The sequence below is a fragment of the Streptosporangium longisporum genome, from assembly GCF_039534895.1.
In the GTDB taxonomy this organism is placed as follows: Bacteria; Actinomycetota; Actinomycetes; order Streptosporangiales; family Streptosporangiaceae; genus Streptosporangium; species Streptosporangium longisporum.
Genome location: NZ_BAAAWD010000026.1, coordinates 1 through 83,442 on the forward strand (window position 1 = coordinate 1; position 83,442 = coordinate 83,442).

The window sequence follows — 83,442 nt, forward strand, 5'->3', positions numbered from 1 at the left end:
GGCCTTGGCGTCCACGGTCGCGGCCAGGCGGTGGGCGTGGAACTCGGCCTCGTCGATCTTCATGGTGGCGTCGGCGACCTGCAGGTGGGTCAGCGGCGCGACCCGCTGGCTCTCGTAGTCGGTGTAGGTGATCTTCCGTTCCGGGAGCCGCTCGAAGAACGCCTCGCGGGCGGCCTTGGCCAGCCCGATCGCGGTGCCGACGGAGGAGGCGGAGGCGACCGGGAGCAGGGGTGCCCGGTAGATCGCGGAGGCGGCGCTCGCGGCGGAGGCGGGCTGCCCGGACAGGACGGCGCCCAGCGGGAGCACCCGGGCGGCGGGCACGAACACCTCCTGCGCCACCGTGGTGACGCTTCCGGTGCCCTTCAGCCCGGCCGTGTGCCAGTCGTCGACGATCTGCAGGTCGGAGACGGGCACCAGCGCGATGATCGGCATGGGTTCGGCGCCGGGACCGACCTGGACGGCCACGATCTCCTGCCAGTGGCTGTGCAGCGCGCCGCTGACGAATCCCCACCTGCCGTTGACCACGACGCCGCCGTCGACCGGGGTGGCCATCGCGGTCGGGCTCAGCGTGCCGCACACCCGCACGTCAGGGGTGGAGAACACCTCGTCCTGCACCTCGTCGGGGAACTGGCACGCCATCCAGGTGGGGATCCAGTAGACCGAGGCGGTCCACGCGGTGGAGCCGTCGGCGCGGGCCAGCTCGGCGGCCACGTCGACCAGGGTGCGGGTGTCGCACTCGTAGCCGCCGTAGCGCTTCGGCGTCCTGAGCCGGAAGACCCCGGCCCCGGCCAGCGTGGTGATCGTCTCCTCGTGCAGCCGCCGGTTCTCCTCCGACCAGGCGGCCTTCGACCGCAGCGCCGGCACCGATTCGGCCACGCGCCGTACGAGCTCGTCCCTCGTCGGGACATCGATGGTCAGCAATTTCTCCTCCAGAGCGGGATCGGTCGGGAAGTGCCCGGTGGCCGGTGGGCCGGTCACCCGGCCAGTCCGGCGGGTTCACGCCGCCTCGGGGCCGGCGCGGAGGACCCGGGGGGCGCGGCCGCGGGCCGGCGGACGGCGACGACGGCGGCGAGCCATCCCAGCAGCACCGTCGCCATCACCCCGGCGATGTACCAGCCGGACAGGCCGCGCCCGTCGAGGTAGGTGGCCACCGACGGGGTGAGGCCGCCGAGGATCGCCGTGGTGAGCCCGTGCGGCAGGCCGATGCCCAGGCCGCGCACCTCGGGCGGGAAGACCGCGGCGAGCATCTTGGGCATGACGGCCGTCACGCACCCCATGTACAGGACGCCGCTGCCGTAGGCGGCCGTCAGGACGGCGAGGTCGGGCGTCATGCCCAGGTAGGCGAACGGCCCGGCGACCAGGAAGACGAGGGTGACGGCGGTCAGGAAGCGCCGCTCCCCGACCCGGTCGGCCAGGCGGCCGAGGAACGGCATCGTCGCCATCGAGATCAGGTTGACGACGACCACGGCCCAGAACATCGTCCCGGGCGGGGCGATGCGGTGCCCGATCGCCGGCACCACGGTCGACCAGGTCCCGATGACCGTGGTGAGCCCGGCCACGAACAGCACCACCAGCAGGACCTGGCGCCGGTACTCGACCAGGACCTTGCGGAAGGAGCCGCGGGCCGGGCGGGGGCGTACCTCGCGCTCGAAGACGGCGGTCTCGGCCAGGCGGTTGCGCGCCAGCAGCAGGACGACGCCGAAGACCCCGCCGAGCAGGAACGGCACCCGCCAGCCCCACTCGGTCATGGCCGCCGGGCCCAGCAGGTCCGACAGCCCTCCGCCGAGCAGCGCGGCCAGGAACGCCCCCGCCGAGGCGGTCATCGAGAACAGGCCGCCGTAGAAGCACTTGCGGTTCTCCGCGGCCATCTCCATCAGGTACGTGACCGCGGCGGGCCACTCCCCTCCGGAGGACAGCCCCTGGGCCGCCCTGGCCAGCAGCAGCAGCAGCGCCGCGAACACACCGATCTGCTCGTACGTCGGGGCGATCCCGATGAGCGTGGACCCGGCGGCCATCAGGGCGATCGAGAGCAGCAGGGCGGGGCGGCGCCCGCGCCGGTCGGCCAGCCTGCCGAACAGCACGCCCCCGAGCGGCCGGAACAGCATGCCGGCGGCGAACACCGCGAACGCGCCGAGCAGCGACGTGACGGGGTCGGCGGCCGGGAAGAACTGCGCGGCGAACAGGGGGGCGAAGAGCCCGTAGGCCAGCCAGTCGAAGTACTCGACGAAGTTGCCGACCACGGTCGCCGCCACGGAACGGCGAAGCCGTGGCTCCGGCGTGGCGGAACCCGTCATGCTTCCTATTCCTTTTCATAAAAAATGGTGATTTGTTGAGGCGCCTTTTGTTCTGCCTTTCGCGGCGCCTTTTCCCAGGATCACACCGGCCGTGTCCGCCGGACTACTTCTCGATTGCCGGGATCCGCCGGCCGGTCAGTCGGCGGCGATCACGACCTTGCCGACGTGCCGGCCGGAGGCGAGGCGGCGGTAGGCGTCGGCGGCGTCGGAGAAGGGGAACACGCCGTCGACGACGGGACGGATCCGGTGCCGTTCCAGCGCCCGGTTCATCTCCTCGAACATCTCCCGGCTGCCCACCAGCACCCCCTGGACGGACAGGGCCTTGCGCAGCAGGGGGACCGGGCCGATGCCCTCCCCCCGGCTCAGCACCCCGATGACGCTGATCCGGCCCCCGGTCCGGACGGCATCGATCGACTGGCGCAGCGTGCCGGACCCGCCGACCTCGATGACGTGGTCCACGCCGCCCCCGGACCGCTCGTACACCGTCGCCCCCCAGGCGGGGTCGGCGGCGTGGTCGATCACGTCGGCGGCGCCGAGGTCGCGGAGCCGGTCGAGCTTGGCCGCGCTGCCGGAGGTGGCGGTCACGCGGGCACCGCCGGCCACGGCCAGCTGCAGCGCGAACAGCGAGACCCCGCCGGTGCCCAGCGTCAGCAGCCGCTGTCCCGGCCGCAGGCCGCCCACCTCGACCAGCGCGTGCCAGGCGGTCACGGCGGCGCACGGCAGCGTCGCGGCCTCGGCCAGGCTCAGGTGCGCGGGGACGGCGACCAGGGCCTCCTCGTCGAGGACCACGTACTCGGCCAGCACCCCGTCGAGCGACCCGCCGAGCATCCCGGCGACCTTCTCCGCGGTCGGCGGGCCCGAGATCCAGCGCGGGATGACGGTGCAGACCACCCGGTCGCCGGTCCGCCAGCGCGTCACCCCCTCACCGGTCGCGGCGACCTCGCCCGCGCCGTCGGAGAGCGGGACCACCCCGGGCCGGACGTCGCGGCCGTACGCGGCACGCGCGATCAGCAGGTCGCGGTGGTTCAGCGACCAGGCGCGCATGCGGACCAGCACCTGGCGCGGTCCCGGCCGGGGTTCGTCGCGCTCGCCGAGCCGGAGCGCGTCCACGCCGCCGAACTCGGGCAGGTGGTAGTACCTCACCTCAGGGAACGGGCGAACGCGCGCACGTCACCGACGAACAGCTCGGGCTGCTCCATGGCGGCGAAGTGGCCGCCGCGGTCGAACTCGGTCCAGTGCGAGAGCGTCGGCAGGACCCGCTCGGCGAAGCGCCGGACCGGCCGCGAGGCGTCGGCCGGGAAGACCGCCACCCCGACCGGCATCTCCAGCGGCCAGGGGCCTCCCCAGGTACGGACGAAGTCGGCCGCCAGGTGGGTGGTCTCGTAGTAGATCTGCGCGCTGGACCCCGCGGTGGCGGTGAGCCAGTAGATCATGACGTTGGTCAGGAGCCGGTCCCGGTCGATCGCGTCCTCGGGGGACTTGTCCGAGTCGGTCCACTCCTTGAACTTCTCCACGATCCAGGCGAGCTGGCCGATCGGGGAGTCGGTCAGGCCGTAGGCCAGGGTCTGCGGCCGGGTCGACTGGATCTTCTGCCAGCCCAGGCCGTCGTCGGCGAACCACTGGGCGTGCCCCAGCTTGGCCAGGTCGGCCTCGTCGAGGCCGGCGAGCGCGGCGGGGTCGTCGGGCGGGAACGTCACCAGCATGTTCAGGTGCACGCCGATGACGTGCCCGGGGTCGGCCAGGCCGAGGTTGAGGGAGATCACCTTGCCCCAGTCGCCGCCCTGGGCGATGTAGCGGTCGTACCCGAGGCGGTGCATGAGCTCGGCCCACGCCCGCGCCACGCGGGGCACGTCCCAGCCGGCCTCCGGAGCCGGCCCGGAGAACCCGAATCCGGGGATCGACGGGACGACCACGTGGAAGGCGTTGTCGGGGTCGCCGGTGGTCAGCGGCTCGATCACGTCGACGAACTCGGCGAAGGAGCCGGGCCAGCCGTGGGTGAGGATCAGCGGCACGGCCCCGGGGTGCGGGGACCGCACGTGCAGGAAGTGCACGTTCGCGCCGTCGATCTCGGTGACGAACTGCGGGTACCGGTTGAGGCGGGCCTCGGCCGCGCGCCAGTCGTACTCCGTCCGCCAGTACTCGGCCAGGTCCCTGAGGTAGTCCAGGGGCACGCCGCGCTCCCAGCCGACGCCGGGCACCTCGCCCGGCCAGCGGGCCGCGTCCAGCCTGCGGTGCAGGTCGTCGAGGTCGGCTTGCGGGATGTCGATACGGAAGGGACGCATGCTTCACCTGTCTTTCTGCACCGCGGCCGTGGCGGTGACCGTTCGGGTCGGGCGGTGAGATCGGCCGATCACTGGGACGGTCCCACCCGGGCCGATGCGGCGCATCTCCGCTATTGCGCGGTTCCTGGTGGTACGGGTGGTTCGGGCCGCAGCGGCCCGGCCCGCCCGTGCGGCGCAGAGGCACGGGCGGGCCGGGAGGCGCGATCCGGCCGGTCCGAGCAGGCCGGGCGGGCCGGGTGGATTCAAAAACCCGGTGGTCCGGGCGTGACGACCAGGCCCGTCGTCCCGGGCGTGACGTGCCGGGTGTGACGTGCCGGGCCCGTCGTCACGCGGCCTCGGAGGCGGTCGCGCGCCGGTCCCAGGCCGGGTAGTCCGCGCAGGCGGCGGTGAAGGAGCCGATCATCCGCATGCCGTCCTCGGTGTGCACGCTCTCGGGATGGAACTGCACGGACTCGATCGGCAGGTCGCGGTGGCGCAGCCCCATGACGTAGCCGTCGTCGCGGGAGCGGGCGCTGACCTCCAGGCAGTCCGGGACGGTCTCCTCGGCCACGATCAGCGAGTGGTAGCGGGTCGCGTGGAAGCCGTCGCGCATCCCGGCGAACACCCCCCTGCCGTCGTGCACGACGCGGCTGGTCTTGCCGTGCATCAGGTTCCGCGCCCGCACCACGTCCGCGCCGTAGGCCAGGCCGATCGCCTGGTGCCCGAGGCAGACGCCGAGCATCGGCACCTGGCCCGCGAAGGCCCGCACCAGCTCCACGTGGCCGGACCCGGCCGGGTGGCCGGGTCCGGGTCCCAGCAGGATCCCGCCGGGCCGCATCCGCCGCACGTCGTCGGGGCGAAGCTCGTTGGCGCGTACCACCATGGGGTCGGCCCCGGCCGACATCAGGTACTGGCGGATGATGTAGACGAAACTGTCGAACGCGTCGACGACCAGGATGCGCGTCGGATCACTCACGGCGCCCTCGCTCTCGTCAGGGGTCCCCCGGGAGTCCCTCACAGATCCGAAAGGTCCTTGAACGGTCCCCCGATGGGCCCGATGGTCCTCATGGGTCTGGCGGTCTCAGGGTCGGTGGGGCTCTCGGAGTCGGTGGGGGTCTCGGGATCGGTGAAGGTCTCGGAGTCGGTGGCGGTCTCAGGGGCGGTGGCGGACTCGGGGTCGGTGGCGGACTCAGGGGCGCTGCGGGGACCGTACGTCGCGCCGGTGGCCGCGCCCGCGTCCCCGGACGCCGGAGGGCCCGGCCCGTGGCGGCTCCTCGCCGGTCACCGCCCAATAGGCGGCGGTGGACTTGGCGAGCGTCTCGGTCCACTCCCGTTCGGGGGCCGAGTCGGCGACGATGCCCGCCGAGGCCCGGGTCCGGTAGACGCCGTCGCGGTGCAGGAGGGTGCGGATGCACAGGGCCAGGTTGACGTAGCCGCCGACGTCGATCAGGCCCAGCGCCCCGGCGTACAGTCCCCTGCGGCTGGTCTCGACCTCCTCGATGATCTCCATCGCGCGGATCTTCGGGGCGCCGGTCACGGTGCCCGCGGGGAAGAGCGCCGGGATGACCGTGAAGGCGTCCTCGCCCTCCTCGGCCCGTCCGGCCACGGTGGAGACCAGGTGCAGGACGTGCGAGTAGCGCTCGACCGCCATCCGGTCGGGCACCTCCAGGGTGCCCGCCCGGCAGATCCGGCCGATGTCGTTGCGGCACAGGTCGACCAGCATCGTGTGCTCGGCGATCTCCTTGGGGTCCGAGCGGAGCCGCCCGGCGACGGCCTCGTCCCCCTCTCCGTCTCCCCCGCCCCGGGGGGCCGTCCCGGCGATCGGCCGCATGAGCACGTGGCCGTCCTCGATCCGCACGAACACCTCGGGGCTGGCCCCGATGACGGTGTGCGGGCCGAGCGTCGTCAGGTACATGTAGGGCGACGGGTTGCGGGCCCGCAGCCTGCCGTAGACGTCGACCGGGTCGGCCTGGCTGCGGATCGTCAGCTCGTGACCGATCTGCACCTGGTAGATGTCGCCCGCGGCGATGTGCTCCAGGCACCGGCGGACGTTGCGCAGGTAGTGCTCGCGGCCGGTGTCGCCCCGGGCGGAGGCGGGCGGCAGGTCGGCGTCGGAGCACACCGGCAGCGGCCGTACGGCCCCGGCCAGCAGGCCGAGCAGCGGGCCGGGATCCAGGCCGGGCCAGGCGTCGCTCTCGTGGAGCAGCAGCTCGGAGCTCCCGGTCACCCGGTCGGTCACCAGGCAGCCCCGGTGCAGCACCAGCTGGACGTCGGGCACGTCCGGGCCCCGCTCGATCAGGCAGGGCAGCTCCTCGATGTAGCGGGCGGTGTCGTAGCCGAAGTAGGCCAGGAAGCCGAACCGGAACCGCGACGCCGACCCCTCGGCCTGGAACGCCTCCTGCAGCGCGCGCAGGACCGGCCACAGGTCGCGGGGCCGGCGCAGGGCGAGCCGGTCCCCGGTGCCCGCCAGCAGGGGACCGACCCGGCGCAGCACCGCCTCGCGCAGCGCGGGCACCCCCTCGACCCGCACCCGGCCCCGCGTCACCGAGAACGTGAGCAGGGCCCCGAACCCGGTGACGTGGTAGCGGCAGTCGTTCTCCGGCCCCTCCCCGGACTCCAGGAGGTAGACCTGGTCGCGTCCGAACCTCCCGGCCAGCGCGAGGTAGGCCGGGAGAGCCTCGGTCGGCGGCAGGGTGCGCCGCACGGTGCGCACCCGCACGCGGCCCGTCCCGCTCTGCGGCGTCCCGCTCGGATCGGTCATGGCGGCCACCTCCGCGCCTCAGGTGGTGACCGCGTAGCGGTGGGCGACCCGGCGGGCGACCAGCGACGCGCCGTCCGCCTCGACGCGGTTGTCGAGGATGCGCGCCGCCTTCCAGCTCACGTACGAGCCCGTCGCGGTCACCGGGTCCAGGCCGGGGTCGGCGACGACCCGGGCGCGGACGCCGGCGCGCTCGCGCAGCCGGGCGGCCACCCCCGCGCCGAGCGCGTCCGGGTCGCCGGCCTGCGGGAGCAGGTCCATGCGGACCGTCACCTCGTCGGCGCCGTCGCGCTCGTCGATGACGATCTGGTACCCGAGGCAGCCGCGGACCCCGTCCAGGACCGTCGCCTCCAGCTCGGCCGGCAGCAGCGTGGCCGAGCCCAGCGGGATCCGGTCGCCGACCCGGCCGAGCACCTCCACCACCGGTCCCGGCAGCGCGGCGCCCGCGGTCGCGGGGGTGATCCGGACGAGGTCCCCGGTGCGGTAGCGGATGAGCGGCTTGATGCCGTCGACGAGCATGGTCAGGACCAGCTCGCCGGTCCCGGTGTCGCCGAGCACGCGGCCGGTGTCGGGGTCGACGAGTTCGACCAGGTAGTTCAGCGCCGACAGGTGCAGCTGCCCGGTGGCCGCGCCGGTGGCGACGCACAACGCCTCCTGGGAGCCGTACAGCGCCGGGTAGACGGTCGCGCCCGGCCACACCGACGCCACGTTCGCGGCGAACTGCGGGGTGCAGACCTCGCCGAGGACCAGGAACGCCGAGATCGGCAGCCGTGCCGGGTCGTGGCCGTGGTGCAGGGCGGCCTTGGCCAGGCTCAGGCACATGGCCGGGGCGCAGACGACGACCTCGACGCCCAGCTCGCCGATGAGCCGCAGCGCCGTGCGGAACCCCACCCGGGGCGACTCGGGCCAGATCTTGACGTGGCAGGTGCCCAGGGCCGCGGAGACCGCGCCGAACACGTCGCCGAAGGCGTACAGCTCGGAGGGGCCCATCAGGCCGACGACGGGCATGCGGTCGCCGAAGCGGGCGCGGAACAGCCGGCGCCAGGACTCCTCGACCGCGGCGTTGCTGGTGAAGACGTCCCTGGGGCCGCGCGGGCAGGGCGTGGGCGGGCCGGTCGTGCCCGTCGTCTCGTAGAAGACCGACGCCTCGGCCGGGGTGCCCGACAGCACGTCGTACTTCTCCCGGCGCAGGTCCTCCTTGGTGGTGAAGGGCAGCGTGTGCAGCGTGTCCGGGGTGACGCTCTCCACGTCCACCCCGGCGAGGTGGCGCCGGTAGAACGGCGAGCGCGCGGTGACGTGCCGCAGCACGGCCGTCAGGCGACGGCCGTACCAGCGGTCCCGGTCCGCGGGGGTCATCGTGCCGGCGTGGAAGGCGCGCAGGACCTCCTCGTACTCGCGCCGGAAGTCCTCCTCGCGCCGGAGGCCGGCCGGCGCGTTCACACGCGCTCCCGCATCTCGTCGAGGGCCAGGCCGACGCGCTCGTTGCGCTCGCTGACGGCGAGGATCTCCCGCCGCCCGGTCACCGCCCGGTACTCCTTGATCATGTGAATCATGTCGATCATGCGCTCGACCATCCGGGCCACGTTGGTCAGGCCCTCCTCGTCCTTCCAGGCGTCGCCCTTGTGCAGGGCGTGCACCTGGGCGGGGAACCCGCTGCCGACGAGGATCATCCGGTTGAGCAGGGCGTTGACCGTCAGCTGGGCCCAGACCTCCCCGGCGCTGTAGCGCCGGGCGACCGCGATGACACCGGCCACCTTGTTGCTGAGCGGGCGGTCGAAGCGCAGGTAGCCGACGCCCGAGCGCTCGATGAACGTCTGCATCAGGCCCGCGGTGCCGAAGCCGTGCACCGGCGCGGCGTAGATGATGCCGTCTGCGGCGATCATCTTCTCCACCACCGCGGGGACGTCGTCCTGCACCGCGCAGGGCACGGGCCGGTCGTTGCAGTCCCCGCAGGGGCCGCACCGGGTCATCCGGATGTTCCTGAGGTCGACGACCTCCAGGTCGGCCTGCCGTTCGGCGGCCACGCGGGCGGCGTGCCGCAGGACGTCCGCGGTGTTCCCGTCACGCTCGGAGCCGTTGATCGCGACGATCCTCGCTCTGGTCGACATTTCGGTGACCTCTCCTCGGATAGGGGTTCAGCGGCGGGCGCCGGAGCCGCTGTCCGCGAGCGCCGGGGCGTCCGTACCGGTGGTCGTGCCGGTGGCCGGGGCGGTGCCGGGCGCGGCGGGGGCCGTGCCGGGCGCGTCCGCGGTGGGGACGGTCGCGCTGGGGGCGATGGACTCCGTGCCGGAGGAGCGGCGGCTCGCCAGCCGTGCCAGCGGGCGCTCGACCAGGTAGTAGGAGGCCGTCGCGGCCAGGAGCGTGAGCGCCGCGGTGAAGGCCAGCAGCACCCAGAAGTTCACGGTCCCGCGCCACTGCACGCTCGCGACGGCCGGGACGCCGAACAGGGCGCCGTTGGAGAACCAGTACTCGATGACGAGCACGTGCCACAGGTAGATGCCGTAGGAGACGCGCCCGAGGTAGCGCAGCGGCCGGTTGCCCAGCACCGCGTCCAGGGCCCGGGTCCCCGAGTTCGCCACGGTGACCAGCAGGACGATCGCCATCGAGAAGATCGAGGCCGCGACGATCCCGCTCATCTCGTAGACGAAGCCCGACCAGGCGCCGGGGACGGGGGCGCCGAAGGGCTTGAGGCCGTACACGACGTAGGTCACCAGGGCCACCAGCCACAGCAGGCTCGGCCAGCGGGCCGTCAGCCGGTGGAGCGACGGCTGCCGGGAGGTCGCCTCGGCGTAGGCGGACGCCACCGCCAGCGCCATGCCGCCGGCGAAGTAGTGCAGGAAGTGCAGCGGCCAGAAGTACTGCTCGAAGGAGAAGACCCGGGACGCGACCAGGGACGGGATCCGGCTGTAGACCACCCAGGCGAGCCCGATGAGCGCGAAGCCCGCGACCGGGAGCAGCATCCTGCGGGCGCGCCGGGCCACGTCGCCGGTCCGCCGCGCGTACCGGTGTCCCAGCCAGGCCAGGATCGGCAGGACGAGGTAGAAGGAGATCTCGGCGGGCACCGTCCAGGTGTGCTCCAGGCCGAACATCGGCTGGCCTGCGGCCCAGAAGAAGTGGACCAGCAGGAGCGGGCGGAGGACGTCACCGACCGAGTCGATGTTGAAGAAGTTGATCGTCAGCAGTCCCACGACCGCGACCAGCCAGTACAGCGGCAGGATCCGCAGCGCGCGCCGGAGCAGGAAGTGCCCCACCGCCGGCCGGTCGCCCTCCGCGAGGGTCGCGCGGGCGAACGGGCGGTAGAGGAACATTCCCGACAGCACGAAGAACGGGGGCAGCATGACCCCCAGGCCGTCGGTCAGCACTCCCCAGACGCCGTCGCCCGGCTGCTGGATGAAGCTGGTGATCCCGGCCATGAAAGCGACGTGATAGACGAGCACGCCCGCCGCCAGAAGTCCTCGCAGTCCTTCCAGCCGGGGAATGCGCTTGCCGCTGCCGGTGCCCACACCATTGAGGCCGTCTGTAGCCACCATCGGGTGCTCCCTCGGTAATCGTTCCGTCAGGCCGGCTCGCGCCGGGACGTCACCCCGGCGCATCCCTCGCCGACCATCAGCACAGAATCCTGACTTCGCCTCCCTTTACCGGCATCTTCTGAAATGCCGACGAAATTCCACTGTCAGCGGTAAACGCGAAAAGCAGCATTCACGAAGAAGAAGGGCATTCGTCCGGCTGGAACGATGGCGGGGAAACGCATGTGGCAGCACATGCCATGGCCAGTGAGCGCGCCGCCCGCCGGCGGGTGGCGCGCCACGATGCAGGAGACGAGATGAGAACGCTCGAACGAATCCGTGCCGGCCAGACGGAGTACTGGAGCCCGCGAATCGAGACCATGCCGCGGGAGGAACTGGCCGACTGGCAGTGGCGACGGTTGCGGCATGCCATGGAGCACGCCCGGAGGAACTCACCGTTCTGGCGCGAACGGCTCCCCGAGGGCATCCGGTCCCTGCGGGAGTACACCGAACGCGTCCCGCTGGTGCGCAAGGCGGACCTGATGACCGCGCAGCTGCAGGCGCCGCCGTACGGCACCTGGCCGTCGGCGGACCCCGGGCTGGGCGTCCGGTACCACCAGACCAGCGGCACGAGCGGCAACCCGCCGCTGCGGACCTTCGACACCGCGCGCGACTGGGCGTGGTCGGTCGACCTGTTCTGCACCGCGCTCCACGGCATGGGGGTCCGCCCCGGGCACCGCGGCATGGTCGCCTTCGGATACAGCCTGTTCATGGGCTTCTGGGCGATGCACTACGCGCTGGAGCGGATGGGGTGCCTGGTGGTGCCCTCGGGCGGGCTGGACTCCAGGACCCGTATCCGCTTCCTCCTGGAGCACCGGATCGAGGTCCTGGGCTGCACGCCGAGCTACGCGATGCGGCTGCTGGAGACGGCCCGCGAGATGGGGGTGGACCTGGCCAAGGAGGGCAACGTCCAGATCATCCTGGCCGGGGCCGAGCCGCGGCCCGAGTCGACGACCCGGGCGATCGAGGCCGGGTTCGGCGCCCGGGTGTTCAACGCGGCCGGGACCACCGAGACCGGCATCGTCAACATGTTCGAGTGCCGGTCGGGAAGCTGCCACATCATCGAACGAGGCGTGATCGACGAGGTCCTCGACCCGGACACCGGACGGCCCGTGGGCTACGGCGAGCCGGGGATCCGCGTCAGCACGGGCCTGGGACGCGAGGGCATGCAGCTGTTCCGGCACTGGACCGAGGACCTGGTCGTACGGCGTCCGTGGCACGAGTGCGACTGCGGCCGGACGTGGGACTGGTACGACGGCGGCATCCTGCGCCGGGCCGACGACATGCGGAAGATCCGCGGCGTCTCGGTCACCCCCGTGATGATCGAGGACGTGATGCGCGGCTTCGGCGAGGTGAACGAGTTCCAGACGGTGCTGCGGACGGTCCGCGGGCTCGACACGATCGTCCTGCGGCTAGAGCCGCGGGCCGGTTCGGTGGCCGACCCCTCCGGGCTGTGCGAGCGCGTCGCCGACGAGGTGAAGCGCCAGATCGGCATACGGCCCGACGTGGAGCTCGTCGCTCCCGGCACCCTCCCCCGCTTCGAGATCAAGGCTGCGAGGTTCCACGATGAACGTTCTCACTGAGCCGTCGGGCACGAGGCCGTCCGGTGTCGGACCGTCCGGCGTCGGACCGTCCGGCACGGGGTCGTCCGGCACGGGAGACTCCGCTGCCCTGGAGCGGCGGTTGCTGGAGTGCCTCGCCATGCTCCGGCGCCTGGAGGAGTCCTGCGAGGTGCCCGCCGTACGGGCGGCGGTGCGGGCCGCGCTGGCGGAACTGCGCGCCGCCCTCGACTCCCAGGCGGTGGACTTCCCGTTCTTCTCCCTCCCGGCTGAGCCGGAGGAGCCGCGGCCGGTCGAACCCGGCGCGGCCGGACGGACCGACGGCACCGCGACCGGCGGACACACCGCCGCGTACGCCACCGAGCACGCCGGCGCCGCGTGACCCGGTCCGCATGACCCGGTCCACGTGACCCGGCCCGCGAGAATCGGTACGTCCGACGTCGCCCGCGTGACCCGCCCGCGAGAATCCGCACCTCTGAAGCCGTCCGTGTGAACCCGCCCGCGTGACACGACCCGGCCGGGGTCGTGCTCCGGCCGGGTCCACGCGGACGGCCCGGTCCGGCTCTGTCAAGGCCGTCGCAGTGAGCCGGAGTCTCCCCGGGAGGACCTCCCCCGCGTCACAGGGCGGCCCGCCGTCACCCCGCCCGGCTTCAACGGGTTCCCGTCGAGGAGGCCGGGTGGCGGCGAGGGAGGGCCGGGGACGAGGTCATGTCCCCGGCGACCGTTCGAAGAAGCAGGGAAGCGACTCCAGCACCGCGATGTCGGCCGGAGGGAACCGGTGCGGAGGGCCGACGGAATCCTTCTCGCTCGCGCGCAGGTGCCGGTCGATGAAGCGTTGCGTCCTGCCGAGGACCGTGGCGCACTGGGCGGCCGTGATCTTCCCCTGGCAGAGGGCGTCGGCGAGCTCGTCCAGATCCAGGACGTGGTAACGATCGGCTCCGGGCGGCACCAGGAAGTCGACGTAAAGGTCGCGGACGACGAGACCGTCCTCGGTCGGCTCGACCTCGACCAGGTCGACGTACCACCACCCCTCCACCGCACCCTCGAACGCGACGGGCCTGGTCAGCTGGACACCCTGGTCGAGCAGCAGGAAGCTGCGGTCGACGGTCGGCCGCCCGGCCACCTGGTACTCGGGCAGGAGCCGCGCGTCGTAGGCGACGACCTCTCCGATCCGGCGGCCGGGGCACCGCTGACCCGTTCGGTGAAGGACCCAGACGTCCTCGGCGGTCGGCGGCGCGGTCACCTCGCGACTCTCCTTGTGACCCTGCGGAGCCCGGCCGGCGCCTGTGGCCTCCGGCCGCCCCTCCGAGGCCGGTGAGAACGACGTGTCCGTCCTCGTGAACGGTCTGCGAAGGCTCGATTCATCCGGCGACGATACGGCAGAGGACGCATGAGCGGCATGATCACGGCTCACCGGGCCGTCCCGCGAAGGCGCGGGCGGGACCGCCCCGCCGGCACCTCCGGGCACGCCCCGCTCGCGCCCCGGCGGCACGCCGCTCGTCAGGTTCGGCTCCACCGAGGCCGCCGGAGCGAGTCGGCCCCCTGTCCGGGACGATGTCGTCTACGGCAGTTCCAGGTCGGGTTCGCCGAGTTCCGCCCGTACGTGGGCCACCAGGCTGCGCAGGGCGCGGAAGCGTTCCGGGGCGCGGGCGGTCAGGAGGACGTCCAGCAGTCGCCTCTCGCTCGCCGAGAGCGGGACCCTGTGCAGGTAGGCCATGCGCCGCGAGCCCGCCGGCCGGGGGACGTCGTGGATCGCGAACAGCGCGTCGACGACCGTCTCGGTGAGCGCCGAGGCCCAGAAACCCTGTTCTCGGGCGTCGTCCGCGGAGGCCGCCCGGTCGAGCTTGGCCTGCCCGTGCCACAGGGACGAGGCCAGCTCCTGGCGGAGCTCGGCCGAGGTCCGGTAGGTCTCCAGCACCGCCCGCGCCTGCGCGGCCAGTCGTCTCGCCGGTCCCGAGTCGTGCACCGCCTCGCCTTCCAGGAACGCGAAGAGCCACGACGTGCGTGGCCGGTCGAACCGGGCGAGCCAGGCGTCCTCGGTGTGGGCGATCCACTCGACCAGCAGACCGTCGCGGACGGTGCGTCGCGAGACGGGGAGGGACGTCCGCTCACCGGTGACCACCAGCAGGTCGACGTCGGAGGCCGCCAGGTGCTCACCACGCGCCACCGAGCCGCCGATCAGAACGGCCAGCACGTCGTCACGCGCGCCGAGTTCCCCGGCGACCCGCACGGCGAGATCACGATGAGCGTCCATCCGCAGATCCTCGCCCCGATCACGGCCGGGTGCAATCGCGGGTGTGAACGACGGACGCGAGGAGGCCGAATCTCCGTCGGCGGCCCGGCCTCCTCGCCTTCCTGCCTCGAAGGGAACGTCAGACGGTCACCAGCCCCCGGTCCTCCGACGCCTCGCCACCGGTGAGCTCCCCGGACTCCCCGGACTCCCTGCGGCCCGTGAGGTCCCCGGACTCCCCGGACTCCCTGCGGCCCGTGAGGTCCCGGGCCGGTCGGCGGCCCATCAGGCGGGCCGCGTCCTCGACCGCGCGGGCCAGCTCGGGGACGTCCTGGCCGCCCAGTGCCTGCGGGCCGTCGCAGAGCGAGGTCTCGGGCCGGGGGTGCAGGTCGACGATGACACCGTCGGCGCCCGCGGCGACGGCCGCCCGGCTCAGCGGCACCACGAGGTCGCGCCGGCCGGCCGAGTGCGACGGGTCGACGACGACCGGCAGGTGGGACAGGCCCTGCGCGACCGGCACCGCGGAGATGTCCAGGGTGTTGCGGGTCGAGGTCTCGAAGGTGCGGATTCCGCGCTCGCACAGCACGATGTCGAGGGTGCCGCGCTGGGCGATGTACTCGGCCGCCATCAGCCACTCCTCGACCGTCGCGTTCATGCCCCGCTTGAGCAGCACCGGCCGGCCCGCCTCCCCCACCGCCTGCAGCAGCGGGAAGTTCTGCATGTTGCGGGTCCCGATCTGCAGCATGTCGGCGTACCCGGCCACCAGCTCGACGTCGCCCGCCGACAGCACCTCGGTGACGACCGGCAGCCCGGTCTCCTCCCGCACGTCGGCGAGGATCCGCAGGCCCCGCTCCCCCAGTCCCTGGAACGAGTACGGCGAGGTGCGCGGCTTGAAGGCGCCGCCTCTCAGCAGCACGGCACCGGCCGCCAGGGCCAGCCTGGCCGCCTGGAGCGTCTGCTCGGGGGTCTCGACCGCGCACGGCCCGGCGATCAGCGTCATCGTCCCCGGGCCGATGGGCACCCCGGCGACGTCCACCACGGACCGCTCCACCCCGGGCACCCGGCTGACCAGCCGGTACCCGTCCGAGGTACGGGCGACGCGCTCCACCCCGCGCATCCGGTGCAGGCCGATCGAGCCGAGGAGCTCCGCGTCGCCGGTCAGGCCGATGACGGTCCGGTTCCCGCCGCGGCTGACGAACGCCTCTCCCCCGGCCGACCGCACCAGGGCGACGACCTGGTGGGCGTCCTGGTGGGTGGCGTCACCGGACATGACGACCATCATCGTGCGTGGTCCTCCCTCTGCGTTTCGACTCCTGCGCGGGACGGGCCGGGTGGCCCGTCCCGCGCGGCGGTGAGCCGTCAGGCCTGCCGGGCCGCGAACTGGCCGGGACGGCGTCCCGGACCGGCCGGGCCGCGGTAGGCCTGGGCGATGTCCAGCCACTGGTCGGCGTCGGTGCCGGTCGCGGTGACCGCGAGGTCGTCACGGTGCCGTCGCCTGGTCACGAGCAGGCAGAAGTCCAGCGCGGGCCCGGTGATCCGCTGCTCGGCGTCCTCGGGGCCGAAGGCCCACGTCTCGCCCGAGGGGCCGGTGAGCTCGTACCGGAACGCCGTCGCCGGAGGGGTCAGCCCTCGGGCCTGGTAGCCGAACTCCCAGGTCAGCGCGGCGAAGCCGCACACGTGGCGGAGCCGGTCGTGCGCCGTGCGGGTCACGCCGAGGGCGTCGCGGACGTCCTGGCCGTGCGCGAACGTCTCCATGAGCCCCGCGCACGCCAGCACCGCGGGCGGCAGCGGGCGCACCAGCCACGGCACCGGCCTCTCCGGCGGCGCCGCGGCAAGCGCCTCGATGCAGGCGCCGCGCTCCTTGCGCCACCGGTCGAGCAGCTCGGTCGGCGTGAGGCGCAGGTACTCGGCGAGCGCGGCGTTGACGGCGCCGTTGAAGTCCGCTCCGGCGCCCGACGTCACCGCCTTGAACGTCTCCGGTTCCGAGGCCGCCAGGCCGGCGATGCGGAACACGAACGACAGGTGGCCGATCTGGTGCCTGATCGTCCAGCCGGGGGCCGGGGTCTCGGTGTCCCAGCGGGAGTCGTCGAGACCGGCCACCAGGGCGTCGAGCTCGTCGCACTCCGCGGTCAGGTCCGCGATCACTTCCTTCAGTCCGATCATCTCTCCGTCCTTCACGTTGACGACATGTGCGATTGACGACAGGTGCGGCCTGGCTCGCGGCGTGGGTCGCGGCCGGGTCCGATCGGCGGGCCGGGCCGCCACGTCCAGCGGGCCACCCGCCGCGCCGCCGCCAGGCTCGCCCAGGCGGCGGTCTCCACGAGCGCCCGGTCCCCGGCGCCGTGCCGGCGCAGCTCCTCGATCACGGCCGCGCCGACCTGGTAGGAGGCGAACGCGGTCAGCAGCGCCAGCCGCCCGGCGGGCCGTTCGGCGGCGGGCAGCCCGGACACCGCCTCGTTCACCCAGGCGCGGCTCGGGCCGCGCCGTTCCCCGTTCCAGGTCTCCAGCTCGGCCAGGACCAGCCGGCGGACCCCGGCGGGCACCGAGCGGCGCCCGGCCTCCTCGATCGCGGCCGAGGCGCGCGCGAGGGCTCCGGCGATCGCCGGGGACGGCGCGGCCCACGACAGGTCCGCGGGCAACGGGGCCGCGGGCAGCAGGGCCAGGGAGTCGCCCGGCGCCGCCTTCCTGAGCGCGACCGGCCGCATGGCCCGGCCTGCCAGGCGCGTCAGGCCCGCGCGGAGCGTCTCCGGCAGCGCGCGCGGCACGAGCTCCCCGGTCAGGAACACGTTCACCATGCGGTTGAGGTACTCGAACGTCACCAGCACCCCGGCCTGCTCGGGGAACCACTCCGGCGGGAACGGGAGGCCGTGCCGGGCCGCGTCCTTTGCCGTCCCGGCGGCCCGTGCCCAGGCGGCGAGCGCGCGGTGGCCGGGGTCGGCGACCGCCCCGTCCCGCCCGCCGGTGACGGCGAGCGGGTCGGCGGCGCCGACCAGGCCGTGCAGCATCGCCCCGTGGACGTCCACGCAGTAGGGGCAGGCGTTGCCGAGCGACACCACGGTGGCGACGACCTCCTTGGCGGCCCGGCCGAGCAGCCCGGGGACGACGAGGGTCTCGCGGAGCATCGCCCAGCAGGCCGCCAGCGTCTCCGGTGCGGGCGCGTGCAGGGCCACCGGCGGCGCGAGCATGCCGAAGTCCCGTTCCACCTGCGCGTAGACCCCGGCCACCAGGGGCGGGGCCCCGCCCGGCGCGACCGGGGCGAGGTGGCGGACGTGCCTGCGCGCGCCGTGGCGGACGAGGCGGTCGAGCGGTGCCGGCATCGTGCTCAGCCGTTCACGAGCAGCGGGATCTGCGCCGCCACGCCGCGCCGTCCCGCGGTCGACCCGTCCGGCGCGGACGCGCCGTAGGTCACCTCCACGCCCCGTTCCCGCGCGGCCCGCACGATGCCGGGGACGGCGCGTTCGGCGAGCGCGGCGATGGTCATGGCGGGGTTGACGGTCAGCGCGCCGGGGACGGCCGAGCCGTCGGTGACGAAGATGCCGGGGTGGCCGCGCAGCTCGTGGCGGTCGTCGAGCGCCGAGGTGGCCGGGTCGTCGCCGATGCGGCACGAGGCCAGCGGGTGGACGGTGTAGGCGCCGACGAGGTCGCCCGTCCACGGCGCCACCTCGGCCAGCCCGTCGCGCTCCAGGATGTCCTTGACGTCGGCGTCGGCCATCTCCCAGGCGCGCCGGGTGGTCGGCGACGGCCGGTAGCGCAGCGAGCCGCGTCCCAGGAGCTGCTGGGAGATGCGCACGGCGTTGCCGGTGGGGGGCGGCGGCCCGAACAGGCCCTCGTTGTCGTCCTCGACCATCTCGAAGATGATCAGCCAGGAGCGCCAGCGCTTGAGCATCTCCTTCTTGTGCGGGCCGAACCAGGCGCCCGGCCCGTCCACGCCCGGGGCCTGGGCGAGGATGGTGCCGAGGCCGGGCGGGAAGTAGAGCTGCTCCAGCGAGTAGCGGGTGAACTCCGGCAGGGAGGCGTCGAGCCGGTCCCAGTTGGCCACGCACGGCCCCTTGCCGATGTGGAACGCCTCGTAGGCGGCGCCGTCGCCGCGGCTGAGGCCGAGCACCTCGCGGACCCGGTCCTCGTTCATCACGGCGGTGCTGAGCCGCTCGCCGTTGCCGGAGAAGTAGCGGCCCACCGCGTGCGGCATCCGGCCCAGGACGGCCTCGCTGCGCTGCAGGATGACCGGGGTGGCCCCGGCGCCCGCCGCCAGCACCACGATCTTCGCGTCGATCCGCCCGCTCCCGGTCCGCACCCGGTAGTCCTCGCCGTCGATGAGGTCGTAGTGCACGCGGTAACCGCCGTCGTCGGTGCGGGAGATGCGCTGCACCTCGTGCAGCGGGCGGATCTGCGCGCCGTGGGCCAGGGCGGCCGGCAGGTAGTTGGTCTGCAGCGACCGCTTGGCGCCGAAACGGCATCCGGCCATCATCCAGTTGCACCGGACGCAGGTGGCGTTGTCGACGCCGACCGGGACCGGGTTGGCCGTGCGGCCGGCGTGGTCGCAGGCCGCCGCCCACAGGCCGCCCGCGTACGTGACGTCCTTCCAGTCCTGCGTGCTGACCGGGATCGACTCGGCGACGCGGTCGTACCAGGGGTCGAGGGTGTCGCGGCTGAGGGCGGCCGGCCACATGCGCCTGCCGATGGAGCCGTGCCGCTCGAACACGAAGCGCGGTGCCCGGGGCAGCGCGGCGAAGTACACCATGCTGCCGCCGCCGACGCAGTTGCCGCCCAGCACGTTCATGCCGTCGCCCACGACGAAGTCGAAGATCCGGGTGCAGGAGGAGCCGAGCTTGTAGTCGTGCTCGACCTCCTCGGGCCGCAGCCACGGCCCGCGCTCCAGGATCACCACCTTGGCGCCGCCCGCGGCCAGGTGGTACGCGGTGATCGCGCCGCCGAAGCCGCTTCCCACCACGAGGACGTCGGTGCGTTCGATGCTGTTCATGCCGGGCTCCCTGAGGCGGTCGTGGCCGGGTGGGGCGACGCCAGCGCGCGGCCGTAGGAGTTCTCCGGGAACCGCCACAGGCCGTCGGGGTCGGGCGGGAGGAGCCCCATCGCGGTCAGGCCGGGGTGGCCCGCGGCGAGCGCGTCGCGGGTGTGCAGGTGGGCGGCCGAGTCGAAGGCCATGTAACTGAAGATCGCGAGCAGGACCCACAGTTCCCGCTCCGGGTGGTCGGCCGCGGTCAGCCGCTCCACCAGGGCGGTCCGGTGGTCGAAGGAGAGCGCGACGAACGGCGGCACCGACGCGTCGAGCTCCAGGTCGTGCTCGGCCGCGTACGCTCGGGCGTGCGCGTTCAGGTCGCGGGTGAAGTCGTCCAGGGCGTCGCTCACCCCGGTCGCCGGCCACTCCAGCAGTTCGATGGCGCCGGCCGCGACCGCGCCACCGCCGGCGGCGGCGCCCGCGATCGCGCGGTCGTCGGGGGATCTCTTCTCCCCTGGGATCAACGTGTCCGCGAACGCCTCCAGCGTCGCGGTCCGCTCTGGGGACTGGGTACCGGGTCGCACGGTGTCGCCTCCCGGGAGATGCGCAGGTAGGGGGGCAGGACGACGGCCTGCCGACTCCCCCATCATGGGACGGCCCGGACACCGGGGCATCTTCTCGCATGCGATCGGCACGGCACCGGACCGGCGCGGCACGGTACCGGACCGGCGCGCCACCGCTCCGGTGCCGTGCGGGCAGGTGCCGTGCGGGTCCGGTGCCGTGCGGGTCCGGTGTCGTGCGGGTCCGGTGTCGTGCCGGGCACCGTTTCCGCCGCATGTCGCACGCCGCACGCCGCACGCCGCACGCCGCGTGCCGCACGCCGCACGCCGCGTGCCGCACGCCGCACGCCGCGTGCCGCGTGCCGCGTGCCGCGTGCCCGTTCCCGGGAGGCGGCCCCTACGACACCCAGCCGGCCTCGGTGGCGATCCGGATGGCGTCGACCCGGTTGCGCGCGTTCAGCTTGGTCAGGATCCTGGTCAGGTAGTTGCGCACGGTGCCGACCGACAGGTGCAGGGTGGCGGCGATCTCCGGGGCCTCGGCCCCTCCGGCGGCCAGCTTCAGGATCTGCACCTCCCGTTCGGAGAGGGGGTTCTCCCCCACGTCCCAGGCGGTCAGGGCGAGCTGCGGGTCGATGACCCGCCGTCCCGCGGCCACCCCGCGGATCGCCGCGGCCAGGTCCTCGAAGGGGGCGTCCTTGAGGATGAAGCCGGAGACCGAGACCGACAGCGCGCGGCGCAGGGTCCCCGGTCGGCCCAGGCCGGTCAGGATGAGCGTGCGGCACGAGGGCAGCTTGCCGTGCAGGATCTCCGCCGCCGCCAGGCCGTCGAGTCCGGGCAGGTCGATGTCGATGACCGCGACGTCGGGCCGGCATTCGAGCGCGGTCGGCACGATCGTGTCGCCGCGCTCGACCTGGGCTACGACGGTCAGGTCGTCCTCGAGGTCGAGCAGGGCGGCCAGCGCCCCGCGCACCATGCGCACGTCCTCCGCCAGGAGAACCTTCAGATTCCGCAAACCGCCCGTCCCAGCCTTTTTCCGTGAGCATCGCCTCCGGCCCGGCCTGCGGCGCCCGTCGGCGCGTACGGCCCGGCGGTCCCGTTCCGGTCGCCGCCGTGGCACGGTGCGGCCGGTTCTCCGGGCCCGCAGAACAGCCGTCCGCGGTGGATACGCTGAATCTGGGGTGCGCCTGGTACGAAGGTTACTTATCGCATGACAAGGCGCAATACCTGACAGGCAAGGGTCGAATCAGTCAGGATTCCTCATCAACGGATGCGCGGAGTGTCCGGACCGTTGCGGGCGGCACCGCCCGCGGTGCCTGCGACGCCTGCGCCGTCCGCCGCCCTGCGTCAGCGTCTCCTGTGCCCCCGGGGCCCCCCGTACCCCCCGCGCGCCCCGCGGAGAGCGGGACCTCCGCCGTCACCTCGAACCTGCCGTCACGCACCAGGGCCGTCAGCCGGCCGCCGACCCCCTCCAGCCGTGCCCGCAGGTCCCCCAGCCCGCTGTCGTCCTCGGCGTCGGCACCGGCGAGGTCGGGCGGCTCGCCGTCCCGTGCCCTGTCGTTGCTGACGCGCAGCCGCAGCGCGTCCCGGCCCGCGGAGGCCTCGATGGCGCACCGCCGTGCCCTGCTGTGGCGCAGCACGTTGGTGACCGTCTCGTGGAGCACGATCGCCATCATCGTGTCCAGCTCCCTGGGCGGCGTCCCGCAGCGGATGTCCAGGCTCACGTCGATGCCCGCCGACGACAGCGACGCCGCCGCCGTCTCCGCCTCGGCGGCCAGGGACATGTCGCGGTAGCCGCTGGCCGCCACCCGCACGTCGGAGAGCGCCCGGCGGGCGATGTTCGCGATCTCGCGCGCCTCCTCCCGGGCCCGCTCCGGGCTCTCCGGGAGGAAGCGGCGGGCCAGCTCGCTCCTCATCGTCACCTCGGACAGGTTGCGGCCGAGCACCTCGTGCAGGTCGCGCGCCACCCGCAGCCGCTCCCGCTCCACCGCCATGCGCGTCACCTGCCCCCGTGCCGCGTGCACCTGGTCCACCAGACCCGACAGCGAGCTCACCCCGAAGACCACCAGGCCGGTCAGCAGGCTGGAGACGGTCACGTACCCGATCAGGGCGGTCTCGTGCCCCCAGAACGCGGAGACCGCCAGGACGGCCGCGCCCACCGCGGCGTACAGGACCCAGCGCGCCCACCCGGTCACGACCAGCAGGACCGAACCCGCCAGGAAGCCCGCCATCGACTCCCACGCGGCGCCGAGCCACAGCGGGGGCAGGAACGTCGCCAGCGTCAGGGCCGACAGCGTCAGCGCCCGGACGCGCCGCGGCCAGCGTCGCGGCCGGTAGACGGAGTGGGCGATCTGCAGGCCCAGGACGGCGAGCAGGCACGGCACGGACGCCAGCAACGCGCCCCGGTCCGGTGCCAGCCTCAGGACGTTGACCACGGTCAGCAGCGTGTAGCCGCCCAGCGTCCCGAAGGTGAGCAGCATCGCCATCCGCAGCGCCTGCGTCTCGGACCGGTTCTCCCGCGTCCCGTACCTGTGCAGCGGCCACACCGGGCCGCGGGGGCCGCGGGGGCCGCGGGGGCCGCGGGGGCCACGGGGGCCGCGCCGGGTCCGCGCAGCCCCCGCCGTGCCGGTGCTCCCCGCCGGTACGGCCGGGGCCGCCGGGGCCTCGGCCACCAGCTCGAACCACTCCTCCCGCGTCGTCACCGTCAGGCCGCCGCCGACGTCCTCCAGCCGGCAGGCCAGGTTCCCCAGGCCGCTGCCCTGGGAGGCGGCCTCGGGGACGGCCACGACCCCGTCGTTGGTCACCCGCAGCCGGACCGTGCCCCCCGCCCCGGCCTCCCCGGCACCGTCGGTGTTCCCGGTGTCCCCGGTGTCCCCGGTCTCCTCGGCCTCGCCGCCCTCCCCCGCGTTCCCGGCCTCCCCCGTACCGTCGTCGTGGGCGACCTCGATGACGCACCGCCGTGCCCTGCTGTGCCGCAGCGTGTTGGTGACCGCCTCGCGCAGCACGATCGCCATCACCGCGTCGATCTCCCCGGCCAGAGCGCGAGGGGGGACGCTCACCCGGACGTCGATCCCGGCGGACGACAGCGTCGAGACCGCCGTCCTCGCCTCCTCCCGCAGGGAGATGTCGCGGTACCCGCCCGCCACCACCCGCACGTCGGCCAGCGCGCGCCGGGCGATGCCCAGCACCTCCTCCAGCTCGGTCCGCGCGCGGTCGGCGAACCGCGGCAGCAGCCGGCAGGCCAGCTCGCCCTTGAGCGCCATCGCCGACAGGTGGTAGCCGAACAGGTCGTGCAGGTCGCGCGCCACCCGCAGCCGCTCCCGCACCACCGCCATGCGCGCCACGTCCCTGCGCGCCGCGTGCACCTCCGCCACCACGCCGGACAGCGAGCTCACCCCGTAGATCACCAGGCCGGTCTGCAGCGTCACCCCGGCCAGCTGCGCCGCGTCGGGCAGCGCCATCCCCGCCGCCAGCGGGACCAGCGGGAACGTCACCCCCACCAGGAGGTACAGCGCCCAGCGCGACGCGACCGTCCCCAGCGTCTGCAGCACGGCCGCGGCCAGGAAACCGCCCAGCACCGACCAGGGCGGCCCGAACCACGCGTACGGCAGATAGGTCGCGAGCGCCTGGGCCGAGAGGGTCAGCGCGCGGCGGCGCACCGGCCACCGTCTCGGCTGCCGCGAGGAGTGCGCGAGCTGCAGGGCGAGGACACCGGCGAACAGGACGAACCCCAGCGGCTCGAAGCCGTCGGGGAACGCCCACAGCCCGCTCAGCAGGTTGATCAGCGTCATCAGGACGTACCCGCACAGGACCGCGACGGAGAGCGACAGGCCCATCGGCGGGGCCCACACGTCGGCGGCGGCGCCCTCGAACATGCCGCGGTGCCAGGGCAGCAGACCGGTGAGCCTGCGCGGGGACGACGGCCGACGCCGATCCGGCGCGCTCCCCGCCATCGAACCCTGCCTCCCCGGTGCGGACTGTATCGACTCGGTGACGCTCGAAGCTCAATGCACTGTATATCAGGCGGATCCAGACATGAACGGCTTCCTGTCGGGTCCTCGGGAGAGGCGCGTCCTGGCCCGGTCGCCCCACCGCGCGTCGTTGGCCGGGCGCATGTCCGGCCGGGCGGGCGAGGGACCGGCGGGCCGGCCCACCAGGAAGCCGCCCACCCCCGACTCGACGCGCCAGTCGAGCCCGAGCACGCGCGCGGAGACGTCGATGTCGATGATCTCCGTCCAGCACGCGGCCAGGCCCATGGCCGTGCCGACCAGGTGCAGGGTCTGCAGCACCGCCCCGACGTTCTTGAGCACCAGCGCGTAGCTCAGCCCGTTGTACTTGCGCGACAGCCTGCGGAACCGCGCCGTGACGGCGATGAGGACGGGTGGCGCCTCGGCGAGGTTCGCGGCCAGCCGGCCGCCCTCCAGCAGCTCGGCCACGGCCTCGGGGTCGGGATTGACCTGTTCCAGCCGGTGGCCGAGGGGGTCGTAGTGGTACACCCCCCGGGGGATCCCGGTGCAGTCGCCGATCGCCAGGTAGAACTCGAACTCGTAGCAGCCCCCCAGGTTCAGGTAGGGCCGGTCGCTGGTCGCGACCGTCGAGCCGTCCCGGTCCGGCGGGACGAGGGCACGCACCCGCGCCGCCCGGTAGAGCAGCTGCCCGATCTCCCGTCCGGTCAGCGGGGCGTCGGCGAAGCGCGTCGCCGGGCCGCCCGCCTCGACCGCCACGGTCAGCGGGGGGTCGTCCGCCAGCAGTTCCCCCCAGCGCGGCCGGGGAAGGGCGATGCCCGGCAGGTCCGGCGACCGCTTGACCGCGGGCTCGACGTCCCAGCGGTCCCCCAGGGGGTAGGTCGCCCCGAAGTCGTTGTCGTGCCGCCCCAGGGTGGAGCGCGTGTGGAACATCAGGTCGAGGGGGGTCCACGCGGCCAGCGCCGGCGCGGTGTCCTCGGCGAACACCGCGCCGCGGGGGCGGTCACCCGCCTCGGCCGTCACCACCATCCCCGCCCCGGCCAGGTGGCCGAGCAGGTCGAGGACGAGGTCGACGGGGTAGGGCAGCGCCGCAGCCACCTCCGCGGGCAGGACGGCCCGGCCCAGCGCCCCGATCAGCCGTACGGCGTCGGCGTGGTGCAGGTCCACGCGGTGCAGGCTGAGGGGGGACTCCAGGAAGTAGCGCTCGCCGTCGGTGCGCAGGACCGCGAACCGCGACAGGCGGATGGGCGTCCCGGCGGCCGGCGTGACGGGGGTGAAGCGCGCCTGCTGCGCCATCGGGACGACGGAGATGAGCGGCCGCTCCGGATCGACCGCGAACGATCGGATGACCATCGGCTGGATCCTGTCGAGCAGCCGGTCCAGCTCCCGCCGCTCGCCGTCGCCGTAGGCGATGTTCCCCAGGGACACCGGGCCGAAGCCCATGCGCCGGAGCGCCTCCAGGACGGCCCTGCCGGGGGCCGGGACGGTCGTGTCGCCCCAGCGGCCGCGCAGCACGACGTTCCCGTCGTCGTCGGTCTCGACGTGGACGTCCTCCCGCAGCGACCACAGGTCGACCCTCGCGGGCGCTCGCGCGCCGTCGTCACCGGAAGCGGACATCAGCGGCGGGCGGGGTCCGGGCGGGGCGCCTCGACGGTGTCCACGGCGCTCATGGCTCCTCCTGCTCCCTCACGCGACGGACCCGCGGGCCGATCCCGCGGGGTCCGTCCCGTCAGGTCCACGCAGAGGATGCACCAGACCTCCCCGCGCCGGTAGTCACCGGATCACGTTCTCGATGTGAATTATTCACATAGGGAATGTGATGCCGCGAGTAGCCCGTTCCGGGAGGCCGACCTATGGTGACACCATAAAATGCTCATTCGAATCGTATTCCCCTGCCGTCAACGGCCTTGGAATACGAGGAGAAAGCGTACGTTCAATCCCATCGGTCTGTACGGCACTTCGGGAATGCCGTCCGGCCCAGGGACGCGAACCACGGGCCGGGCCGGCCGCCAGGACAGTGCGGCCTTCCCGGTCCGGAAACCGATACGAAAGGAAGCCTCGGCGAGCCGGTCACGCTCCACCGCGGGAATCGGCTGGCCACCTCTTCGCGAAACGGAAAAGAGATGGAAGACGAGATCGAGCGGGCTGTGAGACGAGTCATCGAGACGATGTGCGACAGCCCCGGCGAGCAACTCACCATCGATGACCTGGCGCGTGTCGCCATGTTCAGTAAGTTCCATTTCTCCCGTATCTTCCGGCGGCTCACCGGAGTACCGCCGGGCCGTTTCCTGTCGGCGGTACGCCTGCAGGAGGCGAAGTCGCTGCTGTTGTCGACCCCGTTGTGCGTCGCCGACGTCTGCACGCAGGTCGGCTACTCCGCGGTCGGCACCTTCAGCACGCGGTTCAAGTACAGCGTCGGCGTCGCCCCCACCCAGTACCGCAGGGACCGCGGTGCCGGGATGCGGGCCCCGGTGCACGAGGGCGCCGCCACGGCGGCGGACGCGGTCGTCCGCGGCGACCTCCTGGCACCGCCGGACGGGGGCTCCGACCTCGTCTGCGTCGGCCTGTTCCCCGACCCCGTCCCGGAGGGCTGGCCGGTGCGCTCCACCATCGTCCGCTCCAGCGGCTCGTACACGCTGGACCGCGTGCCCCCGGGCTCGTGGTACCTCGTGGCGCACTCCCTGGTCCGTCACGACACGGCGCCGGGGAGCCGCGGCGAGTCCGAGTCCGCCCTGCTGTGCGTGCGCGGGCCGATCACCGTGCGGTCCGGCACCACCCGGACGGTGGATCTGCCGCTGCGGCCGAGGCGGGTGTTCGACCCGCCCGTGCTGCCCGCCGTGTTCGACGCCCGGCCCGACGAGGCCGTGGACCCGGTCGTCCCCGCCGGCGAGGTCATGGACTGGTCGCGGGCCGGCACCCGGGACCTGGTCGCGAGCTGACCCCGGGCCCGGCCGCGCGCCGGGTCCCGGGAACGGAATGTGATGCCGCGAGCAGCCCGTTCCGGGAGTCCGACCTGTGGTGACGCCATAAAACGCTCAACCGTGGTGACACCGTAAAATGCTCAACCGCCTCCGGCACCCGGCGGTATCGCCGCCGGGTGCCGCCGGGTGTCCGCGGTCCCGGAAGACGACCGCGGGAGACGACGGGAACGACGCCGGGAGACACCTCCGGGAGACGACGGTCCGCCGCCGAGGATCTCGACCTCGGCGGCGGACCGTCGTCTCACACGGGGAACGGTGGCGCTCAGCCGAGCCGGTGCACCGTCATCGGCAGCCCGCCCCGTACCCGCAGCGAGAGCATGGGCTCGGGGACCACCCTGCGGCCCGGCACGCCGGTCAGCCGCAGTTCCCGGGCGACCACGGCGGTCACGAAGACCGCCTCCATCATCCCGAGGTTGCTGCCGACGCAGACCCGCGGCCCTGCGCCGAACGGGATGTAGGCGTAGCGCGGCCGGCCCGACGAGCGGTCCGGGGCGAACCGCTCGGGGTCGAACCGCTCGGGCCGGTCCCAGAAGGCCGGATGCCGGTGCAGGGTGTAGGGGCAGATCAGGACGTCGGCCCCGGCCGGCACTCGGTACCCGGCGACCTCGTCGTCCGCCCTGGCCTGGCGGGTCAGGATCCACACCGGCGGGTACAGCCGCATCGCCTCGCTCACGACCATGGTCGTGTACCTCAGGCGGCGCAGGTCCTCGAAGGCCGGCGACCGGTCGCCGAGCACCTCGACCGCCTCGGCGTGCAACCGCTCGAAGACCTCGGGATGGCGGTCCAGGAGGTGGAAGGTCCACGACAGCGTGCTGGCCGTCGTCTCGTGCCCGGCGAGCAGCAGGGTGACCAGCTCGTCGCGGAGCCTGCCCCGCATGTCGGCCGCCCCCCGGTTCGCGGCGATCAGCCGGGACACCGCGTCCTCGCCGACCCCGCCGGGCTCGCCGTGCTCACCGGCCCGGCCGGCACGCTCGGCGACCAGCGCGTCGACGACGCGCTGCAGGTCCCGGCGGGCGCGCCGGAAGCGGAGCTGCTTGGGCAGCGGCAGCCAGAGCGGGACCTTGCTCAGGGTCACCATCTCGAACATCGCCTGGTCCTGCACGGCCTCGAACGAGTGGCCGATCGAGGCGAACGCGGTCAGGTCGGCGTCCAGCAGCGTGCGGCCGAGCACGCCGAGGGTCAGGCCGGTCATCTCGCCCAGCACGTCGACGGGCTCGCCGCCGGCCCGCTCCCGCAGCCGGGTCACCAGCCTTTCGGCCTCCTCGGCGACCACCCCGGCGTAGCCGGCGATCCGCCGGTGCTGGAACACCGGCTGGATCACCTTGCGCTGGGCCCGCCACAGCTCTCCGTCGCTGGTCAGCAGCCCCTCGCCGAGGGCACGCCTGGCCTGGACGAGCCCGATCCCCTTGTTGTAGTTCTCGGCGTTGTCGGCCAGCACGTGCTTGGCGTGGTCGGGGTGGTTGAAGTAGTACAGCGTCTGCGGACCGACGGAGATGCGGACCTCGTCGCCGTAGCGCCGCGCGGCCTCGGTCAGCATCCCCAGCCGGTCGCGGACCAGCTTCACGAACAACCCCGGGGTCTCCCGCCGGGGCGGTCCCGGCATCCTTCTTTCCCGGGGCCGTCCCGGTGACCCCGGCGGCCTCCGGCGTACCGGGGCCGCCGGGGGCGACGTCGTGAGGCTCATGCCGTCACCGTCCTCTCCCCCAGTCTGCGGAACCTCCCGTCGGCGAAGACCAGCCCGTCCCCGCCCGCGTGGCGGTCCAGCGACAGGACGCCACCGACGAAGATCGTGTGGTCTCCGCCGCCGTAGGCGTAGCGGATCTCACACTCGAAGTGGGCCAGGGCCCCCTCGATGAGGGGCACCCCGGTCAACCGCCCGGGTGTCCAGGCGACGGTCTCGAACTGGGCCGCCCCCAGCTTCCGTGACCGGTGCGCGAAGTAGCGCGCCACACCCTCCTGGTCGTCGGCGAGCACCGACACCCCGAAGTGGGCGGTCTCGGAGAGCCTGGCGTGCATGACCGCGTCCCGGCCGATGCACACCAGCACCAGTGGCGGATCCAGGGAGACCGAGGTGAAGGAGTTGGCGGTCATGCCGTGCACCGCCTGGCCGCCGGTCGTCACGACCGTGACGCCGGTGGCGAACGCGCCGCACGCCCGGCGCATCGCGTCGCGGTCCACCGCCGCCGGGAACGGGCGGTGGCCCGACGGCGGGGACGGGTGGGGCACCGCCGGTGCGGACGGGCGGTCCATCACCGGCGGGGATGTCACGTCGACGTTCATCTCTGGCCTCCCGCGTCATCGGACGGGCACGGTCTGCGGCATGTAGGGCCCAAGGGCGCGGACGAGCGCCTCGGGGACCCGGGCCGGCACCGTGCGGTTGTTGGGCCCGCGCATGCACGCCACCCGTTGCCGCCCGCGGCCGACCAGTGTCTCCCCGCCGTCCGCGCCGAGCCGGACGTAGTCGAAGCCGAACTCCAGCTGGGTCTGCGTCATCTCCGTCAGGCGCATCCGGATCGACAGCTCGTCGAACGCGGTCAGCTCGGCGAAGAACTCGCAGTCCACGTGGAGCGTGAACAGCTTCAGGTCCTCCTGCAGTTCGGTGAGCACGTCCGGGGCGTGCGTCTTGAGGAACATCTCCCGGCACCGTCCCTGCCAGCGCAGGTAGTTGACGTAGTAGACGTTGCCGACGAGGTTGGTCTCCTCGAAGCCGACCGTGTGCAGGTATTCGAAGTATTTCGACACGGGCTACACCCCTCCTCCTTCGGTGACGACGTCGGTGAGGACCGCGAACGCGACCGGTTCCGGCAGGTCCCGCAGTGTCGTGACGAGCGTCGCGACCCGCAGGGAGCCGCAGGTGAGGACCACCCACGGGCCGCGCCGCCCCGGGACCACGGTGAGCGGGTCCCGCGGGGGGACGCCGGCGTCCCGCAGGCAGCGCAGGGCCGCCAGCAGCCGGGTCCCGGCGGAGGCGGCCGCCTCCCCGGTCTCGTCGGCCAGCCGCGCGAGCGCCGCCGCGTGCGGTCCGAGCAGCCCGGCCCACTCCCGCTCGGGCCGTTCGGCCACCGCCTCCACGTGGCAGGCGACCCTCGCGCCGGCCTCGCCGTCCCCTCCTTCTACGACGGCCGCCAGCGTGAGACCGGCCCCGTGGGACACCGCGGCCGGCACGCCGCCGTCCGGTCCGGACCCCGGCACGTGCGGTACGTCGCGGCCGAGCGCGCGCCGTACGGCCAGTGCCGCCGCGGCGTCCGGGTCGGCCTGCCCGCCGGGTTCGACGGCGACCGCCACCCGGGTGCCGAGCAGGCTCTCCGCCGTCCGCTCCAGGTAGGGGCCGAGGAGCGGCGCGGGCCAGGGGCCGCGGCCGTCCTGCTTGCGCACGGCCTGCAGGCGCAGTCCCTCCCAGCGTTCGACGACCCGGCCGTCCGGGGTGCGCACCGCGATGTCGTAGACGTAGACGTCGCCCTCGTGCCACCGCTCGGTGGCGCAGTAGCGCACCGTCCCGGCCTCGGCCAGCGCGGCGCCGCCGGGGTGGAGCCGCTCGATGCCGGTCGGCAGGAGCGTCGCGTCCGGCACGCAGACCTGGTTGCCGTGCATGAAGACGTCACGGGCACCCGGGTCGCCCAGGAGCAGTTCCCCGGACAGGAAGCCGGCGAACCAGTCGGTGGCGTCGGTCGCCTCGACGTCGGCGTCGACGTGGCGCGCCGCGGCCCGGTGGTAGCGCCGCAGGCGCTGGAAGCGACGTCCCTGGAACAGCAGGCCGTCGTACAGCTCGCTCGCCGGGTCCAGCGGCACGTCCGGCAGGTCGTCGCCGGCCTGCTCGGGCGGGCCCTGCGGCACGGCGGTGTCGCCGAAGCGCAGCCGGGCCCGGAAGTGGTCGGTGGCGAACACGCTCTCCGCGCTGCGGACGGCCGCCTGGACGGTGTCGTCGTCGGTGACGGTCACCGCGATCCTGATCGTGGTGGACGCGTCCGGCGATACGACGATGGGCCGCAGGAACTCGGCCTCCTCGATCACCGGGAGCGTGTCGCGGCCGGTCACCGCCGCCGCGGCCTGCGCCATGGCCTCCATGCCGAACACCGCCGGGAACAGCAGGTTCCCGTCGAGGCCGTGGTCGGCGAGGTAGAGGTCGGTGCCGGGATTGAGCTCGGCCTCGGTGACCAGCTCGACACCGGGGTAGTGCACCAGCGGACGCTCGGTGAAGCGCAGCAGGGGCAGGTCCTGCCGGACGTGGCCGATCGTGTCGATCGTCCCGGTACGGCCGCTGATCACCACCGTGGCGGGTGTCCCGGGGTCCTCCAGCAGCCGGCGCATGATCCGCACCCCCTGCTCGGGGGAGATCGGGGTGATGCCCTCGCGGATCAGCGGTTCGATCACCGACAGCCGCTCGCCCATCCCGACGTCCGACCAGACCGACCACTCCATGCACAGGGTGCGGCAGTGCGGGTGGGTGCGGCCCCACTCCTCGGTGAGGTGGGCCAGCCACTCGTTCGCGGTCGCGTAGTGCGCCTCGCCGCGCAGCCCGGCCCGGCCGATGATGCTGCCGAACGTGACGAGCAGCCGCAGGGACTGCGGGTCGACCGCGTCCAGCACGGCCCGCAGGCCGCCGACCTTGGGGGCGAAGGTACGCCGGAACGCCTCGGCGTCGAGGCCGGCGAGCGCGCCGGGCTCGTTGCGGCCGGAGCCGTGCAGCACGGCGGTGACCGGCCCCAGCTCCGCGACCACCTCGGCGACCGCCCGGCGCACCTGGGCGGGGTCGGTCACGTCGGCCCGCACGTACCGTACGGTCACACCGGCGTCGGTCATCCGGCGCAGGTTGGCGGCCAGTTCCTCGTCCCGGGCGGGGTCGGAGCGGCCCAGCACGGCCAGCCTGGCGCCGTAGGCGGAGGCGGTGGCCAGCGCGCATTCGGCGGTGATGCCCTTGCCTCCCCCGGTGACCAGCAGCACGTCCGTGCCGTCGAGCGGCGGCCTCGGGTCGATCGCCCTGACCGGCAGGGTCCGCAGCCTCGGCACCCGTCGCGCGCCGTCGGCGTCGTAGTGGGCCTCGGCGTAGGACGAGGTGGCGGCCACCTCCGCGACCACCCGCTCGACGGCCGTGCGCGCGGGCAGGCCCGTCTCGGGCAGGTGCACGACGGTCACCGCCAGGTGGGGGGCCTCCTGGCGGAGCGTCTTGGCCAGGCCGGCCGCCCCGAGGCCGTGCTGGACCAGGACGAACCGGCTGCCCGGCTCGTCGCCGAGCGCCGCCTTGGCCCCCTGGAGCGCCAGGGGCAGGTCGTGCTCGGCGCAGCCGGGGGGCAGGCAGACGAGGGTGCCCCGGCCGACGCCCGCCTCCTGCAGGGCGCGGCGCAGCTCGTCGGCGAACGGGTGGCCGCCGGGTGCGTGCACCCGCCATCCGCCCGGCTCCCGGTACTCGGTGCGCGCCGGTGGCGGTGCCTCGCCGAGCTCCACGGCGAAGGCGCGGGCCCACGGCGCGGCCCCCTCAACCTGGGGTGCCTGGCCGCTTCCGGCGCCCGGCTCGTTCCCGGCCAGCTCACCGATGGCCTCGGCCAGTTCCCCGACGGTGGCGGTGGCGTAGTTGCCGGGCATCACCCCGGCCGCGCCGCCGAGCCGCTGGACGACCTCCTCCACGACCTTCCCGACGGTGATCGAGCTCAGGTGCAGGTCGTCCAGGAGCCGGCTGTCGTCGCGGACCATCTCCGGCGGCAGCTCGGCCCGCTCGGCCGCCAGGCGCCGCAGCAGTTCGAGCGGCGAGAGGCCCTCGTCGTCCGCCCCCGGCTCCGGCGGGGACGCCGGGACCGCAGGGGACGCCGGGGTGCCGGGGGACGTCAGGGCCGGCGCGTCCGCCGGGACGACCGGCCCGGCGGCGCCGATGCGGACCTGCGGTGCCTGCTCGCACGGGCTGGCGAAGAACGTCAGCTCGGCACCGACCTCCAGCGGCCGGTTCGGCCGGCCGTGGAACAGGGCCCCGTGGTCGAGGGGGACGCCGGTGACGTAGGCGGCGGCGGCCACCCTCAGCAGCCCGCGGATCGACTCGTCGTCGGTGTCCAGCGCCACCGACGGCACGCCGGTCGCCGCGGACGCCAGCCCGGTGAGCACCCGCCCCGGGCCGACCTCGACGAACAGGTCCACGTCCTTGGCGGCGATCTCCACCGCCTGGACGAACCGGACCGGTTCGGTGATCTGCCGCCGCAGCAGCGCCACGACGTCGGTGTCGGCCGGCAGCTCCCGCTCGGTCACGGTCGAGACGACGCGCCGTTCGACCGGGCGGAAGGTCTCCCCGGTCAGGGCGGCGCCCAGGGCGTCGGCCGCGGGGGCCACCAGCGGCGAGTGGAAGGCGTGCGAGACCGCGAGCCGGGTCCACCGCAGGCCCGCGTTCCCGGCCCGGCGGCCCATGGCCTCGATCGCGTCGACCGGTCCGGCCACCACCGTCTGGGCGGGGCCGTTGTACCCGGCGATCACGACGGGCAGGTCCGCGGCCAGGGCCGTCACCGTGTCCGGTGCCGCGGCGATGCCGGCCATCGCGCCGGGGGTGCTGTGCTCGGTCATCAGCCGGCCGCGCAGGGCGGCCGTGCGCAGCAGGGTGTCCTCGTCCATCGCCCCGGCCCAGTGCAGGGCGGAGATCTCCCCGAGGCTGTGCCCGACGCCGACGGTGGCGTCGATGCCCAGCAGCGACAGGGCCCGCAGCCCGGCCGTCGAGCCGGTGACGATCCGGGGCTGGGCGACCGCGGTCGCCACGGTGTCGCCGCCACCGGGCAGGGCCGCCTTGGCGTAGACCTCCTCGACCTCGGCGAAGCGGCGCCGCAGGGCCCCGCCGCCGGTGCCGCGGCCCGACCCCTGGCCGGGAAAGAGGTAGCCGACCCGGCCCACGCCGGAGGTCCTGCCGAGGAACGCCCGGCCGTCCGGCGCGAACAGGGTGCTCTCGCCCGCCTCCAGCGCGGTGAGCACCTTCGTCAGCTGGGCCTCGGCGTCGTCGGGGGAGGTGGCGACCACGGCCGCCCGCCAGGGCAGGTCGCGCAGGTCCCGCTGGAGGCCGACGGCCAGGTCGGCCAGCTCGGCGTAGGACAGCTTCGGCACGAAACCGGCCAGCCGCGTCAGCCGGTCGCGCAGCTCCCCGGGGGTGGCCGCGTCGACCAGCAGCAGCTCGGTGTCCTGCACCGACGCCGCCAGCTCCCTGGTGCGGGCGGACAGGACGGCGCGGCGACGCGGACCGGCCTTGTCCAGGACGATGTGGGTGTTGATGCCGCCGAAGCCCATCGCGGTGACACCGGCCCGCACCGGGGCGCCCTCGGGCCACGGCTCGGCCTTGCGCAGCACGCGCAGCGCGGGCTCCTCGGTCAGCAGGGGGTGGGGCTCGACGCAGCCGGTGGCGGGGGGCAGCACCTCCTCGTGCACGGCCATCACGGCCTTGATCAGGCCCGCCACCCCGGCCGCGGCCTTGGTGTGCCCGATCATCCCCTTGATGGAGCCGATCACCGGGGGCCGGGCGGGGCCGTCACCGGACCGGCTCTCCCGGACCGCCTCCGACAGCGCGGTGAGCTCGTTGGCGTCGCCGACCGGGGTACCGGTGCCGTGGCCCTCGAACAGCTCCACGGTGCCGATGCCGAAGCCGGCCTTGTCGTAGGCACGGCGCAGCGCGCGCCGGTAGCCCTCGGCCTCGGGCCGGGTGATGCCGCCCTTGCCGTCGGAGGAGATGCCCCAGCCGGCGATGGAGGCGTAGACCCGCCGGTCGGCGGCGTCGGCCTCGCGCATCAGCACGAGCATCCCGCAGCCCTCGCCCGGCCAGAAGCCGTTGGAGCCGCGGTCGTAGACCCGCATCTCCCCCTTGGCCAGGGCGCCGGTCTTGGCGAACCCGATGATCTCGAAGGGGTCGATGGACAGGTCGACCCCTCCGGCGACGGCGACGTCCAGCTCGCCGTCGGCCAGCATCCGGCACGCGGTGGACACCGACAGCAGCGACGACGAGCACGCCCCGTCGACGATGAACCCGCCGCCGCCCAGGTCGAAGTGGTTGCAGATGCGCCCGGCGATGGTGTTGGCCAGCCCGCCGGCGAGGGTGTCCTCGTCCACCGGCGGGAAGGGCCGCTTGTAGGCCTCCTCCACGTCCGCGAGGAAGGCCGCCGTGCGCTCGTCCTCCCAGCCGGCCTCGCGCAGGGCGGCGCCGACGACGCGCCGCACGTACGGCCAGCGCAGCCGCATGAGGTTGGCCCGGGTGAACTCGCCGGTGAGGGTGTTGCCCACGACCACGCCGGTCCGCTCCCTGGGCAGGCCCTCCCCGCCGGTGAACCCGGCGTCGGTGAGGGCCTGCGCGGCCATGTCCAGCGCCAGCCAGTGCGTCAGGTCGGTCGAGCGGTACGTGCTCCCCGGGATCTTGTACGCGACCCGGTCGAACTCGTAGCCCTCGATGACCGCGGCGTGGCGGGCGTAGGTCCGGTCGGGGGTGGACGGGGCGGCGTCCCAGTAGTCGTCGAGCCGCATGCGCTCGTCGGGCAACCGGCGGAAGGCACGCCGGCCCGCCAGCGCGTTCTCCCACAGCTGCCTGGGCGAGGTGGCGTCCGGGTACCGGCACGCCATTCCAACGACCGCTATCCGCGTCATGCTGACACGACCTCCCGGTGACCGTTCACCGAACCCCGTCCGCCGGTGCCGCCGTCGGCCGCGGGGACCACGGTCCCGGGGGCGGGCAGGCGGTCGCCCAGGCCGAGGCCCTCCATCGCGCGCCGCTCACCGGCCCGCTCGACGAAGTGCAGCGACCACAGGAACAGGCCGCGGATCAGGCAGACGGCCGCGGTGGCGAAGAACAGTCCGTAGGCGATGCCCGCGCCGGTGACGGCTCCGTACAGCACCGCGACGCCGAGGCCGAAGGCGACCTGGGAGTGCGGCCTGGACGGCGTCGTGCCCGGGTCGGTGATCATGTAGTTGGTGAAGAGGATGAACGCCACGCCGGTCATGGTGGCCAGCGTCCCGGTGATGGAGTTGTCGAGGACAACGCCGCGCACGACCGCCTGCAGCACGAAGCCGCCCAGCCATCCGGCGATCAGCCACATCCGGCCGGTGAGCTTGGCGTTGAGCAGAGTGCCGGTGGTGATGATGATCAGCGGAACCAGCCAGTCGACCGGGCCGGAGACGTTCTCGGTGAAGTGGTACGGCGGGGCGATGCTGACCCAGGGGAACAGCAGCAGCAGCACGGCGATGCCGAAGTTGGACGGGTTCATGAAGTGCCGCAGCCGGCCCTTGACCGGGGCGCGCAGCACCCACTTGGCGCCGACCGCCACGACCACGCCGAACATCATCGTGAGGATCTGGTCGTTGACGTAGATCAGCATGTTCATGGCGATGGAGGTGATGTGGGCCGGGTAGAGGAACTCCATCAGGCCCTTGAACCCGCCGCCCCGGTAGCGCGGCGCCCGCCCCTCGCCGCGCGCGCCGATGTACTCCAGGCCGATCTCCACGGCGTACCCGGTGGCGAGGGCGACGAAGGGCCAGGTCCAGGGCTGCTCGAAGCCGAGCAGCGTGTAGCCGAAGATGTTGAAGATCGTGATCGAGATCGCGAACCTGCGCAGCGCGGTGGTGACCTTGGGGTCGTGCCGCGGCGGCGCGCTGGGACTCGTCGGGGACATGTTCACCTCTCCCTTGCCTGCTCGCCGAGCCGCAGGGAGTGCCACCCGGGGCTCAGCCGGAGAACCTGCTCGCGCACCTGGCCGCTCCGGTCGCGCCAGCACAGGTGCACCTGGACCGGCCCGGTGACGTTCTCGCCCAGGCCGATGTGGACGTCGTGGCTGCGCTTGCCGGAGTGACCGCTGCCGCCGTCGACCCGGCCGAGGAGCTTTCGGCCGTCCTGCGTGGTCACGGTCACCTGCGCGCCGACCACCGGGGAGCCCGGTGCCTGCTCGGGCCCGTCGTGGGTCAGCCGGAGGCCCAGGAAGGCGCCGGGGGACGGGCTCTGGTTGTGGTAGAAGACGGGCGCGTCCCACTGCCGGGCGACGGCGAGGTCGAGCCGGCCGTCACCGTCGGCGTCGCCCACGGCGATGCCGCGGGTGGGCACCGGGACGGCGAGGCCCAGGCTCTCGGACAGGTTGGCGTAGCGGCCGTTCTCGCCCTTGGCGAAGAAGGCCAGCCGCTGGCTGCCGGCGATGTCGTCGCCCTCGCGGACGTTGGGCCACGAGCGCGGGTTCTCCACGACGCCGTCGTTGGCCGCGGCGAGCTCCTGCAGCTGCGGCCAGCGGTTGACCTCGCCCTTGACGAACCCGTTCGTCTGGGCGATCTCCAGCGCGCCGTCGTTGTCGAAGTCGGCCGTCTTGACGTCCCAGGCCCAGCCGGACCAGGCGGTGCCGGCCTCGGTGCTGTGGTCCTTCCAGGGTGCCTCGCCGCGGGACAGCGCCGTGCGCAGCTCGTCGGTGGTGCGGGCCGTGGACAGGAAGTGGAAGTTGCTCTCCTGGATGCCGAACGGCGTGGTGATGTTGCTGACGAACATGTCGTACACGCCGTCGCCGTTCAGGTCGCCGAAGTCGATGCCCATGCCCTTGAAGGAGTCGGCGCCGACCCGCTTGGACTTGGGCACCGTGCCGTCGCGGGGGGTGCGCACCGGGGCGAAGACGATCTTCCCGGCGCTGGAGCGGTTGTGCAGCAGCGCGTCGGGCCCGTGGTCCTGGGCGATGTACAGCTCGGGACGCATGTCGCCGTCGAGGTCGCCCGCGGTGGAGGCCAGCACCCAGCCGCCGGAGATCTCGTCCGGCAGGACGTCGTCGAGCACCTGGTAGGCGGGAGCGCCGCCGGGGCCCGCGGCCGACCGGCGCAGGATGTAGTCCTTGCCGCCGTTGGAGGCGTTGGACAGCGAGCGGTTCATCACCCCGCCGTCCTTGGTCTCGTCCAGGACCGGGCCGTGCGGGAAGTAGTTGCCGACGTAGACGTCCTCGTGGCCGTCGCCGTCGAAGTCGGCGATCGCGACGGCGTTGGAGTTCCACTGCGGTCCGGTGTAGCGGCCCGCGGTGGAGTTGGCGCCGGGGACGGCCTCGACCGGCCGGTAGGCGTCCTTGGCGAGTTTCACCCCCTCGCCCTGCGCGGCCTCGGCCAGGAAGATCACCGGGGTGCGGCCCCAGTAGTAGACGAACAGGTCGGTGCGGCCGTCCTCGTTGAAGTCGCCGGGGGCGCAGCCCATCGGGGCGATGACGTCGTTCATCGGCAGCGGGGCGGCGTCCAGCGCGAAGGGCGCGTACCGCTCGGCTCCCCGTCCGGGGGCCGGCGTCACCACGACCTGGTCGATGCGCGGGTCGGTGACGCACAGGTCGTTGGACAGGCCGTCACCGTCGAGGTCGTTCATGGCGATCCCCGCACCCACCGAGGAGATCCAGGCGTTGATGTCCTTGTAGGCCTTGTTGACCTTGCGGATCGTCTTCTGCGGGAACCCTCCGGGCATGGAGATCGACATGGGCGTGAAGCCGTACCTGCCGCTCATGGCCGAGGTCTCGGCCGAGGACGGCTCGGGCTGGCGGGCCAGGACGAACATGGTCGCCGCGAGCACGACGGCGACGACGCTGGCCGCGTACCTGCGGAGCAGGCCGGTTGTCGCGGACACGTGTTAGCACCTCCCTGCGGACAGGAACTGGGCGGCGACGCGCTGCCGCCAGACTTCGTAGGCGGGCGTCTCCCCCTCGGGGGCGGGCCCGTCGGGCCGGACGTCGCGGCTGACCTGCGCGGCCTGTTCCGGCGTCATGCCGCAGAAGACCTCGGTCGCGACCCCGGTGTGCGGTACGACGAGGCCGGCGCGGACGCGGGCCTCGGCCGCGAACACGCAGGCCTGCGCGACCTGGGGGCGGTGGGTCCCGGACCGCCGCAGGAACTCGGCGAGCTCCTCCTCGCCGGCGCCGCCGGCGTAGGTGGCGGCCAGCCCGGCGCCGCTGTACAGGTCGGCGTGGCGGGCCTCGGGGAACCGGTCGATCATGTCGGCGACGACCTTCGCGTCGGCGCCGCCGACGAACCACATGGCCCGCCCGATGCCCTGGTCGATGGCACGGGGCACGTACCATCCGGGGCCGCCGGACGGCCAGGGGAAGCGGTCGGGCCGGTACTGCTCGTGCACGTACCTGCGGGTGTGGAAGTAGGCCTGGTGGAAGCCGTAGCCGTCCAGGACGAGCCACTGCAGCAGGGGGTCGAACGCGCCGATCCTGGACCAGCGGAACCGGGGCAGCCGGGCCATGGCCCATCCGGCCCCGACGTAGGCCATGTAGACGTGGTCACGGCCAGGGCCTTCCACGAACCGGGCGAACCGGCCGCCGCGCCCGACCGACAGGCCGTCCATGACGGCCATGGCCATCGCGGCGCCCTCGTAGGCGAAGCCGCGGAAGCGGACCGGCACCCCCTCCAGGTCCCTCTCCGCCTCGGCGGGCGTGCGGGCCTCGGCCGCGTGCGCGTAACCGGCCAGGAATGTACGGCCGATCGTCTCCAGCAATTCCTGGGCGTCGGCGTTCTTCCGGTGAAATCCCCGGACTTCGAGTGATGCGGCGGAGGCGTTCGGGGTGATTACCTTTCGCCTCAACGCGCGCCATGAACCGGCCAATGTTCTCCCCGACCCTTCATGTCGCATTGGGTGATCCAACGGGAATGTACGTGTTTATGGGGATATTCCGTCTACTTCGAATGTGCTGACCGGAGAAACCGCATAAAAGGCGCACGAACCACGACGTCTATGAATGGCATCGGCGCCGGCACGCCCGCGCCTCGGCGCGGACGCCGCCCCATACTTCGGCGCGAATTCGGCCCACATCGGACGCCGACACGCGCTCCGGTACGGACCCGGCGCGGGCCGGACGCGGGTACGGTGCGGGACGGGGCTCAGCGCGGGGTGCGGGCGGTGTCCCGGAAGTGGGCGTGCACGCGACGGCGCCACAGCTCGTAGGGGACCTCCCGGCCCGCCACGGCCGCCGTCCCGTACTCGGCCACCCCCGCGTCGGCGAGCGCGGCGGCCGACTCGACCGACAGGTCCGCCAGCACCGCCGCGGCCGTCTCGGTGTGCGCGGGCACCGGCCCCGCGTGGTGGCGGGCCTTGACCGCGAACACCGCACCCTGGGCGAGCTCCGGCCGGTACTCCCCGGCCGCGTGGCGCAGCGCCGCCAGCCCCTCGGCGTCGCAGCCCCCGGCGAAGGCCGCCGCCAGCCCGGCGCCGCTCCACAGGTCGGCCCGGCGGTGGGAGGCGAACCGCTCCACCGCCGAGGCGACGGCGTCCGGCCGTGCCCCGTGCACGAACCACAGCGCGCGGCCGATCCCCTGGTCGACGGCCCGGGGGAAGTACTCCGGCGCCCCGGCCCACGGGTACGGCTCGGGCACCCGCTGCTCGCCGATCCAGCGCCGCGTGTCGAAGTAGGCCCGGTCGAACCCGTAGCCGTCGACCGCCAGCCAGGTCATCGTCGGGTGGTACGGCGAGCCGTCGATGTCGGGGACCACCTTGCTCCACAGCGGCCGGGGAAGCCTGGCCATGGCGAAGCCGATCCCGATGTAGGCCAGGAAGAGGTGCGGCGCTCCCGCCCCGAGCAGCAGGTCCCGGGTGCGGGTCCCGCGCCCGGGCCCCATGGCGTCCAGGACGGTGAAGGCCATCGTCACCCCCTCGTACGCGAAACCGCGCAGTTCCGGGTCGACGAGGTCCACCCGGCGCTCGACCTCCCACGGTTCGCGGCAGTCGATGCCCCACTCGAATCCGCAGACGACGCTCTGCGGGATCATCTCCAGCCGCCGCGTGGTCTCCGAGGGGGTGACGGGGAAACCGCGCCTTTCGAAGGTCACGTCGCGCAGCGAGGGGGTCAGCAGGAGCCTGCGCAGGGATCCGAGAACGGTCGGCATCATGCCTCCTTCACAACCGGACGGCCCGCCACCGGACGGATCGCCGATGGCGACCCAGCGATCGTCGTCCGCCGGGCCGCCGGCGCGCATCTCGCAGACTGCGCGGGTCACGCCCCGCGCCGGGCCCGCACGAAGGGGTGGGCGAGGAGGCCGAGACCGGCCGCCAGCAGCAGCGCGGTGAACACCCACTCGCGCGAGCCGCCGGGGCCGTACACCCGGTACGGCCGTCCCACGTCGACGGCCGCGGTCACCTGCCCGGGACGCAGCGACTCCCGGTCGCTGCCGTACAGCGCGACCCCCCGCCGGTGGATCGTGCCGTCACCGGAGCGGAACTCCCCCGTCCACGTGCACGACTCGTGCCCGGGGTGCCGCACGCAGGTCACCTCCCGGGCCGTGAAGTGGCCCGCGACGCCGTCGGCCCGCGCGGCCCGCAGGGCGGGGCCGATACCGGGCACCGTCAGGTAGAGCAGGAACACCCCGACCAGCGCCGTGAGCACGCCGAAGGCCGAGAGGCGCCCGCTCCCGGACGCCGGCGGGCGCACCTGGCCCGGCGCCGGGGGGCGTCCGCGGGTCGCGGTGCTCATCACCCGGCCTGTACCGCGCAGGCGCACCGCATCAGGGAGCGCTCGGCGGGACGGGGCCTACGGTGCATGATCATCGCGACCACCATGGGCGCGAAGACCACCGCGTTGTAGAACAGGTGGAGCTCCATGCGGGGGAAGGCGAGCTGGAGGATGCTGACCGGGGTGGGACGGCCCAGCAGGTGGGCGCCGGTCAGCGCCTGCAGGAGCAGCAGCAGGTGCTCGAAGTGGTGCCAGACCTGGATGCCGAGCGCCACGTTCCACCACGTGCGGGCCCTGCCGGTGAAGCCCGTCCGCAGCAGGAGGAAACCGGCCAGCATCAGCAGCGCGTAGCCGTAGTGCATCCACTCCGAGGTGACCAGCCAGGGGAACGGCACCCCGAGCACCCCGCGGGCCTCGGGGAGCGGCCAGCCCAGCACGTACACCTGGACCGCCTGGGCGAGGTGCTCGGCCCAGTGGGCCACGACCACCACCATGAACGCGCCCAGCGCCACCCTGTGGTACTCGGCGTTGAGACTCGCGAGCCGTCCTGCGGGACGGTTCACGAGAACCGAGTGAGACGTCATGCGTCGACCTCCGTCCGTGTCGCGCCGGGCGGCCCGTCCGATCCGCGGGCCGCGGCGCCTCGCCGATCCATCGCCTGGGATTGTGGGCCGCCCCGTACGGGCCGACAACTTCCCGCGTGCCGAACCCGGGCCGCCTCCCGCGGCTGAGCATGCGCCGAGATGCCCGGCCCGCGCGGGACGGCCGATGCTGGGGACGCCCGGGACGCCGCAGGCAACCGAGGAAGGAGTGCCCCCGATGACCGTCTCCGAGGTCGATCTCGCACCTGCCGCCCGTCCGGCCGGACCCGGCGTACGGCCGGACGAGCCCGCCGCGCGGCCCCCCGGGAGACCGGCGAACGGAAGACCCGCCACCGGGACACCGGCCGGCCGCACCCCGGACGACGGGACGGTGGGCCACGGGACGGTGGGCGACGGGACCCCGCAGAACGGCGTACCGGTCAACGGGACGGCGGGCGACGGGACGGTGACGAACGGGCAGCGCTCCGGGCGGGTGAGCGCGGACGGCGCGGCCACGGACCCGCTCCCCCGCTCGATGCCGCTGCTCCGCCGGCGGCACCGGGAACTGCGCGACGGCATCGTCGCCGGCCGGGGCGAGGCCGTCGCGCGGCAGCACCGCCTCGGCAAGCGGACCGCCCGCGAGCGGCTCGGCCTGCTGCTGGACGAGGGATCCTTCACCGAGATCGAGATGTACCGCCGCCGCCGGGGGCAGGACCCGGCCGGGCGTGACGACCGGCCGTACACCGACGGGGTGGTGGCGGGGTCCGGCACGGTGGACGGCCGCAGGGTGTTCGTCTACGCCCAGGACTTCACGGTCTTCGGCGGATCGCTCGGCGAGGCGCACGCCGCGAAGATCCACAAGGTGATGGACCTGGCGCTGGCCACCGGGTCACCGCTCATCGCGCTGAACGACAGCGGCGGCGCCCGCATCCAGGAGGGCGTGACGGCCCTCGACGGCTACGGGGGCATCTTCCGCCGCAACGTCGCCGCCTCCGGCGTGATCCCCCAGATCAGCGTCGTGCTGGGCCCGTGCGCGGGCGGCGCCGCCTACTCCCCCGCGCTGACCGACTTCACCTTCATGGTGCGCGACACCGCGCAGATGTACCTGACCGGCCCGGACGTCGTCGCCGCGGTCAGCGGCCGGCGCGTCACCCACGCCGAGCTCGGCGGCGCCGAGGTGCACGGCGGCAGCTCGGGAGTGGCCACGTTCGTCCACGACGACGAGGAGAGCTGCTTCGACGACCTGCGGTACCTGCTGTCGCTGCTGCCCTCCAACAACCTGGACCTCCCGCCGGCCGGGCCGTCCCGCGGCGCCACCGAGGACCTGCGGCCCCGCCTGGCCGAGATCGTCCCGGTGGAGCCGAACAGGCCGTACGACATGGGGGAGGTCATCGCGGAGCTGGTGGACGACGGCGAGTACCTGGAGATCGGCGAGGGCTGGGCGAAGAACGTCGTCTGTGCCCTGGCGCGCCTCGACGGCCGGGTGGTCGGCCTGGTCGGCAACCAGCCCCGGACGCTCGCCGGCGCGCTCGACTCCGCCGCCTCGCAGAAGGCCGCTCGGTTCGTCCGGTTCTGCGATGCCTTCGGGATCCCGCTGGTGACCCTCGTCGACGTGCCCGGCTTCCTGCCCGGCGTCGACCAGGAGCACTCCGGGATCATCCGTCACGGCGCCAAGCTGCTGTACGCCTACTGCGAGGCCACCGTGCCGCGCATCCAGGTGATCCTGCGCAAGGCGTACGGCGGCGCCTACATCGTGATGGACTCGCGTTCCATCGGCACCGACGTCTCCCTGGCCTGGCCGACCAACGAGATAGCGGTCATGGGCGCCGAAGGCGCGGTGAACGTGATCCACCGCAGGGAACTGGCCGCCGCCGAGGACCCGGTGGCGCTGCGCGCCGAGCTGGTGCGCGAGTACACCGAGCGGCTCGTCCACCCGCACTACGCCGCCGAGCGAGGGCTGGTCGACGACGTCATCGACCCCGTGGAGACCCGGGCCGTGGTCGCCCGGTGGCTGGCCGCCCTGGAGGACAAGCGCGCGGCCCAGCCGCAACGCAAGCACGGCAACATCCCCCTTTGATCCGCACCGGACCACCGGTGCCCCCGCCCTCGCCCTGCCCTCGCCCCGCTCGCGTCCGGCCCGGGTGCCCCGCGGCCCGCACCCGGGCCGGGTCCCCACGGCCGGGCCCGTCCCGCCCTGTCCGAGAACCGCTTCGAAGGGAGCACGACCGTGTCGACCACCTTCCCCACGTCCACCACGTCCCCCACGTCCAGACCACCCGGGCAGTCCGGGCAGTCCGCCACGCCGGAGCCGTCCGCCCCGCTCCCCGCCGGGCCCGCCGTCCGGCGCCCGTGGAAGGTGGTCCTGCTCAGCGCGCTGGCCGGGTTCCTGCTCACCGTCGTCTGGTCGGCCGAGTTCGTCGACCACGCGATCGGCGGGACCGTCGCCGACGCCGTCCTCGGCCGCGACGCCGACGCCACCCCGATCACGGGCCTGCTGTCCGGGATCGCGTTCGCGTTCGCCACCGGCCTGGCCGGTACGTTCACCGCCTGCAACATCGCCGCCCTGGGAGCGGTCGCGCCGCTGCTGGGCGCCGGGCGCCCGCTGAAGGCCCGGCTGCTCGGGACGCTGCGCCCGCTGGGCTGGCTGGCGGCCGGCATGCTGACCGTCTCGGGGATCTACGGGATCGTGGCCGCCCTGGCCGGTACCGGCATGCCGCAGTTCCTCACCACCCCCTCGGGCCCGGGGATGTCCCCCCGGCTGGTCCAGGCGATGGTGGTCTTCGGCGTGATCGGCCTGATCCTGCTCTACCAGGGGCTGGCCGCGCTGGGCCTCGTCCGGGACCCGCTGGAGCGGATCTCGCGCCGCTTCCCCCACGCCCGCATGGTCGTCATGGGCGCGCTGATCGGGGCGTTCCTCGTCGGCCGGCCGTTCGGCCTGTTCCGGCAGCTGTTCCGCGACACCGCCGAGAGACACGACCCGCTGTACGGGGCGCTGGCCTTCATGCTCCAGTCGGTCGGCAACATCGTGGTCGTGGCGGTGCTCTTCCTGATCCTGGCGCTCGGCACGGGCGGGCGCGCGCACCGCTGGCTGACCGCCCGGCCCGGCCGGATCGCGGTGGTCACCGGGGCGGCGTTCATCGTGGCGGGCGTCTTCACCCTGCTGTACTGGGACGTGCGGATCCTGGCCCGCCGGGAGATCATCCCCTGGTACCCGATGGCCCCCTGGGCGTGACGGGCGGCCTCACCCGCTTCCCGTCCTCGGCCTGTACGGCCCGCGGCTCCGTCCGGCCCTCGGTGAGGGTGCCGGACGGAGCCGCACGACGCTCCCGGGAGGGTCAGTCGATGACCAGGCGCCGGGGCGTCCGGGGGGTGGGCCCGTCGCAGTCGGCGTTGTAGTCGTCGAGCGCCCGCTGCGCCTCCTCGGTGGCGCGGACGAAGCGGGCGGCCGGGTCGGCGTCCCCGGTGAGCACGTCCTCCATGGCCCCGGTCAGGGCGGTGTGGATCGCGGCGACGTCACCGACCAGCGGGCCCAGCGCCGCCGGCGAGCAGTCCGACGCCCGCAGCTGCTCGACCGCCACGCGCTGGTGCGGGTGCTCGTCGAACCAGCCCTCCTTCTCCAGCAAATCGGCCGAGGCGCCGGTGACCGGGACGAAGCCGGTGGCCCGGTGCCAGGCCGCGGCGTTGGCGGGAGAGGCGAGGTACTGCATGAACGCGAGAGCCCCGTCCCGCCTGGCCTCGTCGAGGCCGTCGGCCAGCCACAGGGAGTCGCCCGAGACCGCGCTGCCCACGTACGGGACGTCCCCGTTGTACGGCATGCGGCCCACCGCCACCTCGAACCCGGCCGCCGCACCGGCCCCGACGATCTCCTGGGCGGACTTGGAGGAGTCGAGGAGGAACGCGACCCGCCCGCCGGCGAACGCCTGGAAGGTGCCCATCCAGTCGGCGACGGCCCCGGTGTGCAGGTAGTACCCCCGCGCGTGCATGCTCCGCCACCACTCCACCCAGGCCAGCATCTCCTTGGAGGCGAGGTCGACGGTCCGTGCCCGCCCGGAGCGGCCGTTGTCGTTGTCGGCCAGCGGGCCGCCCTGCGCCGCGAGCGCCTGCTGGAACAGCCAGCCGTGGTCGGCCCAGGTGACGGCCGGGCCCCCGCGCAGCCGGGCGACCGCCGCGCACGCCTCCTCGACCTCCTCCCAGGTCCGCGGGATCCCGGTCACGCCGGCCTCGGCCAGCAGCGTGCGGTTGGCGTAGAGCAGGAACGTCGTGGCGCTCACCGGCATGGACAGCAGCTCCCCGCCCCGCGAGTGGTGGGCGCGGACGGCGGGGATCAGGTCGTCGACCACGACCGGCTCGCCGAGGATCTCGGTGCGCCCGCCGATGGCCCGGCCCACGGGCGTGAACAGCGGCCGGCCGTCCGGGCCGAGCGTGTCCAGGGCCGTGCGGCCAGCGCTCGCGTAGTAGCCGGCGACGTCCGGCGGGGTGCCGTCCTCGACGGCCCTGGCGACCTCCTGGGCCATCGCCGGGAACGGCACCTCGCGGATGACGACGCGGTACTCCGGGTGCGCCACGCCGAACTCCTCCGCCCTCCTGCGCACGGGTGCCAGGAAGTCCTCACCGTCGTAGGTGGGGAACGGGTAGTCGGCGAGCCAGACGTTGATCTCGATTGTGTCCGCCGATGCGCGGGACTCGGCCATGGGTCCTCCATTCGAACGGCCGCGGTCATGTGCGGGCCCGGGCCGTCCGTGGTGCCGGGCCCCGCCGATCCAGGCCACACCGGCGCGCGCCGTCGTTCAACTTCCCCGTTGCCGTGCCGCCGCGCCGCCCGGCCACCGGCACGTCAGGAGATGCGGCACGCCCGCGCCCGGTGTGACGATGCCTTCGCCGAGGTCTCGCCATCCCCTGTCATCGGCGTTCACCTCTGTGTGCCCTTTATCCCTGCGTCATCGGAGGCGACAGCGATGAGCGATCATATCGGAAACCGCGCGGTGGTGCTCGGCGGAGGAATGGCGGGGCTACTGGCCGCGCGCGTGCTCTCCGAGGCGTACACCGACGTGCTCGTGGTGGACCGCGACACCCTGACGGGGGTCACGGGCCCGCGCCGCGGCGTCCCCCAGGGGCGGCACGCCCACGCGTTGCTCGCGCGCGGCCAGCAGATCCTGGAGGAGCTCTTCCCCGGGCTGGGCGACGAGTTCGCGGCGGCCGGGGTGCCCGCCGGCGACCTCGCGGGCGACCTGCGCTGGTACTTCAACGGCCGCCGGCTCCGTCCGGCCCGCAGCGGCCTGATGAGCGTCTCGGCCACCCGCCCCGTGCTGGAGGCCCGCGTCCGCGCCCGGGTGGCCGCCCTGCCCAACGTCGCCTTCCTGGAGCGGCACGCCGTGCTCTCCCTGAGCAGCACCGCGGACGGGGGGCGGATCACCGGCGTGCGCGTGGCCGCCGAGGACGAGACCGGTCCGGGACGGGTGCTGGAGGCCGACCTGGTGGTGGACGCCACCGGACGGGGCTCACGGACCCCGGTCTGGCTGGAGGAGCTCGGCTACGACCGCCCCGGCGAGGAGCGCGTCAAGGTCGGCCTGGCCTACACGACCCGCCACTACCGCCTCTCGTCCGACCCGTACGGCGACGACCTGTCCATCAACCCCGTCGCCTCGCCGGCGAACCCGCGCGGCGCGTTCTTCCCCCGGTTGCACGACGGCAGCTCCCAGCTCTCGCTCACCGGCATCCTGGGCGACCACCCGCCGACCGACCCGGACGGCTTCCTGGACTTCGTCCGGTCGCTGTCGGCGCCCGAGATCTACGAGGCGGTCCGGGACGCCGAACCGCTCGACGACCCGGTGACCTTCCGCTTCCCGGCGAGCGTGCGCCGCCGCTACGAGCGGCTGCGCCGCTTCCCCGAGGGCCTGCTGGTGATGGGCGACGGGGTGTGCAGCTTCAACCCGGTGTACGGCCAGGGCATGACCGTGGCGGCACTGGAGGCGATGGTCCTGCGCGAGCACCTGCGCCTCGGCGTGCCGCCGCGTCCGCAGCGGTTCTTCCGCGACATCTCCCCCGTCATCGACGTGCCCTGGGAGATCTCGGCGGGCGGGGACCTCGCCTTCCCCGGGGTGGAGGGCCCGCGGAGCCTCAAGACCCGGCTGGGCAACGTCTACATGAGCCGCCTGCACGCCGCGGCCGCCCGCGACGGGGACGTCACGGAGGCGTTCTTCCGGGTGGCCGGCCTGGTCGACCCCCCGCAGAGGCTCTTCCGCCCCGGGCTGGTGCTCCGGGTGCTGCGCAACTCGCGGGACCGCACCGCGGAAGACCGGACGGCGGTGGGCCGCACGACAGCGGACCGTGCGGTAGCGGACCGTGCGGCGGTGAGCCGTACGACGGGGACCGGCGGTGCCGGTGGAGTCGGCGGCACCGCCGAGACCGTCGGAGCCGTCGATGCCGGTAGCGCCTCCGGGACCGGCGGTGCCCGCGACGGTGCCCGGACGGCGGACCGGATGGCCTCCTCGGGCGGCACCACGGGGTGACCACCCCGGTACACGGGTCCGCCCGGCCGGAGCGATCCGGCCGGGCGGACCCGCCGCCGTCCGCGTGCCGCTCCCCCTGCCCCCACGACCGAGGACGCGCAGGAACGAGGACACGTACGAACAGGGACGCGCACGAACGAGGACGTGCACGCATCTTCCCTGTCCGCACGACCGAGGACACGAGCGAATTCCCCGGACGCGCACGAACGAGGGCACCGCCGGAGAATCTCCGGCGGTGCCCTGGAAGCGTGCGGGTGCGGTGCGGTCTACCCCGGACCTGAAAGGGTGCGGTGTCCTCGGACCTGGAAGCGTGCGGGTGTGGTGCGCCGGGGAAGCGCGGTCCGGCGCGGGTCAGGAGCCGACGAGAGAGGGCTCGGGACGGAAGGTGAAGATCTCCACGAAGCGGGTCATCAGGGCGGGGTCGCCGGTGATCCGGAGGGTTCCGTTCTCGATCGCCTCGGCCGGGTCGATCTCACCGGCCATGAGCGCCCGGAGCAGCGGGCCCGGCTCGACGACGAGGTCGGCACCGGGAAGGGCACCCTCGCCGACGCTGAGGACGCCGTCCTCGATGCGCGCGTGCAGCACCATCTCACCGAGGCGCAGCTCGTACCCGGCCGTGAGGCCGCGGGCCGCCTCGGGGTGGAACGTCGTCCGCAACGCCATGATCATCGAGTTCACCGTCACGACGTCCTCCGGCCGGGGCTCGCCGAGCGACCGGGCGCCCCACCGGCTGAGCTCGACGACGGCCCGCTCCAGCTGGCCGCCGTACTCGGTGAGCTCGTAGACGGGTGCGTCCGCGTCGTGGCCGTCCACCGGCTCCGAGGCCCGGCGCCGGACGACCCCGGCGTGTTCGAGCTCCCGCAGGCGGACGGTCAGGGTCTCGGCCGGCATCCGCGGCAGCCCCCGGCGCAGCTCCGGCAGGCTCTTGGGACCGGTGAAGAGGTCACGGACGATCAGCAGCCCCCAGCGCTCGCCGACCATCTCCAGCGCGCGGGAGAGCCCGCAGAACTGCCCGTAGGAACCCCGGGTCACGGTCTGGAGCTCGGACAGGACGCCCTCCAGGTCGACGACGGAACCGAGCGGGCCGATCTCCGCGAGCAGCGCGTCCGCGTCGTCCGGGACGGTGCCCGAGGCGGTACCCGGGGCAGTACCCGGGACGGTGCCCGCCCGCTCCCGGGACGGCCGCGTCGCCGTGAGCCGGAAGCGGTCTCCCGCGATCGTCACGCCCTCGGGGTCGACGACCATCCTCCATCTGGCCTCGTTCATGTCCCGCCCTCCACCCTTCCGTTCTCGCACCGATGCACATTTCCGCACGTTTGACTCGGTGATGCGTGGAACCGACCGGGCGGTGCCCTTCCCCAGGGCCGGACCGTCTCCCGGTCATTCTTTGGTCTTCGTTACGAGAGTGTCCGAAGAAACGTCCGTGCGGTTCTCGGGTTGCCGCTTCATCGTCATGGAGGTGCATTTCCCCGGCATCTCCTGGCTTGCCGAGCCGGAACCGCCGGGCGCGCGTTTCTTCTGGATTGCCGGAACGGTTTCCCGCGTTGACGTCCGGTCCGGGGGGCGTGCTGTAATGGTTCCGCGGCAACTGGCGCAATCATCATCGTGACGGCGGGGATCGTACCCGCGACATCAGGCGCCACGATTCCCGCGGCCGATTCCCCGCCCGTTGCGGGGAATCGGCCTGGGGAACCGGCGGGGCGCGAGCGGCGCACCGGCCCGCCGAAGGGCGCTCACAGGCGTTCCCGCCGTGAGACGCCCATCCGTGGAAGGAGGAACCTCCATGAGCGAGCGTCGGCCCGGTCCCTCCGGGCCCGTCCGGAACGGCTCCGCACGGAATCGGGCGGCACGGCCGTGGCACCGGTCTCCCGCGCACCGCACGCGCCGCGCGCACCGCGCGGGCCTCTCGTGAGCCGCCGGCCGGAGTTCGGGACCACGCCATGAGCCCCCTCACCCGCGAAGACCGTGACCACGCCGGATCCGTGACCGAACCCGTGCGGCACCGGCCGGTGATCCGCGAGCATCGCCGGAGCGGTCCGCGGACCGTGCCGGGCGAGACGCCCCCGGGCGGCCCGCGCGAACGGCCCGGCCCGGTGCCCTCCGCCCCACGACCCGACCCGGACAGAAGCGCCGCGTGGCCCGACCGGGAGGGGACCGCCGCGCGACCCGACCGGAACGGGACCACCGCGCGTCCCGACCCGGACACGACCACCGCGCGGACTCCGGACGAGAACAGGACCGCCAGGTGGACGTCCGCCTTCTCCGCCCTCGGCATGACCGCCGAGGCCGAGGAGGTCTACCGCTACTTCCTGCGGCACCCCGGCGAGGACGTCGACGCGGCCGGGCGGGCACTCCCCCTCGGCCCGGAGGCGGCCGAGGCGGCGGTCGCGACCCTGCGCGCGCTCTCGCTGCTCGACGTGTCCGACCGGCACCGGGTGGTGGCCACCGAGCCGCAGATCGGGATCGAGCGGCTGATCGAGGCACGCCTCGACGAGCTCAACGCGGAGATCCGCCGCGTCCTGGCGACGCGCGACTCCATCGCCTCCTTCTTCGAGGACCACCGGTGGGGCGAGGCCCCGGCGACCGCGCTCATCGAGCGGGTCGAGGGGCTGGAACGGGTCCGCCGCAAGCTGGACGACCTGTCCTTCTTCACCCACGAGGAGACCCTCTGCCTGCACCCGGGCGGACCGCTGTCGGACGCGGCCATCGAGACGGCGCGGACGCTGGACACCCGGTCGCTGCGGCGCGGCGTGACGGTGAAGTCGATCTACCACCCCCGGGCGCTCCGCCACCCGGCGATGGCCGCGTACGTGCGGGACGTCGTCGACCTGGGAGGGCTGGTCCACGTCACCCAGGAGCCCATGGACCGCATGGTGATCTTCGACCGGAGCGTGGCGGTCGTCCCCATGGACCCCCGGGAGAGCTCCCGGGGAGCGCTGCTGGTGCGCGAGCCCGGGCTGGTCTCCCGGCTGGCCACCCACTTCGACGGCCTCTGGCAGGCCAGCGAGCCTCCCCGCGACCTCGCCGGGCCGCGCCGGGAGCTCCCCGCCCTGTCGGACCTGGAGAGACGCGTGCTGTCCGCGCTCGCCACCGCCGACAAGGACGAGGTCGCGGCCCGCCAGATGGACGTGTCCGTCCGCACCTACCGCCGCTACGTCGCCGACCTCATGGCCCGCCTCGGCGCGACCAACCGCTTCCAGGCGGCGCTGCGGGCCAAGGAGCAGAACTGGATCTAGGCCCGGGACCGGCGCCCGGGTGCTCCCCGGGCGTCTGCCCGGCGACCTCGTCCAGGATCACGACCAGCTCGTCGGGCGCCGAGACCATGGGCCAGTGCCCGGTGTCGAGGGTCCGGAAGGTCCACGCGGGCTCGTCCCGCATGGCCTCGACGTCCGGGGAGAGGTTCTCGCCGAAGTGGTCCTGCAGGCACACGACGTAGGTGGCCCGCCGCTCGGACAGCGGACGCCGCAGGGTCACGGGCTCGGACACCGTACGCCCGGGATGCCCGACGAGGCGCCCGGCCAGCCGCCGGGCGTCCTGTTCGGACAGGTCCTGTCCCTCCGCGACCTCGGAGACGTCGGGAGGCGGCCAGCGGCCCCCGCCCTCCTCGATCAGGCTCAGCTCCCCGGCACGGATGCTCTCGGGGAAGGTGTGCAGGACCGACCGGCCGTCGTGCGGCAGGAACGCCTCCACGAACACGGTGTGGGCCACCAGCCCGGGTTCCCGCTCGGCGACCTGACCGGCGACGACGCCGCCGTAGCAGTGGGCCACCAGGACGACGTCACGCAGCCCCTCGTCCTTCAGGACGCGTATCACGTCGTCGACGTGGGTCGCCGGGCCGACGCCGGCGGGGTCGCCCTGCCCGGGGGCCAGCCCGGACAGGGTGACGGGGTGGACCCGGTGGCCGAGATCCCTCAGCGGGCCGGTGACCCGCTCCCAGATCCAGGCGCCCGCCCACAGGCCGGGAATCAGCACGAAGTCTCTCTTCACGGTGGTGATCACCTCCTGTCAGCGAACGGCATCGGTCATCGGGCCCCCGCTCCCACCGGGGCCGGGACGGCGGTCCGGTGCAGGTCGGTGGCGTCGGACTCCGACACCGTGATCACGTGATCACCCGGCAGGAGTGCCAGGGCGCCGACGTACCCGTCGCCGGGGTCAAGCGTATGGAGTTTCACCTCGGCTGGCGAGATCTCGAGCGGCCAGGTGATCAGCGCGGGCGGCTCCAGCGGCCCGCTGACGGTGATCCGTCCCGGGGGGACCCGCAGCCCGTGCCCGGTCGCCTTGAGCGCCGCCTCCTTGCGCACCCACAGCCGCGCGAACCCCGCCCTGCGGCCGTACGGCGGGAGCACCCGCAGCGCGGCCTGCTCGGCCGGCGACATGGACGCCCGCGTGACCGGGGCCGACTCGACCGGCTCCACGTCGACCCCGACGGGGGCGGCGGGGCAGACGGCGACGGCGACGCGGTCCCCGGCGTGGGTGACCGAGACGTGCAGCGGGTCGGCCGCCCCCTCCGCGCCGAGGATCCGGGGCCGTCCGTGCGGTCCGCCGCAGTCCGGGCAGCGGCGGTGGACGGGGACGGCGCCGGGGGTGACGCCGAGCTGGGCGGCCACCACGGTCCTCAGCAGCCAGCAGGCCGTGACGAAGCGGCGCCGGTCCTCCTCGCGGTGCAGCCGCGCGGCCCTGTCCGCCTCGGTCTCGCTGAGCACGGCGGCGAGTTCCCCGACCGGCTGCGGCCGGGGATCCGCCCACCAGACATGACATTCGGAACGCCGCAGAACCGGAATGCTCATTTCGTTCCCCAAGCCAGGTGATCGGAATACAGGATGTCGCATGGCACGATTTCCGGATGCCCGGCCGAGGGGTCTTCGAGAATCGCGGACACCTCGGCCCTGATCCGTTCGACGGTGAGATCACCGTCGGGTCGTGGTCAGTCCCACGTGGTGCCGTCACCGCCCGGCAGCGCCGGCGGAATGGTCACGTTCTCCATTTCCAGCTCCAGTTCTTGATCTGTGCTCCTCTTTCCCGCACAATTGATTCTGTGCATTACCCGGCGCGCGATCCATAAAGCGTGCCGTCAGCAAGTTGCCGGACGCTGGCATGATCATGTCAACGGGAGCGCCCGGCGCGACCGGACCGCCGTGCCGGGCCCCCGGGGACGGGAAGCGCCCCGCCCGTGACGGACACGGCGAACGCGACCGGCCCGGTGAACACAATCGGCACAGCGAGTGCGACCGGCACGGCGAGCACGGCCCGCACGGCGAGCACGGCCCGCACGGCGAGCACGGAACCCTCGGGGACCACCCCCGGCACCCCCGAAACCCCCGGGCCGGTGGGCGCGGGACCCAGTGTGTATCGGTGAAATCACCGGCCTCCCCGGGCCACGGAGTGCACCGGCACAGATCTATACAGAACGGCACAGAACTCCGTCACACACTCTTTCCAGTCCCGACATGCGGGCGTAACACTGGGGCATGCCCTCACCCTCCCCGGCCTCCCCGTCAGGGGCGTTGCACGGCCGTGACGCCGAGCAGGACGCGCTGCTGCGATTACTCGACGCCGCCCGCGACGGATCCGGGGGATCCGCGATTCTGCGGGGGGCGCGGGGAACGGGGAAGAGCGCGCTGCTGGACGTCGCGGCGGATCGCGCGAGCGGGGACGGGGACAGGGACGGGTTCGTCGTGCTCAGGGTGCGCGGCACCGAGGCCGAGGCGCGCCTGCCGTACGCCGGGCTGCACGGCCTGCTCCGCCCGATCGCCGACCGGCTGCCGAAGCTGCCCGCGTCCCAGGCCGAGGAGCTGGCGCGGGCGCTGGAGCTGGGCGCGGCCACCGACGGGCTGGTGCTGCCCGCGGCGGTGCTCAACCTGCTGACGGCCACCGGCGGGCCGGTGCTGGCCTGCGTCGACGACGTCCAGCATCTCGACGCACCCAGCCGGGAGGCGCTGTTCTTCGCGGCCCGGCGGCTGGCGGGGGAACCGGTCGTGCTGCTGTTCGGGGCCGACGACGACGTCACCGTCCCCGGCGACATACCGGTGTTCGAGCTCGGCGCCCTGGACGCCGGCGCGGCCGGGCGGGTGGTGGACGACCTGGTGCCGGGCCTGCCGGAGGACGTGCGGGCGTCCCTGCTGCGGACCGCCCGCGGCAACCCGCTCGCCCTGGGCGAGCTGGCCCGCTCGCTCGGCCCCGACCAGATCTCCGGTGCCGCCGCCCCGCCCGAGACGCTGCCCAGGAACGGCAGGCTCTGGCGCGCGTACGCCGACCGGCTGGCGCGGCTGCCCGCCGGGACCGCGGACGTGCTCCTGCTGCTCGCGGCCGACCCCGACCTGGAGACGGCCACGCTGGCCGCGGCGGCCGGGCCGGAGTGCGCGCTGACCGCGCTGGAGCCCGCCGAGTGCGCCGGTGTGGTCGTGCGCGTGCCCGGGCCCGCCGGTGACCGCTACGACTTCCGCGAGCCCGCGATGCGGGCGGTGGTCTACGCCCACGCCTCCCCGGCCCGGCGCCGCGCCGCGCACCGGCTGCTCGCGGACGTGCTCGGCCGGGACGACCAGCGGCTGCGGCGCGCCTGGCACCGGGCCGCCGCCCTGGACGGTCCCGCCGGGCCGCTGGCCGACGAGCTGGCCGCGGCCGCGACGGCGGCGGGCTCCCAGGGCGGTCACCCGCCCCCCTTCCTGGCGTTCGAGCGGGCGGCCGAGCTGACCGCGCACGGCGACGTCAGGGCCGCGCGCCTGGCCGCCGCGGCCCGCCGCGCCTGGCACGCCGGGCTCCCCGGGCGCGCCCGCTCGCTGCTCACCCGCCTGAACTCGCTGACGATCTCCGACGAGGTACGCGGCCAGGCCGAGCTGATCCGCGGCAACCTGGAGCTGCGCGGCGGGAAGACCGGCAGCGCCGGGGACGACTTCATGGCGGTGGCCGAGTCGCTGGCGGACAGGGACCGCGAGCAGGCCGTCCGGGTGCTGATCCGGGCGGGCGAGGCGAGCTACCTGGCCGGTGACAACACGCGCTACCTGGACATCGCGCGCCGCGCCGAGGCCATGCGCCGCCCGGACGACCCGGCGGCCGTGCAGCTGATGTTCGAGTACCTGGCCGGTACGGCGGCGACCTTCTGCGGCCGGCACCGGGCGGCGGCGGCCCCGCTCCGCCGGGTGCTGGAGCTGGCGCCCCTGGCGCGTACCCCATCGGTGCTGGTGTGGGCGGGGGTGGCCAGCATGCTGCTCGGTGACGACGTGCGGGCGGTGCGGCTGTGCAACCGGGCGGTGGAGACGGCCCGCGCCCGCGGGGCGCTCTCCACGGTCCCGCAGGTGCTGGACTTCATGATCCAGGCCGAGATCTGGACGGGACGTCACGCCTCCATCACCGCCAACGCGGTCGAGGGGCTGCGGCTCGCCCAGGAGTGCGGCCGGCCCAACAGCGCCGGTCAGCACCTGGGGTGGCTGGCCCTGACCGCGGCCGTGGAGGGGGACGAGGAGACGTGCGCGATCAGGGCCGCGGGCGCCATCGAGCTGGCGGGTGCGCACGGACTGGGGGCGACGGAGGCGCTGGGCAACTGGGCGCTGGCCCACGCCGACCTCGCGGCCGGGCGGTACGCCGACGCGGCCAAGCGGCTGCGGGCCACCACACCCCGGGGGCAGGGCACCAGGGGCCATCTCGTGATGCAGGTGCTGTCCACGCCCCAGTTCGTCGAGGCCGCCGTGCGCACCGGTGACCGGGAGGAGGCCCGGCAGGCGCTGCGGGTGCTGGACCGCTGGGCGGGCAGCACCCGCAGTCCCGACCGGCTCGCGGTGGTGACCCGCTGCCACGCGCTGCTGGCCGCCCCCGGCGACGCCGAGGAGCGCTACCGCGCCGCCCTCGAACTGCACCGCCAGGGCTTCTCCGAGTTCGAGACGGCCCGCACCCAGCTGCTCTTCGGCAGCGCGCTGCGCAGGAACCGCCGTCCCGGCGCGGCCAGGGAGCACCTGCACAGCGCACTGGAGACGTTCGAGCGGTCCGGTGCCCGCCGCTGGGCCGAGCAGGCGCGGGCCGAGCTGCGCGGGGCGGGCGAGGCCGTGCGGACGCACCGTCCGGGCGGGGTGGAGAAGCTGACCGTGCAGCAGTACCAGATCGCGCGGATCGTCGCCGACGGCGCCACCAACCGGGAGGTGGCGGCCCTGCTCTACCTGAGCCCGCGAACGGTCGAGCACCACCTGAGGAACATCTTCGCCAAGCTCGACATCCGCTCGCGGGTGGAGCTGGTCCGTCTCATGTCGTGATCTATCCCGAATTCGCCAGTATGCGCGAGGACGGGTGATTTCACCGATGCACTCCGGGCCTGACACGGAGAAAGTGACATCTGTCAGAAACCCGAGGGGTCACCCGGTGGCGCCAGGCCGTGATCACCGTCACCGGCGGGCCGAAGCGCGACGAACGGCCGTCGCTCCGATCGCCGTATCGCCGTGGTCTCCCCCACAGGAAACGGAGTACAGCAACGTGCAGTCGTACAGCACCACCCCCCAGGTCTCCGCGCCCAGGCGTTCGCGCCGGGCGACCGTGGCCGCCACGCTGACCCTCGCACTCGCTCTGCTCGGCACCGGCGGGACCCTCGCCCCCGCCGCACAGGCCGTCGCGGCTCCCGCCGCCCAGACCGCCGCCCTGGGCCCCTACGACCGGGGTCCCAACCCGACCAACGCCATCCTCGAGGCCGCCAGGGGACCGTTCACGATCGCCGAGACCACCGTCTCCTCCCTGCAGGTGACCGGCTTCGGCGGGGGGACGATCTACTACCCGACCAGCACGAGCGAGGGGACGTTCGGCGGGGTCGCCGTCTCCCCCGGCTACACCGCGAGCAGGTCGACCATGGCCTCGTTCGCCTCGCGCCTGGCCTCCCACGGCTTCGTGGTCTTCAACATCGACACCCTCACCCGCTCCGACCAGCCCGCCAGCCGCGGCCGGCAGCTGCTGGCCGCGCTGGACTACCTGACCCAGCGCAGCTCGGCCGCCTCTCGGGTCGACCCCAACCGGCTCGGCGTGGCCGGGCACTCCATGGGCGGCGGCGGCACCCTGTCGGCCGCGAACAGCCGGCCGGACCTGCAGGCGGCCATCCCGCTGACCCCCTGGCACACCACCAAGAGCTGGACGGGCATCCGGGTCCCGACGATGGTGATCGGCGCGGAGAACGACGCGATCGCCTCGGTGAGCCAGCACGCCCGCCCGTTCTACAACAGCATCCCGGCCTCCTCGGAGAAGGCCTACCTGGAGCTGAACAACGCCGGCCACACCGCGCCGAACACCTCCAACACCACGATCGCCAAGTACAGCGTCGCGTGGATGAAGCGCTTCATCGACGACGACGTCCGCTACGACCAGTTCCTCTGCCCGGTGCCGTCGACCGGCACGACCATCTCCGCCTACCTGGGCACCTGCCCGCACTCATAGCAGGCCCGGCGCCGTCCCCCGGCGCCCGGTGAACCCGTCTTCGACCCCGGACGGCGGCCGCACCCCGCGGCCGCCGTCCGCGCGTCCGGCCCGTCCGCGTGCCCGTCCCGGTAAGGCGTCCCGCCTCTTCCGGCCACCCGCCCGCCGATCCCATCGAAGGCGGTCATACGATGGTTTTCCCCGATTGATCGGTTACTGTCGTGGGGCAATAAGGTTTACGGTCTATGTCCAGGAACGAAGGTCGACGTGGACCTGCCATCCTCGTGCGGCTCATCGCCGTCGGCATCGCGTCCACCATCGCGGTCGGCTTCGTCACGCTGCTGAGCGGCCACCTCGACCCGGTCCCGGCCGGGCCCGTGCCCGCCGTCGCCCTCCCGCCGGCCCCGGTGACCCCGACCCCGCCGCCGCGACCGTCCCGGACACCCGGCCCCGCCGACACGAACACCGGCACGAACACCGACGCGGGCGACCCCGCCCTGGCCCCTGCCGACAAACCGCTCCTGCTCGCCAACGGCAGGCAGCAGCCGCTGCGGGTGAAGGTCCCCCGCAGGGCCAAGGGCCGCTACGCCGTCGCCCCCGGCGGGGCCCGGCCCCCCGGCCGCAAGGGCAAGGTGATCCGGTACGCGGTGGAGGTCGAGCGCGGCCTGCCCTTCGACGTGGCGGAGTTCGCCTCCGAGGTGCACCGCATCCTCAACGACCCCCGCGGGTGGGGGTTCCGGTTCCGGCGGGTGGCGCGCGGCCCGGTCAGCTTCAGGGTCTCGCTGACCAGCCCCCGGACCGCCGACCGGCGCTGCCTGCCGCTGCGGGTCGTCTCCGTGCTGTCCTGCTGGAACGGCGAGCGCGCCGTCATCAACGCCGACCGGTGGAACACCGGCGCCTGGGGCTACGGCCGGGACGTGGCCTCCTACCGCGAGTACGTCGTCAACCACGAGGTCGGCCACGCCCTCGGGCACGGGCACGTGCCCTGCCCGGGACCCGGCCGGCGGGCGCCGCTGATGCTCCAGCAGACCAAGTCCCTGTCCGGCTGCCGCCCCAACCCCTGGCCGTTCCCCGGCGCGCGCTCTTCCCGTACCTCGTAAGGGGTATGCACGGTACGTGCCGGTTTCACCGTAGGGCAAAGCCGTGGCCGGAAGGGATTCGCCGCCTCTCACCGGGGCACCCGGTAGGCATGCGAGTAGTAGTCGTCGGCGCGACGGGAAACGTGGGCACGAGCGTGGTCTCGGCCCTCGCCGCCGATCAGAGCGTCACATCCATCGTGGGCCTGGCCCGGAGACCGCCGGACTGGCACCCGCCCAAGACCACCTGGCAAGCCGTGGACATCACCACCGGTGACCTGACCGCGCAGCTGGAGGGCGCCGACGCGGTCGTCCACCTGGCGTGGCTGTTCCAGCCCACCCGTGATCCGATCACCACCTGGCGGAACAACGTCCTGGGCGCCATCCGGGTCTTCGAGGCCGTCGCGCGGGCCGGGGTGCCCGCGCTGGTGTACGCCTCCTCGGTCGGCGCCTACTCCTCGGCGCCCAAGGACCGGCCCGTCACCGAGGACTGGCCGACGCACGGCTGGCCCGGCGCCTCCTACGGCCGGGAGAAGGCGTACCTGGAGCGGGTGCTCGACGTGCTCGAACGCGATCATCCGGGTATCAGGGTGGTGCGGATGCGGCCGGGCTTCATCTTCAAGCGGGAGGCGTCGGTCGGGCAGCGCCGGCTGTTCGGGGGGCCGTTCATCCCGCAGCGGCTGGTACGGCCGAACCTGATCCCGATCGTGCCGGACACCCCCGGGCTGCGGTTCCAGGTGGTCCACAGCGCCGACATCGGCGAGGCCTTCCGGCTGGCGGTGACCCGCCCGGTCTCCGGCGCCTTCAACATCGCCGCGGATCCGGTGATCGAGCCCTCGGTGCTGGCCGAGATGCTCGGCGCCAAGCTGGTGCCCGTCTCGGGGTGGGCGCTCCGGAGCACCGTCGCGGCGGCCTGGCACCTGCGGCTGGTGCCCGCCTCGCCGGGCCTGGTGGACCTGGTGCTCAGGATGCCGATCATGGACATCGGCCGGGCCCGTTCCGAGCTGGGCTGGGAGCCGCGCCACACCTCGGTCGAGGCCATGCTGGACCTCTTCGAGGGGCTGCGTCACCCCGAGGGAATGAACACCCCGCCGCTGGCGCCGCACACCGGCGGCCCCGCCCGCCTGGGCGAGCTGCGCACCGGCATCGGCGGTCGTCCCTAGGTGATCGTCCCGCCCGGACGGGCAGGAGGTGCCCGGCGCGGCGGTCCCGCCCGTGGGAGGCCGCGCCGGGCACGGACCGGCGGGCTTCTCAGGGAGGGCAGGGAATGGGCAGGATCCTCGTGGGCACGGCCTCGTGGACGCACCGGTCGCTGGTGGAGTCGGGCTGGTACCCCGACGGCGCCTCGACCCCGGCGAAACGCCTGGCCTACTACGCGTCCCGCTTCCCGGTGGTGGAGGTGGACGCCACCTACTACCACCCGCCGTCGCTGAGCACCGTGCAGGGCTGGCGGGACCGCACCCCGCCCGGCTTCACCTTCGACATCAAGGCGTTCTCCCTGCTCACCGGGCATCCCACCCGTCCGGCCTCGCTGTACAAGGACCTGCGGGACGCGCTGGGGGCGCCCCCGCAGCGCAACCTCTACCTCAAGGACGTGCCACCGGAGGTCACCGAGGAGGTGTGGCGGCGCTTCCTGGGCACCCTGGAGCCGCTGCACGCGTCGGGACGGCTGGGGGCGGTGCTCTTCCAGTTCCCGCCGTGGTTCCCGATCGGTGAGAGCGCCAGGCGCTACGTCCTGGAGTGTGCCCGGCGCTGCGCGCCGATGCGGATCAGCGTAGAGTTCCGCAACCACACCTGGATGGACGAGGACAACCGCGAGGAGACCCTGGCCTTCCTGGCCGAGCACGATCTCCCGTACGTGGGCGTGGACATGCCGCAGGGGCATCCCTCGTCGATCCCGCCGATCCTGGCCGCGACCTCCGACCTCGCCGTGGTGCGGCTGCACGGGCACTCCGACAAGTGGACCAGCAAGAACATCGACGAGCGCTTCGCCTACCTGTACTCCGAGGCCGAGCTCGAAGGGTGGGCGGCCAGGATCGGGGAGTTCTCCGAGAAGGCGGAGGTCACCCACGTCCTGTTCAACAACTGCTGCGAGGACAACTCCCAGCGCAACGCCTCCCGGTTCCGCGAACTCGTCGGCGCCCCCGCCGGGCCGGGCGAATGGGACGGGCCGGACGCGGCAGGCACCTCGGGAGCGGGCGAGCAGACGATACTGGAGACCGGCTGACGCCGCACGGCACCGTACGGGGGCGCCATACGGGGTGATCGGCACCGGCCGAGGACGGTCGTCACCGGCTCGGGGACACCACCGCCGCCGGTCCGGGACGCCGCCCTCGACGCCGGTCCCGGGACGCTACCTGCTGGCCTGGCGGCGCCTCGACCCGGCCAGCGCGGCCCTGCGCTCCTCGGGGGTGGTGCCGCCCCAGACGCCGTCCATCTGCTGGGTGTTCATGGCGTACTCAAGGCAGCGTCCCCGCACCGGGCAGCGGCGGCACACGGCCCTGGCCTGCTCGTACTGCTCCCGGCCCGGCCCCTCGTAGGACACCGGGAAGAACAGCTCGGGATCCTCGTTCAGACAGGACGAGCGGCGGGACCAGTGGATGATCGGGATGACGTTGCTCTTAAGAGGCATGGCGATCCAGGTGGGTGAGAAAGGCTCAATACCGATAGCTCAAGGTGAGGATCGCGTGCCCGCTGTATTGGCATTCATACCTTTTGAGGAGAAAAATCGGGCGGCCTTGACCGATGGTTTCTCTCAGGCCGGAAGGCCCTCCCGTGCGCAGAGGGGCCCGCGGGGGACATGAGAACGAGGAGCCGGGACGCAGGAATCCCGCCCCGGCCCCTCGTCCTCCGTCGGCGCGCCTGGGTGTAGACCTCGGTACGGGGGATGCGCTTGCGGGTCAGCCGGCCCGCTCTGTGCCGGACGGACCGGCCCGATTTGTGCCGGACGGACGGGCCGGCCCGGTCTGTGCCGGACGAGCCGGCGCGGTCTCAGCGGGCCTTCGCCGTGGCCCGCCGGTTGGCCTTCTGGATGGCCGAGACCAGCTCCTCCTTCGTCATGGTGGAGCGCCCCTCGACCCCGAGCCGCTTGGCCACCTCGTACAGGTGACGCTTGGAGGCGTTGGCGTCCACTCCCTCGGCGGTCTTTCCCGAGGTGGGCCTGGTCTTGGCGGCGCGGGCGTCCGAGGGGCCCTTGCTCTCCTTGGCCTCCCAGTGGTCGCCGACCTTCTCGAAGGAGTGCTTGAGCGCCGCGAACGCCGTGCGGTGCGCCCGTTCCCCCTCGCCGTAGCTCTCCACCGCGGAGTCATGGGCCTTGATCCACGTCTCCTGCGCCTTCTTCGGCGACCGCTGCAGAGTGGTCGGAAGCTCCTCACGTGCCGGCATCGCTCGATCACCTCTCCCGTGTCGGGTCTCGATCTCTCCGGCCCCATTCCCGCACGATCGCCGATCATGCCCTCGGCGTCCGCGTGGCGCCGAGAGCCTCCTCACCGCCCGCGCAGCAGGGCCAGCACGGCCCGCTCCATGGCGCCGTGCGTGGCCAGCTGGCCGAAGTCGCTCTCGGCGCCCAGCCGTCCGAGCGCCCGGGCGACGGTCCTGCCCCGGTGGTAGGCGTCGATCACGCGCGGGTCCACGTACGAGGCGCGCGCCACCGCGGGGGTGTTGCCCAGGTACTCGGCCACCTCGGCGATCACCCGGTTGACCGCCCGTATCCTGCCGGTCCTGGACCGGGCCCGGGCCGACACGGCCAGGCCCACGGCGGCCAGCACCGTGGCGTGCCAGGTCCTGAAGTCCTTGGCCGAGGTCTCGAAGTCGAGCGTCTCGCGCAGGTAGGCGTTGATGTCGTCACTGCGCACGTCGACCCAGCGGGAGCCGTCCCGGTAGCGCAGCAGCTCCCCATCGTCCGCGGCGTCGTGCAGCTCGGTGATCACCTTGCACACGTCCGCGTCGATGATCTCCAGCTCGCGGAATCTGCCGCTCTTGGCCGGGTAGGCGCACGAGACCCGGCCCGCCGAGCAGGTGACGTGCTCCATCCTGAGCGTGGCCAGCCCGAACGACTCGTACGCCTCCCCGCCCACCCGGAAGAACCCGATGTCGAGCATCCGCGCGGCGGCGGCGAGCACCCGCTCGCGGGTCGGCCCCTCCTGCTCCAGGTGCTCGGCCACCCGCTCCCTGAACTTCGGCAGCCGCTCGGCCATCCGCCGTACCCGGTCGAACTTGGCCCGGTCCTGCTCCTGGCGCCACCGGTCGTGGTAGCGGTACTGCCTGCGTCCCGCCGCGTCGGTGCCGAGTGCCTGGATGTGGCCGCCGGGTGACCGGCAGATCCACACGTCGGTCCAGGCCGGCGGCAGGGCCAGCGCCCTGATCCGGTCGAGGGTACGGCGGTCGCGCACCGCGGTCCCGTTGGGGTGGTGGTAGCTGAAGCCCCTGCCGCGCCGCCTGCGCGTGATGCCGGGCTCGGCCGGGTCACTCTGCGTCAGTTCGCTCACGGGCGCGCCTCTACCCCGTCAGAGGCTCCTTACCAGCCTCTTCGGCCGGAATCACCGCTCCGTCGTCCTCGCGGCGCCGCCACCGGCGGGGCAGGCCCCCGTGGGACTCCGGCCCCGCCGCCCGTCGGCACCGGCCTACCGTGGGACGGTGATGTCGGTCATACCGGCCAGATCGTCCAGGCCGGGCGCCGACAGGTGCAGCACCTGGTACCGCTCGGCGGCGTCCTCGTCGCCGGGGACCGCGTCCTGCCACAGCACGAACCTCAGCAGCCGCCAGTCCCGGGGGTCGAGGGCGAGGGCCGCGGTGTGCACGCCCTCGCGCCGCGCCAGGGTGTGCAGCCGTTCGGTCTCCCGCGCGATCCGCTCTGCCAGGCCCAGGCCGGTGGCGTCCGGGTCCGGGCCGGCGGGGAGCGCGGCCAGGTGGCGCGAGGCGGCCGCCGGGACCGTGGCGCGGGCGGGCCCGGCCACGACGGCCAGGCCCGTCCAGTGGTGGACGGGCGGGCGGCCGAAGTCGCGGACGATGCCCTGGAAACCGCCCCCGCCGACCAGGAAGTGGGCCATCGCGCCGGCGTCGTTCCACAGGTAGAACGGGGCGTACTGGTTGACCGGGGAGCCGTCGACGCCGCGTTCGCGGATCAGGTAGGCCTTCAGCCCCAGCCCGGCCCGGTCGTCCAGCAGGTGACCGGCGCGGGCGACCCGCTCGCGGATGATCCGCATGTCGTAGTCGGCGGGCAGGGTGATCTCGTACTGCTCGGCGTACACGGAATGTGCCTGCCTTCGTCTCGTCGCCGGGGTGGAGGGGACGCGCGGGTCAGGCGCCGGGACGGGCGTGGGCGGCGAGCAGCCCCAGCACGCCGTCGACGGCCTGGCCGAACGGTTCGGCGGAGCCCGCGGCACGGGCCAGCACGTAGCCGCCCTGGAGCACCGCCACGACGGCGCAGGCCGTGGCGACCGGATCGAGCCCGGCCGCCAGCTCGCCGCGGTCGCGGCCCTCGGCCAGGACCCCGGCGAGCCGGTCGCGCAGCCAGGCGAAGGTCTCCTCGACCGGACGGCGCAGCGCCGGGTCGGCGATCACGTCCGGGTCCTGGGTGAGGCGGCCGATCGGGCAACCCTTCAGGACGTCGCGCTCGCGCCGCAGGTAGGCGGTGATCCGCTCGACCGCCGTACCGGGACCGGAGAGCCGGGCCTCGGCCGCGGCCCGCATCTCCTCGGCGGTACGGCCGATCGCGGCCAGCGCCAGGTCCGGCTTGCCGGAGAAGTGGTGGTACATACTGCCCTGGCCGACCCCGGCCCGCTGCTGGATGGCCCGCGGGCTGGTGCCCACGTAGCCGCGCTCCCACAGCAGTTCGCGGGTGCTGGCGATGAGATCTTCCGACGCGCTCATACGACGAGTGTACATACCAGTAGGTACAGCCTCCACTCCCCACCTTCCGGGCACGGGCCGCGCGTCACGATCCGTCCCGTCCCGGCGGCCTCGCCACCGTTCACCCGCCCCGGCCCGGTTCGACCCGGTTCGGCCTAGGTTCTGTTTCGTGGATCACTGAACGCTGAGCATGAGCCTCACACAGCTTTTGTGCTGCGTGCGGCTCGCGCTCGCGCCGTGCTTGTGAGGCCATCGCCTGGACCTCGAATGAGGAACCTTCCGCCCCCTCGCACTCCCGGCTATTGACGGGTTTTCCTGCTAAAAGCTCGATGGTGTGGCTCGATAGAGCCCATGGTCCGTCGCCATGAACTCACCGATGACGCCTGGGCGCGTATTGAGCCCCTGCTACCGGCCAATCCCGAGCGTGGTGGCCGCTGGCGTGATCACCGCCAGGTGCTCAACGGCATCGTCTGGAAGATCCGCACCGGCGCCGACTGGCGCGACGTCCCCGAGCGTTATGGTCCCTGGCAGACCATCTATCAGCGGTTTCGCCGCTGGTCAGCCGATGGGACCTTCGCCCGGCTGCTGGAATACGTCCAGGTCCATGACGATGCGATCGGCCAGGTCGACTGGTCGGTCATCTGCGTGGACTCCACCATCGTGCGCGCCCACCAGCACGCCGCCGGTGCCCGTAAAGGGGGACCCATCACGGCACACCGGGGCAGCAACCCGGTCAGATCCATCAGGGCCGACAGGCGCTCGGGCGCTCGCGCGGCGGACTGACCACCAAGATCCACCTGGCTGTCGACGGGCGCGGCCTGCCGATGGCGTTCGTCCTCACCGGCGGCAACATCAACGACTGCACCCAGTTCACCGCCGTGATGGAGGCCATTCGCGTGCCCCGCACCGGCGCCGGCCGGCCCCGGGCCCGCCCATGTGATCGCCGACAAGGGCTACAGCTCCCGCACCATCCGCACCTACCTCCGTCGACGCAAGATCGGTGCAACCATCCCAGAGCGCGCCGACCAACTGGCCGGACGAGCCCGCCGCGGACACCGCCGCCACGCCTTCGACCCGATCCGCTACAAGCGGCGCAACGTCGTCGAACGCTGCTTCAACCGGCTCAAGCACTTCAAAGGCATCGCCACCCGCTACGACAAGCTCGCCGCCCACTACCGATCGGCCGTGATCATCGCCTGCCTACTGCTCTGGCTCAGATGATCCACGAAACAGGACCTAGGGCAGCCCGGTTCGGCCTGGGGCGGCCTCCTCAGCGGGCCGCGCCGTACGCCCGCAGGAAGGCCCGCACCCCCGAGGCGGTCAGCCGGTCGGTCTCCTCGCGCGGAAGCGGACTGAGACCCCAGTAGGACCGGGGCGGGATGTCGGTCGTGACCAGCGCGATGAAGTGCTCCCCGGCCTGCGCCGGGTCGCCGTGCGCGTCGATCAGGCCGTGCCCGGCCAGCACGGTCATGGCCTCGGTCACCCCGCGCATGACCGCGCGCGGCCCGGCCTCCTGCCAGGCCTCCAGCGCCTCGGCCGGGACGTGCCCGGCCTCGGCGTAGATGTGCCGCACCATCGAGAAGTGGTCGCGGAAGTCCGCCATCAGGCTCACCCAGGAACGGGCCAGGGCGAGCAGGTCGCGCTCCAGGTCCTCGGGACGGGGGGGACGCTCCGGATCCAGGTACCTGCGCAGCCGTGCCAGCTGCTCGTCCCTGACCCGGCCCGCGCTCCACTGCATCACGGAGCGGAACAGCTCCTCCTTCCCCCCGGGGAAGTGGTTGTAGAGGGTGCGGGTCGAGGCGCCCGCCTGGGCGGCGATGAGGTCGACGGTGGCCCGGGAGTACCCGTCCCGCCCGAAGACCTCGCATCCCGCCCGCACGATCGCCGCCGCCTTGTCCGCCCGGCCACGCCGGGGCCGGGCCGTCTCCCGGCCCGCGGGCTCCGTGTCGCTCATCGCTCCCCCTCCCGTACGACGCAGCTTTTTACAACGCTCGTTGTTATTAGTGCAACCACCGTTGTATCTTAGCGGAGCGAGCGCGATCGGCCGCGTCACCACGAGAACGATCCAGGAGACATCCATGTCCACAACCGTCCACGTCACCGAGCCCGCGACCGGCCACCAGGCCCCCCTGCGGGTCGCCGTCATCGTCGGAAGCGCCCGCGGGGGCCGCGTCGGCCCGTCGGTCGCCGAGTGGTTCGTCCGCCAGGCGGGGCAACGCACCGATCTCGAACTCGACGTCATCGACGTCGCCGGCCTGGACCTTCCGGTGTCCATGCCCGACTGGGACGGCCTGCCCGTCCCCGCCCCCTCGACCCAGGCGGCGCTGGCCGAGGTCACCCCCCGGCTCGCCGACGCCGAGGCCTTCGTGATCGTCACCCCGGAGTACAACCACAGCTTCCCGGCCTCGCTGAAGAACCTCGTCGACTGGCACTTCACCCAGTGGCAGGCCAAGCCGATCGGCTTCGTCTCCTACGGCGGGGTGGGCGGCGGGCTGCGCGCCGTCGAACAGCTCCGGCAGGTATTCGCCGAACTGCACGCCATGACCGTACGGGAGACGGTCAGCCTGCACGGGCCCTGGTCCGGGCTGGACGAGGACGGCAGGCCGCTGGACGCGGCCGTGTGCGAGAGCGCCGCCAAGAACATGGTCGACCAGCTGCTGTGGTGGGGCCGCGCCCTGCGCGCCGCCCGCGCCGAGCACCCGTACGGCGAGTGACGGCGGGATGAGCACCGCCACCGGCCGCGTCCGGGGGGCCGCGGCCACCCCCGGCCTGGCCGGGACCCTGCTGGTCGTCGTCACCGGCTCGATCATGTCCGTGCTGGACATCACCATCGTCAACGTCGCCGTGCACCCGCTGGCGGTGGCGTTCGGCGCGCCGCTCGCCACCGTCCAGTGGGTGGCCACCGGCTACACCCTCGCCCTCGTCGCCGTCGTCCCGGCCGCGGCCTGGGTCATGGACCGCTTCGGCGCCAGGCGCGCCTACCTCACCGCGCTGGTCCTGTTCACCCTCGGTTCCGTCCTGGCCTCGCTCGCGTGGAGCATCGAGACGCTGGTGCTGTTCCGGGTGCTGCAGGGGCTCGGCGGCGGCCTGCTGATGCCGGTCGGCATGGCGATGGTCATCCGCACCGCGCAGCGGGAACGGATGGGCAGGGCGATGGCCATGCTCGGCATCCCGGTCCTGGTCGGGCCGGTGAGCGGGCCGGTGCTGGGCGGCTGGCTCATCGACGCCGCCTCCTGGCACTGGATCTTCCTGGTCAACCTGCCCGTCGGCGCGGTGGCGCTGCTGCTGGCCGCGCGCCTGCTGCCGCCAAGCGAGCCGCGACCGGCCCGGCGGCTGGACGTGCCGGGGCTGCTGATGCTCTCGCCCGGACTGGCCCTGCTCATCTACGGCCTGTCCACCGGTGGCGAGCGCGGCGACCTGGCCGCGCCCGGGGTGCTGCTGCCGGCCGTCGCGGGGCTGCTGCTCTGCGCGGCGTTCGTCGTCCGCGGCCTGACCGCCCGTGACCCGCTGCTGCGGCTGCGCCTGTTCCGCGAACGCACCTTCGCCGCGGGACTGGCCACGATGACCCTGTTCCCCTGCGGCTACTTCGGCTCGATGCTGCTGACGCCGATGTACTACCAGACGGTCCGCGACCTCGGGGCCACCCAGGCCGGTCTGCTGGGCGCCCCGCTGGCCGTCGCCGTCGGCGTCTCGATGCAGGTCGCCACCAGGCGCATCGACCGGGTCTCCCCCCGGCTGGTGGTCGTCTCCGGCATCGCGCTGGCCGTCCTCGGCCTGTCGTCCTTCACCGCCCTGCTCGGGCCGGACACGTCCTACTGGTGGCTGTGCGCGGCGATGATGCTCATGGGGGCCGGCGTCGGCATGGTGATGATGCCGGTCAGCACGGCCGCGACCCGGAACCTGCCCGCCGACGACGTGCCCTCCGGCAGCACCCTGCTGAACATCGTCTCCCAGGTCGGGACCTCGCTCGGCACGGCGCTGCTGCCGGTGGTGCTGGCGTCGGCCGTCAAGAGCGCGGCGAGTACGGCCGGCACCGCGAGCGCCGCGAGCGCCGCGGGCGCCGCGGGCACGGTGAGCATGGTGGACGCCGCCGGACGGGCCGGCGCGTTCCAGCACACCTACTGGTGGGCGGTGGCGCTGCTGGCCCTCGCGGCGCTGCCCGCGCTGCTCCTGCCCTCCCGGCGCCCCGGCCACCTCCCCGCCCCGTCCCCGAACCCCCCGAACCCCCCGAACCCTCCGGCCACGCCGGTCACCTCGTGAACCGGCCATCCGCAGAAGGACACATCCCGGACGGACGGCCTTCATCCCCCGTCCCGCACCCCCGGCGGCGACCTCAGATGGGCTCGTCGTCGCCGCCCTCCCCCTCCTGCGGGCCCGGGGTACCGCTCCCGCTCTGGCTGGGCGACGGCGACGGGGTGGGCCGGCCGGGCGCGGTGGTCGTCGGGACCGGCGGCGGGGTCGGCACGAACACGGTGGACGGCAGCGGCCTGCGCGGCTCGTCGACCTCCTCGTCCCCGCGCAGCAGGAGCCAGACCATCACGGCCAGCAGCGCCAGCAGCACGGTCAGCACCACCCCGGCCAGGACCACCGACCGGCGCGTCTCGGTCAGGGGCGGCGCACCCTCGGGCGGCGGGGGCAGCGCGGGCGAGCGGTCGCCCACCCAGTGCGGGGCGAAGTCCGGGCCGTGCCGCTCACCGATCAGCGTGCCGCTGACCAGCACCGGCTCCAGGAACCTCTCGGCCCCCGCCCGCTCCGGCTCGTACGGGGTGACCACCCAGGGGGCGTTCCCGCCGTCCATGGCCAGCACCTGCGGGAGCGTGTCGGCCACCGCGGTGCGCCCGCGCGAGGCCCTGGACATCCACCCCCGTACACCGGAACGGCTGGCCATCGCGTCGCGCACCCCGGTGACGAAGCGGTCCCTGGCCGCCGGGTCGAGCGCGGCCCCCTTGGTCAGCACCGCGACCGAGACCGCCCGGCCGTCGGGCGCCAGCCCCAGGTAGACCAGCCCGGCGGGTCCCACGCGCAGGCGGGCCTGCAGGAGGAAGGGCCCCAGCCGGGGCGGGTCGCCGTACTGCAGCGGAGTGGCCACGTCTGACATGAAAGCACACCGGCGCGACGGCCCCGGACCGGCGCGGAACCCGTCCCGCGACGCCCGCCGGGTACACGCCGGGGGCACGCCGGGCGCGCCGCGCCGGACACCCGGCAGGCCCGCCGTGCGAACGGTCATTTCATTTGATGGAATACCGGCATGACCGTCGCCGAAGAACTGCCGAGCGAGACCGACACCGGACTGCTGCGCGACGCCCTGACCGAGGTCCGGCGGGTCATCGTGGGGCAGGACCACATGGTGGAGCGATTGCTCGTCGCACTCCTCGCCCGGGGGCACTGCCTGCTGGAGGGCGTGCCCGGGGTCGCCAAGACCCTGGCCGCCTCGACGCTGGCCACCGTGGTCGGCGGGGAGTTCGCCCGTATCCAGTTCACCCCCGACCTGGTCCCCAGCGACATCGTGGGGACCCGGGTGTACCACCCCTCCCGCGAGGCCTTCGACGTCGAGCTCGGTCCGGTGTTCGTGAACTTCCTGCTCGCCGACGAGATCAACCGGGCCCCGGCCAAGGTGCAGTCGGCGCTGCTGGAGGTGATGGCGGAGCGGCAGGTGACCCTGGCCGGTCAGACCCATCCGCTGCCCAGGCCGTTCATCGTGCTGGCCACCCAGAACCCGATCGAGTCCGAGGGCGTCTACCCCCTGCCGGAGGTGCAGCGCGACCGGTTCCTGTTCAAGGTGAGCGTCACCCACCCCAGCGCCCACGAGGAGCTGGAGATCCTGCACCGGATGAGCGTGACCCCGCCCACCCCCAGGGCGGTGCTCGACCCCGAACGACTGTCCGCGCTACAGGCGATGGCCGACCAGGTCTCGGTCCACCAACTCGTCGCGGACTACGTGGTACGGCTCGTGATGGCGACCCGCTCCCCCGCCGAGTACGGCCTGGCCGAGCTGGAGGAGAACATCGAGATCGGCGTCAGCCCCCGCGCCACCCTCGGCCTGGTCGCCGCGGGGCGCGGCCTGGCCCTGCTGCGCGGCCGCGACTACCTCCTCCCCGACGACATCCGGGACGTGGCGGTGGACGTGATGTCCCACCGGCTGATGCTCACCTTCGACGCCCTGGCCGACGGGATCGACCCCGAGGACGTGGTCCGCCAGATCCTGACCGCCGTGCCCCCGCCCCTGGTCGTCTGGAACCAGGGCCCCCGGTGACCCGCCCCGAGCATCACCCCCAGGGCACCCCCCACTTCTCCGCCCCCGAGACCGCGCCCCACACTCCCCTCCCCGGGGACCCCCGTGAGGCCGCGCCGGCGACTGGACCGAGGAGGGAGGGCTCGCGAGGAACGAGCGATCCCTCTCGACGAGGGAAGGAGCCGGATCCCAGCGGCCTCACCGCGCCGCAAAGCGGCGCCATGAACAAGGCCGCGCCCCACGCCTCCCCCGGGGACCCCCGTGAGGCCGCGCCGGCGACTGGACCGAGGAGGGAGGGCTCGCGAGGAACGAGCGATCCCTCTCGACGAGGGAAGGAGCCGGATCCCAGCGGCCTCACCGCGCCGCAAAGCGGCGCCATGAACAAGGCCGTGCCCCCCGCCTCCCCCGGGGACCCCCGTGAGGCCGCGCCGGCGACTGGACCGAGGAGAGGAGGATCGCGAGGAACGAGCGACTCCCCTCGACGAGGGAAGGAGCCGGATAAGAGCGGCCGAACCGCGACGCGAAGCGGCGCCATGAACACAGAACACGCCCTGAGGCGCCTGGAGCTCACCATCGTCCGCCGTCTGGACGGCCTGCTGCAGGGCTCCCATCAGGGGCTCCTGCCGGGCCCGGGGAGCGAGTTCGGCGACAGCCGGGGGTACGTGCCCGGGGAGGACGACATCCGGCGGATGGACTGGGCGGTGACCGCCCGGACGACCGTCCCGCACGTGCGGGACCTGATCGCCGACCGGGAGCTGGAGACCTGGGCGCTGGCCGACCTGTCGCCCAGCATGGACTTCGGCACCTCGGGCATGGAGAAGCGCGACCTGGCCGTGGCCGCGGTCGGGGCGATCGGCTTCCTGGCGGGCCGGATCGGCAACCGCTTCGGCGCCTACGTCCTGCACGACGAGTACATTCACCGGATGCCCGCCAGGGGTGGGCGCCCGGCCCTGTACGGCCTGCTGCACTCGCTGATGGAGGCCCCCAGGGGCCGGGTCGTGGCGGGTGCCCCCGATCTGGCCGAGGGGATCGAGGTGCTGGCCTCGGCGCGGCGCCGGCGCGGCCTGCGGGTGATCGTCTCCGACTTCCTGGACGCCGAGCCCACCCTGGACGCGACCCTGGAGATGCCCTGGGAGCGGCCGATCCGCCGGCTGGCCGCCCACCACCAGGTGCTGGCCGTCGAGGTGATCGACCCGCGCGAGCTGGAACTGCCCGCGGTGGGCCTGGTCACCCTGACCGACCCGGAGTCCGGGCGGAGCCGCCAGGTGCGGCTGACCCCCAGGATCCGCAGGGCGTACGCGGAGGCCGCCGCCACGCAGCGCATGGCCAACCAGGTGGCGCTGCGCCGCTGCGGGGTGGCCCACCTGGTGCTGCGCACCGACCGCGACTGGGTGTTCGACATCGCCCAGTTCGTCCTGCGGCAGCGGCGCATGGCGCACGTGACCCATCGGCCTCCGAGGTCGGGAGCGACACGGTGACCTTTCTCTCTCCGGTATGGCTCTGGCTGTTCGCCGCGCTGGCCCTGCTCGTGGCGGGGTACGTGGCGGCCCAGTTCGCCCGGCGCCGTTACGCGCTGCGCTTCACCAACCTGCCGCTGCTGGACCTGGTGGTGCCGTCGGGGCCGGGCCGGCGCCGGCACGTGGCGCCCGCGTTGTTCATGGTCATGATGATCCTGCTGATCGTGGGCGCGGCCCGTCCCGCCGACTCGGTGCGGGTCCCCCGCGACCGTGCGACGATCATCATCGCGCTGGACGTCTCGCTGTCCATGGAGGCCGACGACGTCCGGCCGAACCGGATCACCGCCGCCAAGGAGGCGGCGCAGAAGTTCGTCTCCGACCTGCCGGAGCGCTTCAACGTCGGACTGGTTGCCTTCGCCCGTTCCTCCTCGGTCGTGGTCTCCCCGACCACCGACCACCAGGCGGTGGTGACCTCCATCGGCAACCTGGGCACCCGGGCGGGCACCGCCATCGGCGAGGCGGTGTTCAGCTCCCTGGAGGCGCTGCGCTCCTTCGACCAGCAGGCGGTGACCGACCCGCCGCCCGCCGCGGTCGTGCTGCTCTCCGACGGGGACAACACCTCGGGCCGCTCGGTGGCCGAGGCGATCGAGTCGGCGAAGAACGTGCGGGTGCCGGTCTCCACGATCGCGTACGGCACCCAGGAGGGGACCGTCTCGATCGACGGCCGCGACGTGCAGGTGCCGGTGAACAAGGTCACGCTGCAGACCCTGTCGGACGGGACGGGCGGCCGGGCCTACGAGGCGGAGTCGGGCAGCCAGCTGCAGGAGGTCTACGAGCAGATCGGCTCCTCGCTGGGGTACCGGACGGTCAGCCAGGAGATCACCCAGTGGTTCGTGGTGGCGGCGATCCTGGCCGGGCTGCTGACCGCGGCGGCGGCCCTGCTGCTGGGGTCGCGGCTGCCCTGAGCCGGTCCCGGCCGTTGGTAACGTTCTACGCCGTGGCACATTACTTCGAGGAGCGTCCCGAGGCCGCCGGCCGTCCCGGCTCGGTCACGCTCGTGCTCCCCGACCTTCACCTGAGGCTGGAGACCGACAGCGGGGTGTTCTCGGCCGAGCGCGTCGACCAGGGCACCCGGATCCTGCTGGAGAGCGTCCCGGCGCCGCCCGCCGAGGGCGACCTGCTCGACCTGGGCTGCGGATACGGGCCGATCGCGCTGACCATGGCCTCGCGTGCCCCGGGTGCGACCGTCTGGGCGGTGGACGTCAACCGCAGGTCGGTGGACCTGTGCGCGCGCAACGCCCGGGCCGCGGGCCTTGACAAAGTAAGGTCCATGCACGCCGACGAGGTCCCGCCCGAGGTCCGGTTCTCCGCCATCTGGTCGAACCCGGCGATCCGGATCGGCAAGGCCGCCATGCACGAGATGCTGACCCGCTGGCTGTCGCGCCTCACCCCGGACGGTGTCGCCCACCTGGTGGTCCAGAAGCACCTGGGTTCGGACTCGCTGCAGCGCTGGCTGAACGAGCGGGGCTGGCCCACCGAGCGGGCGGCCTCCCGGTCGTCGTACCGGATCCTGCGGGTGCACGCCCGGGCGGAGGCCGGAGCGCGGCCGTGACGGGACCCGGTGACGGCGAGCGGGACGATCATGGGCGGGGCGCGGAACGCCCGCGCGACGACGAGGAACGACGAGGAACGGTGAACGACCGATGACGGCGAACCCGCGCAGGCAGCTGCGCCCGACCGATGTCAAGCGCCTCAACCGGGGCTGGCGGAGGAGCACCGAGGGGCGGCTGGCGCTGATCGTGGAGTCGGTGACCGGCCCGTTCAACATCGGCTCCATCTTCCGCACGTCGGCGGCCTTCGGGGTGGAGCGGATCTGGCTGGCGGGCAACGCCACCCCGCCGACCAACCCCAAGGCGCAGAAGACCGCGCTGGGCACCGACCGCCTGGTGGCCTGGGAGGAGCCGGTCCCGGTGCTGGAGGCCGTACGGGCCGCGAAGGAGGACGGGTTCACCGTGGTCGCGGTGGAACTGACCGGTGACGCGGTCCCGCTGTCGGCAGCGAAGCTCGGCGGCGACGTCTGCCTGGTGGTCGGCAGCGAGGACCACGGCTGCTCCCCCGCGCTGCTGGAGGCCGCCGACGGCGTCTGCTACATCCCGCAGGTCGGCCGGGTCGGCTCGTTCAACGTCGCGGTCGCGGCGGCGATCGCGCTGGCGGAGGTCCGGCGCCAGGAGTGGGCCGGCAGGGCGGCGCCCCAGGAATGAGGCCCGCTCCCGGCGAGGCCCCGGCCGCGAACTTCACCACGGCCCCCGTCGCGAGATCCTGCACGGTCCCGGCCGCGGCTCCCGCTCCGGGGGACCCCACCACGCCCCCCGCTCCGGGGATCCGGTTCCCGATCCGAGGTCCCGAACCCCGGCCCTGAACGGTCAGCCGGGCGGGGGCCGGTCCTCCCCCGGGCCCGAGCCGACGGCCGCGTGCCCGCCGCTCCCGTCCTCCCCCATGCCGATCTCCCGGGTACCGGCCTTCCGCGTGCCGTGGCCGTTCCCGTCGTGGCCGTCCCGCTCGCCGTCCAGCGGGACCTTCTCGCCGCCGTAGGTCCTGCTCATCAGGGCACGGAGGCGGGCGATGCGGCCCTGTCCCTCACCGGACGCCACCCCCTGGCCGCCGTCGCCGGAGCCGCCGTGACGTTCCCCGGTGACCCCGGAGGCCGGGCTGATCACCGGGATCGGCTCCTTGCCCCGGATGCGGGCCTCGACGGCCTCGTTGGGCGGCACGTGCACCTCGACGTACTCGCCCGTGGGCATGCGCTGGATCACGCCCGTCTCCACGCCGTGCCCCAGGCTCGCCGCGTCCCTGCGCTGCAGGCCCAGGCAGATCCGGTAGGTGATGTAGTACGCCAGGGCGGGGCCGACGAAGACCAGGCCCCGGCCGATGACGATCATCACGTTCAGCGAGAGGCGGAAGTAGGCGGAGATCACGTCGTTGGAGGCCATCAGCCACAGGACGCCGTAGAAGGTGATCGCGGCCATGCCGATCGCGGTGCGGTGCGGGTTCTCGCGGGGACGCTCGGCGATGTGGTGCTCGCGGCTGTCACCGGTGATCCAGCGTTCGGCGAAGGGGTAGAGGGCCAGGCCCGCCAGAATGAGGCCTATCGGGGCGAGCGCCGGCAGGATCACGCTCATCGGCAGCGTGAAGCCCAGGAAGTTGATCTCCCAGCCGGGTGTCAGGCGGAGCGACCCGTCGAGGAACGCCAGGTAGAAGTCGGGCTGGGACCCGGCGCCGATGTCGGACGGGCGGTAGGGCCCGAACAGCCAGACCGGGTTGATCTGGGCGAAGGTGCCCAGCAGCGCGATGACCCCGAAGGTGAACATGAAGTACGCGCCCGACTTGGCGAGGAAGGACGGGTGGAACGGCCCGCCCACCACGTTGTCGTTGGTGCGTCCCTTGCCGTGCATCTGGGTGTGCTTGAGCACCCACGTCAGGATCATGTGCGCGGTGATCAGCGCCAGCAGGACACCGGGCAGCAGCAGGATGTGGATCGTGTAGAACCGGCCGATGACGTCGTCGCCGGGATACTCGCCGCCGATCAGGAAGAACGTGAGCCAGGTGCCGACGATCGGCAGCGACTGCGCCACGCCCGCGGTGATCCGCAGGCCCGCCCCCGACAGCAGGTCGTCCAGCAGGGAGTACCCGGTCAGGCCCTCGAACAGCGACAGCGCCAGCAGCGCCACCCCGATCAGCCAGTTGATCTCGCGTGGCTTGCGGTAGGCCCCGGTGAAGAAGACCCGGAGCATGTGGATCATCATGCCGCCGATGAACAGCAGGGCCGCCCAGTGGTGCATCTGGCGCATGAGCAGGCCGCCGCGCACGTTGAAGCTGATCTCCAGCGACGAGGCGTACGCCTCGGACATCGTGACGCCCCGCAGCGGGGCGTAGGCCCCCTCGTAGGGGATCTCCAGCATGCTGGCCTTGAAGAAGAACGTCAGGAACGTGCCGGTCAGCAGCAGGATGATGAACGAGTAGAGCGGGATCTCGCCGAGCAGGAACGACCAGTGGTCGGGGAAGACCTTCCGGATGTTCCGCTTGACGAAGTTGCCCGCCCCGAGGCGGTCGTCGAAGTAGCCCGCCGTGCCCGCCAGCCTCGTCCGGTCGTGTGCTCTGCTCATGCGTGGTCTCCGTTCCCACGGATCCCGGCTCCGGCGTCGCCGCGCCCCCGGAAAACCGCAACGGGCCCACGGCGGAGCCCGCCGTGGACGCCCAGATCCTCTCTTCATTCCCGGCTCCGGTCAGGACCGGGCAAAGAGGGTTTCAGGGTCCGGTTCCGGAGCCCGTGACCCAAACGTTCACCCGCGCGCGATGACGCGCCCGGCCCGCAGGGGGCATACTCCTGCACGTGCAACGCCGTTACGCCTTCCTCGAACACCCCGGCCCGCTGGCCTTCGCCCACCGGGGCGGGGCCGCCGAGGGCAGGGAGAACACCCTCGCCGCGTTCGAGCGCGCCGTCAGGCTCGGTTACACGTACCTGGAGACCGACGCGCACGCCACCGCCGACGGGGTGCTCCTGGCCTTCCACGACCACACCCTGGACCGGGTGACCGACCGCAGGGGCCGGATCGCGGAGCTGCCGTACCGGCTGGTGCGCCAGGCGCGGATCGGCGGCGTGGACGAGATCCCCCTGATGGAGGACCTGCTGGGCTCGTGGCCCGAGGCGCGCTTCAACATCGACGTCAAGGAGGCGGCGGCCATCGCCCCGCTCGCCGAGGCGATCCGCAGGACCTCCTCGCACGACCGGATCTGCCTGACCTCCTTCTCCGAGGAGCGGCTCCAGCGGGCCCGCGCCGCGGTCGGCCGCGACGTGTGCTCGGCGCTGGGACCGCGCGGCGTGGCGACCCTGCGCGCCGCCGCCACCACCTCGGGGTACGGCCGCCTGCTCGCCCGTCTGGCCCGCGCCGGGATGCCGTGCGCGCAGGTCCCGGTGGGGTTCCGCGGCCTGCGGATCACCACGCCCGCCCTGATCCGCACGGCGCACGCGCTGGGCATGCAGGTCCACGTGTGGACCGTCAACGACACCGCGGTGATGCGGCGCCTGCTCGACCTGGGCGTGGACGGCCTGATGACCGACAACATCTCCGGGCTGCGCGACGTGCTGAGCTCCCGGGGCCAGTGGCATCCCGGCCGCATGGCCGCGTGACCGGCCCGTCCCCGCTCCTATCGTGATCCCTCTCCCCCAGCGAACCGAGGACCCCCCATGACCTCAGCACAGGCCGTCGAGGAGACCCCGGCCTCCCGCCTCCGGGAGCAGCGCGGCTGGTACTTCTACGACTGGGCGAACTCCGCCTTCCCGACCACCGTCCTGACGGTCTTCCTGGGCCCGTACCTGACGACGATCGCCGAGACCGCCGCCCAGGGCCGCCCGTACGTGGACGTGCTCGGGTTCGACGTGCGGCCCAGCGCCTACTACTCCTTCGTGGTGGGGGCCGCGGCGATCCTGCAGATCCTCCTGATGCCCGTCGTGGGCGCGCTGGCCGACCACACCGGCCGCAAGAAGGAACTGCTGGGCCTGTTCGCCTACCTCGGCGCCGGTGCCACCCTGTGCTTCTGGTTCCTCTCCGGCGACCGCTACCTGCTGGGCGGCGCGCTGTTCCTCGTCTCCAGCGTCGCCTTCGCGGCCGCGTTCGTGGTCTACAACTCGTTCCTGCCGGATATCGCCACGGCGAACGAGCGCGACAGGGTCTCCGCCCGGGGGTGGGGGTTCGGCTACCTCGGCGGCGGCCTGCTGCTCGCCGTCCACCTGGGGCTCTTCCTCTACCACGAGTCCTTCGGCGTCACCGAGGGCGACGCCGTGCGCATCGCCCTGGCGTCCGCGGGCCTGTGGTGGGGCGGGTTCACGATCATCCCGCTGCTGCGGCTGCGCAACCGGCACGTGGCCTCCCCCGGCACCGAGAGGGCCGGCCGGGCCGTGACCGGCAGCCTCCGCCAGCTGGGCCGCACGATCAGGGAGCTGCGGCGCTACCCGCTGACGCTGGGCTTCCTGGTGGCCTACCTGATCTACAACGACGGCGTGCAGACCGTCATCTCCTTCTCGGCCACCTACGCCGACAAGGAGCTCGGGCTGGACCAGACGGTGCGGATCGCGGCGATCCTGATGGTGCAGTTCGTGGCGTTCTTCGGGGCGCTGCTGCTGGGCCGGCTGGCCGCCTCCTACGGGGCCAAGCGGGTCGTGATGGTGGCGCTGGTGGCCTGGATCGTCGTGGTGGCCGTGGCCTACTTCCTGCCCCGTGGGTCGGCGGCGGCGTTCTTCGGGCTGGGCTTCGCCATCGCGATCGTGATGGGCGGCACGCAGGCCCTGTCGCGGTCGCTGTTCTCCCACGTGATCCCGCGGGGCAAGGAGGCGGAGTACTACAGCCTGTACGAGATCAGTGACAAGGGGGCGACGTTCCTCGGCTCGTTCACCCTCGGCCTGGCGCTCCAGCTGACCGACAGCTATCGCCTGGGAATCATCTCTTTGGTGATCTTCTTCGTGCTCGGCCTGGTGCTGCTCGCCCTGATCGACCTGCCCAAGGCCATCAGGGCGGCCGGGAACGAGGTGCCCGAACGCATCTGAGAACGCCTCCGGAAAGGGGCTCCGCGCAGACCGGGTCAAGAACGTGCGATTGGATCACCCCGTCTGTGGGAATCCACACACGGTATCAAGCGTTGTACGCCGTGGGAGACGAACCCCTACGACGGGGCCCTCAGGAGGCATTCAGACATGGGCGAGCGTGCGCTACGCGGTACCCGGCTCGGGGCGACCAGCTACGAGAACGACCGCAACACCGATCTGGCCCCGCGCCAGGAGGTGTCCTACACCTGCCCGAAGGGCCATCGATTCGACGTTCCGCTCGCCGCCGAGGCCGAGATTCCGGCGACCTGGGAGTGCCGTATGTGCGGCGCGACCGCTTTGCGGGTGGACGGCGAGCTGCCGGAGGCCAAGAAGGCCAAGCCCCCGCGGACGCACTGGGACATGTTGCTGGAGCGCCGCTCGATAGAGGACCTGGAGGAGGTGCTCAACGAGCGCCTGGCGATCCTGCGAGCCCAGCGCCGCAAGAGCGCCTGACCGCGCCCGGAGAGCCCCGGAGAGCCTCGAAGAACCCCTCGCCCCTGTCCGGGGCGGGGGGTTTCTTCGTGTCCGCCGTACGGCGCTCACAAGACTGACCGGTCCCCCGGGACGACACCGGCGGGCCGCGGAGTCCCGGAGCCCCGGGGTCCCGGGTCCTCGGGGTCTCCTCGGGCCGAAGTGGTCCGGTCGGCCGGGGCGGGATTGGCTCTCGGTGCGGCCCGCCCTCTGGCCTAGGGTCTTCTCCATGACCGTTTCGATCGACGACGAGAGCGGCGGCGTCCCGGCGGCCGGAGAAAAGGCCGCGGAGCTGCGCGCGCTGCACGTGCCGGGCCGCCCGCTGGTGGTGCCCAACGTCTGGGACGCGGCCTCGGCCCGTGCCGTCGAGGCCGCGGGCTTCCCGGTGATCGCCACCGGCAGCGCCGCGGTCGCCTCGGTGCTCGGGTACGAGGACGGGGAGGAGACGCCGGCCGGGGAGATGCTGGCCGCGGTGGCCAGGATCAGCCGGTCGGTGAGCCTGCCCGTCACCGCCGACATGGAACGCGGCTACCGGCTGGAGCCCGCCGAGCTGGCCGGGCGGCTCGCCGCCGCCGGGGCCTGCGGCTGCAACCTGGAGGACTCCGACCCCCGTACCGGAGCCCCGGTCGGCGCGGACGAGCAGGCCGGTCTGCTGCGAGCCGTCCGGGGCCGCGGCCGTGGCCGCCGGGACGGACCTGGTGATCAACGCGCGGGTCGATGTCTTCCTCAACGGCACCGGTGGCGACGAGGAGCGGCTGGAGGAGGCGGTACGGCGGGGCAACCTCTACCTGGAGGCCGGCGCCGACTGCGTCTACCCGATCTTCGCGGCCGACGCGGGGATCATCCGCGAGCTGGTCCGCCGGATCGACGGACCGGTCAACGTCCTGTTCCGTCCCGGCACGCCGTCCCTGGCCGAGCTGGCGGATCTCGGGGTGGCGCGGGTGAGTTTCGGTCACGGCCTGCACCGGGTCGTGAGCGGGCACACGGACCGGATGCTCGCGGCCATCAGGAACGGCGAGAGCCCCTACACGGCGTCCGCCACCTCCTGATCGGCCAGCCACCCCGATCGGCCCGCCACCCCCTGATCGGCCCGCCACCCCCTGGTCGGGCCCGCGTCCCCCGTTAGAGGTGCAGCCTGTCCTGGGACCCGCCGCGCCACTCCACGAGCAGCACGGTGGCGTCGTCCTGGAGCATCCCGTCGTGATATTTCAGGATGTTGCGCACCAGGCGGCGCAGGGTCTCGGGCACGGGCAGGCCGTCGGCGTTGTAGCGGATGATGAAGTCGATGAAACGCTCCAGGCCGAACTCCTCGCCGTCCCGGTTGCGGGCCTCGGTCATGCCGTCGGTGTAGATGAGCACGCGGTCGCCGGGCTCCAGCTGCTCCTTGCACTGGGTCACCGGCAGGTCGAGGTCCAGGCCCACCGGGTGGGCGGGCGGGCAGTGCAGGGTGGTGACCCAGCGCCCGTTCCTGATCACCACCGGCGGGTGGTGGCCGCGGTTGACCCAGGTGAACACGCCGGTCCGCACGTTCAGGCTGGCCAGGATGGCCGTGGCGAACCGGTTGGCCGCGCCGAACTCGTCCACCAGGACCTTCTCGATGCCCTTGCTGACCTCGATCAGGTCGGCCCCCTGGCGACGGTGGTTACGGCAGGCCGCGACCGCGAGGTTGGCGGTCAGCCGGCGGAGGCGTCGTGGCCCATCGCGTCGAAGACCGCCAGGTGCACGGTCTCACCGGCCAGCGCGTAGTCGAAGGCGTCACCGCCGAGCTCGTACGCCGGTTCGAGCGCGGCCCCGATCACCACCTGGTCGTTGGCGAGATCGGCGCCGGCAGCAGGTTCCACTGCATCTCGGCCGCGACGTTCATCGGCCGGGTCCGTACCATCCGGGCGTAGGAGTCGCTCTGCTGGCGTTTGCTGGCCAGCAGGAGCGCGGCCATCGACGCCAGGTGCCGCATGTCCTCCTGAGCGCGCCCGTCACCCGGAGGGGCGCTGATCCGCAGCACGCCGAGGCGTTCGGTGCCGTCCAGCAGCGGCACCCACCACCGGTGCTCCTCGCTCCCCGAGCCCGCCCGGCCAGCATGCGCACCTCCTGGAAGGCGCGCCCGGCCAGCGTCCCGTCGATCCGCAGCTCGGCCGCCCCGGCTCCGCGTCGGCGCCGGCGGCGAGTCCCTTGCCGGTCACCAGCCGGAGCACCTCCTGCTGGAGGTCGGCAAGGTAGATCAGCACGTCCCGCAGGCCGGCGTAGGCGGCGTGTTCCGCGATGAGGGCGGGGAGCTGCTCCAGCGCGCTCAGGTGGCTGGCCTCGGCCAGCCCGGCGAGCATCCTCGCCCGCCCCTCGAAACCGGTCCGCCGTCCCCCTCAGTCCCGGGTCGCGGCACGGATCCGCCCACGGCAACTCCCAGCGCTCACCCGTCCGCGTGTCGTGACTCATCACCGTCCGACAGTACTCGGCAACCGCTCACCGCCGGGCAGCCCCATCCCCCGGCCGCGACGGGCGGCCGGCACCGCGCGCACACCGAGTGATCATCGGATGGGCACCGGGGGGTCACCAGCGGTCGGCGGACAGCTCGACGCCCCTCGACCCGGTCGTAGATCACCACCCCGTCCGTCAGCCTGACCACGCGCACCCGCCTGGCGAGTCCCGCCGTCTCCAGCTCGCGGGCGGAACGCACCCGCGTACTGCGGGAACCGGTAGCGGTCACGGGTGGCGCCGGGCGGGTCGTCGCGTTCGCAGACGACCTCGTATCGATCTTCCGGCCATATCGGAGGCAGTGCCTCCAGGCCTCGAGCGGCGGGCGGGGCCATCGACCCGCCTCCTTCCTGAGTCTGACAAGGTGTGAACGGAACATACGTACAGTGATCAGTTAAGGCATTGTCAATAACTCCATTATGGCCTTTCGGAACGTGACAACTGTAAGGTGAGCACTCCTCGTACTGCCCGGGCGGTCGGCTCGTCACATGCGGAGACCTCCGTCGACGTCACACGCGCCGGTCGCTCGGCCCGTATTGGCACGTTCCATTCCTCCGCTTCCGCCAGGAGCCCGTCATGTCCCCCATCGATCACTTCGCCTACGGGCTCGTCACTCCGGTCGCCTCCTACATCATGTCGAGCATCGGCTCGCTGCTGGGACTGCTGCTCGCCGCACGGGCCCGCGGGGCGCAGGGCGGCTCACGCGCACTCTGGCTCATCGGCGCGGCCCTGTCCATCGGCGGCCCCGGTATCTGGGTGATGCACTTCATAGCGATGATGGGCTTCGACGTCCGGGGGACGTCGATCCGCCTACGAGTCCCGCTGACCGTCGCCTCCGCGCTCTCGCCGTCGTGTCGTCGTCGGCGCAGGCCTCTTCCTGGTCTCGCGGCCCGACAGCGGCACGGCGCGCTCCTGGCCGGCGGGCGCTGACGGCCTGGGGCGTGGCGGGCATGCACTACCTGGGCATGGCGGCCATGAACATGTCCGCCCACGTGAGCTACGACCCCCTGCTGGTCGCGCTGTCCCTGGTCATCGCGGTGGCCCGCGGCGACGACGGCCCTGTGGTTCAGCCTGCGGGTACGCGGGGCCGCCGCCACGACGGCGCCGCCCTGCTGATGGCGTCGCGGTGAACGGATCACTACACCGGCATGTTCGCCCTGGACGTCAGCGTGCACGGCACTCCGCGCCGACGGCGGCGCAGAGGGATGGACTTCATGCTGCCGCTGCTCGTCGGGATCAGCCTGCTCACCCTCGGCATGCT

Annotated in this window: 70 protein-coding genes and 2 pseudogenes; 27 read left to right on the forward strand and 45 right to left on the reverse strand. The window is 73.4% G+C overall.

The genetic code is table 11. The features are described 5' to 3' along the window. The 9 genes from ABD832_RS37350 to ABD832_RS37390 all read right to left on the reverse strand — a co-directional run. On the reverse strand, positions 1–921 hold a 921-nt coding region (locus ABD832_RS37350), incomplete at its 3' end, for an acyl-CoA dehydrogenase family protein (protein WP_344905905.1). Between the two features lie 53 nt (positions 922–974). Beyond that, the gene (locus ABD832_RS37355; RefSeq protein ID WP_344905912.1) at positions 975–2,294 is read right to left on the reverse strand and encodes an MFS transporter; all 1,320 of its coding nucleotides are present in this window, start codon (positions 2,292–2,294) and stop codon (positions 975–977) included. Positions 2,295–2,429: 135 nt separating this feature from the next. Further along, positions 2,430–3,437, reverse strand: a complete 1,008-nt coding sequence (locus tag ABD832_RS37360; RefSeq protein WP_344905916.1) for a zinc-dependent alcohol dehydrogenase family protein — start codon at positions 3,435–3,437, stop codon at positions 2,430–2,432. After that, positions 3,434–4,576 carry an epoxide hydrolase family protein gene (locus tag ABD832_RS37365; RefSeq protein WP_344905920.1) on the reverse strand — a complete coding sequence of 381 codons (1,143 nt, stop codon included), beginning with the start codon at positions 4,574–4,576 and terminating at the stop codon, positions 3,434–3,436. The genes ABD832_RS37360 and ABD832_RS37365 overlap by 4 nt, the downstream gene beginning before the upstream one ends. Positions 4,577–4,901: 325 nt before the next feature. Beyond that, on the reverse strand, positions 4,902–5,531 hold the full coding sequence (locus tag ABD832_RS37370; protein ID WP_344905923.1) for an anthranilate synthase component II: 630 nt from the start codon (positions 5,529–5,531) through the stop codon (positions 4,902–4,904). Between the two features lie 213 nt (positions 5,532–5,744). Beyond that, positions 5,745–7,316 carry an anthranilate synthase component I family protein gene (locus ABD832_RS37375; protein ID WP_344905928.1) on the reverse strand — a complete coding sequence of 524 codons (1,572 nt, stop codon included), beginning with the start codon at positions 7,314–7,316 and terminating at the stop codon, positions 5,745–5,747. An 18-nt stretch (positions 7,317–7,334) separates the two neighbouring features. After that, complete coding sequence (locus ABD832_RS37380) at positions 7,335–8,753, reverse strand: phenylacetate--CoA ligase family protein (protein WP_344905933.1); 1,419 nt, start codon at positions 8,751–8,753, stop codon at positions 7,335–7,337. Continuing rightward, on the reverse strand, positions 8,750–9,421 hold the full coding sequence (locus tag ABD832_RS37385) for a flavodoxin family protein (RefSeq protein WP_344905936.1): 672 nt from the start codon (positions 9,419–9,421) through the stop codon (positions 8,750–8,752). The genes ABD832_RS37380 and ABD832_RS37385 overlap by 4 nt, the downstream gene beginning before the upstream one ends. 27 nt (positions 9,422–9,448) lie before the next feature. Then, on the reverse strand, positions 9,449–10,843 hold the full coding sequence (locus tag ABD832_RS37390) for an acyltransferase family protein (protein WP_344905939.1): 1,395 nt from the start codon (positions 10,841–10,843) through the stop codon (positions 9,449–9,451). A gap of 293 nt (positions 10,844–11,136) precedes the next feature. Here ABD832_RS37390 and ABD832_RS37395 point away from each other — a divergent pair, with 293 nt between their 5' ends. Beyond that, on the forward strand, positions 11,137–12,462 hold the full coding sequence (locus ABD832_RS37395; RefSeq protein WP_344905942.1) for a phenylacetate--CoA ligase family protein: 1,326 nt from the start codon (positions 11,137–11,139) through the stop codon (positions 12,460–12,462). Further along, positions 12,446–12,820, forward strand: a complete 375-nt coding sequence (locus ABD832_RS37400) for a DUF6052 family protein (protein WP_344905945.1) — start codon at positions 12,446–12,448, stop codon at positions 12,818–12,820. Before ABD832_RS37395 ends, ABD832_RS37400 begins: the two co-directional genes overlap by 17 nt. Positions 12,821–13,144: 324 nt before the next feature. Here the strand turns inward: ABD832_RS37400 and ABD832_RS37405 are convergent, their stop codons facing one another. The 10 genes from ABD832_RS37405 to ABD832_RS37450 all read right to left on the reverse strand — a co-directional run bounded on the left by ABD832_RS37405 (position 13,145) and on the right by ABD832_RS37450 (position 25,764). Further along, entirely contained in the window at positions 13,145–13,681 is a 537-nt protein-coding gene (locus ABD832_RS37405; protein WP_344905949.1) for a DUF402 domain-containing protein, read from the reverse strand. 318 nt (positions 13,682–13,999) lie between these two features. Next, entirely contained in the window at positions 14,000–14,692 is a 693-nt protein-coding gene (locus ABD832_RS37410; RefSeq protein WP_344905952.1) for a nucleotidyltransferase domain-containing protein, read from the reverse strand. A 118-nt stretch (positions 14,693–14,810) separates the two neighbouring features. Next, the gene (aroF, locus tag ABD832_RS37415) at positions 14,811–15,950 is read right to left on the reverse strand and encodes a 3-deoxy-7-phosphoheptulonate synthase (RefSeq protein ID WP_344905956.1); all 1,140 of its coding nucleotides are present in this window, start codon (positions 15,948–15,950) and stop codon (positions 14,811–14,813) included. Positions 15,951–16,027: 77 nt separating this feature from the next. Beyond that, positions 16,028–16,831: a TIGR03084 family metal-binding protein gene (locus ABD832_RS37420; protein WP_344905958.1), complete on the reverse strand. Its 804-nt coding sequence runs from the start codon at positions 16,829–16,831 to the stop codon at positions 16,028–16,030. 11 nt (positions 16,832–16,842) lie between these two features. Beyond that, positions 16,843–17,985, reverse strand: a complete 1,143-nt coding sequence (locus ABD832_RS37425) for a carboxymuconolactone decarboxylase family protein (RefSeq protein ID WP_344905960.1) — start codon at positions 17,983–17,985, stop codon at positions 16,843–16,845. A 5-nt stretch (positions 17,986–17,990) separates the two neighbouring features. Then, entirely contained in the window at positions 17,991–19,649 is a 1,659-nt protein-coding gene (locus ABD832_RS37430) for an FAD-dependent oxidoreductase (RefSeq protein WP_344905962.1), read from the reverse strand. Then, positions 19,646–20,209, reverse strand: coding sequence for a DUF5987 family protein (locus ABD832_RS37435; RefSeq protein ID WP_344905964.1), 564 nt, complete (start codon positions 20,207–20,209; stop codon positions 19,646–19,648). The genes ABD832_RS37430 and ABD832_RS37435 overlap by 4 nt, the downstream gene beginning before the upstream one ends. 373 nt (positions 20,210–20,582) lie before the next feature. Next, entirely contained in the window at positions 20,583–21,197 is a 615-nt protein-coding gene (locus ABD832_RS37440) for a response regulator transcription factor (RefSeq protein ID WP_344905966.1), read from the reverse strand. Positions 21,198–21,432: 235 nt separating this feature from the next. Further along, positions 21,433–24,135: a sensor histidine kinase gene (locus ABD832_RS37445; RefSeq protein ID WP_344905969.1), complete on the reverse strand. Its 2,703-nt coding sequence runs from the start codon at positions 24,133–24,135 to the stop codon at positions 21,433–21,435. Between the two features lie 66 nt (positions 24,136–24,201). Beyond that, positions 24,202–25,764, reverse strand: a complete 1,563-nt coding sequence (locus ABD832_RS37450) for a SagB/ThcOx family dehydrogenase (protein ID WP_344905972.1) — start codon at positions 25,762–25,764, stop codon at positions 24,202–24,204. 506 nt (positions 25,765–26,270) lie between these two features. On the opposite strand from ABD832_RS37450, the gene ABD832_RS37455 reads away from it, so the two are divergent. Continuing rightward, complete coding sequence (locus ABD832_RS37455) at positions 26,271–27,086, forward strand: helix-turn-helix domain-containing protein (protein ID WP_344905975.1); 816 nt, start codon at positions 26,271–26,273, stop codon at positions 27,084–27,086. A 304-nt stretch (positions 27,087–27,390) separates the two neighbouring features. Here ABD832_RS37455 and ABD832_RS37460 read toward each other — a convergent pair whose 3' ends face one another. From ABD832_RS37460 to ABD832_RS37505, 10 genes are all read right to left on the reverse strand, one after another. Further along, positions 27,391–28,731, reverse strand: coding sequence for a cytochrome P450 (locus ABD832_RS37460; RefSeq protein ID WP_344905978.1), 1,341 nt, complete (start codon positions 28,729–28,731; stop codon positions 27,391–27,393). A 77-nt stretch (positions 28,732–28,808) separates the two neighbouring features. After that, positions 28,809–29,408 (reverse strand): flavin reductase family protein, encoded by a 600-nt coding sequence (locus ABD832_RS37465; RefSeq protein ID WP_344905981.1) that lies wholly within the window; start codon positions 29,406–29,408, stop codon positions 28,809–28,811. Between the two features lie 15 nt (positions 29,409–29,423). Then, positions 29,424–29,870 (reverse strand): acyl-CoA thioesterase, encoded by a 447-nt coding sequence (locus tag ABD832_RS37470; protein WP_344905984.1) that lies wholly within the window; start codon positions 29,868–29,870, stop codon positions 29,424–29,426. 3 nt (positions 29,871–29,873) lie between these two features. After that, positions 29,874–35,717 (reverse strand): type I polyketide synthase, encoded by a 5,844-nt coding sequence (locus ABD832_RS37475; RefSeq protein WP_344905987.1) that lies wholly within the window; start codon positions 35,715–35,717, stop codon positions 29,874–29,876. Next, positions 35,714–36,739: an enediyne biosynthesis protein gene (locus ABD832_RS37480; protein ID WP_344905990.1), complete on the reverse strand. Its 1,026-nt coding sequence runs from the start codon at positions 36,737–36,739 to the stop codon at positions 35,714–35,716. Before ABD832_RS37480 ends, ABD832_RS37475 begins: the two co-directional genes overlap by 4 nt. A 2-nt stretch (positions 36,740–36,741) precedes the next feature. Beyond that, a complete protein-coding gene (locus tag ABD832_RS37485; RefSeq protein WP_344905993.1) occupies positions 36,742–38,694 on the reverse strand; it encodes a CRTAC1 family protein in 1,953 nt (650 codons plus the stop codon). A 3-nt stretch (positions 38,695–38,697) separates the two neighbouring features. Then, on the reverse strand, positions 38,698–39,702 hold the full coding sequence (locus ABD832_RS37490) for a DUF1702 family protein (RefSeq protein ID WP_344905996.1): 1,005 nt from the start codon (positions 39,700–39,702) through the stop codon (positions 38,698–38,700). Positions 39,703–39,950: 248 nt separating this feature from the next. Beyond that, positions 39,951–40,955 (reverse strand): DUF1702 family protein, encoded by a 1,005-nt coding sequence (locus ABD832_RS37495; protein WP_344905999.1) that lies wholly within the window; start codon positions 40,953–40,955, stop codon positions 39,951–39,953. 104 nt (positions 40,956–41,059) lie between these two features. Further along, on the reverse strand, positions 41,060–41,536 hold the full coding sequence (locus ABD832_RS37500) for a hypothetical protein (RefSeq protein ID WP_344906002.1): 477 nt from the start codon (positions 41,534–41,536) through the stop codon (positions 41,060–41,062). Then, complete coding sequence (locus ABD832_RS37505) at positions 41,536–42,099, reverse strand: hypothetical protein (protein WP_344906005.1); 564 nt, start codon at positions 42,097–42,099, stop codon at positions 41,536–41,538. The genes ABD832_RS37500 and ABD832_RS37505 overlap by 1 nt, the downstream gene beginning before the upstream one ends. 532 nt (positions 42,100–42,631) lie before the next feature. On the opposite strand from ABD832_RS37505, the gene ABD832_RS37510 reads away from it, so the two are divergent. Both ABD832_RS37510 and ABD832_RS37515 read left to right on the forward strand, forming a co-directional pair. Beyond that, positions 42,632–44,173, forward strand: coding sequence for an acyl-CoA carboxylase subunit beta (locus ABD832_RS37510; RefSeq protein ID WP_344906101.1), 1,542 nt, complete (start codon positions 42,632–42,634; stop codon positions 44,171–44,173). A 150-nt stretch (positions 44,174–44,323) separates the two neighbouring features. Continuing rightward, the gene (locus ABD832_RS37515) at positions 44,324–45,328 is read left to right on the forward strand and encodes a hypothetical protein (RefSeq protein WP_344906008.1); all 1,005 of its coding nucleotides are present in this window, start codon (positions 44,324–44,326) and stop codon (positions 45,326–45,328) included. Positions 45,329–45,431: 103 nt separating this feature from the next. On the opposite strand, the gene ABD832_RS37520 is transcribed toward ABD832_RS37515, so the two are convergent. Next, a complete protein-coding gene (locus ABD832_RS37520; RefSeq protein ID WP_344906011.1) occupies positions 45,432–46,787 on the reverse strand; it encodes an extracellular solute-binding protein in 1,356 nt (451 codons plus the stop codon). A 264-nt stretch (positions 46,788–47,051) separates the two neighbouring features. Here ABD832_RS37520 and ABD832_RS37525 point away from each other — a divergent pair, with 264 nt between their 5' ends. Then, entirely contained in the window at positions 47,052–48,605 is a 1,554-nt protein-coding gene (locus ABD832_RS37525) for an FAD-dependent oxidoreductase (RefSeq protein WP_344906014.1), read from the forward strand. Between the two features lie 351 nt (positions 48,606–48,956). Here the strand turns inward: ABD832_RS37525 and ABD832_RS37530 are convergent, their stop codons facing one another. Beyond that, positions 48,957–49,871 carry a winged helix-turn-helix transcriptional regulator gene (locus tag ABD832_RS37530; protein ID WP_344906017.1) on the reverse strand — a complete coding sequence of 305 codons (915 nt, stop codon included), beginning with the start codon at positions 49,869–49,871 and terminating at the stop codon, positions 48,957–48,959. A gap of 716 nt (positions 49,872–50,587) precedes the next feature. Here ABD832_RS37530 and ABD832_RS37535 point away from each other — a divergent pair. Further along, positions 50,588–51,841, forward strand: coding sequence for a helix-turn-helix transcriptional regulator (locus tag ABD832_RS37535; RefSeq protein WP_344906019.1), 1,254 nt, complete (start codon positions 50,588–50,590; stop codon positions 51,839–51,841). On the opposite strand, the gene ABD832_RS37540 is transcribed toward ABD832_RS37535, so the two are convergent. Together ABD832_RS37540 and ABD832_RS37545 are read right to left on the reverse strand one after the other, a co-directional pair. Then, positions 51,771–52,592, reverse strand: coding sequence for an alpha/beta fold hydrolase (locus ABD832_RS37540; protein WP_344906021.1), 822 nt, complete (start codon positions 52,590–52,592; stop codon positions 51,771–51,773). The two genes, ABD832_RS37535 and ABD832_RS37540, sit on opposite strands and share 71 nt — an antisense overlap. Positions 52,593–52,627: 35 nt before the next feature. Continuing rightward, positions 52,628–53,392, reverse strand: coding sequence for a 4'-phosphopantetheinyl transferase family protein (locus ABD832_RS37545; protein ID WP_344906025.1), 765 nt, complete (start codon positions 53,390–53,392; stop codon positions 52,628–52,630). 681 nt (positions 53,393–54,073) lie between these two features. Between ABD832_RS37545 and ABD832_RS37550 the strand changes: the two genes are divergently transcribed. The 5 genes from ABD832_RS37550 to ABD832_RS37570 all read left to right on the forward strand — a co-directional run bounded on the left by ABD832_RS37550 (position 54,074) and on the right by ABD832_RS37570 (position 61,289). After that, complete coding sequence (locus ABD832_RS37550) at positions 54,074–56,845, forward strand: helix-turn-helix transcriptional regulator (protein WP_344906028.1); 2,772 nt, start codon at positions 54,074–54,076, stop codon at positions 56,843–56,845. 217 nt (positions 56,846–57,062) lie between these two features. Continuing rightward, entirely contained in the window at positions 57,063–58,007 is a 945-nt protein-coding gene (locus ABD832_RS37555; protein WP_413224648.1) for an alpha/beta hydrolase family protein, read from the forward strand. Between the two features lie 224 nt (positions 58,008–58,231). Further along, entirely contained in the window at positions 58,232–59,086 is an 855-nt protein-coding gene (locus tag ABD832_RS37560) for a DUF3152 domain-containing protein (protein WP_344906031.1), read from the forward strand. A gap of 89 nt (positions 59,087–59,175) precedes the next feature. Further along, on the forward strand, positions 59,176–60,225 hold the full coding sequence (locus ABD832_RS37565) for an NAD-dependent epimerase/dehydratase family protein (RefSeq protein ID WP_344906034.1): 1,050 nt from the start codon (positions 59,176–59,178) through the stop codon (positions 60,223–60,225). 104 nt (positions 60,226–60,329) lie between these two features. Further along, positions 60,330–61,289 carry a DUF72 domain-containing protein gene (locus tag ABD832_RS37570; RefSeq protein ID WP_344906037.1) on the forward strand — a complete coding sequence of 320 codons (960 nt, stop codon included), beginning with the start codon at positions 60,330–60,332 and terminating at the stop codon, positions 61,287–61,289. Between the two features lie 126 nt (positions 61,290–61,415). Here the strand turns inward: ABD832_RS37570 and ABD832_RS37575 are convergent, their stop codons facing one another. From ABD832_RS37575 to ABD832_RS37595, 5 genes are all read right to left on the reverse strand, one after another. Further along, on the reverse strand, positions 61,416–61,694 hold the full coding sequence (locus ABD832_RS37575) for a WhiB family transcriptional regulator (protein WP_344906040.1): 279 nt from the start codon (positions 61,692–61,694) through the stop codon (positions 61,416–61,418). 359 nt (positions 61,695–62,053) lie between these two features. After that, positions 62,054–62,446, reverse strand: a complete 393-nt coding sequence (locus ABD832_RS37580) for a ChaB family protein (protein ID WP_344906043.1) — start codon at positions 62,444–62,446, stop codon at positions 62,054–62,056. A 101-nt stretch (positions 62,447–62,547) separates the two neighbouring features. Continuing rightward, a complete protein-coding gene (locus tag ABD832_RS37585; protein WP_344906046.1) occupies positions 62,548–63,549 on the reverse strand; it encodes a DNA topoisomerase IB in 1,002 nt (333 codons plus the stop codon). A 135-nt stretch (positions 63,550–63,684) separates the two neighbouring features. Beyond that, positions 63,685–64,311, reverse strand: coding sequence for a DUF4865 family protein (locus ABD832_RS37590; protein WP_344906049.1), 627 nt, complete (start codon positions 64,309–64,311; stop codon positions 63,685–63,687). A gap of 49 nt (positions 64,312–64,360) precedes the next feature. Continuing rightward, on the reverse strand, positions 64,361–64,933 hold the full coding sequence (locus tag ABD832_RS37595; protein ID WP_344906052.1) for a TetR/AcrR family transcriptional regulator: 573 nt from the start codon (positions 64,931–64,933) through the stop codon (positions 64,361–64,363). Between the two features lie 330 nt (positions 64,934–65,263). Between ABD832_RS37595 and ABD832_RS37600 the strand changes: the two are divergent. Next, positions 65,264–66,133: pseudogene (locus ABD832_RS37600) on the forward strand (IS5 family transposase). Between the two features lie 49 nt (positions 66,134–66,182). Here ABD832_RS37600 and ABD832_RS37605 read toward each other — a convergent pair. Continuing rightward, the gene (locus tag ABD832_RS37605; protein ID WP_344906055.1) at positions 66,183–66,866 is read right to left on the reverse strand and encodes a TetR/AcrR family transcriptional regulator; all 684 of its coding nucleotides are present in this window, start codon (positions 66,864–66,866) and stop codon (positions 66,183–66,185) included. A 124-nt stretch (positions 66,867–66,990) separates the two neighbouring features. On the opposite strand from ABD832_RS37605, the gene ABD832_RS37610 reads away from it, so the two are divergent. Then, the gene (locus ABD832_RS37610) at positions 66,991–67,626 is read left to right on the forward strand and encodes an NADPH-dependent FMN reductase (protein WP_344906058.1); all 636 of its coding nucleotides are present in this window, start codon (positions 66,991–66,993) and stop codon (positions 67,624–67,626) included. A 7-nt stretch (positions 67,627–67,633) separates the two neighbouring features. Further along, positions 67,634–69,172: a DHA2 family efflux MFS transporter permease subunit gene (locus tag ABD832_RS37615; protein WP_344906061.1), complete on the forward strand. Its 1,539-nt coding sequence runs from the start codon at positions 67,634–67,636 to the stop codon at positions 69,170–69,172. Between the two features lie 73 nt (positions 69,173–69,245). Here ABD832_RS37615 and ABD832_RS37620 read toward each other — a convergent pair whose 3' ends face one another. Further along, positions 69,246–70,010 (reverse strand): hypothetical protein, encoded by a 765-nt coding sequence (locus tag ABD832_RS37620; RefSeq protein ID WP_344906064.1) that lies wholly within the window; start codon positions 70,008–70,010, stop codon positions 69,246–69,248. Positions 70,011–70,160: 150 nt separating this feature from the next. On the opposite strand from ABD832_RS37620, the gene ABD832_RS37625 reads away from it, so the two are divergent. The 5 genes from ABD832_RS37625 (at position 70,161) to ABD832_RS37645 (ending at position 74,862) form a co-directional block, all read left to right on the forward strand. Next, positions 70,161–71,165 carry an AAA family ATPase gene (locus tag ABD832_RS37625; protein ID WP_344906067.1) on the forward strand — a complete coding sequence of 335 codons (1,005 nt, stop codon included), beginning with the start codon at positions 70,161–70,163 and terminating at the stop codon, positions 71,163–71,165. A 512-nt stretch (positions 71,166–71,677) separates the two neighbouring features. Continuing rightward, positions 71,678–72,622, forward strand: coding sequence for a DUF58 domain-containing protein (locus tag ABD832_RS37630; RefSeq protein ID WP_344906071.1), 945 nt, complete (start codon positions 71,678–71,680; stop codon positions 72,620–72,622). Beyond that, the gene (locus ABD832_RS37635) at positions 72,619–73,566 is read left to right on the forward strand and encodes a VWA domain-containing protein (protein WP_344906074.1); all 948 of its coding nucleotides are present in this window, start codon (positions 72,619–72,621) and stop codon (positions 73,564–73,566) included. Before ABD832_RS37630 ends, ABD832_RS37635 begins: the two co-directional genes overlap by 4 nt. Before the next feature lie 32 nt (positions 73,567–73,598). Continuing rightward, a complete protein-coding gene (locus tag ABD832_RS37640; RefSeq protein ID WP_344906077.1) occupies positions 73,599–74,213 on the forward strand; it encodes a class I SAM-dependent methyltransferase in 615 nt (204 codons plus the stop codon). A gap of 91 nt (positions 74,214–74,304) precedes the next feature. Further along, positions 74,305–74,862 carry a TrmH family RNA methyltransferase gene (locus ABD832_RS37645; RefSeq protein ID WP_344906080.1) on the forward strand — a complete coding sequence of 186 codons (558 nt, stop codon included), beginning with the start codon at positions 74,305–74,307 and terminating at the stop codon, positions 74,860–74,862. A gap of 162 nt (positions 74,863–75,024) precedes the next feature. Here the strand turns inward: ABD832_RS37645 and qcrB are convergent, their stop codons facing one another. Further along, the gene (gene qcrB, locus ABD832_RS37650; RefSeq protein ID WP_344906083.1) at positions 75,025–76,764 is read right to left on the reverse strand and encodes a cytochrome bc1 complex cytochrome b subunit; all 1,740 of its coding nucleotides are present in this window, start codon (positions 76,762–76,764) and stop codon (positions 75,025–75,027) included. A gap of 227 nt (positions 76,765–76,991) precedes the next feature. Here qcrB and ABD832_RS37655 point away from each other — a divergent pair, with 227 nt between their 5' ends. The 5 genes and pseudogenes from ABD832_RS37655 to ABD832_RS37675 all read left to right on the forward strand — a co-directional run bounded on the left by ABD832_RS37655 (position 76,992) and on the right by ABD832_RS37675 (position 80,761). Beyond that, positions 76,992–77,789, forward strand: coding sequence for a glycerophosphodiester phosphodiesterase family protein (locus tag ABD832_RS37655; protein ID WP_344902845.1), 798 nt, complete (start codon positions 76,992–76,994; stop codon positions 77,787–77,789). A gap of 57 nt (positions 77,790–77,846) precedes the next feature. Beyond that, positions 77,847–79,202 carry an MFS transporter gene (locus tag ABD832_RS37660; RefSeq protein WP_344902848.1) on the forward strand — a complete coding sequence of 452 codons (1,356 nt, stop codon included), beginning with the start codon at positions 77,847–77,849 and terminating at the stop codon, positions 79,200–79,202. A 147-nt stretch (positions 79,203–79,349) separates the two neighbouring features. Next, positions 79,350–79,694, forward strand: a complete 345-nt coding sequence (locus tag ABD832_RS37665) for an RNA polymerase-binding protein RbpA (protein WP_344902851.1) — start codon at positions 79,350–79,352, stop codon at positions 79,692–79,694. 247 nt (positions 79,695–79,941) lie between these two features. After that, positions 79,942–80,319, forward strand: a pseudogene (locus ABD832_RS37670) (isocitrate lyase/phosphoenolpyruvate mutase family protein); the annotation flags it as partial. A gap of 70 nt (positions 80,320–80,389) precedes the next feature. Beyond that, on the forward strand, positions 80,390–80,761 hold the full coding sequence (locus tag ABD832_RS37675) for an isocitrate lyase/phosphoenolpyruvate mutase family protein (protein WP_344906086.1): 372 nt from the start codon (positions 80,390–80,392) through the stop codon (positions 80,759–80,761). A gap of 73 nt (positions 80,762–80,834) precedes the next feature. Here ABD832_RS37675 and ABD832_RS37680 read toward each other — a convergent pair whose 3' ends face one another. From ABD832_RS37680 to ABD832_RS37695, 4 genes are read right to left on the reverse strand one after another with little or no spacing between them, the layout of a single operon-like run. After that, positions 80,835–81,389, reverse strand: a complete 555-nt coding sequence (locus ABD832_RS37680) for a PP2C family protein-serine/threonine phosphatase (protein WP_344906107.1) — start codon at positions 81,387–81,389, stop codon at positions 80,835–80,837. Beyond that, complete coding sequence (locus ABD832_RS37685) at positions 81,386–81,511, reverse strand: hypothetical protein (protein ID WP_344906089.1); 126 nt, start codon at positions 81,509–81,511, stop codon at positions 81,386–81,388. The genes ABD832_RS37680 and ABD832_RS37685 overlap by 4 nt, the downstream gene beginning before the upstream one ends. Next, on the reverse strand, positions 81,508–81,666 hold the full coding sequence (locus ABD832_RS37690) for a hypothetical protein (RefSeq protein ID WP_344906092.1): 159 nt from the start codon (positions 81,664–81,666) through the stop codon (positions 81,508–81,510). Before ABD832_RS37690 ends, ABD832_RS37685 begins: the two co-directional genes overlap by 4 nt. A 19-nt stretch (positions 81,667–81,685) precedes the next feature. Next, positions 81,686–82,033: a hypothetical protein gene (locus ABD832_RS37695; RefSeq protein WP_344906095.1), complete on the reverse strand. Its 348-nt coding sequence runs from the start codon at positions 82,031–82,033 to the stop codon at positions 81,686–81,688. Positions 82,034–82,757: 724 nt separating this feature from the next. Between ABD832_RS37695 and ABD832_RS37700 the strand changes: the two genes are divergently transcribed. Both ABD832_RS37700 and ABD832_RS37705 read left to right on the forward strand, forming a co-directional pair. Then, a complete protein-coding gene (locus ABD832_RS37700; protein WP_344906098.1) occupies positions 82,758–83,111 on the forward strand; it encodes an MHYT domain-containing protein in 354 nt (117 codons plus the stop codon). Positions 83,112–83,131: 20 nt separating this feature from the next. Next, positions 83,132–83,311 carry an MHYT domain-containing protein gene (locus tag ABD832_RS37705; protein ID WP_344906110.1) on the forward strand — a complete coding sequence of 60 codons (180 nt, stop codon included), beginning with the start codon at positions 83,132–83,134 and terminating at the stop codon, positions 83,309–83,311. Positions 83,312–83,442: the final 131 nt, after the last annotated feature.

Bases quoted from the DNA above. Each gene is read 5' to 3' on its own strand.
- ABD832_RS37430 (WP_344905962.1), bottom strand. From the start codon at position 19,649: ATGAACAGCATCGAACGCACCGACGTCCTCGTGGTGGGAAGCGGCTTC.
- ABD832_RS37510 (WP_344906101.1), top strand. From the start codon at position 42,632: ATGCCGCTGCTCCGCCGGCGGCACCGGGAACTGCGCGACGGCATCGTC.
- ABD832_RS37630 (WP_344906071.1), top strand. From the start codon at position 71,678: ATGAACACAGAACACGCCCTGAGGCGCCTGGAGCTCACCATCGTCCGC.
- ABD832_RS37550 (WP_344906028.1), top strand. From the start codon at position 54,074: ATGCCCTCACCCTCCCCGGCCTCCCCGTCAGGGGCGTTGCACGGCCGT.
- ABD832_RS37690 (WP_344906092.1), bottom strand. From the start codon at position 81,666: ATGCGGCACCTGGCGTCGATGGCCGCGCTCCTGCTGGCCAGCAAACGC.
- qcrB (WP_344906083.1), bottom strand. From the start codon at position 76,764: ATGAGCAGAGCACACGACCGGACGAGGCTGGCGGGCACGGCGGGCTAC.
- ABD832_RS37385 (WP_344905936.1), bottom strand. From the start codon at position 9,421: ATGTCGACCAGAGCGAGGATCGTCGCGATCAACGGCTCCGAGCGTGAC.
- ABD832_RS37355 (WP_344905912.1), bottom strand. From the start codon at position 2,294: ATGACGGGTTCCGCCACGCCGGAGCCACGGCTTCGCCGTTCCGTGGCG.
- ABD832_RS37660 (WP_344902848.1), top strand. From the start codon at position 77,847: ATGACCTCAGCACAGGCCGTCGAGGAGACCCCGGCCTCCCGCCTCCGG.
- ABD832_RS37395 (WP_344905942.1), top strand. From the start codon at position 11,137: ATGAGAACGCTCGAACGAATCCGTGCCGGCCAGACGGAGTACTGGAGC.
- ABD832_RS37410 (WP_344905952.1), bottom strand. From the start codon at position 14,692: ATGGACGCTCATCGTGATCTCGCCGTGCGGGTCGCCGGGGAACTCGGC.
- ABD832_RS37615 (WP_344906061.1), top strand. From the start codon at position 67,634: ATGAGCACCGCCACCGGCCGCGTCCGGGGGGCCGCGGCCACCCCCGGC.
- ABD832_RS37505 (WP_344906005.1), bottom strand. From the start codon at position 42,099: ATGACGTCTCACTCGGTTCTCGTGAACCGTCCCGCAGGACGGCTCGCG.
- ABD832_RS37610 (WP_344906058.1), top strand. From the start codon at position 66,991: ATGTCCACAACCGTCCACGTCACCGAGCCCGCGACCGGCCACCAGGCC.
- ABD832_RS37375 (WP_344905928.1), bottom strand. From the start codon at position 7,316: ATGACCGATCCGAGCGGGACGCCGCAGAGCGGGACGGGCCGCGTGCGG.
- ABD832_RS37460 (WP_344905978.1), bottom strand. From the start codon at position 28,731: ATGCCGGGACCGCCCCGGCGGGAGACCCCGGGGTTGTTCGTGAAGCTG.
- ABD832_RS37465 (WP_344905981.1), bottom strand. From the start codon at position 29,408: ATGAACGTCGACGTGACATCCCCGCCGGTGATGGACCGCCCGTCCGCA.
- ABD832_RS37520 (WP_344906011.1), bottom strand. From the start codon at position 46,787: ATGGCCGAGTCCCGCGCATCGGCGGACACAATCGAGATCAACGTCTGG.
- aroF (WP_344905956.1), bottom strand. From the start codon at position 15,950: ATGATGGTCGTCATGTCCGGTGACGCCACCCACCAGGACGCCCACCAG.
- ABD832_RS37570 (WP_344906037.1), top strand. From the start codon at position 60,330: ATGGGCAGGATCCTCGTGGGCACGGCCTCGTGGACGCACCGGTCGCTG.
- ABD832_RS37605 (WP_344906055.1), bottom strand. From the start codon at position 66,866: ATGAGCGACACGGAGCCCGCGGGCCGGGAGACGGCCCGGCCCCGGCGT.
- ABD832_RS37530 (WP_344906017.1), bottom strand. From the start codon at position 49,871: ATGAACGAGGCCAGATGGAGGATGGTCGTCGACCCCGAGGGCGTGACG.
- ABD832_RS37425 (WP_344905960.1), bottom strand. From the start codon at position 17,985: ATGCCGGCACCGCTCGACCGCCTCGTCCGCCACGGCGCGCGCAGGCAC.
- ABD832_RS37445 (WP_344905969.1), bottom strand. From the start codon at position 24,135: ATGGCGGGGAGCGCGCCGGATCGGCGTCGGCCGTCGTCCCCGCGCAGG.
- ABD832_RS37565 (WP_344906034.1), top strand. From the start codon at position 59,176: ATGCGAGTAGTAGTCGTCGGCGCGACGGGAAACGTGGGCACGAGCGTG.
- ABD832_RS37450 (WP_344905972.1), bottom strand. From the start codon at position 25,764: ATGTCCGCTTCCGGTGACGACGGCGCGCGAGCGCCCGCGAGGGTCGAC.
- ABD832_RS37595 (WP_344906052.1), bottom strand. From the start codon at position 64,933: ATGAGCGCGTCGGAAGATCTCATCGCCAGCACCCGCGAACTGCTGTGG.
- ABD832_RS37390 (WP_344905939.1), bottom strand. From the start codon at position 10,843: ATGGTGGCTACAGACGGCCTCAATGGTGTGGGCACCGGCAGCGGCAAG.
- ABD832_RS37400 (WP_344905945.1), top strand. From the start codon at position 12,446: ATGAACGTTCTCACTGAGCCGTCGGGCACGAGGCCGTCCGGTGTCGGA.
- ABD832_RS37365 (WP_344905920.1), bottom strand. From the start codon at position 4,576: ATGCGTCCCTTCCGTATCGACATCCCGCAAGCCGACCTCGACGACCTG.
- ABD832_RS37705 (WP_344906110.1), top strand. From the start codon at position 83,132: ATGCACTACCTGGGCATGGCGGCCATGAACATGTCCGCCCACGTGAGC.
- ABD832_RS37545 (WP_344906025.1), bottom strand. From the start codon at position 53,392: ATGAGCATTCCGGTTCTGCGGCGTTCCGAATGTCATGTCTGGTGGGCG.
- ABD832_RS37525 (WP_344906014.1), top strand. From the start codon at position 47,052: ATGAGCGATCATATCGGAAACCGCGCGGTGGTGCTCGGCGGAGGAATG.
- ABD832_RS37580 (WP_344906043.1), bottom strand. From the start codon at position 62,446: ATGCCGGCACGTGAGGAGCTTCCGACCACTCTGCAGCGGTCGCCGAAG.
- ABD832_RS37420 (WP_344905958.1), bottom strand. From the start codon at position 16,831: ATGATCGGACTGAAGGAAGTGATCGCGGACCTGACCGCGGAGTGCGAC.
- ABD832_RS37700 (WP_344906098.1), top strand. From the start codon at position 82,758: ATGTCCCCCATCGATCACTTCGCCTACGGGCTCGTCACTCCGGTCGCC.
- ABD832_RS37665 (WP_344902851.1), top strand. From the start codon at position 79,350: ATGGGCGAGCGTGCGCTACGCGGTACCCGGCTCGGGGCGACCAGCTAC.
- ABD832_RS37620 (WP_344906064.1), bottom strand. From the start codon at position 70,010: ATGTCAGACGTGGCCACTCCGCTGCAGTACGGCGACCCGCCCCGGCTG.
- ABD832_RS37645 (WP_344906080.1), top strand. From the start codon at position 74,305: ATGACGGCGAACCCGCGCAGGCAGCTGCGCCCGACCGATGTCAAGCGC.
- ABD832_RS37480 (WP_344905990.1), bottom strand. From the start codon at position 36,739: ATGTCCCCGACGAGTCCCAGCGCGCCGCCGCGGCACGACCCCAAGGTC.
- ABD832_RS37475 (WP_344905987.1), bottom strand. From the start codon at position 35,717: ATGACGCGGATAGCGGTCGTTGGAATGGCGTGCCGGTACCCGGACGCC.
- ABD832_RS37695 (WP_344906095.1), bottom strand. From the start codon at position 82,033: ATGCTCGCCGGGCTGGCCGAGGCCAGCCACCTGAGCGCGCTGGAGCAG.
- ABD832_RS37490 (WP_344905996.1), bottom strand. From the start codon at position 39,702: ATGCGACATGAAGGGTCGGGGAGAACATTGGCCGGTTCATGGCGCGCG.
- ABD832_RS37495 (WP_344905999.1), bottom strand. From the start codon at position 40,955: ATGATGCCGACCGTTCTCGGATCCCTGCGCAGGCTCCTGCTGACCCCC.
- ABD832_RS37500 (WP_344906002.1), bottom strand. From the start codon at position 41,536: ATGAGCACCGCGACCCGCGGACGCCCCCCGGCGCCGGGCCAGGTGCGC.
- ABD832_RS37575 (WP_344906040.1), bottom strand. From the start codon at position 61,694: ATGCCTCTTAAGAGCAACGTCATCCCGATCATCCACTGGTCCCGCCGC.
- ABD832_RS37455 (WP_344905975.1), top strand. From the start codon at position 26,271: ATGGAAGACGAGATCGAGCGGGCTGTGAGACGAGTCATCGAGACGATG.
- ABD832_RS37560 (WP_344906031.1), top strand. From the start codon at position 58,232: ATGTCCAGGAACGAAGGTCGACGTGGACCTGCCATCCTCGTGCGGCTC.
- ABD832_RS37625 (WP_344906067.1), top strand. From the start codon at position 70,161: ATGACCGTCGCCGAAGAACTGCCGAGCGAGACCGACACCGGACTGCTG.